Origin of the sequence: Rhizobium sp. LjRoot98 (assembly GCF_964252935.1) — a bacterium.
Classification (GTDB): domain Bacteria; phylum Pseudomonadota; class Alphaproteobacteria; order Rhizobiales; family Rhizobiaceae; genus Pararhizobium.
In genome coordinates, this window is the sequence record NZ_CAXUPW020000008.1 from 1 (window position 1) to 113,573 (window position 113,573).

At 59.0% G+C, this 113,573-nt stretch carries 104 protein-coding genes and 1 pseudogene (1 of these 105 running past the window's edge); 41 read left to right on the top strand and 64 right to left on the bottom strand.

Features of this window, described 5'->3' with window-relative positions; genetic code table 11:
* Positions 1 to 544: 544 nt before the first annotated feature.
* Complete coding sequence (locus tag ACSQ3J_RS22115; RefSeq protein WP_060502434.1) at positions 545 to 1,633, bottom strand: Gfo/Idh/MocA family protein; 1,089 nt, start codon at positions 1,631 to 1,633, stop codon at positions 545 to 547.
* A 200-nt stretch (positions 1,634 to 1,833) separates the two neighbouring features.
* Here ACSQ3J_RS22115 and ACSQ3J_RS22120 point away from each other — a divergent pair, with 200 nt between their 5' ends.
* From ACSQ3J_RS22120 to ACSQ3J_RS22155, 8 genes are all read left to right on the top strand, one after another.
* A complete protein-coding gene (locus ACSQ3J_RS22120) occupies positions 1,834 to 3,111 on the top strand; it encodes an ABC transporter substrate-binding protein (protein ID WP_060502433.1) in 1,278 nt (425 codons plus the stop codon).
* A gap of 75 nt (positions 3,112 to 3,186) precedes the next feature.
* On the top strand, positions 3,187 to 4,059 hold the full coding sequence (locus ACSQ3J_RS22125; RefSeq protein ID WP_060502453.1) for a sugar phosphate isomerase/epimerase family protein: 873 nt from the start codon (positions 3,187 to 3,189) through the stop codon (positions 4,057 to 4,059).
* A 62-nt stretch (positions 4,060 to 4,121) separates the two neighbouring features.
* On the top strand, positions 4,122 to 4,916 hold the full coding sequence (locus tag ACSQ3J_RS22130; RefSeq protein WP_060502432.1) for a 6-phosphogluconolactonase: 795 nt from the start codon (positions 4,122 to 4,124) through the stop codon (positions 4,914 to 4,916).
* Positions 4,913 to 5,902: an ROK family protein gene (locus ACSQ3J_RS22135; RefSeq protein ID WP_060502431.1), complete on the top strand. Its 990-nt coding sequence runs from the start codon at positions 4,913 to 4,915 to the stop codon at positions 5,900 to 5,902. Before ACSQ3J_RS22130 ends, ACSQ3J_RS22135 begins: the two co-directional genes overlap by 4 nt.
* Positions 5,899 to 6,798, top strand: coding sequence for a carbohydrate ABC transporter permease (locus ACSQ3J_RS22140; protein ID WP_347360142.1), 900 nt, complete (start codon positions 5,899 to 5,901; stop codon positions 6,796 to 6,798). The genes ACSQ3J_RS22135 and ACSQ3J_RS22140 overlap by 4 nt, the downstream gene beginning before the upstream one ends.
* Positions 6,799 to 6,806: 8 nt before the next feature.
* Entirely contained in the window at positions 6,807 to 7,628 is an 822-nt protein-coding gene (locus tag ACSQ3J_RS22145) for a carbohydrate ABC transporter permease (protein ID WP_060502430.1), read from the top strand.
* A gap of 30 nt (positions 7,629 to 7,658) precedes the next feature.
* A complete protein-coding gene (locus ACSQ3J_RS22150; protein ID WP_060502429.1) occupies positions 7,659 to 8,792 on the top strand; it encodes an ABC transporter ATP-binding protein in 1,134 nt (377 codons plus the stop codon).
* A gap of 11 nt (positions 8,793 to 8,803) precedes the next feature.
* Complete coding sequence (locus tag ACSQ3J_RS22155; RefSeq protein ID WP_082511982.1) at positions 8,804 to 10,117, top strand: ROK family transcriptional regulator; 1,314 nt, start codon at positions 8,804 to 8,806, stop codon at positions 10,115 to 10,117.
* Positions 10,118 to 10,202: 85 nt separating this feature from the next.
* On the opposite strand, the gene ACSQ3J_RS22160 is transcribed toward ACSQ3J_RS22155, so the two are convergent.
* From ACSQ3J_RS22160 to ACSQ3J_RS22190, 7 genes are all read right to left on the bottom strand, one after another.
* Positions 10,203 to 10,502 (bottom strand): DUF2218 domain-containing protein, encoded by a 300-nt coding sequence (locus ACSQ3J_RS22160; protein ID WP_060502428.1) that lies wholly within the window; start codon positions 10,500 to 10,502, stop codon positions 10,203 to 10,205.
* A gap of 35 nt (positions 10,503 to 10,537) precedes the next feature.
* The gene (purU, locus tag ACSQ3J_RS22165; RefSeq protein WP_060502427.1) at positions 10,538 to 11,452 is read right to left on the bottom strand and encodes a formyltetrahydrofolate deformylase; all 915 of its coding nucleotides are present in this window, start codon (positions 11,450 to 11,452) and stop codon (positions 10,538 to 10,540) included.
* A gap of 20 nt (positions 11,453 to 11,472) precedes the next feature.
* A complete protein-coding gene (locus tag ACSQ3J_RS22170) occupies positions 11,473 to 12,753 on the bottom strand; it encodes a flavin-dependent oxidoreductase (protein WP_060502426.1) in 1,281 nt (426 codons plus the stop codon).
* A 49-nt stretch (positions 12,754 to 12,802) separates the two neighbouring features.
* A complete protein-coding gene (locus tag ACSQ3J_RS22175; RefSeq protein ID WP_060502425.1) occupies positions 12,803 to 13,510 on the bottom strand; it encodes a corrinoid protein in 708 nt (235 codons plus the stop codon).
* Positions 13,511 to 13,656: 146 nt separating this feature from the next.
* Complete coding sequence (locus tag ACSQ3J_RS22180) at positions 13,657 to 13,860, bottom strand: hypothetical protein (RefSeq protein WP_060502424.1); 204 nt, start codon at positions 13,858 to 13,860, stop codon at positions 13,657 to 13,659.
* 53 nt (positions 13,861 to 13,913) lie between these two features.
* Entirely contained in the window at positions 13,914 to 15,131 is a 1,218-nt protein-coding gene (locus tag ACSQ3J_RS22185) for a M24 family metallopeptidase (RefSeq protein ID WP_112834753.1), read from the bottom strand.
* Positions 15,128 to 16,654 (bottom strand): trimethylamine methyltransferase family protein, encoded by a 1,527-nt coding sequence (locus tag ACSQ3J_RS22190; RefSeq protein ID WP_436040304.1) that lies wholly within the window; start codon positions 16,652 to 16,654, stop codon positions 15,128 to 15,130. The genes ACSQ3J_RS22185 and ACSQ3J_RS22190 overlap by 4 nt, the downstream gene beginning before the upstream one ends.
* A gap of 255 nt (positions 16,655 to 16,909) precedes the next feature.
* Here ACSQ3J_RS22190 and ACSQ3J_RS22195 point away from each other — a divergent pair, with 255 nt between their 5' ends.
* The 3 genes from ACSQ3J_RS22195 to ACSQ3J_RS22205 all read left to right on the top strand — a co-directional run bounded on the left by ACSQ3J_RS22195 (position 16,910) and on the right by ACSQ3J_RS22205 (position 19,336).
* Positions 16,910 to 17,287 (top strand): YybH family protein, encoded by a 378-nt coding sequence (locus tag ACSQ3J_RS22195; RefSeq protein ID WP_436040306.1) that lies wholly within the window; start codon positions 16,910 to 16,912, stop codon positions 17,285 to 17,287.
* 141 nt (positions 17,288 to 17,428) lie between these two features.
* On the top strand, positions 17,429 to 18,517 hold the full coding sequence (locus ACSQ3J_RS22200; RefSeq protein WP_060502420.1) for a GlxA family transcriptional regulator: 1,089 nt from the start codon (positions 17,429 to 17,431) through the stop codon (positions 18,515 to 18,517).
* Between the two features lie 192 nt (positions 18,518 to 18,709).
* Positions 18,710 to 19,336 (top strand): GntR family transcriptional regulator, encoded by a 627-nt coding sequence (locus ACSQ3J_RS22205; protein WP_060511948.1) that lies wholly within the window; start codon positions 18,710 to 18,712, stop codon positions 19,334 to 19,336.
* A gap of 25 nt (positions 19,337 to 19,361) precedes the next feature.
* Here the strand turns inward: ACSQ3J_RS22205 and ACSQ3J_RS22210 are convergent, their stop codons facing one another.
* Positions 19,362 to 19,688 carry a hypothetical protein gene (locus ACSQ3J_RS22210; RefSeq protein WP_156393916.1) on the bottom strand — a complete coding sequence of 109 codons (327 nt, stop codon included), beginning with the start codon at positions 19,686 to 19,688 and terminating at the stop codon, positions 19,362 to 19,364.
* A 146-nt stretch (positions 19,689 to 19,834) separates the two neighbouring features.
* Here ACSQ3J_RS22210 and ACSQ3J_RS22215 point away from each other — a divergent pair, with 146 nt between their 5' ends.
* From ACSQ3J_RS22215 to ACSQ3J_RS22225, 3 genes are all read left to right on the top strand, one after another.
* A complete protein-coding gene (locus ACSQ3J_RS22215; RefSeq protein ID WP_200954922.1) occupies positions 19,835 to 21,421 on the top strand; it encodes an aldehyde dehydrogenase family protein in 1,587 nt (528 codons plus the stop codon).
* 4 nt (positions 21,422 to 21,425) lie between these two features.
* Positions 21,426 to 22,589, top strand: coding sequence for an NAD(P)/FAD-dependent oxidoreductase (locus tag ACSQ3J_RS22220; protein ID WP_436040309.1), 1,164 nt, complete (start codon positions 21,426 to 21,428; stop codon positions 22,587 to 22,589).
* A gap of 72 nt (positions 22,590 to 22,661) precedes the next feature.
* Positions 22,662 to 23,504: a fumarylacetoacetate hydrolase family protein gene (locus ACSQ3J_RS22225; protein ID WP_436040311.1), complete on the top strand. Its 843-nt coding sequence runs from the start codon at positions 22,662 to 22,664 to the stop codon at positions 23,502 to 23,504.
* A gap of 154 nt (positions 23,505 to 23,658) precedes the next feature.
* Here the strand turns inward: ACSQ3J_RS22225 and ACSQ3J_RS22230 are convergent, their stop codons facing one another.
* Positions 23,659 to 24,552 (bottom strand): LysR substrate-binding domain-containing protein, encoded by an 894-nt coding sequence (locus ACSQ3J_RS22230; protein WP_436040313.1) that lies wholly within the window; start codon positions 24,550 to 24,552, stop codon positions 23,659 to 23,661.
* A gap of 115 nt (positions 24,553 to 24,667) precedes the next feature.
* Here ACSQ3J_RS22230 and ACSQ3J_RS22235 point away from each other — a divergent pair, with 115 nt between their 5' ends.
* Positions 24,668 to 25,303, top strand: coding sequence for a hydrolase (locus tag ACSQ3J_RS22235; protein ID WP_060502414.1), 636 nt, complete (start codon positions 24,668 to 24,670; stop codon positions 25,301 to 25,303).
* Positions 25,304 to 25,476: 173 nt separating this feature from the next.
* Here the strand turns inward: ACSQ3J_RS22235 and ACSQ3J_RS22240 are convergent, their stop codons facing one another.
* From ACSQ3J_RS22240 to ACSQ3J_RS22275, 8 genes are all read right to left on the bottom strand, one after another.
* Positions 25,477 to 26,487 carry a sugar ABC transporter substrate-binding protein gene (locus ACSQ3J_RS22240; RefSeq protein ID WP_436040315.1) on the bottom strand — a complete coding sequence of 337 codons (1,011 nt, stop codon included), beginning with the start codon at positions 26,485 to 26,487 and terminating at the stop codon, positions 25,477 to 25,479.
* A gap of 343 nt (positions 26,488 to 26,830) precedes the next feature.
* Positions 26,831 to 27,844, bottom strand: a complete 1,014-nt coding sequence (locus ACSQ3J_RS22245; protein ID WP_436040317.1) for an ABC transporter permease — start codon at positions 27,842 to 27,844, stop codon at positions 26,831 to 26,833.
* Positions 27,841 to 29,358, bottom strand: coding sequence for a sugar ABC transporter ATP-binding protein (locus ACSQ3J_RS22250; protein WP_436040319.1), 1,518 nt, complete (start codon positions 29,356 to 29,358; stop codon positions 27,841 to 27,843). Before ACSQ3J_RS22250 ends, ACSQ3J_RS22245 begins: the two co-directional genes overlap by 4 nt.
* 760 nt (positions 29,359 to 30,118) lie before the next feature.
* Positions 30,119 to 31,060, bottom strand: coding sequence for a helix-turn-helix transcriptional regulator (locus ACSQ3J_RS22255; RefSeq protein ID WP_436040321.1), 942 nt, complete (start codon positions 31,058 to 31,060; stop codon positions 30,119 to 30,121).
* 197 nt (positions 31,061 to 31,257) lie between these two features.
* On the bottom strand, positions 31,258 to 31,977 hold the full coding sequence (locus ACSQ3J_RS22260) for a ribonuclease activity regulator RraA (RefSeq protein WP_060502409.1): 720 nt from the start codon (positions 31,975 to 31,977) through the stop codon (positions 31,258 to 31,260).
* On the bottom strand, positions 31,964 to 32,380 hold the full coding sequence (locus tag ACSQ3J_RS22265) for a RidA family protein (protein ID WP_060502408.1): 417 nt from the start codon (positions 32,378 to 32,380) through the stop codon (positions 31,964 to 31,966). The genes ACSQ3J_RS22260 and ACSQ3J_RS22265 overlap by 14 nt, the downstream gene beginning before the upstream one ends.
* A gap of 37 nt (positions 32,381 to 32,417) precedes the next feature.
* Entirely contained in the window at positions 32,418 to 32,834 is a 417-nt protein-coding gene (locus ACSQ3J_RS22270) for a cupin domain-containing protein (protein ID WP_060502407.1), read from the bottom strand.
* A gap of 66 nt (positions 32,835 to 32,900) precedes the next feature.
* Complete coding sequence (locus ACSQ3J_RS22275) at positions 32,901 to 33,842, bottom strand: VOC family protein (RefSeq protein WP_060502406.1); 942 nt, start codon at positions 33,840 to 33,842, stop codon at positions 32,901 to 32,903.
* A gap of 197 nt (positions 33,843 to 34,039) precedes the next feature.
* On the opposite strand from ACSQ3J_RS22275, the gene ACSQ3J_RS22280 reads away from it, so the two are divergent.
* Positions 34,040 to 35,590: a phytoene desaturase family protein gene (locus ACSQ3J_RS22280; RefSeq protein WP_060502405.1), complete on the top strand. Its 1,551-nt coding sequence runs from the start codon at positions 34,040 to 34,042 to the stop codon at positions 35,588 to 35,590.
* A 157-nt stretch (positions 35,591 to 35,747) separates the two neighbouring features.
* Here the strand turns inward: ACSQ3J_RS22280 and ACSQ3J_RS22285 are convergent, their stop codons facing one another.
* The 9 genes from ACSQ3J_RS22285 to ACSQ3J_RS22325 all read right to left on the bottom strand — a co-directional run bounded on the left by ACSQ3J_RS22285 (position 35,748) and on the right by ACSQ3J_RS22325 (position 44,238).
* Entirely contained in the window at positions 35,748 to 37,151 is a 1,404-nt protein-coding gene (locus ACSQ3J_RS22285) for a DUF4360 domain-containing protein (RefSeq protein ID WP_082562850.1), read from the bottom strand.
* A 63-nt stretch (positions 37,152 to 37,214) separates the two neighbouring features.
* Positions 37,215 to 37,805 (bottom strand): DUF4360 domain-containing protein, encoded by a 591-nt coding sequence (locus ACSQ3J_RS22290; RefSeq protein ID WP_060502403.1) that lies wholly within the window; start codon positions 37,803 to 37,805, stop codon positions 37,215 to 37,217.
* A gap of 673 nt (positions 37,806 to 38,478) precedes the next feature.
* On the bottom strand, positions 38,479 to 39,000 hold the full coding sequence (locus ACSQ3J_RS22295) for a Dps family protein (RefSeq protein WP_060502402.1): 522 nt from the start codon (positions 38,998 to 39,000) through the stop codon (positions 38,479 to 38,481).
* Between the two features lie 37 nt (positions 39,001 to 39,037).
* On the bottom strand, positions 39,038 to 39,220 hold the full coding sequence (locus ACSQ3J_RS22300; protein WP_156393915.1) for a hypothetical protein: 183 nt from the start codon (positions 39,218 to 39,220) through the stop codon (positions 39,038 to 39,040).
* A 462-nt stretch (positions 39,221 to 39,682) separates the two neighbouring features.
* Entirely contained in the window at positions 39,683 to 40,567 is an 885-nt protein-coding gene (purU, locus tag ACSQ3J_RS22305) for a formyltetrahydrofolate deformylase (protein WP_060641751.1), read from the bottom strand.
* A 134-nt stretch (positions 40,568 to 40,701) separates the two neighbouring features.
* Positions 40,702 to 41,493: a 3-methyl-2-oxobutanoate hydroxymethyltransferase gene (locus ACSQ3J_RS22310; RefSeq protein ID WP_060502400.1), complete on the bottom strand. Its 792-nt coding sequence runs from the start codon at positions 41,491 to 41,493 to the stop codon at positions 40,702 to 40,704.
* Positions 41,494 to 41,563: 70 nt separating this feature from the next.
* Positions 41,564 to 42,790, bottom strand: a complete 1,227-nt coding sequence (locus ACSQ3J_RS22315; protein WP_060502399.1) for an NAD(P)/FAD-dependent oxidoreductase — start codon at positions 42,788 to 42,790, stop codon at positions 41,564 to 41,566.
* Positions 42,791 to 42,801: 11 nt separating this feature from the next.
* Entirely contained in the window at positions 42,802 to 43,116 is a 315-nt protein-coding gene (locus tag ACSQ3J_RS22320; protein ID WP_060502449.1) for a MocE family 2Fe-2S type ferredoxin, read from the bottom strand.
* A 36-nt stretch (positions 43,117 to 43,152) separates the two neighbouring features.
* A complete protein-coding gene (locus tag ACSQ3J_RS22325) occupies positions 43,153 to 44,238 on the bottom strand; it encodes a fatty acid desaturase family protein (RefSeq protein ID WP_060502398.1) in 1,086 nt (361 codons plus the stop codon).
* A gap of 145 nt (positions 44,239 to 44,383) precedes the next feature.
* Between ACSQ3J_RS22325 and ACSQ3J_RS22330 the strand changes: the two genes are divergently transcribed.
* The 6 genes from ACSQ3J_RS22330 (at position 44,384) to ACSQ3J_RS22355 (ending at position 51,494) form a co-directional block, all read left to right on the top strand.
* A complete protein-coding gene (locus ACSQ3J_RS22330; RefSeq protein ID WP_060502397.1) occupies positions 44,384 to 45,415 on the top strand; it encodes a LacI family DNA-binding transcriptional regulator in 1,032 nt (343 codons plus the stop codon).
* Positions 45,416 to 45,590: 175 nt separating this feature from the next.
* Positions 45,591 to 46,403, top strand: a complete 813-nt coding sequence (locus ACSQ3J_RS22335; protein WP_060502396.1) for a TIM barrel protein — start codon at positions 45,591 to 45,593, stop codon at positions 46,401 to 46,403.
* Between the two features lie 236 nt (positions 46,404 to 46,639).
* Positions 46,640 to 47,569, top strand: a complete 930-nt coding sequence (locus tag ACSQ3J_RS22340) for a sugar ABC transporter substrate-binding protein (protein WP_037103482.1) — start codon at positions 46,640 to 46,642, stop codon at positions 47,567 to 47,569.
* Positions 47,570 to 47,717: 148 nt separating this feature from the next.
* A complete protein-coding gene (locus ACSQ3J_RS22345) occupies positions 47,718 to 49,256 on the top strand; it encodes a sugar ABC transporter ATP-binding protein (RefSeq protein WP_060502395.1) in 1,539 nt (512 codons plus the stop codon).
* Between the two features lie 39 nt (positions 49,257 to 49,295).
* Complete coding sequence (locus tag ACSQ3J_RS22350) at positions 49,296 to 50,321, top strand: ABC transporter permease (protein WP_060502394.1); 1,026 nt, start codon at positions 49,296 to 49,298, stop codon at positions 50,319 to 50,321.
* A 33-nt stretch (positions 50,322 to 50,354) separates the two neighbouring features.
* On the top strand, positions 50,355 to 51,494 hold the full coding sequence (locus ACSQ3J_RS22355; protein ID WP_060502393.1) for a Gfo/Idh/MocA family protein: 1,140 nt from the start codon (positions 50,355 to 50,357) through the stop codon (positions 51,492 to 51,494).
* Between the two features lie 214 nt (positions 51,495 to 51,708).
* On the opposite strand, the gene ACSQ3J_RS22360 is transcribed toward ACSQ3J_RS22355, so the two are convergent.
* From ACSQ3J_RS22360 to ACSQ3J_RS22425, 14 genes are all read right to left on the bottom strand, one after another.
* Entirely contained in the window at positions 51,709 to 52,818 is a 1,110-nt protein-coding gene (locus ACSQ3J_RS22360; protein ID WP_060502392.1) for an S-(hydroxymethyl)glutathione dehydrogenase/class III alcohol dehydrogenase, read from the bottom strand.
* A gap of 11 nt (positions 52,819 to 52,829) precedes the next feature.
* Positions 52,830 to 53,723 (bottom strand): sugar phosphate isomerase/epimerase family protein, encoded by an 894-nt coding sequence (locus ACSQ3J_RS22365; protein ID WP_244489870.1) that lies wholly within the window; start codon positions 53,721 to 53,723, stop codon positions 52,830 to 52,832.
* Positions 53,720 to 54,925, bottom strand: a complete 1,206-nt coding sequence (locus tag ACSQ3J_RS22370; protein WP_060502390.1) for an NAD(P)/FAD-dependent oxidoreductase — start codon at positions 54,923 to 54,925, stop codon at positions 53,720 to 53,722. Before ACSQ3J_RS22370 ends, ACSQ3J_RS22365 begins: the two co-directional genes overlap by 4 nt.
* Positions 54,926 to 54,977: 52 nt before the next feature.
* Complete coding sequence (locus tag ACSQ3J_RS22375; protein WP_060511939.1) at positions 54,978 to 55,922, bottom strand: substrate-binding domain-containing protein; 945 nt, start codon at positions 55,920 to 55,922, stop codon at positions 54,978 to 54,980.
* A 71-nt stretch (positions 55,923 to 55,993) separates the two neighbouring features.
* On the bottom strand, positions 55,994 to 56,305 hold the full coding sequence (locus ACSQ3J_RS22380; protein WP_060502388.1) for a MocE family 2Fe-2S type ferredoxin: 312 nt from the start codon (positions 56,303 to 56,305) through the stop codon (positions 55,994 to 55,996).
* Complete coding sequence (locus tag ACSQ3J_RS22385) at positions 56,302 to 57,336, bottom strand: sterol desaturase family protein (RefSeq protein ID WP_060502387.1); 1,035 nt, start codon at positions 57,334 to 57,336, stop codon at positions 56,302 to 56,304. Before ACSQ3J_RS22385 ends, ACSQ3J_RS22380 begins: the two co-directional genes overlap by 4 nt.
* A 168-nt stretch (positions 57,337 to 57,504) precedes the next feature.
* The gene (locus tag ACSQ3J_RS22390; RefSeq protein WP_060502386.1) at positions 57,505 to 58,506 is read right to left on the bottom strand and encodes a LacI family DNA-binding transcriptional regulator; all 1,002 of its coding nucleotides are present in this window, start codon (positions 58,504 to 58,506) and stop codon (positions 57,505 to 57,507) included.
* A gap of 229 nt (positions 58,507 to 58,735) precedes the next feature.
* Positions 58,736 to 59,428: a gamma-glutamyl-gamma-aminobutyrate hydrolase family protein gene (locus tag ACSQ3J_RS22395; RefSeq protein ID WP_060502385.1), complete on the bottom strand. Its 693-nt coding sequence runs from the start codon at positions 59,426 to 59,428 to the stop codon at positions 58,736 to 58,738.
* Positions 59,429 to 59,493: 65 nt separating this feature from the next.
* Complete coding sequence (locus tag ACSQ3J_RS22400; RefSeq protein ID WP_060502384.1) at positions 59,494 to 60,456, bottom strand: ATP-binding cassette domain-containing protein; 963 nt, start codon at positions 60,454 to 60,456, stop codon at positions 59,494 to 59,496.
* Positions 60,453 to 61,364: an ABC transporter ATP-binding protein gene (locus tag ACSQ3J_RS22405; RefSeq protein WP_060502383.1), complete on the bottom strand. Its 912-nt coding sequence runs from the start codon at positions 61,362 to 61,364 to the stop codon at positions 60,453 to 60,455. Before ACSQ3J_RS22405 ends, ACSQ3J_RS22400 begins: the two co-directional genes overlap by 4 nt.
* Positions 61,361 to 62,182 carry an ABC transporter permease gene (locus ACSQ3J_RS22410; protein WP_060502382.1) on the bottom strand — a complete coding sequence of 274 codons (822 nt, stop codon included), beginning with the start codon at positions 62,180 to 62,182 and terminating at the stop codon, positions 61,361 to 61,363. The genes ACSQ3J_RS22405 and ACSQ3J_RS22410 overlap by 4 nt, the downstream gene beginning before the upstream one ends.
* Positions 62,183 to 62,187: 5 nt before the next feature.
* Positions 62,188 to 63,123 carry an ABC transporter permease gene (locus ACSQ3J_RS22415; protein ID WP_060502381.1) on the bottom strand — a complete coding sequence of 312 codons (936 nt, stop codon included), beginning with the start codon at positions 63,121 to 63,123 and terminating at the stop codon, positions 62,188 to 62,190.
* Positions 63,124 to 63,214: 91 nt separating this feature from the next.
* Positions 63,215 to 64,804: an ABC transporter substrate-binding protein gene (locus ACSQ3J_RS22420; protein ID WP_060502380.1), complete on the bottom strand. Its 1,590-nt coding sequence runs from the start codon at positions 64,802 to 64,804 to the stop codon at positions 63,215 to 63,217.
* Between the two features lie 59 nt (positions 64,805 to 64,863).
* On the bottom strand, positions 64,864 to 66,489 hold the full coding sequence (locus ACSQ3J_RS22425) for an amidohydrolase (RefSeq protein WP_060502379.1): 1,626 nt from the start codon (positions 66,487 to 66,489) through the stop codon (positions 64,864 to 64,866).
* A 182-nt stretch (positions 66,490 to 66,671) separates the two neighbouring features.
* Here ACSQ3J_RS22425 and ACSQ3J_RS22430 point away from each other — a divergent pair, with 182 nt between their 5' ends.
* Positions 66,672 to 67,613, top strand: a complete 942-nt coding sequence (locus tag ACSQ3J_RS22430) for a LysR family transcriptional regulator (protein ID WP_060502378.1) — start codon at positions 66,672 to 66,674, stop codon at positions 67,611 to 67,613.
* Here ACSQ3J_RS22430 and ACSQ3J_RS22435 read toward each other — a convergent pair whose 3' ends face one another.
* The 8 genes from ACSQ3J_RS22435 to ACSQ3J_RS22470 form a co-directional block, all read right to left on the bottom strand.
* Positions 67,614 to 68,414 carry a M55 family metallopeptidase gene (locus ACSQ3J_RS22435; protein WP_060502377.1) on the bottom strand — a complete coding sequence of 267 codons (801 nt, stop codon included), beginning with the start codon at positions 68,412 to 68,414 and terminating at the stop codon, positions 67,614 to 67,616.
* Positions 68,411 to 69,448 (bottom strand): P1 family peptidase, encoded by a 1,038-nt coding sequence (locus tag ACSQ3J_RS22440; protein WP_436040335.1) that lies wholly within the window; start codon positions 69,446 to 69,448, stop codon positions 68,411 to 68,413. The genes ACSQ3J_RS22435 and ACSQ3J_RS22440 overlap by 4 nt, the downstream gene beginning before the upstream one ends.
* Positions 69,449 to 69,474: 26 nt before the next feature.
* Complete coding sequence (locus ACSQ3J_RS22445) at positions 69,475 to 70,326, bottom strand: D-amino-acid transaminase (protein WP_060502375.1); 852 nt, start codon at positions 70,324 to 70,326, stop codon at positions 69,475 to 69,477.
* 132 nt (positions 70,327 to 70,458) lie between these two features.
* On the bottom strand, positions 70,459 to 72,015 hold the full coding sequence (locus tag ACSQ3J_RS22450) for a D-aminopeptidase (protein ID WP_436040337.1): 1,557 nt from the start codon (positions 72,013 to 72,015) through the stop codon (positions 70,459 to 70,461).
* 342 nt (positions 72,016 to 72,357) lie between these two features.
* Positions 72,358 to 73,446 (bottom strand): glycosyltransferase family 4 protein, encoded by a 1,089-nt coding sequence (locus ACSQ3J_RS22455; protein ID WP_162246332.1) that lies wholly within the window; start codon positions 73,444 to 73,446, stop codon positions 72,358 to 72,360.
* Between the two features lie 132 nt (positions 73,447 to 73,578).
* On the bottom strand, positions 73,579 to 74,559 hold the full coding sequence (locus ACSQ3J_RS22460; protein WP_060502372.1) for a glycosyltransferase family 2 protein: 981 nt from the start codon (positions 74,557 to 74,559) through the stop codon (positions 73,579 to 73,581).
* A 743-nt stretch (positions 74,560 to 75,302) separates the two neighbouring features.
* Entirely contained in the window at positions 75,303 to 76,631 is a 1,329-nt protein-coding gene (locus ACSQ3J_RS22465) for an NAD(P)/FAD-dependent oxidoreductase (protein ID WP_060502370.1), read from the bottom strand.
* Positions 76,632 to 76,739: 108 nt separating this feature from the next.
* Complete coding sequence (locus ACSQ3J_RS22470; protein ID WP_060502369.1) at positions 76,740 to 78,116, bottom strand: aspartate aminotransferase family protein; 1,377 nt, start codon at positions 78,114 to 78,116, stop codon at positions 76,740 to 76,742.
* Positions 78,117 to 78,476: 360 nt separating this feature from the next.
* Between ACSQ3J_RS22470 and ACSQ3J_RS22475 the strand changes: the two genes are divergently transcribed.
* The 3 genes from ACSQ3J_RS22475 to ACSQ3J_RS22485 are packed head-to-tail and all read left to right on the top strand — an operon-like array spanning position 78,477 to position 80,798.
* On the top strand, positions 78,477 to 79,142 hold the full coding sequence (locus ACSQ3J_RS22475; RefSeq protein ID WP_060502368.1) for a haloacid dehalogenase type II: 666 nt from the start codon (positions 78,477 to 78,479) through the stop codon (positions 79,140 to 79,142).
* 9 nt (positions 79,143 to 79,151) lie between these two features.
* Positions 79,152 to 80,429 carry an NAD(P)/FAD-dependent oxidoreductase gene (locus tag ACSQ3J_RS22480; RefSeq protein ID WP_060502367.1) on the top strand — a complete coding sequence of 426 codons (1,278 nt, stop codon included), beginning with the start codon at positions 79,152 to 79,154 and terminating at the stop codon, positions 80,427 to 80,429.
* Positions 80,430 to 80,444: 15 nt separating this feature from the next.
* Positions 80,445 to 80,798 carry a cupin domain-containing protein gene (locus tag ACSQ3J_RS22485; RefSeq protein ID WP_060502366.1) on the top strand — a complete coding sequence of 118 codons (354 nt, stop codon included), beginning with the start codon at positions 80,445 to 80,447 and terminating at the stop codon, positions 80,796 to 80,798.
* An 89-nt stretch (positions 80,799 to 80,887) separates the two neighbouring features.
* Here ACSQ3J_RS22485 and ACSQ3J_RS22490 read toward each other — a convergent pair whose 3' ends face one another.
* The 5 genes from ACSQ3J_RS22490 to ACSQ3J_RS22510 all read right to left on the bottom strand — a co-directional run bounded on the left by ACSQ3J_RS22490 (position 80,888) and on the right by ACSQ3J_RS22510 (position 86,752).
* Positions 80,888 to 81,739, bottom strand: coding sequence for a GNAT family N-acetyltransferase (locus tag ACSQ3J_RS22490; protein ID WP_060502365.1), 852 nt, complete (start codon positions 81,737 to 81,739; stop codon positions 80,888 to 80,890).
* Between the two features lie 148 nt (positions 81,740 to 81,887).
* On the bottom strand, positions 81,888 to 82,814 hold the full coding sequence (locus tag ACSQ3J_RS22495; protein ID WP_436040342.1) for a 2-hydroxyacid dehydrogenase: 927 nt from the start codon (positions 82,812 to 82,814) through the stop codon (positions 81,888 to 81,890).
* Between the two features lie 62 nt (positions 82,815 to 82,876).
* The gene (locus tag ACSQ3J_RS22500; protein ID WP_060502363.1) at positions 82,877 to 84,097 is read right to left on the bottom strand and encodes a M20/M25/M40 family metallo-hydrolase; all 1,221 of its coding nucleotides are present in this window, start codon (positions 84,095 to 84,097) and stop codon (positions 82,877 to 82,879) included.
* A 27-nt stretch (positions 84,098 to 84,124) separates the two neighbouring features.
* The gene (gene argE, locus ACSQ3J_RS22505) at positions 84,125 to 85,276 is read right to left on the bottom strand and encodes an acetylornithine deacetylase (RefSeq protein ID WP_060502362.1); all 1,152 of its coding nucleotides are present in this window, start codon (positions 85,274 to 85,276) and stop codon (positions 84,125 to 84,127) included.
* 21 nt (positions 85,277 to 85,297) lie between these two features.
* Entirely contained in the window at positions 85,298 to 86,752 is a 1,455-nt protein-coding gene (locus ACSQ3J_RS22510) for an NAD-dependent succinate-semialdehyde dehydrogenase (RefSeq protein ID WP_436040345.1), read from the bottom strand.
* A gap of 163 nt (positions 86,753 to 86,915) precedes the next feature.
* Here ACSQ3J_RS22510 and ACSQ3J_RS22515 point away from each other — a divergent pair.
* Positions 86,916 to 87,958 (top strand): annotated as a pseudogene (locus ACSQ3J_RS22515) (tartrate dehydrogenase).
* Between the two features lie 29 nt (positions 87,959 to 87,987).
* Here ACSQ3J_RS22515 and ACSQ3J_RS22520 read toward each other — a convergent pair.
* Together ACSQ3J_RS22520 and ACSQ3J_RS22525 are read right to left on the bottom strand one after the other, a co-directional pair.
* Positions 87,988 to 88,464 (bottom strand): Lrp/AsnC family transcriptional regulator, encoded by a 477-nt coding sequence (locus ACSQ3J_RS22520; RefSeq protein WP_060502360.1) that lies wholly within the window; start codon positions 88,462 to 88,464, stop codon positions 87,988 to 87,990.
* A gap of 116 nt (positions 88,465 to 88,580) precedes the next feature.
* Entirely contained in the window at positions 88,581 to 89,435 is an 855-nt protein-coding gene (locus ACSQ3J_RS22525) for a GNAT family N-acetyltransferase (protein WP_060502359.1), read from the bottom strand.
* 261 nt (positions 89,436 to 89,696) lie between these two features.
* Here ACSQ3J_RS22525 and ACSQ3J_RS22530 point away from each other — a divergent pair, with 261 nt between their 5' ends.
* The gene (locus ACSQ3J_RS22530; RefSeq protein WP_060502447.1) at positions 89,697 to 91,160 is read left to right on the top strand and encodes an aldehyde dehydrogenase family protein; all 1,464 of its coding nucleotides are present in this window, start codon (positions 89,697 to 89,699) and stop codon (positions 91,158 to 91,160) included.
* A 66-nt stretch (positions 91,161 to 91,226) separates the two neighbouring features.
* On the opposite strand, the gene ACSQ3J_RS22535 is transcribed toward ACSQ3J_RS22530, so the two are convergent.
* The 7 genes from ACSQ3J_RS22535 to ACSQ3J_RS22565 form a co-directional block, all read right to left on the bottom strand.
* Entirely contained in the window at positions 91,227 to 92,906 is a 1,680-nt protein-coding gene (locus ACSQ3J_RS22535) for an ABC transporter ATP-binding protein (protein WP_060502358.1), read from the bottom strand.
* A 3-nt stretch (positions 92,907 to 92,909) separates the two neighbouring features.
* Entirely contained in the window at positions 92,910 to 93,752 is an 843-nt protein-coding gene (locus tag ACSQ3J_RS22540; protein ID WP_060502357.1) for an ABC transporter permease, read from the bottom strand.
* The gene (locus ACSQ3J_RS22545; protein WP_060502356.1) at positions 93,752 to 94,702 is read right to left on the bottom strand and encodes an ABC transporter permease; all 951 of its coding nucleotides are present in this window, start codon (positions 94,700 to 94,702) and stop codon (positions 93,752 to 93,754) included. The genes ACSQ3J_RS22540 and ACSQ3J_RS22545 overlap by 1 nt, the downstream gene beginning before the upstream one ends.
* Before the next feature lie 86 nt (positions 94,703 to 94,788).
* Positions 94,789 to 96,405 carry an ABC transporter substrate-binding protein gene (locus tag ACSQ3J_RS22550; RefSeq protein ID WP_436040349.1) on the bottom strand — a complete coding sequence of 539 codons (1,617 nt, stop codon included), beginning with the start codon at positions 96,403 to 96,405 and terminating at the stop codon, positions 94,789 to 94,791.
* A gap of 481 nt (positions 96,406 to 96,886) precedes the next feature.
* Positions 96,887 to 97,507 carry an RBBP9/YdeN family alpha/beta hydrolase gene (locus tag ACSQ3J_RS22555; RefSeq protein WP_060502354.1) on the bottom strand — a complete coding sequence of 207 codons (621 nt, stop codon included), beginning with the start codon at positions 97,505 to 97,507 and terminating at the stop codon, positions 96,887 to 96,889.
* A gap of 27 nt (positions 97,508 to 97,534) precedes the next feature.
* Positions 97,535 to 97,921 (bottom strand): hypothetical protein, encoded by a 387-nt coding sequence (locus ACSQ3J_RS22560; protein ID WP_436040351.1) that lies wholly within the window; start codon positions 97,919 to 97,921, stop codon positions 97,535 to 97,537.
* A 422-nt stretch (positions 97,922 to 98,343) separates the two neighbouring features.
* Positions 98,344 to 99,096, bottom strand: coding sequence for a pseudouridine synthase (locus tag ACSQ3J_RS22565; protein ID WP_244481927.1), 753 nt, complete (start codon positions 99,094 to 99,096; stop codon positions 98,344 to 98,346).
* A 644-nt stretch (positions 99,097 to 99,740) separates the two neighbouring features.
* Between ACSQ3J_RS22565 and ACSQ3J_RS22570 the strand changes: the two genes are divergently transcribed.
* The 7 genes from ACSQ3J_RS22570 to ACSQ3J_RS22600 all read left to right on the top strand — a co-directional run bounded on the left by ACSQ3J_RS22570 (position 99,741) and on the right by ACSQ3J_RS22600 (position 104,743).
* Positions 99,741 to 101,093, top strand: a complete 1,353-nt coding sequence (locus ACSQ3J_RS22570) for a glutamine synthetase family protein (RefSeq protein WP_060502353.1) — start codon at positions 99,741 to 99,743, stop codon at positions 101,091 to 101,093.
* Between the two features lie 336 nt (positions 101,094 to 101,429).
* Entirely contained in the window at positions 101,430 to 101,741 is a 312-nt protein-coding gene (locus ACSQ3J_RS22575; protein WP_060502352.1) for a hypothetical protein, read from the top strand.
* 9 nt (positions 101,742 to 101,750) lie between these two features.
* Positions 101,751 to 102,134, top strand: coding sequence for a hypothetical protein (locus ACSQ3J_RS22580; RefSeq protein ID WP_060502351.1), 384 nt, complete (start codon positions 101,751 to 101,753; stop codon positions 102,132 to 102,134).
* 10 nt (positions 102,135 to 102,144) lie between these two features.
* Positions 102,145 to 102,312 carry a hypothetical protein gene (locus ACSQ3J_RS22585; protein ID WP_162246331.1) on the top strand — a complete coding sequence of 56 codons (168 nt, stop codon included), beginning with the start codon at positions 102,145 to 102,147 and terminating at the stop codon, positions 102,310 to 102,312.
* A gap of 10 nt (positions 102,313 to 102,322) precedes the next feature.
* Positions 102,323 to 103,720, top strand: a complete 1,398-nt coding sequence (locus ACSQ3J_RS22590) for an APC family permease (protein ID WP_060502350.1) — start codon at positions 102,323 to 102,325, stop codon at positions 103,718 to 103,720.
* 60 nt (positions 103,721 to 103,780) lie between these two features.
* Complete coding sequence (locus tag ACSQ3J_RS22595) at positions 103,781 to 104,476, top strand: hypothetical protein (RefSeq protein WP_112834654.1); 696 nt, start codon at positions 103,781 to 103,783, stop codon at positions 104,474 to 104,476.
* A gap of 9 nt (positions 104,477 to 104,485) precedes the next feature.
* The gene (locus tag ACSQ3J_RS22600; RefSeq protein ID WP_060502349.1) at positions 104,486 to 104,743 is read left to right on the top strand and encodes a hypothetical protein; all 258 of its coding nucleotides are present in this window, start codon (positions 104,486 to 104,488) and stop codon (positions 104,741 to 104,743) included.
* Here ACSQ3J_RS22600 and ACSQ3J_RS22605 read toward each other — a convergent pair whose 3' ends face one another.
* Entirely contained in the window at positions 104,744 to 105,796 is a 1,053-nt protein-coding gene (locus tag ACSQ3J_RS22605; RefSeq protein ID WP_060502348.1) for a LacI family DNA-binding transcriptional regulator, read from the bottom strand. It abuts the gene before it with no gap.
* Between the two features lie 115 nt (positions 105,797 to 105,911).
* On the opposite strand from ACSQ3J_RS22605, the gene bglB reads away from it, so the two are divergent.
* The 6 genes from bglB to ACSQ3J_RS22635 form a co-directional block, all read left to right on the top strand.
* Positions 105,912 to 107,012, top strand: coding sequence for a beta-galactosidase BglB (gene bglB / locus ACSQ3J_RS22610; RefSeq protein ID WP_060502347.1), 1,101 nt, complete (start codon positions 105,912 to 105,914; stop codon positions 107,010 to 107,012).
* Positions 107,009 to 107,845: a 5-dehydro-4-deoxy-D-glucuronate isomerase gene (kduI, locus tag ACSQ3J_RS22615; protein WP_060502346.1), complete on the top strand. Its 837-nt coding sequence runs from the start codon at positions 107,009 to 107,011 to the stop codon at positions 107,843 to 107,845. Before bglB ends, kduI begins: the two co-directional genes overlap by 4 nt.
* Complete coding sequence (locus ACSQ3J_RS22620; RefSeq protein WP_060502345.1) at positions 107,842 to 110,325, top strand: hypothetical protein; 2,484 nt, start codon at positions 107,842 to 107,844, stop codon at positions 110,323 to 110,325. The genes kduI and ACSQ3J_RS22620 overlap by 4 nt, the downstream gene beginning before the upstream one ends.
* Before the next feature lie 81 nt (positions 110,326 to 110,406).
* Positions 110,407 to 111,681, top strand: a complete 1,275-nt coding sequence (locus ACSQ3J_RS22625) for an ABC transporter substrate-binding protein (RefSeq protein ID WP_436040356.1) — start codon at positions 110,407 to 110,409, stop codon at positions 111,679 to 111,681.
* Between the two features lie 173 nt (positions 111,682 to 111,854).
* Positions 111,855 to 112,832: a carbohydrate ABC transporter permease gene (locus ACSQ3J_RS22630; RefSeq protein WP_436040432.1), complete on the top strand. Its 978-nt coding sequence runs from the start codon at positions 111,855 to 111,857 to the stop codon at positions 112,830 to 112,832.
* On the top strand, positions 112,829 to 113,573 hold the 5' portion of the coding sequence (locus ACSQ3J_RS22635; protein WP_436040358.1) for a carbohydrate ABC transporter permease. It continues 308 nt past the right edge of the window; the window shows 745 of its 1,053 coding nt (coding positions 1-745); its start codon is at positions 112,829 to 112,831; its stop codon lies off the right edge, out of view. The genes ACSQ3J_RS22630 and ACSQ3J_RS22635 overlap by 4 nt, the downstream gene beginning before the upstream one ends.

Here is a 113,573-nt window from a genome sequence, read left to right on the forward strand (position 1 = left end):
CAAATCCTGCCCCCGCAACCAAACAAAAAACAAAAGCCCGTGATCAGAAATGACACGGGCTTTCGTGCGTTAATCGGCACGAAAAACAAGCAGCAATGATAACGCCACAAGCCAACGCCCGGCGAGCGCCAGCCATGAGACACGAAGATATCAACAAGGCCCAGGAGTTCTTTGGGAACTTCCCGTTTCTTCAAGGAAGCATCGCGGCGGACGATCAAGGTGATGCCGGGATGGCATGAAAATTCGGCCGATTCGCACGCGACGCGGCCAAGGTGAAAGGCGCACAAACCGATGACTTCGAACCCGATGAGGTGCGGCTGTCTATGGTATATTCGTGTGAAGGATAGCGCTCTGGCCGCAAAGCTCAAAGACCGTGGGAGCGCCAAATAGGGCGCTATCTTTGCGCAAAGTGCGTTCTGTTGAAATGGGTTCGTTCGAACCCAGGTACTTTGTAAACTGTATTGGGCAGATGCTCGGTGCGCTGAAGCTCCCCGCCTTTCAGGCAGGGAGCATTAACTGCAGGTTTTGATTGCCGATCGATAGGTTAGGAAACCAATGTCGTCTTGGCGACCGACAGTATTTTCGAGAACAGGTCAATGTCTTCACGCGAGTCCGAGGGCGGCGTGCGATTGGGCGCGCCACTGACGATCGTGTCGTGGAAGGCCTCGAGTTCGATCTGGAACGCGTCCTTGTGGAACGGTCCGAGCGTGCGGACGAGGTTGCTGTCGGCTGTGCTCTCCTGCACCTCCAGCGTCATCGGCAGATTGCGCAGATACGGCGTGTTGTAGCGGAACTGCAGGCGCTTGGTCTTCGACATGACCTCGATGCCGGCATCGAAGCGGGCGATATCGTCGATCAGGCATTCATAGATGGCAGTGAAGCTGCCGTAATCGAACATCGCGGTCAATTGTTCGCCATTTTGCGAGAGCTGTGCACCGATCACCCGCTTTGGCGAGCCGCCGAGCAGATCGCGCATGGCCGACAGGGAATGCGAGCACAGGCCGGTCATGACTTCATAGCCGCGCTTGACGATGGCTGGTGCGTCTGCCCCACACATCGCATCCATCATTTCCTTGCGCAGCGCCCGGCTCTCATCGATCAGCTTGGCCGGAATGTCGCCCTTCGGGGTCACGACCTTGTCGGTCTGGTTGAAGAACCAGGGGCCTTCGCAGATTACGTCACGGACGCGGACATAGGAGATCGGTCCGAAATTTGCGAGCTCCTGCTTGGCCGCCATGAAGGCCGGCGCAAAACGGCGCATGTAGCCGACCATCACCACGCGATCGGATGCTGCCTCGGCAGCGGCCAGCATCTCCAGATCCGCTGCCGTCAGGCAGGCCGGCTTTTCGATGAAGACGTGCTTGCCGGCCGCAAGCGCAGCCCTCGCCTGCTCGCCATGATGCTGGTCGGGGCTGAGGATCAGAACGGCATCGATATCGGGATCGGCAAACAGCGCATCAGCCGTATCGTAGCGCTTGGCGATCTTCCAGTGATCGGCGACCTCAGCCAGCACCGAAGGCGAAACATCGTGCACGGCGGCAAGTTCGAATTGCTGCTGCAGCTTGTGCAGCGTTGGAATGTGCATTAGCTGCGCCACTTCTCCAAGCCCAACCAGGCCAACTCTCAATCGCATATTCCACTCCTGTGTTGCGCTTTTTGCGCGAATTAAATTCGGATAGTGAATTTAAATACCGGAAGCCACTCCCTTGCTCAAGCGCGAAAATGGAATGAACATTCGATTTTTACACCCGCATGTCGAAATTTTCCATTTACAGACGGAAACTTCTGGATATTATGATCCATAATTTGGATTTAATAAAAGGGGAGTAAAGCATGTCCATTCGCGCAGTTCTCGCATTCAGCATCGCCACCCTCGGGCTTTCGGCCGCCTACCCGGCCGTCTCGCAGGCCGAAACCATCAACATCTTCTGCTCGTCGTCCGGCATCGAATTGCAGCTCTGCAAGGAAGGCTCCGAAGCCTGGGGCAAGGAAACTGGCAACGAGGTGAAGATCACCACCATGCCGGCAAACTGGGACGATGTTCTGTCGCTCTATCAGCAGCTGCTGTCGGCGCAGTCGACCGATGTCGACGTGATGATCCTCGATGGCGTCTGGGTCGGGCCGCTGAAAAGCCACCTGCTCGATCTGGCGGAAGCCATGCCTGCAGGCACGGTCGACAAGTATTTCCCATCGGCCGTGGCCGCCGGTACGGTCGGTGGAAAGTTTGTCGCGATGCCGTGGTACATGGATACGGGCCTGCTGTTCTACCGCAAGGACCTGCTCGACAAATACGGCGCCAAGGTTCCGGAAACCTGGTCTGACCTGACGACAACAGCACAGTTGGTTCAGGACGGCGAGCGCAAGGCAGGCAACGACAAGATGTGGGGTTACGTCTGGCAGGGCCGGGCCTATGAGGGTCTCGTCTGCAATGCCACCGAATGGTTCGCAAGCAGCGGCGCCGGCACGTTTATCGATGCCGAAGGCAAGATCACCATTGCCTCGCCCGAAGCCAAGGACATGCTGAAGACGGCGGCCGGCTGGGTCGGCACGATCTCGCCGGCAGGTGTGCTGAACTATGACGAAGAAGGCTCGCGCGGTGTCTTCCAGAATGGCGATGCCGTGTTCATGCGCAACTGGGCTTATGCCTGGTCGCTGGCCAACGGCGCCGACAGCGCCATCAAGGACAAGGTCGGCGTGGCACCCCTGCCCAAGGGCGTAAACGGCGAGCATGTCGGCATCGACGGTGCAGCCTATCTCGGCGTCTCGAAATACTCGGCGCATCCGAAGGAAGCCGCAGCGCTCGTCGCCTATCTTGCCGGCGAAAAGGAAGAGAAGCGCCGGGCTCTGGCGGGATCCTATATCCCGAGCATTTCGTCGCTGTTCTCCGATGCCGATATCCTGAAGGCGATCCCATTCTTGACGAGCGCTAAGGCCGCCTTCGAAAATGTCGTCACCCGGCCGACCAGCATCACCGGCAGCGATTACCCGCGCGTTTCGACCGAGATTTCCAACAATCTCCATTCCGGCCTTTCCGACCCGTCAGCCACCGACGCTGCGATCGACGACTTGGCCTCCAAGCTCGACGGTCTCAAGTCACGCGGCGGCTGGTAATCCATCTGATAACAAGGTTCGCGCTACCTGATTGTGGCGCGAACCGCCTTTTTCAAAATGCAAGGTAACAAGACGATGACGATCAAAATAGCGACAGCACCGGACTCCTGGGGTGTCTGGTATCCGAAGGACGAAAAACAGGTCGGATGGGAGCGCTATCTCGATGAAGTGCAGAAGGCCGGTTATAGCTACACCGAGCTCGGCCCCTGGGGTTACCTGCCGACCGATCCCGCAACGCTGCTGTCGGAACTCGGCCGCCGCGATATCAAGCTCTGCGGCACAGGCGTTGTTCATCCGCTGTCGCTTGCCGATTCCGCTGAAACCCTGGCTGCCCGTGTCGGGCCGATCTGCGGCCTGCTGAAAGCTGCAGGTGCCGAATGGTTCGTCCTGATGGACGAGTCCGAATCCTACGCCGCCCCTGGCGACCGCTTGCTGGATGACAAGGCCTGGGCGCAGATGATCGCCATCGTCAGCACTACCGCAAAGCGTGTCGTCGAAGAGTACGGAATGAAATTCGTTTTCCATCCGCATGTCGGCACTTGCATCGAAACCGAAGCCGAAATCGAGCGGCTGATGGCCGATACCAAGCCGGATCATGTCGGACTGTGCTTTGATCTGGGTCATCATATCTACACGGGCGCTGATCCCCTCGCCTTCATGGCCCGGCATGCCGATCGTATCCCCTACTATCATTTCAAGAACATGGATGGCGCGCTGCGCCAGCGCATCACCGACGAGAACATCCCGTTCATGGACGCGTTCCAGATGGGCGTCATGTGCGAACTGGACAAGGGCGCCATCGATTTCGCCGAGGTGGTGAAGTTCCTTGAAGCCCGCAATTACGATGGTTTCGCCGTTGTCGAGCAGGACATGTACCCCTGCCCGCCGGAAAAGCCCTACCCGATCGCCAAGCACAATCGCGACTACCTGAAGACGCTCGGCCTCTAAGCCCAGACCGCACGGCCGGCGCATCGCCGCCGGCCGCACTCGATCCCGACCGGAGAATTGACTTGCCCGCCCATTCCGCTGAAATCCTGAACTCCCCGGCCGAAATCGGCGACGTGCTTGCCGCTGATATCCTGGCTGCCATTGCCACCGCGCGCGCCAATGGCAAACAATATCTGCTGGGCTGCCCGAGCGGCCGTTCGCCAAAGCCCGTTTATGACGCGATGGCGGAAAAGGCTGCGGCCGGTAATCTCGATCTCTCCAATCTCGTTCTGGTAATGATGGACGAATATCTCGGCGGTGGCGAAGACGGTCTTGGCCTTTGCCCGCCGGATGCGCACAACAGCTGCCGCCGCTTCGCCGAACAAGAAATCCGCCAGCGGTTGAACGCCGCCATCGAGCCAGCACACCAGGTTTCGAAAGAGCATGTCTGGTTTCCGGATGCGACGAATCCCGGTGCCTACGATGAGCGGATCAAGGCAGCTGGCGGTGTCGACTTGTTCATTCTCGCCTCCGGTGCAACGGATGGCCATGTCGCCTTCAATCCGCCGGGTAGCCCGGCCGATGGTCCAAGCTGTATCGTCAAGCTCGCCGAAGAGACGCGCCGCGACAATCTTGGCACCTTCCCCGACTTCCCGTCGCTGGATGCCGTGCCGCATCATGGCCTGACCGTTGGTCTCGGCACGATCGCCAACCTGTCGAAATCGGTCGCCATGATCATTCATGGTTCGCATAAGCAGGGCGCTGCCAAACGTCTGACAGAGAGCGAAAGTTTCGATCCACAATGGCCGGCCACCATCGTTCATCGCTGCAAGCAGGTTCGGATTCTGCTTGATACCGCCGCGGCGGCTCAGGCATGACAGGCGCTGGCACACCCTTGCAATCTGCGGCCGCAACGATGGAAAGCGGCGACTATCGGATCGGCATCGACCTCGGCGGCACCAAGATCGCAGCTGGTCTGGTCGATATCCAATCGGGTGCAATGACCCATTTCCGGCGCCGCCCAACCCCGGTCTCCGAAGGTCCAATCGCGATCATCCGCGCAGTTGCGGAGATCGCTTCAGACATCATCGCGCTCGCCAAGGCTGAGGGCCGGTTTCCGCTGTCGATCGGGATTGCCGTGCCGGAACTGGTCGATCTTGAGGGACGCGTCTGCAGCGACTGGAATTTCTCGATTGAAACCATTGGCGCGGAAATCGAAAGCCTGCTTGGCATTCCGACGATGGCTGACAGCGACGTGCGTGCGGCGGCCCATGCGGAAGCCCGCTTCGGCGCGGGCCAGTCCCACCAGAGCTTCGTCTACATATCGCTGGGCACAGGCATCAGCTATTCGCTCGTGATCAATGGCCGGCCGTGGGCCGGGGCCAACGGTTTTGCCATTCACTTCGCCAGTTCAGTGCTTGCGCTTCCAAGGGAAGACGATACCGCACTGACGATTGCCAATGCCGAAGATTTCGCGTCGGGCAAAGGTATGCAGCGCTCGTTTGTCCGGCGCGCCGGGAAGCCTCCGGAAGACGGTGTTCGCACACTGGAAGCCATGAGTGCCGAGGGGGATTCCCTCTGTACTCGTATCCTCGATGAGGCCGGAGAGGTAACCGGCCGGCTGCTGGCGCAGATGATCAACATGGTCGATCCCGAGGCGGTTGTTCTCGGTGGCGGGCTGGGCTGCTCGACCGGGCGCTATCGTGAAAAGCTGGAGCAGTACATGCGCGAGAACATCTGGGCCGCCCGCTGCCGGTCCATTCCGCTCAAGCTTGCATCCCTTGGCGAAGGCGCCGGCGTGGTCGGTGCTGCTCTTGCAAAACCGCTCGGCAATCGCCGGCAAACAATCAAGGTTGGTGCATGATGGCTGAGACGGCACCTCAATCCAACTGGGTAAAGCGCATCGAACCCTGGCTGCTGCTGGCTCCGATGCTGATCGTGCTTGCCACGGTTACAGCCTGGCCTTTGGCGCGCACCGCGTATCTCTCCTTCATGCACGCCTCGCTCGATGATGGCGATTTGCCGCGGTTTATCGGGTTTGGCAATTATCTGGCGCTAATGAAGGATGGCGACTGGTGGCATGCCGTTCGAAACACCGCCTTCTTCGCGGTGATTTCGGTAACGCTGGAAACGCTGGCCGGTGTTGCGATCGCGCTTCTGATCGACAGCCAGATCAAGGGCCGCGGAGCGCTGCGCGCTGTCATGCTGATCCCGTGGGCGATCCCGACTGTCGTCTCTGCACAGATGTGGCAATGGATGCTGCATGACCAGTATGGTGTTGTCAACGCGCTCTTGATCAAGCTCGGCTTCATCAGCCACGGCATTGCCTGGACGGCGGGTGCCGGCACGGCGATGGCCGCGATCATCGCCGTCGATGTCTGGCAGACCACGCCGTTCATGGTGCTCTTGATCCTTGCTGGCCTGCAGATCATTCCCCGCGATCTCTATGAAGCGGCGAAGGTCGATGGCGCTCCCGGCTGGGCGCAGTTCTTTTACATCACCCTGCCCCTGCTTTGGCCGACCCTTGCCGTCGCCATTCTGTTTCGCCTGCTGGATGCCGTGCGGATGTTCGACCTTGCCTATGTGCTCAGTTCCAAGAGCCGCGAAACCGCGACGATCTCGATCTACGCCCGCCAGCAACTGGTCGATTTCCAGGACGTCGGCTACGGCTCGGCCGTGGCAATGCTGGTGTTCCTGATGATTTCACTGGTGGCCGCCATCTATATCCAGATCACCAAGATCCGGCTGATCAGCGAGTGAGGATGACTATGAAACGCCTTGCCAAAACCGTCGCGCTGACACTGCTCAAGATCGTCGTCGTGTTCTATACGATCTTTCCCTTCTATTGGGCGATCGTCTCATCGTTCAAGTCGGGTGCGGCACTGTTCTCGGTTGATTTCTTTCCGGCAATCGACCTGACCAACTACCGCGACCTGCTGACCAACGGCAACTTTCTGCGCAACATCCTCAACTCGGCGATCGTCGCTGTCAGCGTCGTGACGCTGTCGCTGATCTTCGCCATCACCTCGGCCTACGCGCTTGGCAAGATGAAGTTTCGGGGGCGCGGCATCGTTTTGGCCGGTATTCTCGGCGCGTCGATGTTTCCGCAGATCGTCGTGCTGTCCGGCCTGTTCGGCACGATCCGCTGGCTCGGGCTTTATAACAGCCTCGGTAGCCTCGTCCTTTCCTACATGATCTTCAGCCTGCCGTTTACGGTTTGGGTGATGACCAGTTTCATCCGCCAGATTCCGGCTGAACTGGAAGACGCAGCCCGCATGGATGGATGCTCGACCTGGGCGATGATCTGGCAGATCTATTTCCCGCTGCTTGCGCCCGCGCTTGCCAGCACCGGCCTGCTTGCCTTCATTGCATCCTGGAACGAATTCCTGTTCGCGCTGACGTTCACGCTCAGCGATACGGTTCGTACGGTTCCGGTTGGCCTGGCGCTGATTTCCGGATCGAGCCGCTTCGAATTGCCGTTCGGCACGATCATGGCCGCTTCCGTCATCGTTACCGTCCCCCTGATCCTGCTCGTGCTGATCTTCCAGCGCCGTATCGTCTCCGGCCTCACCGCGGGTGCCGTGAAATGATGAGCCTTGCTATCAAAGAAAGAAAAATCGATGGCTGACCTGTCCCTTTCCAACGTGCGCAAAGCCTTCGGCGCCCTCAATGTATTGCACGGGATCGATCTCAAGATTGAAGACGGTGAATTTGTCGTGTTTGTCGGCCCGTCAGGTTGCGGAAAGTCGACGCTGCTGCGCGCCATCGCTGGCCTTGAGGATATCAGCGGCGGTGACATCCGCATCGGGGGCGAGATCGTCAACCACGTTCCTCCGGCTGAACGGCAGATCGCCATGGTGTTCCAGTCCTATGCGCTTTATCCGCATATGGATGTCTATACCAACATGGCGTTCGGCCTGAAATTCGCAAAAATCCCGAAAGACGAGATCGACCGGCGTGTCCGCAAGGCAGCCTCGATCCTGAAGCTCGACGCGGTTCTCGACCGCAAGCCCGGCGCACTGTCCGGTGGCCAGCGCCAGCGCGTTGCCATCGGCCGCGCCATCGTGCGCCAGCCGAAAGCCTTCCTGTTTGACGAACCCCTGTCCAACCTCGACGCAGCACTGCGCGTCAACACCCGCATCGAGATCGCCAAGCTCCACCGTGAACTGGGCGCGACGATGATCTATGTGACGCACGATCAGGTTGAGGCGATGACATTGGCGGACAAGATCGTCGTGCTCAATGCCGGCCGCATCGAGCAGGTCGGAACGCCGCTCGACCTCTATCACGCCCCCGCCAACCTGTTTGTCGCCGGCTTCATCGGATCACCCGCGATGAACCTGATGGAGGCGCGCGTGAGTGCTGTTGCGGATGGTAATATGAAGCTGTCTGTGGGTGAGCAGCACATCAGCCTTCCTTATTCGGGAGCACCGGTTGCCCCCGGCGCAACAGTCACCGTCGGCATCCGGCCGGAACACTGGATCCCCGGCGATGGCCCATCGGTGAAGATCGAGGGGACTGTTGACCTCGTGGAACATCTCGGCGAAACCAGCATCGTCTATCTGCGACTCGCCGATGGGCAGATGATAACCGTGCGTTATCCCGGCGATATTTTCTGCACGGCCGGAGATCGCTTCGTGGCCGACGCCCCGGCCGCCGCGGTTCACCTTTTCGATGCTGCCGGACAAGCCATGCTCGGGCGCCGCTCTGGCCCGGCTTACGGCATCCTCGGCCAGGAATTCCGGGCACGCTGAATGGAAACGGAATGACTGATACGCCAAAGACACGGGCGGGAGCGCCCAAGCTGACCAGGCTCGCCGAGGGGCGGCAGAGGCTGCCCGATGTCACCGGCACCAATCTCGAGCATTCCCGCATCTTCAACCGGCGGCTCATCTTCGAGGCGCTGCACCAGTCCGGCCCGCTCAGCCGCATTGACATTGCCAAGCGCGTCGGGCTGACGCCGCAGACTGTTTCCGGGATTACCCGGGAGTTGCTGGACCAGGAGTTCATCATCGAAACCGGGCGTTCGCAGGGCCAGCGCGGCCAGCCGCAGATTTATCTCGGTCCGAACCCTGTTGCCGGATTCTCCATCGGCATTCATCTCGACCGCAACCGCGTCGTCATGGTCGTGTGCAATCTTCTGCTGGAAGTCATCGGCCGGAAAACCTGGACGGGCGATACGCGCGAGCCGGAACCAACGCTCAAGCACATTGCCAGCCTGACCGAAGACCTCATCGCCGAGGCAGATGTCCCGCGGGAAAAAATCTGGAGCATCGGCCTGGTGCTTCCCACGCTGGACGATGACATCTACGATTTTGCCACCAAGCAGCCGGGATGGGACGCCTGGGCCAGCGTCCCCGTCGCCCAGCGTCTGCAGGAGTTGTGCGGTTTGACCGTGCTTGTCGAGAACGACGCGACGGCCGCGGCGATCGGCGAGCATTTTGCCCGCCGCGACAAGGACAAGCGCAACTTCGCCCATCTGTATATCGGATACGGCGTCGGCGCCGGCATGATTGTCGATGGCATGCCCTTGAAGGGTGCATGGGGGAACGCCGGCGAACTCGGGCTCTTGCCATTTCAACCGAAACGCATGCGCGACAATGGCGCACCGCCGATTATCGATGCCATCCTGTCGCTGAACGGTATTGCGTCGGCGCTCGAATGGAGCATCGAAGATGCCGATGCAGCGGTCGCCGACCTGTCAATCCTTGCTGATATCCATGCCCGCCGCGATCCGCAGCTTTCCGCCTGGATGGAGGAGGCGGGACTTTGCCTGCGTTTTCTGGCGGCTATTCTCGAAGGCACCATCGATCCGGAGTTCATTACGGTCGGCGGGTCGCTACCGCCGTCGATTATCACGGCGCTGGTCGAGCGGGCCTATCCGCTGTACCGCTCCTTGAGCGAACGCAAGGACCGCCGTTCGCCGCGGCTCGTCGTCGGTGAACTGACCGATGACGCGCCGGTTATCGGCGCCGCCAGCCTGCCGATCTTCGTCAACACCAACCCGAATTTTCGCCATCTCTATATCCGCCAGATCGGTGACGATCAGCGCCCCTTCGAGCAGCCGAAAAGAAGTTAACGGGGAGCCGTTGAACCCCGCCGGTTGCTGGTGGCTGGCCGGATCAGGGCAAGTGGCGGTGCTTGATTGACCACGGGCGGGATCGTCAGGCCTCCGGCTGTCGCCAGTCCCACACAAACGATGACGATTCGCGAAAACCGAACCGATTGATGTGCTCTTCTATGGCCGCCTTGCCCTTGCTCAGGGAAGTAACGTCTGCTGCCGCAATGGTGATTGTCAGCGCGTCCGTATTCGGCTCGATCGTATAGCTTGTCTGCCCAAACGCCATCACGACGCCGGCCGCCGTTTCATTGACGACCGGGCCGTGATGTTTCCAGTGGCTCAGAAGCTGGGCGCAATAGCGTGTGGCTTGCGCCGTCTGGATCGAGACTGTCGCGTTTGGCATGGGTTTCCTCTCCCGGTTCTGGGCGCGCTGCAATCTTAGTTGTGCAGGACGACGGTCGTCTTGCCGTTGATGAAGACCCGGCCTTCCAGATGATTCCTGACGGCGCCTGCCAAAACCCTGCGTTCGATATCGCGGCCCTTGCGGACGATGTCATCAAGGGAATCGAGATGGCTAATGCGCTCGACATCCTGTTCGATGATCGGCCCTTCGTCCAAGTCGCCGGTGACATAATGGGCCGTCGCTCCGATGATCTTGACACCCCGTTCCTTGGCCTGCTGGTAAGGCCGTGCGCCCTTGAAACCGGGCAGAAAGGAATGATGGATATTGATGCACCGACCAGACAATGCTTTCGCCGCGTCATCCGACAGGACCTGCATGTAGCGGGCAAGAACCACCAGATCGACGGCGCTCTGCTGGACGATGTCGAGCAGTTTCTGCTCCTGTTTCGCCTTTGTTGCGGCGGTTACGGGCAGATAATGGAACGGCATGCCCCGCAGATCTATATTGGCGAAATCTTCCTTCGGATAATTGGAGACAACGCCGACAATCTCGGCTGGAAATTCCCGCACGCGCAACCGGTAAAGGAGGTCGAGCAGGCAATGATCGAACCTGGAGACCATGATCAAAACCCGGGCCCGGGCATCGGCGGTTTTCAGGCTGATGGTGGCCCCTACCCTCATCGCAACGGCCTGAAGCCGTTCCTCGAGCTTGCGGAAATCGTCGGCCGTGCCTGAATAGCTGAAGACCAGCCGCATGAAGAAACGGTCGGTATCGATATCACCATATTGATGTGCCTCGGTGATGTCGGCGCCGATTTCGGATAGCAGGGTGGTAAAGCCCGCAACGATGCCGCGCGTGTTGGGGCTGGAAGTGGTCAAGACATACGAGCAGGTCCGATTGTCGTCCTGAACGCAACTGGCGCCGTGAATAACGGCAGTGTCATAGCACATTCTCATGAACTCCGTGGTGCTTACAAAAGTCTCGGATCGATATCGACCAACGGATCTAGCGCGTTGACCTGTGCGGGATAGAAACCGGCGGCTTTCTTGTAGTCGTCAGCGATCCGGTTGAGGTCTTCTTTCGGGATAACGTCATGGATATGCTTGAAGCCGCCGGGGGCTAACTGCTCGGCGAGAACCATGACCCATTCCGGGCCCATTTTTTCGCGGTTGAGCTTGACCAGGGAATAGACTTCCTCAAGCCGCAGTTTCTCGTAGAAGTCGATGGCCGCTACAGCGTCGCGCTGTGTCTTGAAGGCAAGTGCCAGCGCCCGCACATCGACGATCGCCTGGGAGGCGCCGCTGGAGCCGGCCGGATGCATGGCATGGGCGGCATCGCCGATCATGGTGACCCGCCCGAAAGTCCATTTCGGGATGCGATCCCGGTCGACTTTGGGAAAGACATAGAGTTGCTTGGCGTTGCGAATGATGCCGGGCACATCGCACCAGTCATAGGCCCATTTCTCAAAACGGGGAGCGACCTCGTCGATCGTGCAGACGCGGTTCCATTCCTCTTGAGGCATCGGCTTGTTGGGATCGACTGAATCTTCAGCGACGAAATTGATCTGCGTGCTGTCCGGATGGGTCAGAGGTCCAGCCATCGGATAGAAAACCACCTTCTGCTGGCGATGTCCGGCCATGAACATCGTGTGGTTATCCAGGAAGGTCTTGGCATCCGTGACACCCCGCCACATGATTTGCCCGGCAAAACGCGGCGCGGCCTCCTGCGGATAGAAGAAACGGCGAACGGCGGAATGAATTCCATCGGCGGCAATCAGGATGTCGCCGGTATAGGTGCCGACCGGCTTGCCATCCCGGCTCTCCCGGAATTCGGCGGTGACGAGATCGCCCGTCTGCTCCAGCCTATGGAAGTAGTGCCCTGTCCTGACGGCGTCTTCACCAAGGCGCTCCTTGACGGCCTTGAGCAAAAGACCTTGAAAGCGCCCGCGGCTGATGCCGAATTGTGGCCACAGATAGCCGGCTTTCAATCCACGCGGTTCGCTCCAGATTTCCTGCCCGTGCTTGTTGTGATAGCGGAGTTCCTCCATCGAGGAACCGATCTCCGAAAGCTTGCCCAGGAGACCGAGATTGGTGAGTTCCTTGACTGCATTGGGCTGCAGGTTGATGCCTACACCCAGCTCGCGGACCTCATGCGCGGCTTCGAACAGTTCGACGTCGATACCCAAGGCGTGAAGCCTCAGGGCGGCGGTCAGTCCGGCGATGCCGGCGCCGACGATCAGAATTTTTGTCATTGTCTTGTTTCCCTAGCCCCAAGGCCTGAGCAGCAGGCCGGCTCGAATGTCATGCGTCGATACTGTTGCGGCGATATTTCCTGGCAAGATGGTGCTTAGCGGTTTCGACTGCGGCGGCTGCATCGCGGCAATAGGCGTCAGCCCCGACTGCGGCGGCAAATTCCTCGTTGAGTGGCGCGCCGCCGACGAGGACAATGTAGTCCTCGCGCAGCCCGCGCTCTTTCAACGTGTCGACGACGATCTTCATGTAAGGCATGGTCGTGGTGAGCAGCGCCGACATGCCGAGAATGTCTGGCTGGTGTTCCTGGAGCGCGCCGATGTAGACATCGACATCGATGTTGATGCCAAGATCGATCACTTCGAGGCCAGCACCCTCCCACATCATGATGACGAGGTTTTTCCCGATATCGTGAATATCGCCCTTGACCGTGCCGATGACGGCTTTCCCGATGGGCTTGGCACCGGTGTTTGCCAGAAGCGGCTTGAGGATGTTCATCCCGGCCTTCATCGCGTTTGCCGAGAGCAGCACTTCCGGAACGAAAAGAATGCCATCGCGGAAGTCCATGCCGACGATCCGCATTCCCTCGACCAGGGCTTTTTCCAGCACTTCGGTCGGAGACCAGCCGCGGCCAAGTAAAATGCGGGTTCCCTCGGCGATTTCATCGGCAAGGCCATCGTACATGTCTGCATGCATCTGATCGGTCAGGGCGTCGTCATCAAGCTCTGAAAGGATAATCTCATCGGTTTGCGTGCTCATTCCAACCCCTGCTTTTACGTGTCCTCAAGATGTGCAAACGATTAGCCTGCAGCCTTGTCATTTCAGAAGTCCCGAATGAGACCATTGATCCGGTGCCGGCAAAGCAAATATGCGCATGCGTTTTGCTTCAGGCAGCCGGCGGGGGATCACTCGGCGTCAGGCGTGGTCCTGTTGAGGTCAGCCGCCAACCCGGTCGCGGTGACAGCGACGATGGGTAAGATCGCGCCGCCGGACTTGCGGCACTTTGCAGAACCGCAGGCTCGGTTGCATTTCGGTATTTTGCCGGAAAATGCTGCAGCCCCGCCGGGGCAGGCATCATCGGCAAGCGCATCAATCATGAAAATGCACATAGTCTCCTCCTTCTGAGCCGATGGGGGCCGAGGCGCCGGCTTGCGCGTGCGGCTTAGCGCGAATTCAGCAGATCAAGCGGATATTTGGAGAGCAGGTCGTAGCCATCGTCGGTCACCAGTATCTGCTGTTCGATCTTGACGCCCTGTTTGCCGCCAAACTCGCCAACATAGCTTTCGACACAGATCGTCATCCCTGTCTCCAGGACACCGTCGAAACCGAAGTTCTCATAATCGCGCCAGTAAAGGATTTGGGGATACTCATCGCACATGCCGATGCCATGGGCGGCACAAACATATTGCTGGCGGCGGAACCGCTCCGGCAGGTTTTCCGACCGTTCGGCAAACTCCCTGAATGTCAGGCCGGCTTTCACCATCGACATGTTCCGGTCGAGATGCTCCACCGCGATGTCAAACAGATCCTGCTGTTCGACGGTGGGTTTGGCGTCACCACAGATCCAGGTGCGGGAAATATCGGCGCAATAGCCGTAGTTTCCGATCAGATCCGTATCGAAGGCGACGATGTCGCCATTCTCGATACGCCGATCGCTTGCCTCCTTGAACCAGGGATTGGTGCGCGGACCGGACGCGAAGAGTGCGCCCTCCAGCCACTCGCCACCGAGTTCGATGTTGCGCTTGTGGAGGATCGACCAGACTTCCCGCTCCATCAGGCCGGGCTCCAGCCCTTGGCGCATGCTTTCCATGCCGGCTTCTGCGGTGCTGATTGCGCAGCGGATGGCGCCGAGTTCGTCGGCAGACTTGATGACGCGGGCATGCTCCATGATGCCCTGCCCCTCGATGACCTTGACGCCCTCTTGCTCGAGCCCCCACACGCCGAACGGATTGATCCTGTCGACGGCAAGGCGGCAGTTGCCGCCACCGTGCTCGCGGACGAGCGCGGCAATGCTCTTCGACCAGGCCTTCGCATTTTCCTCGAAGCGTGGTCCTGCCGTGAAGTAGGTCCATGGAATGCAGGGGCTCAACTCGTCGACGAGATCGAAGCCATCGTAGAGATGCAGCATGGTCGTCGCGTCGAAGATGATGACCGGGCCGGAGGTCGCGATGAAGGCGTATCGAACCGGATTGTGATGGCCCCAGACCTGCATGTTGGTCGTGTCGGTCGCATAGCGCAGGTTCACGGAATCAAACAGGACAATGCCGGCGACGTCGTGGATGGCCATCTGTTCGCGCATTCGCGCCAGCCGGTACTTGCGAAGAGCCGTCAGGCTCCATCCGGTTTCAGTACCCGCGGTAAAGGTTCCGGCCATATTCATCGTTCGAACTCCCCACCGGTGATGGCTTTTGAGCGGGAGGCAATAAAGTCACCGATCGTCTGCCGCAGCCCCTCGTCGATCGCCGGTGCTTCGTATTCGTCGATCATGCGGCGCGCCTTGGCGAGGCCGACCTGATGAGCGTCAAGCCGCCCCTCGTCACGCCATTGCTCGTAGCTGTTGGCATCCGAGAGCTCGGGTATGTAGAAGGAATTCTTGCGCGTATGCGCTTCGCCCAGAAAATGCCCGCCCGGGCCGACCTTCACCAAGGTTTCGAAGACTTCCTCGAGGTCATCCATTCTCGGACGAAGGAAGGCCTCGTAGAAGATATCGATCTGCTCGACGTCGTGGACAAATTTGGAATAGCTGATGGCAAGGCCGCCTTCGACGATACCGGCGGCGTGGATAATCCAGTTCGCATGCGCCAACATGTAACCCCATGTCGACATGATCGATTCATAACCGGCCTGCAGATCTGGCGTCTTGGCTGTGGTCCAGAGCCCGCTCGCCCGCCATACCAGGCCGAGTTTGCGGATGACTTGGCCAACGATCAGGTTCATGGCGATCGGTTCGGGGCTGCCGGTCAGTGGCGCGCCCGATTTCATCGAGATCGTCTGTGCCACGCAGCCAAACATCGCTGGCGCACCCTTGCGGATGATTTGCGTATAGGCGATGCCGCTGAGGGCTTCGGCGATGATAAGAGCGCAAGCGCCGATGGTGCTGACGGGCGAACTGGCGCCGCCCATGACGAACGGTGTACAGATGACCGTCTGGTTGGCGCGCGAATAGATTTCGAGCGCGTTGATCATCGCCTCATCCCAGACAAGCGGGGTGTTGCAGTTGACCAGCGAGCCGACAACCATGTTCTGATCGACAAATTCCTCACCGAACACAAGCTGCGACAGCGCAATGGTGTCCTTCGCCGCCGTCCGCGATGTCACGGCGCCCATATAGGGTTTGTCCGACAGCAGGATTGTCTGTCCGACAAGCTCGAAGTGACGCAGCCGAACATCGACATCCTGGGGCTCAGCAAGCACGCCGCCGTTGATCTGGATCGTCTTGGCCGTATGCGCCAGCTTGGTGAAGTTCTGCAGGTGCTCGCGCGTGCTGGTCTTGCGAACGTCGTCGAAATCGAGAACGTGTGGCGCGCCATAGGCCCCGCTGAAGACTGTCCGGGCGCCACCAAGCGTGATTGAGCGCTCGGGGTTGCGGGCGTTGAAACGGATCTCGGATGGAGCCGTTGAGATCAGCTTCATGATCAGGTCGCGCTTGATGCGCACACGTGCCCCGTCAACCTGTGCGCCGGCGGACTGCCAGCGGGCTGGCGCCTCCGGATGGCGGAATTCGATGCCGATTGTTTCCAGAATCCTAAATGCCATGCCCAGTACTTGTTCGAGGCCATCCTCGTCCATGATGGAATAGGCGGGCAACTGGTTGATAAGCTCCGCCCGCTGAACTGCGCCCTTGCGAGCCTGCGCCTCACGGCGATTTGCGGCGCCCCCGCGCCGTGTCCCTGGAGTGCTCATGATTTGCTCCGCTAGAAATCCGATGGATGCGTTTGCCCGCATTTGCCGGACTATTCCTGTGTGAGCGCCGGGGAGATCGATAGTCCAAATTTATACCGCCTGATGCGAGCGAACGGATCGCGGCCATCATGTGAAAGCGGGGATGGTGACGAATAGGACAAGCACTGCCTTGGGCTTGGCTGTCTAAAACGAATGGTAAGCCACGGACACCTATTGCCGCGAAACGGGCGGCGTCGTCTTCAGGAGGGAAGAGTAATGTTTGCAACGATCGATGCGGCAGAGGCCGCATTTTACTCGGCTATCGAACGGCATGACGTGAACGCCATGCGTGATATCTGGTCGAACTCTGACCGGGCCGCCTATATCGAGCCGAACGGCAATGCAGCGGTCGGCATCGAGGCGATTATTGAAACAATGGCGCATGCGTTTGCGAGCGCGCCGTTTGTTCAGTTTGAGTTGACTCACTTGACCCAAAGCGAGCCGGGAAACTCTGCCGCCATCCGGCTTGTCCGGGAAAATGTTACCTTCGTCGCTGACAATCGCAAGACCGCGCTCATGGGCACCAATGTCTTCCGGCGCGATGCCACAGGCTGGAAGATTCTGTTGCATCAGGCAACGCGGCTCGCGACCTGAGATCGTAGCTTGCGCGTCCATGTGTCCGCCGGAAGACGCACTCCTTATGCCGGCTGACAACGCACATGAGAGCCACCCCGGCAGGCGATTGATCGTCTCCATCAATGCCTGCCATTCTCAAAACAAGTTGTAGGGTACGTGATGCTTCTGGGCACCCGTGGTGAAAACGAGCATGAGGCTTTTCGGTACGATGGCCGCTTTGAGCGGCAGAACCGCGCTGATCTGGAGCCGGTGACGCGGGTGACAACGGTCACCGTGCTTGTCGTCGATGGTTTCTCGATGCTTAGTCTTGCGGCCATCATCGAACCCTTCAACCAGGCCAACAGGGCTGACGCTGCAGATCATTTCCGTTGGAGATTGGTCGGGGTGCTTCGTCGGTCGGCGGTGGCATCTTGCGGGATCGAGGTCGAGCTCAGTGACGATCTTACATCATTCCGTCCGGATGCGAGCGCTCTACAGGAACATTTGGTGGTCGTTTGTTCTGGAAACGATGTCGATCGTCATGTCAGCTCGAAAACCCGCTCCTTTCTCAGAGGAATGGCGCGAAGGGGGGCCACTCTCGTCGGCGTGGGGACGGGAGCCTGGATGATTGCAGATGCCGACCTGCTTGAGGAAAAGGAATGCACAATCCATTGGAGCAAGATGCCGAGCTTTTCGGAGCGCTTCCGGGACATAACGGTCAATGGCCAGCGGCTTCACAGCGATGAGAACATCTACACTTGCGCGGGTGAAATGGCGTCCTTCGATTTTTCCCTGGATATAATTCAGGCCCGGCTCGGCGCGACGAAATCAAACCGGCTTGCGGAATACTTCCTGGGCAATGTCATAGCCCCGGCAACCGCCAGGCAGAAACTTCCCAAGCCTCTTGTGCACGCGGCACCCCGCCATCCGCTGGTGCAAGCGATCACCGTGATGGAGAACAATATCGCGGAGCGTAAAACGCTGAACGAGATTGCCAAGATGTCGCTGATATCGCGCAGGCAACTCGAGCGCCTGTTCATGAAGCATCTCAAAACCACCCCGGCCCAGTATTACATTCAGCTGCGCCTCGAATGGGGCAAGAGCCTGCTTGAGCAAACGTGCATCCCAGTCATCGATATCGCGGTTGCATCCGGCTTTGTAACCGCATCGCACTTTTCGCGCTCATTCAGGAACTTATTTTCCTGTCTTCCTTCTGAAATACGATCTACTGAAAGAAACGAGCAGGCTGCGGCGGTCGAGCTGGCGTAAAACGCGGTTGAAATTTACCGTAACCAGATCGAAAAACGACGGCTATCTGAAACGAGGACACCAAGGATGAGTTCTTCGCAGCACCAAGGAAAGCGTCAACGCGCTTCCTCAAAGACGGTGTCTGAGCTATCGCCTGACATGCTTGCAAAGCTGGGGGCCATTCCGGCCCAGCCCGCAATTAGAAAAAGCTCATTGACGGAGCAAGCTTACCAGAAAATCAAGGTGCGCATTCTGACGGCCCAGTATGAGCCGGGGCGATTCCTGCAGGAAAATGCGATCTGCGAGGAGCTTGAAATGGGCAGGACTCCTGTCCACCAAGCACTGCAGCGGCTGATGCAGGAAGATCTGCTCGAGGTCATCCCGCGCAAAGGCGTGTTGATCCGGCTGGAATCGCTTGATGAAATTCTGCTGGCTCTGGAAGTACGTGGTGTTCTGGAGCCCTATTGCGCCTCGAAAGCGGCAACGCGGTTGAGCAACGCACAGCTCAAGGAGTTGGACACGATCCAGGCCGAAACGATTGCTGCCGTGCACCGGCAATCAAAGCCGGATTTGTTGCTACTGGACCGGCGTTTTCATTCGATCATTGCGTTGGGAGCGGGTAATCCGATGATTGCCGATTTCCTGCGCCCCGTCCATGAAAGGCTGACGCGTCTCTGGTTTCAGCCGCGCTGGGCGCCCAGCGATTTCTCGCAGACAGAGGGCGAGCATGACGCGATCATTGCCGCCATCAAGCGCCGGGACGCGGATGGCGCAATGACCGCGATGCGCGAACATATCACATCCCTGCATGGGCGCCTGATATCCTCCGGCGGTTCCTGACCACTGCACACATGCGATGAGCCGGCTACCATGGATCATCATTGGGGGACGGGACGGCGTGCGCAGCGGCTGTCCCTCCCTTCGCAACATCGCGGCGATGCTTCAGCCAGAAATAGGGAAAAAAGAGCAGGAACAGCAGTGCTCCTTTGCTCGTTGCCATGGTCTTCAGGAACGCCAGGAAATCATCCGGTGCCATATAGACCATGGTTCTCATCGCTTGCTTTTCGTCGCTGTGGATGACCAGCATGGTTCCCGACCGTTCGATCTTGCCGAAATTGAAATCCACATCGGCTAGCTTGCTCGTCACACGCATAAACTTTCCACCTGATTTTAGGTCGCTGCTGCTGTTCAAGAACAGCGAATTTACCCGATCGTAAGTGCCCTGCCCCGGCCGAAATAGTCTCGAATGGGACAAGCGCTACCTTAGCCGCTCGCCTATCCAAATCGGGACAACAACGCCAACGGCCATGCGCCGAAGGCCTGCAAGGAGGGATGGCCTTGCAGCGCGATCAATCGCGGTTCCGTACCGGTAGCAAGGATGGGTTGAGAGACATGATCTTCGACAAACAAAAAGTATTCGCCGAGCTGGGTCTTCAAGCGTTGAATTCAGGCGCCTATGGCAGCGAAGGTGGTTGGAGCGTTGCAGAACCCGGCAACGCCTTCGCGGCCATAAACCCATCGACCGAGGAAGAACTTGCCAGGGTCGGCAATGCTTCTGGCGAAGACTATGACCGCATCATCAAGGCTGCCGTCGCAGCACACAAGAAATGGCGCATGGTCCCCGCACCCGTCAGGGGCGATCTTGTTCATCGTATTGGTATGCTCGTTGCAGAGCATCATGATGCGCTTGGCGCGCTGGTGTCGCTCGATACCGGCAAATCGCTGATGGAAGGCAAGGCCGAGATCAAGGAGGTCATCGATATGGCCACCCTCGCCGCCGGTCAGTCGCGCATGCTTTATGGTTTTACGCAGCAGTCGCAGCGCGCCCATCACCGGATGTATGACCAATGGCTGCCGCTCGGTGTCGTCGGCATCATCACAGCCTACAACTTTCCAGCCGCGGTATGGGCGCAGAATGGTTTTCTGTCTGCGATCGGCGGCAACACCGTTATCTGGAAGCCCAGTCCCAAGGTCCCGCTGACGGCGATCGCGCTGCAGCGCCTCGCCGTGAAAGCCATGGAGGAGATGGGATATGCCGGGGTCTTCCAGATGTTCGTGTCGGAAGATAATACGGTTGCAGAACGCCTCTTGACCGACAGGAACGTGGCGCTGGTTTCCTTTACCGGTTCGACCGGTGTTGGCCACAAGGTCGCCAATACCGTCGGGGCAACGCTGGGACGCCGCTACCTGCTGGAGTGTTCGGGCAACAACGGCTGCATCGTCGATGAGACGGCCGACCTGGAGCTGGCCGCAGCCGCCATCACTTTCGGTGCCGTTGGGACAACCGGCCAGCGTTGCACAAGCACACGCCGCGTCATCGTCCAAAAAAGCGTATCTGAAAAGCTGGTCCGGCTCCTGGCCGGTGCGTACCGGAATGTGAAGGTCGGAGACCCGGTAGACGGCAGCACGTTGGTTGGCCCGCTGGTCGATAAGGGGGCCGTTATCGCGTTCGAGCAGACTGTGGCTTCCGCCAAGTCACTCGGTGCGACCGTCGCCTTCGGCGGCCGCCGAATGGATCGACCGGGTTATTTCGTCGAGCCAACCATCATCACCGGCGCGCGCAACGAATGGCAATGCGTCCAGGAGGAAACCTTCGCACCCATCCTGTTCGTCATCGAATATGACGACTTTGGTGAAGCTCTTGAACTGCACAACGGCGTCGCACAGGGGCTCGCCTCGGGCATCCACAGCACCAATCTGTCCAATATCGAAGCGTTCCTCTCGGCGGAGGGCAGTGATTGCGGCATCGCAAAAGTCAATATGGGGACAACCGGTGCCGATGTCGGCGCGGCTTTCGGCGGTGAAAAGGAAACAGGTGGCGGCCGCACGGCAGGCTCTGACGCCTGGAAGGGATACATGCGCCGCCAAAGCGTTTGCATCAACTGGGGCAAGGAAACCCCGTGGCGCCGTCTGGTCGAGGTGTGATCCCATGAACTATTACGACGTCATATTGATCGGCGGAGGCATCGCGGGCGTTTCCGCCGGCGCAGAGATCGCGGCATATGCAAAAACGGTTGTTCTGGAAGCCGAAACCCAGCCGGGATATCATGCGACAGGCCGCTCGGCAGCCTTTTTCACAACCACATACGGTAACAGCCTATCCCAGTCGCTTGGGCGGATTTCGGAGATTTTCTTTCGTGGTCCACCCGACGGCTTTACTGAACATGCGCTCATCCACCCACGCGAACAGATCGTCGTTGCCAATGCTGCATCGCTGGACCGGCTCAAGGCTATGCAGGCCGGTATTGCGGCCGATGTATCGCCAATCGGCATCGACGATGCGCTGGCGCGGGTCAGCATTCTCAATCGTGATGAAGTGGCAGGAGCCTTTGTCGATCGCACGGGTGGGGAACTTGATGCCGGTGCGATCCTCGGCGGATATGCGCGGCTTCTCAAGCAGCGTGGTGGCGAACTGATTGGCAATGCACGAGCCACGTCGATATCCTTCAATGACGGGCTTTGGACGGTGCGCACCCAAAACGGTGATACCTTTACGGCGCCGGCAATCGTCAATGCCGCGGGGGCCTGGGCTGATGACGTGGCGCAGATGGCTGCTCTGGAACCCTTGGGGTTGAAGCCGCTGCGGCGTACCGCAATCCTCGTACCTCCCTCCCCGGGGCTGGACATGGCAGGCCTGCCGATGCTCATCCATTTGTCGGGCGGCTTCTATTTCAAGCCCGATGCCGGGATGTTGCTCGTGTCGCCGATGGACGAAACAGAAGACACGCCTTGCGATGTCCAGGCCGACGAATATGACGTTGCCGTCGCAGTTGACCGGCTGATGAACAACACATCGATGCAGGTTCGCCAGGTCACGCACCGCTGGGCCGGTTTCCGTACCTTTGCCGAGGACAGAAATCCCGTTGTCGGGTACGATCCGGCGGCAAGCGGCTTCTTCTGGCTTGCCGGACAGGGTGGATTCGGTGTGGGCTCAGCGCCGGCGCTCGCGCATCTCGCCTGCGCATTGATTACAGGCCAGGATATCCCCCATGCCTTTGATCGGGTGGCTCATATGGCTGACATGCTGAGCCCCGCGCGTTTCCGCATATCGGGGAAAGCCGAAGAGCGCCCTACCGCAAGTGCGGTTGCATAACAAGACTGATCGTACACAATCCGAAGATCGCCAGCGGTGACTTTCAGGACATCCGCGCAAAAGGGAAATATCGTGAAAATCATCAGTTTCAAGAAGAACGGTGCCGCCGCCTACGGCGTTGTTGTCGGCGATACCGTCATCGACCTCCATGCCCGTTTGAAGGACAAGTATCCGACGGTGCGCGATCTGCTTGAAAATGGGCTTGATGACGCCCGGAGACTTCTGGCGGCCGTCCCGGATTTCAGTCTTGCGGCCGTCGATCTTCTGCCGGTTATCCCTGATCCGGAGAAGATCTTCTGCATCGGCGTCAACTACCTTTCACATTTGGTCGAGACAGGCCGCCCCAAACCGGACTTTCCGGTGGTCTTTACCCGCAATCCGAGAAGCCAGACGGCACACGGTAAGCCGATCATCAAGCCGGCGGTCTCTGATCAGCTTGATTTCGAGGGGGAGCTGGCTGTTATTATCGGCAAGCCGGGCCGCAACATTGCCGCGGCTGACGCGCTCTCCCATGTTGCAGGCTATTCCTGCTATAATGATGGCAGCATCCGCGACTGGCAAAAGCACACGCCACAATTCACCCCGGGCAAGAACTTCGACAATACCGGTGGTTTTGGTCCGTCCCTGCTCACCGCAGACGAAATCGCCGATCCCTCCACCCTTGAGCTGGTTACGCGCCTTAACGGCGAGGAGATGCAGCGGGCACCGCTTTCAGATTTGGTTTTTGATATTCCAGCCCTGATCGAATACCTGTCCAGTTTCACGACACTGGTCGCAGGCGATGTCATCGTCACCGGGACTACGGGCGGCGTCGGCGCGTTCCGCAACCCACCGCTCTGGATGAAGCACGGCGACGTTGTCGAAGTCGAAATCAGCTCGATCGGCACGTTGCGAAATCCGGTTGTCGCGGAATAGCACCGCAAGTGTGGAGGTCGTGCCGGTATCGATGCCGCAGCCTGTGTGCTGACGGCATGTCTGGATGGTTGACATTTGTTCGGTACAGGGAGGTCTTTGCCTTCTCAACCCGATGCGCGCGGAATGCCGTGGTTGCCTTATAATTTAGTCGCGATCACGTCTTGAGCGCCGCAGCAAGATAGTCGACGAAGCTTCTGACGGCCGGCGACAGACCGCGCCGAGACGGAAAAACGGCATGCACGATACCGCTCTTCAGATGCCAGTCAGGCAAGATCGGCTCGAGCTCGCCGGACGCGATCTGGTCGGCGACGAGATAATCCGCAAGCTGTACAACCCCAACGCCATCAATGGCGGCCTGGCGGAGCGCGTACATATCGTCAGCCACATAGCGCGGCTCGAAGAGGATACTCTGTTGCGCTTCGGTTGAATCTTGCAGTTCCCAGACATGCTTCGACGAACTTCGCACCAGATCCATCCCGGGTAGAGGGGAAAGCTCATCGGGTGTCGAGAGTCTGCCGAAGCGGGAAAGAAGGGCCGGGCTTGCCACCAGGATCTGTTGGCTGTCGGCAAGCCGTCTCATCACCAGCCCTTCATTTTCGAGCGGTGGAAACCGCACACGAAGCGCCACATCCACCCCCTCTTCGATCACGTCGACCCGACGATTGGTCGCTGACAGTTGAATGCGAACGAGCGGAAACTCCATTAGGAAGCGCGAGACGATTGGTGACACTAGGCTGATCATCAATGAAACGGGACATGTGACCCTGATGAGGCCGCGCGGTTCGGTGCGATTGTTCTCAACGGCCTCTTGAGCTGCTTCGGCCTCGGAGATCACTGCGACGCAGTGCCGATAGTAGACTGCGCCGATTTCGGTCATCGCGAATTGGCGCGTCGTCCGTTGCAGCAGCCGGCTACCAAGACGCTCCTCCAACAACGTGATCCGTCGGCTGAGCGTCGACTTAGGAACTCCGAGGGCACGGCCGGCAGCGGCGAAGCCACGGTGCTCGACAACACGGGCGTAATAGAAAAGGTCGTTGAGATCATACATGGCATTGTTCCATCTGTGGAACGAATAGTACCGAAACACCCGTCTTTCGGCAATATCGTCTCAGTGGTATCTCTTCAATGCATCGAGACAATCATCTCGTTTCACAAAAGGAGACATGAGAATGGCTAAAAGTTCGCTGCTTACCCCCGACGATCACGCGCTTCTGCTGATCGATCATCAGTATCTTCAGTTGCTTGCTGTGCGCTCGCACACCAATGAAGCGATCGTCAACAATACGACCTTCCTGGCGAAGGCTGCGAAGATCTTCAACGTTCCGACGCTGCTGACCACCGCGTTTGCCGAGCGGCAGGAACTGTTTCAGGAGGTCCAGGCAGTCTTCCCGGATCAAAAGCCGATTGACCGCACCGGGCTCAACTCCTGGGACGATCAGCGTGTGCTCGACTGGGTCAAGAAGACCGGCAAGAAGAAGCTGGTTATGGCGGGCCTCTGGACCGAGGTTTGCCTGAGCATGCCGGTGATCGATGCATTGGCTGACGGCTATGAAGTCTACATCGTCACCGACGCTTCCGGCGGCGGTAGCACGGAAGGTCATGAACGCGGCGTTCAGCGCATGGTTCAGGCCGGCGCGCAGCCCCTGACCACAGTCGCCTATGTTTCCGAACTGCAGCGCGACTGGGCACGCCCGACCGCCGACGATATCGCCAAGCTTTTTGCCGAGCATGGCGGCGGTTTTGGCCAGGGTTTGCGTTGGGAGTGGCAGCTTCTGGGTCTCAAGGAAGGCACACGATAAAGTAGCGCTTTCGGCCACGGGTTTTGATGCCCGTGGCCGGCAATCAGCTGTTGTTTCGGCATTCGATTGATCCAGGCGTGATATCGCCACCTACGCCGATAAAATCACAAACGTGCCCTGACACAGTAAACCCCGGCTCGCCTGGCGATCCGGGGTTTACTGTCATTGTCCTATCAGTTCGTCTGAACGCCCCACTGGGCCTCAAACTTGTCGGCATTTTCCCGCGTAACAACGGGGCCGACGGGGCTGATTTCCGGAACTGAAACAGCGGACTTTTCGATCGCCTTTCCATTGACTGCGTCAATTGCCATGTTGACGGCAATTTCCGCATCGGTCTGAGGCAGGGACACCTTGCTGCCGAACCATCTGCCGGCACGGATGCGTTCAACACCGATGTAGCTGGCACCAGAGCCGATCAACGCCACCTTGCCTTTCAGCGGCGTATCGCTGACGGCCTGCTCGACACCGATGATCGTATCATCGTCATTGGCAAAGATGACGTGGATGTCCTGGTTGGCCACCAGAATATCCCGCGCAACCCGGAGACCACCATCGGCGCTGTAGTCGGATGCACCCGATGCGACCAGCTTGATGGTGGGGTTTTCCGCATAAAGCCGGTTGATCTCTTTCAGCTTGGCCGCATCATAGGCTGCCGCTCGGCTGCCGATAATGTAGACAGTGTTGCATGGGTCCTTTCCCTCGCAGGCCTTCTTGACCATCGAGAAGGATGCCTCTGCGTCGTCCGGCTCTGGAAACAGGACGGAGCCGGTGAGCCCTTCGACCTGCGGCTCGATCGTGAACTGCGGACCGAGAGGACTATCAAGGGCAACCACCTTGATGCCGGCAGAAATGGCCTGTCGCACGCAGGGCAGGATGCCGGCGCCATCGACAGGATAGATGACGAAAGCGTTGTAGCGGCCTGTCGTGATGGCGTCCTGGCACTGTGAAAATTGCTTGGACGGATCGAAGTCGCCGGACAGGACATTGATTGACGCACCTTTGGCGGTCGCAACTTCCGTTGCCTTTTCGGCACTCGCCTGATTGTAGCTTGTATTGCCTTGCAGGAAATAGGCGATACGGGTGTCCTTGCCTTCCTGGGCGACAACGGTACCGGCAGCAGATAACGCCAGCGCGAACGAAAGAGCGCCGATCGTTGAAGGGGCAAGGCGTCTGGATGCAAACATATTGAACTCCTTTGCTGTCCCCTCGAAGACTTTTCATTCGAGGGATTGGGTTGAGTTTGACAAGAACGCCGAATGTCCTGCGGGTCGCGAGTGCATTCGAAATTCATCGGCGTCTTCACGCTGGACTTTGCTTGTTCGGCCCCGTGTTTGGACCACGTGTTGCCAAAGAAAAGTGTGGCGCAAAAATCAATTCCGGCTCCGGTGGTGCGGCCGGCATCTTCGTCGCGGGATATGAGTGAACGCACTGCGTTTCCTCAACGCAGCAGCCCACATTGAGTCGGTGATGTTGTTGTCGCCGGCGGATACATTCGGGATCGAGAAATGTGTTACGTACTCCCGCTCTTTAGCGGGAGCGCCTGCGGGCCAGTGCATCCAGTCCGACCGCGAGCAGGATAATCACGCCGGTCAGAATCTGCTGGTACAGCGTGTCCAGGCCAAGAAGATTGAAGCCGTTGCCGATCATGGCCAGCAGAAGCACCCCGAGAACCGTTCGCCAGATGGCTCCCCGGCCACCGACAAGGGATGTCCCGCCGACAAGAATTGCCGCCCAGACGCTGGATTCTATCCCGGCATTCATGTTCGGCTGCGCCGCACCCGTCCGGCTTGCGACCAAGGCCGCGGCGAGCCCTGCCGCCAACCCTGAAAGCACGTAGGTGAAGATGATCACCCGGTTTGTCGAAATGCCCGACAACAGCGCGGCCTCGATGTTGGCGCCCGTGGCGCGGATGTGCCGTCCGATCGTCATCCAGTTCAGAATGAAACCACAGATCAGGGCAAAAGCGATGAGAATGTAGACGGAATAGTTGAAGCCCAAAAGCTTGTCTGTACCAAGCCGTTGAAAGGTCGCATCCGATACGGCAACCAGGAAACCACCGCTCAAAACAGTGGCGAACCCCTTGAAAACGATGGCGCTGGCGATCGTCGCTACGAAGTGGTTGATGCGGAATGTCGTTGTCAACACGCCATTGAACAAGCCCAGCGTACCGCCTGCGGCAATGCCCACGGCGATGCCGGTCGCTGGCCCGTGGCTGTTGGCAACGAGCGCTGCGGAAACGGCAGAGACGGCAAAAATCGAACCGACAGAAAGATCGAAGCCGCCGACGAGGATCACCAGGGTGCCGGCACAGGCCATCAACCCGATGGGGGCCCATTGATCGATGACGTTGCCGAGGTTGAGCCGTGTCAGGAAAACATCCGACGACAAGGCAAGCAGGATGAACAAGACGAGCGTAGCAAAAACGATGCCGTAATCTCTCAGTCCCTCCATCTTGAAACGACTGGTACCGGGCTTCATGGGTGCCCCTGTACCTCCCTGTTGCAATCCTGATTTCGAAGCGAGTGCGACGGTGGTGTTCATGCGACGGTCCTATTCCTTGAGTCCGCGGCTGTGCCAAACGCGGCCGCCAGTATTTGTTCCTGTGTTACTGTCTCCGCTTCGAATTCAGCGACGATCTGTCCTGATCGCATGGCAAGGACACGATCGGACAAGCCGATGACTTCCTCCAGTTCGCTTGAAATCAGAAGGACGGCCATGCCTTCCGCTGCGAGGTCGCGAATGAGCGCGTAGATTCCGTGCTTGGCGCCGACATCGACGCCGCGTGTAGGCTCGTCGGCGATCAGCAGCTTTGGCCCGCGAAAAAGCCATTTTGCAAAGAGCGCCTTCTGTTGGTTGCCCCCCGATAGACTTGAGATCGGCGCCTCTGCATTCGCGGCTCTGATATCGAGCTTTTTCATCAGGGCATCGACAGCTGAACGCTCGCGCTTGCGGCCCACGACGCCGGCCGTGGTTACGTCCGTAAGGTAGGCGAGAGAAATGTTCTCACGGATCGACCGTCCCATGAGAAGGCCTTCCGTCTTGCGGCTTTCCGGAAGAAAGGCAATGCCGGCATCGATGGCAGCAGCCGTTTGAGGTGCCACCAGCTGTCCTTCGATGCGGACTTCGCCTGAACTGCGCTTGTCGCGTCCAAAAATAGCGCGGGCGATCTCGCTGCGGCCGCTTCCTACAAGCCCTGCCAACCCGACGATTTCGCCGGCGCGGACATCCAGATTGATATCCTGGAGTAATGTCGGCGTACACAATCCCCGCACGGAGAGAATGACCTTGCTGCCGTCGATGGTGTTTTTGGGCGGGTATCGCAAATCGGAGGATCGCCCAAGCATGCCGCTCACAAGCGTTTCCGCCGTCTCGAGGGCTGCGGGCCCGCTGCGAATGAGCTGACCATCGCGCAGAATGCTGACGCTGTCGGCCAATTCCAGGACTTCATCCAGGAAATGCGACACGTAGATGATCGTCGTTCCCTTATCGCGCAGGGCTTTTACGAGCGCGCGCAGCCGTCGGGCTTCATCGATCGTCAGAGGTGCCGTCGGTTCGTCCATGACGATGACGTCGGCGCGTCTGGCGATAGAGCGAAGAATCTCGACCTTCTGCTGGTCTGCGATTGGCAGGTCCGCGACTTTTTGATCGGGGTCCATATGGAAGCCCGTCTCCTGGGTCAGCAGATGGAAGCGCCTTCTAAGCTCCTTGGTATGAACGATCCCGGCCGTGTGGATCTCGGAGCCAAGAAACACATTGTCCATGATCGATAGGGATGGTGCGAGGGATATCTCCTGCTCCAGCAGGGCGATGCCACCGCGCAATGCGTCGCGCGGTGATTTGAAACGGACGATCTGTCCGTTCAGAAGCAGGTTGCCCTCATCAAGCCGGCAAACCCCCGCAAGGACTTTCCCAAGGGTCGATTTGCCCGCTCCGTTTTCGCCCACCAGAGCGTGAACCTCCCCTCTTTTGACTTGAACGTCCACGCCTTTGAGAGCGGTAACCCCGCCAAACCGTTTCACTGCACCTTTGACGGCGACAATAATATCCTCGCTCATGGGCAGCTCGCCCGGGTACAGTCGCTCGCTGCGGCGTGCACAACGGTCAACGAACACTGGCCATGCAGCCTGGAAAACCGGAAAAGTCTGGCTTTATAGACAGAAGATTTTCGCGCTGTTTGATTCAATGTAGTCCTCCCCGTTGCCGCCGCATCACTTGCTGCGTTGCAGCGGCGACACTTATTTGTTCTTCTGATATTTCAAGCTATCTTTTTGTGCATCCCTGTCAACGTGTGTTTCTGTAAATATAGATATATATTTGTAAGTTTTATCTGAGTTAAGGTATGGAAAATCGATCGACATTTCCACAATTTCCAGAGATGTGTCATCTATGGGAAACCGGTTACGCCGCATACTGACGATAATATACTAAATTTCGGCGCGGATATTTGTGATCATATCTATGATATGTCGAAATTGTACCTTGATCGCGGTTTTGACGACGCGACGTCAAGCTGGAAAACAGATAGCATCAAGTTTTTCAGGTCTGCTTAGTTACGAAAATTTCGATCGTGACAATCCCAGGCGGCACGCAAGGCAGCGTTCTGGAAATCATTGGTTCACCCTCGTTTTTTATCCGTCATGCTCTCTTTAGTTGGAGCTGATCGTCATCATGCAATGAAGATGGCAGAATGCTTGTCCCAAATTTCACTACTGGCGTATTTTCCTGGAGCAACAGTTCTGCGCATTTTAAGAGAAGCAGGGAAGGGCTACAGCAAGGGGCTGCAGAGATGTACCGCCGTCTGACCCGCCTCGTGTTTCAGGCCACTCGGGCCTCCCCGATGAGAGAGTTCAGGAACATCGCAAACAGTTCCCGCTCTGCGGAGATATAGAGTTTGTCGTAGATCCGCTTGCGATGATTGCGAATGGTGCCGACGCCGATATCCAGAACTTCGGAGATTTTTTCGTTAGAATTGCCCCACAGAATAAGGCGTACCATCTCCCGTTCCCGTGGCGTCCAGACGACAGGCTCAAACTCGCTGATCGCCTTTTCGATGTCCAGTGGGGTCGCGACACTCTGGCTATGCTCGAATGTGATGACCTTGAGATTCCGGCCCCAAAGATCGGGAAAATCCATGCAATCGACGTGAAATGTTCCAAAATCCATTTTGGTCGATCGCCGCTCGCCTGTTGCACGCACGGTTTCGGCGGCTCGGGCAAAGCTGGGAAACTGCCGCTTGGCAGCACGCCATTGCTCGGATTCGTAGAGGGTTCGGTGGTTCATATCCAGGATCTGCACCGCAGCAGGCAATTGCAGCAACGAATCCTTCGCTGCCGGGGCTCCCAGCCAGGCCTGTGTCATCAGTGCCTTGATGTGGACCTCATGAAGCGACCGGATGATCGGATAGATCTCCTGCAACCGGACACTTTCCTCATGATTGAAGCGCTCCTCGCGCTCCAGAAACATCGTGATGCTGTTTCCACCATAGGCTGGCAGAAACATTGCGATCACGTCCATATCCCCGAGAAATGGCTTTAGGGCGGAATAGAAATCGTCCTTGGCCTGATGACTGGGAAGGTTTTCTGCCGTCACTACGCCGGGGGCCCGATAGCTGGTCCAGTACCGAAACCACGGGTCCATTTTATAGAAGCCGCCGTCGTAGAGCTTGTTGACCATGTCCAAATCCACAAGGGTCCGGATCTCCACGCGCTTGGCACAGTGAAGAAGAGCGGGTGGCGCAAAAGGCGAATAGCGGACCACCCATTCGACGTCCACCGGTACCTTGCTTTTGGCAAAATCGATCAGCTGGCGGTAGAAATCGGCTGTTGCAACGGCCTCAAGTGGCCCCTGGAGTTCTTCGTACATGCCCATCTCGATCTGGAGCCGATGCTCGGCGGCGTTGCAGGGGACTGACACATCTGCTCTAGCATAGCTGTGGCGACGAGCAGCGAACATTTCTATCCTCTTTCCCCGTGCTGTTCCCAGAGGATATATTCCTCGCGCGATTCGGCGGTTGCAGGATAAAGGCCGAGAATACTACGCCCTTTGACAACCTGCTCAGTCGCGAACGTCTCGTATCGCGTCATTCCAATGGCTTTTTCTGCAACTTCGCTGGCAAGGTGGGCTGGTATAACGATGATGCCGTCAGCGTCGCCGACGATAATGTCACCCGGATAGACGGCGACCCCGCCACACCCGATCGGTTGCTGGACGTCTACCGGCGAGAGGCAGATCGGTGTTGACCGCGCCGCGGGTGCCTGGTGAAAGGCGGGATAATCCAGCTGCCTGATATCGGGCGTGTCGCGAAATCCGCCGTCGGTGACGACACCGGCAACACCGCGCGCTTTTAACCGCGTGACCATGATGTCACCGGCAGAACCGGCCTCGGCTCGACGCCCGCTGTCGATGACCAGCACGCTCCCCGCCGGACATTCCTCTATCGCCCTGCGGTGGAGAAAGTCCGGGCGGGAATAGTTGGCCATGCTGTCCAGATCCTCCCGCGAGGGGATAAATCTGAGCGTATAAGCTTCCCCGACCACACGTGTCACATTGGGGTTGAGCGGCCGTACATCCTGCATGACGCAGTTGCGGAGCCCGTATTGAAAGAGACAGGTCGCCAGTGTGGCGACGCTGACCTGCCCAAGCCTTCGGCGGCTCTCTTCGTCAAGGCGCGACATGTGCCTCAACCTCTTGCAGGTGGCCGATGGCCTCTATTTCGATCAGGATTTCAGGCTTGGCGAGCGAACTCACTTCGACGAGTGAACAGGCCGGGAAGTTGCCGCTGAAAAACTCCTTTCGCGCCCGCCAGACATGGGCGCGCTGATCGATCCGCGTGACAAATATCGTCAACTTGACGATGTCGGCCATCTGCCCGCCTGCGGCTTCGATAAGTCCCTTGATTTTTGAAAGTACGGCTTTCGTCTGTTCGTACTCGTTGTCACCGCTGACCGCTTCGGGATCGGTCAGCGAGCGGGCGGTCATTCCTGAAATATAGACAACATTGTTGGCGACCAGGCAGTTGGACCAGAGATCGGCGGCCGGTTCCGGTGCCAGCGGAGATGTCACGCGACGGAAATTCATGGGGTACCCTCATTAAACGCGTATCTTGGGTGGTTGGTCAGACGGTGCCGTTTTCGGAAACTTTTGCGAGAAAACCCTGAATGGTATCATCGCGGTGAAATACCGGCTTCTCGTAGTAATGCGGGCCGTCATAGACCTCGAGCAGAACAGACTTCTTGCGGGCTATGGTCGGGCCGTGCGGGTGATCCTTGGGGTTCATGTAGAAATCGCCCGGGCGTAGCGTCAGATCGCTGCTCGTGTAGGCGTACTCCCCCTCCAGACAATACATGAACTGGTTGGAGGCGTGAGAATGCTTGATCGGCACCCCGCCGCCTTCATTGAATTCCAAAAGGGCAATGGATGCGCCGGTGCTTTCGTTCTTGTAGAGAAAATACTGGCGAAAACCGTAGTCCGGGAAATCCAGCCATTTGGCTTCATCGATCTTGGCGGCTTGTAGCAAAACTTCGAGAGTCATGTTTGCGTCCTCAGCTGTTTGATGGAGCAGCGGCAGCGCCGCTGCTCGTGATAAGCGGTTGCGCTGTCAGGCAAAGAACTGTGGTGGAGGGGCCATGCCCCACTGGGTCGTTTCTTCCGCTCCGCCGACGAAACGTGTCGGCTGATACTCATCATTGATGATGTCGGAATCGGTATAATGCTCGATGCGGTTGCCGAAGGGGTCGGTCCAGTAGTCATAGATCAGGCTGCCGAGGTAGTGGCGTCCGACGCCGGCGTCGAGCGACCAGTCGCGTGTGCGCAGAAATTCGTGGGCAGCGAAGACGGCGTCCATATCGAGCACCTCGAAGGAGGCGTGATGGCAGCCGGCATTGATCGATTCATTGACCAGGATGCAGTGATGCTCGACGAAGTCTGCCCCATGATCCATGCGGAGAAATGCGCCGACCACTTTCGGCTCAGGGTCTCCCGGTATGCAGATATAGTCGGATGCGGCCATTTCGAGATGCTTGAGGAACCAGGCCGTTTCCGCGGCTCCATCCTCGACCCACAGGGCGCAATGGCCAAGGCGGAGGACCGGTGTCGCCTCTGCTCGCTGGCGCACGGGGCGGTTCTTGCGCGGTTGAGTATCGGAAATGTTCAACGGAAATGTCTGGCGGGTCTGCAATGCCGCTACGGGAGCAATGCCGTGGACAAGGTCAATGACCTGCTTGCCGGGGCTGACCAGCCGGACACGCTCGCCGCCGCCCGGTGCGTTCAATTTTTCAATCTTGGAAGCGCCGGCGATTGCCGAGGCAACTTCAAGATCGCCCCGGGTCTGAACTTGGAATGCAAGCGAGATATATTCAGGTTTCGCTCTTTTCTCTGCAACATAGAGGTAGGGATCAGTACCGGCGCCCCGCATGTAGAGGACATCATTCGTCTTGTGGCTGGTTTGGAGGCCAAAGTCTGTCAGGAAACTTTCAAGCTTGTTCAGATCGTCAACCGCATAAGTCACATAAGCCAGGTGTTTCAGCTTGACGCGCGTCATTCTTATCTCCTGCCATCGAGGCGTTAAATGCACAAAAAAGTTACATGATATTTCACGAATGATGGCACTGATGTTCCACCGGTAGCCCGATGAAATTAGGCCAACGAAAATCCGGGCACTTGTCGAAAATGAGACTAGCGACTTGTTTTTCTGCGTTGCTGTTTGTGCGGTGAAGACAACCGGACACGGAGCGTGCGATGAGTGATTTCGATGTAATTATTGCCGGCGGTAGCCACAACGGTCTCGCCTGCGCCAGCATGCTTGCCGTGAAAGGCCTCAAGGTACTTGTGCTTGAAAAGAACGAGTGGGTGGGAGGTGGAGCCGTAACGCAGGAGATCGTCGCGCCGGGGTTCAAACATGATCTCTTCAGTTCTTCTCATATTTTCATCCACATGAACCCCGATTTCAACCAGCACCTGCGGCCTGAACTGGAAAAGTTCGGCCTGAAGTATCTCTGGGGTGAAGACAAGATAACCGGCCATCCGTTTGCCGATGGGCCGGGCGTTGTGGTCTACAAGGATGTTGAGAGGACCTGCGACAGCATCGCGCAGTATAGCAGGGCGGATGCTGCCACCTACCGCAAGATCGTCGACGACTTCGCCGAGATCCGGGACGGGTTCATCCGGGGAGTCTTTTCACCGCCAAACCTCCCGAGCCTGCAGCCCGCCGCAATGGAACGCAGCCCGGAAGGGCTTCGCCGATTGAGAGAATTCAATCTCAGTGCCAGGGCTTTTGTCGAAGAGAAGTTCGAGAATGATGCGATCCGCGCGCTGATCCTCGGATGGTCGCTTGCGCCTCACACTCGCCCGGATCAGGAAGGAATGGGGGCTGGATTCTACGTCATGGTGCCATCGGTTCATCATTACGGGCAAGCCATTCCGGAAGGTGGAAGCCAGCAACTGCCTCTGTCGATGTGCCGGCTGATTGAATCCCGCGGCGGCATGATCGTCACCGGCGCAGACATTGCAAAGTTCATCATCTCGGACGGCAGATGCAAAGGCGTGCGCACGGCTGATGGCAACGATTATATCGCCAAGCATGGCGTCGTCACGGCCCTTGATCCAACCCAGACATTCCTGCGCCTGATCGACGAAGAGCATCTGACCGAGAACTTCAGAACCGCGGTCAGGCATTTCAGCTATTCAGACCACGGCATTGCGCGCATTCACCTGGCACTCAACGAACGGCCGCAATTCCGTGAAGAGAGCCTGGATGGCATCGCCTTTCATCGCTTCTTCGGCAGCGTCGACAAGATCAGGCATCAGTTTGCCGAAATCGAACTGGGGGAACTGCCGAGTGAGCCGAACCTGGTCTATGTCAACTGGACCATTCGCGACCCGAGCCGGGCACCGGCCGGCAAACATACCCTGTCGCTCGACACGGTCGTGCCGTCAAAGCTGCGATCGGGAAAGAAATGGGATGATGTGAAGGAGGCCTTTGGCGAGACGATGCTGAACGAGGTCCGCAAACATGTCACCAACCTCGACAGCGGCAATATCATCAACTCTGTCGTCCATACGCCCGAGGATCTCTTCCGCTACAATCGCTCGTTTGTGAATGGCAGCCCGACCGGCGGCGAGCGAACGCTCGCGCAATGGGGGGCTTTCCGCCCCTTCCCAGGCTATTCCCAGTACAAGTCCCCGATCAGGGGTCTCTATATGACAGGCCCGCATTGTCACCCCGGCAACGGGATTTCGGCGATGGGAACGATTACTGCCAATGTCCTGCTCAAGGATCTGGGAGTGTAGCTGGAAACTTTGACGTCAGCGATCTGATCCGGCCGCCATGGCATGGATCGCGTTTTGAACGGGTGGCGGCACGACCGGGATCGGCCGCCCACCCGCGTATTCTGTCCAACCGGTGTTGGTGAACAGCTTCCGGTTGGACGCTGTTCTTAGTTGATTGTTAGAACGAGGCCTTCAACTGCCCGCCGATATTCCAGTCGGGCTTGTCCTGCTCGCGGAATGTCGCAGACACGGATGTCTCGACCTTCCAGATTTCGTCGATCTTCCAGCCGACCCGGCCCCCCAGTGTTGCGAAGTCCTGGTCGTCGGCCGTGCCGGTGACATCGCCGACCCAATCCACCGAGGCTTTGGCGCCGTTCCTGCCCGCAAACGTCCGGCCAATGGCACCTGCAACGGTATAGTCCAGTTGCCCGCCGGTATCGTGGCTCCAGGCGATTTCGGCGCTCACGGTGTCGGCCTCGGAGCGGCCGCCCTTCACGGTTGCCGCAAAGACATTGGCGCCGGTTCCCGCTTCACGATAACCATCAAGATCCAGCCAGGACCGGGTGAACCGGGCAGAAAAGGCGATTTCATTGGCATCGTCGGGGGCATAGATTGCCCCGATACGTCCATAGGCACTGAACAGCGACCCGGACGCTGTCCCACCAGCAAAGACCATGTCGGTCATGTTCAAATAGCTGCGCGACAGGTTGGCCGATACCTTGGGCGAGCCCCAGGCGCCGGCCTCGCCGAATGCACGCCATTGCGCCTCCGCCGTGGTGTAACGCGCCGCACCGGCCAACAGAACAAGTGTATCGATGGAAACGCCGGTCCTGTTTGGGTTTACAACCGCTGCGCCACCGAGAAAGCTCACGCCATTTCCGGCGTTCCAGCGTCCGTTGAAACCGGCGGCGGCGTCGGAGCTCCCAAATGCGCTGAGGTAATTGCCGCTGTCAAACCGTTGCGATTGCCCAAGCAAATTTTGCGCGGTGTCCATCAGGTCAAGGACGATCGATTGCCTCTGGCGCGCCAGTTGGTCCGCCGAGTTCGTTACCGACTGTGCCGTCGTAAAACCCACCCGGGCGAAATCGATGGAATCGAGAAAAAGACCGGCCTCGGGGTCCGTCACATTCAAGGATCCCGTTGCACCGACGATAACCGCCAGTTCCAGCGTATCCGAGCCGGACACTCCGACCCGATTGCCGACGGAGACATCATCGTCGAGCGGGCCGGTGATCTGGTGGTTCAGAACGGTCTTGCCGTCCTGCTGCGTCACGATAGAGGCAGCCTGCCCGTCCTGTGTGGTGACAAAACCACGATAATCGACCTGATAGACCGTGTATCCGCCCGGATTGGTAACAGGAACGCTTAAGTTGCAGGTGCTTGTTGCGCGCGACGTTCCGGAACCGCCGCCCGCTGTTGCGGAGAAATCATCGAACAGGACGCTGGTCGCATTGCCATCCGGCGAATGGACGCTCGAAAAAGTGCCGTCAGCGCAGCCGTTCGCAGCATGCGCCGGTCCGGTGGCGGCGCTCAGCACTGCAAAGGCAAACAAGTTCACGGGTAGGTAAACTGGGGAACGCATGACAACTAACCCTCATAAAGAACAAGGGGCAGCATACTGGGGCTGCCCCGATCCGCTTCGATGTTAGCGGCAGGTGCGCCACTGAAGCTGGTAGACAATGGCAGCCTTGACGTCCTGCGTATCCACCGTTGCCATGGCTTCCTGATTTTTCGTGGTGTTGACGCGAATGCTGGAGTTCGTCCGCAAGTTCACATCCTCGCCGCAGGCCGACCAGATCAGTGAATTCGCCACGAGCTTGTTGGTAATGAGGTAGTCCTTCTCCTTTGGACCGGTGAACGTCTGGGTGAAGGCCGGGCCGCGGGCGCCGGCGAAGAAGTATTCGACGTTGAATTGCGAGCGTGCACCGCGCGGCAACTGATTGAAACCGCGATAGTCGATCGCCAGTACCGAGACGCTGCGTCCCTGCGGAACGTGGACTGGAATAGCGACATTGCAGGTCTTGCGATCAAACGATTTGCCTGTCTCGCCGCCGGCTTCCACGACATAGTTGTCAAACAGCAGGCTCAGGGCTTTGCCATCCGGGCTCAAAGTCGCCGATACGCTGTCGGAAGGGCAGCCGCTGCCGCCATAGCCTGGAATACCGAGCGAAATGTCGTCCGCATAAGCCGTAGAGGCAACGAAAAGGGATGCGAGTAAAATACCGATAGCCTTCATGTGATTTCCTCGGTGTTAAAAAAGCGAAGCGGCTGCTTCGCTTGAGAAATAGAGCCGCTGATCTGAACCTTCGATGAGCACTTCGTTCATCTGAAAGTCATCCAGCAAAGGCCCATGTGTAGGAAGGCTGGATTAATAAACTTTTAATCAAACACGACGGAAAAGGCGCGGTTGGAAGGCAAGATTGTGGCCGGGTGTTTTCGTCCGGTAGCGATCGTTCGCCTCACGGTTCAGCCGGGGTTCATTCATTCTGGCCTACTCTTGTCGAAATGCACAAAAGCAGGCGGAAGGCCCCGGGATGCGAAAAGCAACGACGATCTTCAGAGCTTTCGCCATAGCCGCAACGATTGGCTTGGTGACCACGAGCTGCTCGACAGCCAAGCCGGTCGGGATCGAAAGGTCTCATGCGCCTTCAGCGCAATTGTTGGAACACCAGCGCAAACAAAAGATCAGGTTTGAGGAAGGCCACTACAAACGGCTGTATCGCCCAAAAATCTGTCGCGATCGTGTAAACTGCGGAGCTTGAGCAGGCATCAACGCACGCGGTCGTAGGCGGCGGTATGGGTGCCCAAAGCCCAGCTTGGGGGACAGGATGTAGCCGGTGGCATCAGGCAAAGCGGCACCCTGGTGCCACCCTGCCTGTTGCAATCGCGATTCTACCTGTGCGTTTCGATCAGGAATTGCCCTTGCGGCTCGTCTCGAAGAGGAACCAGACGCGCTGTTCTGTTTCGTCTATCCAGTTTTCCAAGACGCTTGTGCCGGCGACATCGCCATGTTCGTCGCAAAGTGCGCGCGTTTCGCGCATGCTTGCCAGAAGGTCGGCATTATCGTCGCGCAACTCAGCCAGCATATCCTGCGGATCGACGTAATCGGCATCATTGTCTGCAATCCGCTGCAGCTTGCCGATATGGCCGATCGAGCGCAGCGTCGTGCCGCCGATCTTGCGGACGCGTTCTGCGAGCGGATCGGTCATGGCCAGAATCTGAGCTGCCTGATCGTCGAAGAGCAGGTGATAGTCGCGGAAATGCGGACCCGACATATGCCAGTGGAAGTTTTTCGTCTTCAGATAGAGGGCGAACACATCGGCGAGCAAGGCTCTCATCGCGGCGGAGATATCCCGGGTCGCGTCTTCCGAAAGGCCTGACGGCGTTCTCAGGGGGGCCATACGGCGCGTACGCGGTGTCTTCTCGGTCATGGCTGGTTTCTCCTTGTTTCGGATTCGAGAGGCTTGTTCAGCGGAGGCGTTGAGAAAGCGGATCGGTGGCGGTAATTAATCTCTCCAAAGGCGGTTTGAGAAAATCGTCCTGTCTGCGCCAGCCATTGTCTGGCAAAACGAGAAATTCCAGGTCGAGAGGTTCCGGCAGCGAGGCGAGCGAGTCGCGGAGGTGTTCGGGTTCGCTAGCGGCGGTTTTCATGGCCTTGTCCCGGTGCATTCATGCCTGGATTGTCTCAACCTTATATAGGCGCGGCTCCTGTTCTTGCAGGGGGGCTTGTAGGATTTTCCGCTTTCCGTCGCCGACTGCCGAGCGGGCACTGATCTGCAGCTTTTCTCAACTCTGCGTCAGAGAGCTACCCTTGCCTGCACTCGATCAGGCTGCCGTGCCACCGGATACGAACCGCGGGCTTGCGGGCATCGCTGCGGTGAAGCAGGATTGATGGCCCTCGCCGGCCTCCTCGCTCAGTCACGATTTCGACAGCGTGCCGAGCCTGCCAGCGCATCATCGCGCAAACTGCGGCTGCACAAGAACCCGAGCGCCGTCGCATAGCTGTTTTCAAAGGGAATAGGCTGACACGCACGCACTTTCGGGTTCCTGGAATGTGGTCACATACGGGATTCAGGATGGATGGGATCGATCATCAACTTGTGGAAATTGTAATCACCCCATGCGCTCGGAGGCATAGGATCCCGGGCTTGCCGGAAACACCACGGTGCGATTGCCGTTGATGAAGGTGCGGTGGTGGATATGGGCGTGCACGGCGCGCGCCAGAACCTGGCTCTCGACATCGCGGCCGATCGAGACATAGTCCTCGGCCGACTGCGCATGGGTGATGCGGGCGATGTCCTGCTCGATGATCGGGCCTTCGTCGAGATCGGCGGTAACGTAATGCGCGGTGGCACCAATCAGCTTCACGCCGCGCTCATAGGCTTGCTTGTAGGGGTTGGCGCCCTTGAAGGACGGCAGGAACGAATGGTGGATGTTGATGATCTGCCCCGACATCTTCTGGCAGATGGCATCCGACAGGATCTGCATGTAGCGGGCAAGCACGATCAACTCGGTGCCGGTCTGCTCGACCACGTCCATCATCCGGGCTTCCGCCTGCGCCTTGTTGGCCTTGGTCACCGGGATATGATGGAACGGGATGTCGTGATTGACGACTACCTTCTGGTAATCGAAATGGTTGGAGACCACACCGACGATGTCGATCGGCAAAGCGCCGATCTTCCAGCGGTAGAGCAGATCGTTGAGGCAATGGCCGAAACGCGACACCATCAAAAGCACCTTCATCCGGTGCTCGGAATCACGGATATCGGCGTCCATGCCAAACCGCGTCTTCACCGCCTCGAACCCGGCCTTCAGCTTCTCAAGTGCAGCACCTTCCTGGCTGATGAAAGTCAGCCGCATGAAGAACAGGCCGGTTTCCATGTCGTCGAACTGCGAACTGTCGGTGATGTAACAGCCTTCGTCGGCCAGATAGCCGGTAATCGCCGCGACAATGCCACGGGTGGATTTGCACGATACGGTCAGAACGTAGTGTCGCATTGTCAATCTTGCTTTCGTTGAATGTTTCACGCCGGGCGGTGTTGCGGATTTTCTGGATGCGATATGGCGGATGCTACTGGGGCGGCCAACAGCAGGTACCGGCACCCTGTCTGCCGGGATGAGCGCCCGCGGCGTTAAGCCATCGACTGCAGGAACGCTTCCAGTTCCACCGGATCGATGCCCACCAAATGGGATTTGGCGGGATAGGCACCGGATTTCACATCGGCCACATATTCGGAGAAGGCGGCGATCCGCTCTTGCTGCAGCCTCTCGTACTCAGCGGCAAAGTTGCGATAGATCTTTGCGTGACGGGGGACATGCCCCTTGTTGGCACCGAGCACATCGTCGGCAAAGAGATATTGCGCATCGCAACCGGTGCCTGCGCCCATTGACAGCATCAGCATCGATGTGCGTTCACTGATTGCCGCTGCGACTTCGCCCGGAACGACCTCGATCTCTGCCGCAAATGCCCCTGCCTCTTCGAGTGCCTTGGTCTGGCGCCATATCTCCAGCGCACCGAGCGACGTCTTGCCAACAGCGCGAAAACCACCGGTCCAGGTGGCCTTGGACGGGATAAGCCCGACATGGCCGCAGACGGGGATGCCCTCGTCTCGCATGCGGCGCACCGTCTGAAGACCTGCTGCGCAATAAACGGCATCGCCGCCCGCTTTCAATGCCTGAAACGCGGCGCGGATATATTCATCCGCTGTTACAAGGTCACCATATTCCAGGCCGGGAAAGGCAAAGACGGAAGGGGCCGCCTCCCGAAAAGCCGCGCCGAGCAATGACGGCGGCACGGAGACGAGGTCTACCCCAGCCCTTTCCGCGGCATCTGCTTCCTTCAGTGTTTCGACGCGCAGCATGCTCAGCTGACGCTTTCCCTTTATCGACAGAAGATCGGCGACAGTCGGGCGGCGGTGTCTCATGACATGTTTCTCCATTGCCACGCGCGATAAAGACGCTGCCGTGGCTCGTTTATGTTGCTATGTGCTGCGCTTAAGCCGTCAGCAGTGTCTTCAGTTTGATCGCCGGCGTAGCAAGTGCTGCTGGATCAGGATGGATCCCGGCCGCAATCATCATCTCGGCCAAGCGGATATCGCGGGCGACGGCGTTGCCGGGACCGATGCCGCTGGCGGCGATCAGGCGGCCACCGGCGTCGAGATGGAAGAGGATGAAGGCGCCATCGGCGACCTCGCGCCGGACAGTCTGCGCCGCCCCATCTGCAATGCCAGCGATCTGCAATGTCAGGTCGTATTGATCCGACCAGAACCACGGGACTGCGGTGATAGCTTCGTCTGCACCCAGGAGATTGGCGGCAGCAAGCTGGCCCTGTTCCTGCGCGTTGCGCCAGGCCTCCAGCCGCAGCCGGCGTCCTGCGTAATGCGCCAGCGGGAAAGAACAACAATCACCGGCAGCAAAGATGTCCGGTGCGGATGTTCTCAAATGGGTATCGACGGCGATACCGTTGTCGATTGCAAGCCCGGCATCGCGGGCAAGTTCAACATTCGGTATGGCCCCGATCCCGACGACAATCAGGTCGGCATCAAGCGCGCCGCCATCCTCGAAAAGAACGCTTACGCCCTCCCGGCTTTCCTGCAAGCTCCGGATTTTTGCGCCGCAGTGAATCTCTACACCCTCCGCCTTATGCCGTTCCGCAACCACGGCGGCCAGCTCTTCAGGGACGCCGCGGCTGAGGATACGGGGCAGACCTTCGACCAGCGTCACGCGGGCGCCCAGTTTGCGCGCGGCCGCAGCCAATTCCAGCCCGATGAATCCACCGCCGATGATCGCGAGATGCCTGCCGGGCTGAAGCGCGGCGCGGATCGCGACGGCATCGCCATGGGTTCGCAGCGTCCGGATGCGCTGACAGGCACCGGACAGGCCGGGAAATGGCCGCGGCCGCGCGCCGGTCGTCAGAAGCAACTGATCGTAAGGCTGGCTGCGGCCGTCAGACAGCCGCACCACCTTCGCCGCCGGATCGATGCTTTCGGCGCTGATACCAGTCAAAACAGTGATGCCGGCAGCCTCATAACGCTCGGCCTCCGACACCAGTTTCGGGGCGTGGCCTTGCAGCAAGGCATCCTTCGAGAGAGGCGGGCGCTCGTAAGGAAGATGGTCTTCTGCGCCGATAAGCATGATCTTCCCGGCAAAACCCTTTTCCCGCAGGGCAAAGGCAGCCCTTGCGCCGCATTCCCCCGCGCCGATGATGACAATCTGCGTCATGACCCTATCCCTTAGCCCAAGGAAACGAAGACGCTGCCATCCTCGACCTTGACCGGGTAGGTCTTGAGATCGACGCAGACAGGGGCACCCTTGGCTTCGCCGGTCATGTAGCTGAAGCGGCCATTGTGCTTTGGACATTCGATGATGTCGTCCATCACCAGCCCATCGGCGAGATGGACCTTTTCATGCGTGCAGAGCCCGTCGGTCGCAAAGAACCGGTCGTCCGGGCTGCGGTACACCGCAAACGTTTTGCCGTCATGATCGAAGCGGATGACGTCCTCTTCATCAATCTCGTCGGTTGCGCAGACTTCCACCCAATTGCTCATCGTTTCCTCCATCTAGTTCTGTTTTCGGGCACCGCTCTATTCGGCGGCAATTGACTCGGCGTGAAACTCTTCACGGTAGGGCTTCGCGGTCGGCGGCAGTTCGCGTTTGAGAAAGTAATCCTCATTCTTCAACTGCCGCAGAAAGGCCGGGATCATTTCGCGGTAGCCTTCGAGCATGGATCTGTTCGGGGCGGGCAGGTCGTGCTTGATCATGTCATGCAGCTGCGGGAGCGCATGATAGGGCACCATCGGGAACATGTGATGCTCAACATGATAGTTCATGTTCCAATACACAAACCGGCTGAACGGGTTCATGTAGACGCTACGGCTGTTGAGACGATGATCAATGACGTTGTCGGCAAGGCCGCCGTGCTGCAGAAGCCCCGTCAGCACGTGATGCCATGCGCCATAGAGCCGTGGCAGGCCGATCAGTATCAGCGGCAATATCGAGCCGAGGTAAATGGCCATCGCCACCGTGGCGGCATAGATCAGAACCCAGATACGGGCAACACGGATGACGCGCGGCTGCTCCTGTTCGGGAACGAAGGTTTTTTCGGCAGCACTGATAATGCCGGCCGCGTTGCGGACCATATCGATCATTGCGTAGCTGGCATCGAGCAAGCCAAAGAAGTTGAGGACCAGCCGGAACAGGTCCGGCGGGCGCATGACGGCAATTTCCGGATCGCGGCCGACGATGACTGTATCGGTGTGGTGCCGCGTATGGCTCCAGCGCCATGTCACCGGATTACGCATGATCATGAAACAGGCAATCTGATAGACTGCGTCGTTCATCCAGCGCGTCTTGAAGGCGGTACCGTGCCCGCATTCGTGCCAGCGCGAATCCGAGGCCGACCCGTACATCACGCCGTAGATCAGGAAGAACGGCACGCACCACCAGGAGCCCCAGAAATAGGCCCCAAGCGCACCGGTGATAACCATGCTGCCAAGCCAGATTGCCGTGTCGCGGATGGCCGGACCATCCTCGCGCTTCATCAGCTCTTTCATCTGCTTGCGCGGGATGTCGGTGTGATACCATTCCGCGGCTGCCAGTCCGCTGTCGACGGCGGCCTGAGCATCACGCCCGAGGAGGCTGTAATCACGTTTCGTCGCAGTCTTGTCCATTCTGTCCTCCTCCGCTTGCCGCTGGTTCTCGTCCTTGAATGGAGGATAGGTTGACTTTGAATGCAGCTCAATGCAGCCTTGATGTATTCTATCAAAACACATCATTCATCGCATGATTGAATGATGGCTTCCATCAGGAGCGATTATGAGCGGGCGTCCGACCATTACAGATCTTGCCCAGGCCGCGGGCGTCAGCGTCGCGACCGTCGACCGGGTATTGAACGGCCGCCACAAGGTAAGGGAAGAGACGGCGCGGCGGGTCTACGATGCGGCAAAATCGATCGGCTACCATGCTGTCAGCCTGCTGCGGCAGCGGGTTTTCGAGGACCTGCCGCAATACAGGCTCGGCTTTATCCTGCAAAAGCCAAACCAGTACTTCTATCAGTCGATGGCTAAGGAGATCGAGAATGCGGCGTTTTCGGCGCCCGGAGTCCGCATTATCCCGCAGATCGATTTCAACATGAGTGCTACGCCCGCAGCTTTGGTGGAAAAGCTCAAAGCTGTTGCCGCGCGCAACCAGGCCATTGCCCTCGTTAGCCCCGACTATCCCGCGGTCACGGCGGCTATAGAGGAATTGAGGGAAAAAGGCATCCCGGTTTTCTCGCTTCTTTCGGACTTCGCCGCGGGTGCACGAGAGGGTTATGTTGGCCTCAATAATCGCACCGTCGGCCGCACAGCCGCGTGGATGATTGCCAAGGCCGCGAAGAAACCGGGGAAGGTTGCAACTTTCATCGGAAGCCATCGGTTTCATGGTCACGAATTGCGTGAAATCGGTTTCCGCTCGTATTTTCGCGAGAATGCGCCTGATTTCGAGGTTCTCGACACAATGGTCAATCTCGATACGGAGGAGATCACGCACGAGGCAACGATCAACCTCTTGCAGCGCCATCCAGACCTGATCGGGTTCTATGTCTGCGGCGGCGGCATGGAGGGCGCGATCTCGGCCCTTGCCGAAGAAAAGATGGCAGGTAAGCTGCTGGTCGTTGTGAATGAACTGACCCCGGAATCAAGAATGGCGCTGGCTGAAGATCTCGTGACCATGGCAGTCGCAACGCCCGTCGCGCATCTGACCCGGGAATTGGTGGGGCAGATGGTCGCCGCCATTGATCGTGGTATCGGAGGCGTTCCGGGCCAGACATTTTTGCCGTTCGATATTTTCACCCCGGAAAACATCTGAGCAGGCCGCCTTCGAAATGAGAGTATTCTCTCACGCGGTTTTTGTATTCTTTCACCAATGAGAGACAGATAACGGCTTCGGCTTTGACTGTGTCTCAATAAGCTGATGATCCTCACGCGCTCAGGGAGTGGGCTTTCCCCTTCCCGCGAATTCATGTGCAGGAGGAACAGCACCTATGACGACCCTTTCATTCGCGCTCAATCATATGACTGCCCCGGCCTTGTCGCCGGATGCATTTTTTGCTCTGGCAAAATCGCTCGGCATGTCGGCGGTTGAAATCCGCAATGATCTCGACGGCAACGCGATTATCGACGGTACACCGGCTGCCGAAATAAAGGCGCTCGCCGAAAAACATAGCTTGACCATCGTTTCGATCAACGCGCTGCAGCGGTTCAACCAATGGAACGGCGACCGCGCCCGCGAAGCACAGGAACTCATCACTTATGCCCGCGATTGCGGAGCGGAGGCGCTGGTTCTCGTGCCGCTCAACGACGGCAGTGGTCAGGGCGACGGCGAGCGCCAAGCCAACCTGAGACAGGCGTTAACCGCGCTGACGCCAATGCTGGAAGACGCCGGTATCATCGGTCTCGTCGAGCCGCTTGGCTTTGAAATCTGCTCGTTGCGTTCCAAAACCGAAGCCGTAGAGGCTATTCAGGCCGTCTCAGGTGGGAGTCGGTTCAAAATCGTGCATGACACGTTCCACCATCACTTGGCAGGGGAAGAAAAATTCCATCCGGAAATGACCGGTCTGGTTCACATTTCCGGCGTTGCCGATCCCGGCATTTCCGTCAACGGCATGCGCGACCCGCACCGCATTCTTGTGGATGCCAATGACCGCCTGGACAATGCCGGCCAAATCCGGACGCTGCGAGAAAGCGGCTATGCCGGGCCATTTTCTTTCGAGCCCTTTTCGCCCGATGTGCATCAATCAGCCGATATCAGAGCGGCGATCCGCGAAAGCATGGCATTTCTTGAAGCCACGGCCTGACGGAACGGGCGTTCCATCCGGCATTTTTGCACGAATGTCAGTTGGAACGCCCTTGACGATGGAATTATAAAATGGAATAGTTGTTCCGTATTAACAAACTGTCGGTTTGTTTATTCTGTTTTGACGCAGAGCTGCCCGGGAGAGGCGGCCTACGGGAATTGGGTGCCACCGCGAATGGGGTGCCTCCGGCTTGTGGAGGGTGGTCGCCGGTCACCGTTTTGTGGAGGAACTACAACATGAAGAAAATGATTATGGGCGCAGCCTTGGCTGCGATGATGTCGACTGCGGCACATGCCGAAACTGTTGGTGTTTCGATGGCGCTGTTCGACGACAACTTCCTGACCGTTCTGCGCAACGGCATGCAGGATTATGCCAAGACGCTCGACGGCGTCACGCTGCAGGTTGAAGACGCGCAGAACGACGTTGCCAAGCAGCAGAGCCAGATCCAGAACTTCATCGCAGCCGGCGTCGATGCCATCGTTGTCAACCCGGTCGACACCGACGCGACTGCCGCCATGTCAAAGATCGCAGCCGATGCCGGCATTCCGCTGGTTTACGTCAACCGCGAGCCGATCAACATCGACACGCTCCCGGAAAAGCAGGCTTTCGTTGCATCCAATGAAGCTGAATCCGGCACGCTCGAAACCCAGGAAGTCTGCAAGCTGCTCGGCGGCAAGGGCAAGGCCGTCGTCATGATGGGCGAGCTTTCAAACCAGGCGGCCCGCATGCGCACCAAGGACGTCCATGACGTTCTCGCCACCGACGCCTGCAAGGGCATCACCATCGTTGAAGAGCAGACCGCCAACTGGTCGCGTACGCAGGGTGCAGACTTGATGACCAACTGGCTTTCTGCCGGTTTGGAATTTGACGCCGTCATCGCCAACAACGACGAAATGGCCATTGGCGCGATTCAGGCACTGAAGGCTGCCGGCCGGCCGATGGACAAGGTCGTGATCGGCGGCGTTGATGCGACGCAGGATGCGCTTGCCGCCATGGCAGCCGGTGATCTGGATGTCACCGTGTTCCAGAACGCTGCTGGCCAGGGCAAGGGCGCGCTCGATGCGGCTCTGAAGTTTGCGCGGGGCGAAACGGTCGAAAAGAAGGTCTACATTCCTTTCGAATTGGTAACGCCGGCCAACCTCAAGGACTATCAGGCAAAGAACTGAACCTGAACACCGGGGCGCGCTCATCCGCGCCCCGGATTGCCCGGTTTCGTTGACGTTGGTGCGATGCGCCTCCAGCGGACCGTGAGGTGACCTTGCTGCCTGAGGGCGCAGGTCCCAGCCAAACAGGCGACAGGGAGGCATCATTAAAATGGTCAGTCCGACAACAATGGCAGCCGTACGCGCCAGTGGCGCCGTACCAAAAGCCGAATATCTGCTTGCAGTCGAAGGGGTGCGCAAGGAATTTCCCGGCGTTGTGGCCCTGGATGACGTATCGTTCCGTCTGAAGCGCGGCACCGTGCATGCGCTGATGGGTGAAAACGGCGCCGGCAAATCGACGCTGATGAAAATCCTTGCCGGCATCTATACGCCCGACAAGGGCGAAGTTAAATTCAAGGGCGTCGATATCCGGCTGAAATCGCCGCTGGATGCGCTCGAAAACGGCATCGCCATGATCCATCAGGAACTGAACCTGATGCCATTCATGACCGTAGCAGAGAATATCTGGATCCGGCGCGAGCCGCTCACCCGGCTCGGGTTCGTCGATCATGGCGAAATGAACCGCAAGACCGCAGACCTCTTCAAGCGTCTGAACATTGCCCTCGATCCGCAGGCGGAAGTACGCGATCTTTCCATCGCCAATCGCCAGATGGTCGAGATCGCCAAGGCGGTATCCTACGAATCCGACGTGTTGATCATGGATGAGCCGACCTCGGCGCTGACCGAGCGCGAAGTCGCCCACCTCTTCACCATCATCCGTGATCTGCGCAGCCAGGGCATCGGCATCGTCTACATCACCCACAAGATGAACGAGCTGTTCGAGATCGCCGACGAGTTCTCGGTGTTCCGCGACGGCAAATATATCGGCACACATGCCTCTACCGACGTGACCCGCGACGATATCATCAAGATGATGGTCGGCCGCGAGATCACCCAGATGTTCCCGAAGGAAGAAGTACCGATCGGCGACGTCGTTCTGTCGGTGAAAGACCTCTGTCTGAAAGACGTCTTCCACGATGTTTCGTTCGATGTGCGCGCCGGCGAAATCCTTGGCGTTGCCGGCCTTGTCGGTTCCGGCCGCTCGAATGTGGCCGAAACTTTGTTCGGCGTCACGCCAGCAAGCTCGGGATCGATCGCAATCAACGGCAAGCCTGTCACGATCGGTTCGCCGACAGAGGCGATCCGCAACCGGATGGCTTTCCTGACCGAAGACCGCAAGGATACCGGCTGCCTGCTTATCTTGGATATCCTGGAAAACATGCAGATCGCGGTGCTGCAAGACAAGTTCGTCAAGATGGGCTTCGTCGATCAGAAGGCCGTGTCGGCAAAATGCGAGGAGATGGCCCGCAAGCTGCGGGTGAAAACACCAAACCTGCAGGAGCGTATCGAAAACCTCTCAGGCGGCAACCAGCAGAAGGCGCTGATCGGCCGCTGGCTGTTGACCAACCCGCGCATCCTGATCCTCGACGAGCCGACACGCGGCATCGATGTCGGCGCCAAGGCGGAAATCCACCGTCTGGTGACAGAACTCGCCCGCGACGGCGTCGCCGTCATCATGATCTCGTCGGAAATGCCGGAGGTTCTGGGCATGAGCGACCGCGTCATGGTGATGCACGAAGGCCGGGTCACGGGTTTCCTCGACCGGGCGGAAGCGACCCAGGTCAAGGTCATGGAACTTGCAGCGCAGTGATGGCGCGCTTTTAAAAAATACCATCCGGGAGGACAGGACATGAGCACCAAGATAGAAGCCTCGGCCGCCACGGCGGTGCCAAGCGCGAGCAAGCGGCGCATCCCGCCGGAATTCAACATTTTCCTGGTTCTGGTCGGCATTGCGTTGGTCTACGAGATCCTCGGCTGGATCTTCATCGGCCAAAGCTTCCTGATGAACTCGCAGCGCCTGACGATCATGATCCTGCAGGTGGCCGTTATCGGTATCATTGCAGTCGGCGTCACGCAGGTGATCATCACCGGCGGCATTGACCTTTCCTCCGGCTCGGTGGTCGGCGTCACGGCGATGATTGCCGCTAGCGTGGCGCAGGCATCGACATGGCCTCGTGCACTCTATCCTGCATTGACCGACCTTCCGGCCATCGTCCCGATCGGCCTTGGGCTCTGTATCGGCCTGCTTGCGGGTCTGATCAACGGCTGGCTGATCGCCAAGACGAAGATTCCGCCGTTCATTGCGACCTTGGGCATGATGGTCTCCGCACGTGGCCTGTCGAAATGGTACACCAAGGGGCAGCCGGTTTCCGGCCTGACCGACCAGTTCAACTTCATCGGCACGGGCATCTGGCCGGTCATCGTCTTCCTTGTCGTCGCCCTCATCTTCCATATCGCCCTTCGCTACACCCGCTATGGCAAGTTCACCTATGCGATCGGCGCCAATGTTCAGGCCGCCCGCGTCTCCGGCATCAATGTCGAGGCACATCTGATCAAGGTCTATGCCATCGCCGGCATGCTGGCTGGTCTCGCCGGTGTCGTCACCGCTGCCCGTGCGCAAACGGCACAGGCCGGCATGGGTGTCATGTACGAACTGGATGCGATCGCCGCCACAGTCATCGGCGGCACATCGCTTGCCGGTGGCGTCGGACGGATCACCGGCACGGTCATCGGCACGGTCATCCTCGGTGTGATGACCTCCGGCTTCACGTTCCTGCGGGTGGACGCCTACTACCAGGAAATCGTCAAAGGCATGATCATCGTCGCAGCCGTCGTGGTCGATGTTTACAGACAGAAGAAGCGCAAGACAGTCTGACGGACTGCAGGATAGCTGGCGAGGATAAGTGTCATGAAACCATTGGGCGTCGGCTTGATCGGTACGGGATATATGGGCAAGTGCCATGCACTGGCCTGGAATGCGGTAAAAGCGGTCTTCGGCGATGTGCCTCGTCCACGGCTGGTGCATCTGGCAGAAGCCAATGCCGAACTTGCCACCGCGCGCGCCGATGAGTTCGGCTTTGAAAAGGCAACGGCTAACTGGCGCCGGCTTATCGACGATCCGGATGTCGATGTCGTCTCCGTCACCACCCCGAACCAGTTCCATGCCGAGATGGCCATTGCGGCCCTCGGAGCCGGCAAACATGTCTGGTGCGAAAAGCCGATGTCGCCGACATTTCCGGATGCGCAACGCATGCTGAAAGCCGTCGAGGCTTCCGGCAAAATTGCAATCATGGGCTACAACTATATCCAGAATCCCATCCTTCGGCATATGAAGACACTGATCGAGGATGGCGCGATCGGTGCCGTCAACCACGTCCGTGTCGAGATGGACGAGGATTTCATGGCTGATCCCGAAGCGCCCTTCTACTGGAAAAGCGAACGGTCGGCAGGCTATGGTGCGCTGGACGATTTCGCGGTGCATCCTCTCTCGCTGCTCTGGTATCTTTTCGGCCATGTCCGTTCGGTCGTTACCGACATGGCGAAGCCCTATGCCGACCGTCCCTTGAAGGATGGTGGCCGCAGGGCGGTGGAAAACCACGATGGCGCCAGTATCCTGATGCGGCTCGAGCACGGCATCTCGGCCGTACTGATGGCAAACCGCGCCGCGTGGGGCCGCAAAGGCCGTATCGCTCTGCAGATTTACGGCTCCAAGGGTTCTATACTCTACGATCAGGAGCGCATGAACGAGTTCGAACTCTACCAGACCGGCGGCAACACCACCGAACAGGGCTTTCGCCGGGTCCTGACTGCGCCTTCCCATGCACCCTATGGCCAATTCATCCCGGCACCCGGCCATGGTCTCGGTTTCAATGACCTGAAGATCATCGAGTGCCACGAACTGATCCGCGCGATCGCGGGTGAGCCTTTTTCAGCGATCGATTTCAAACAGGGCTTGCGTATCGAGAAGACCGTCCATGCCATGGCACGATCGTTTGATGAGAAGGCCTGGATCGAGGTCGACAAGGTAGAAATCGGCGCTTCGCTGTAGGAAGAGATGCGCGTCATTCTTCGGTAGCGTGCTGACACCAGATCGCCGGCTTGCCTTTGCTGAGGCCTGAAACTGCGGACGGTCTGTGTGATGGCTTTCCAGTGCCGGGTGGATAGTTGGGAGAGGCGGCCGCAGCCAGCTCTCCCTCGGCCACCACGTTTGGAGGGTGATAGTGGCCAGTCGCTTTGTGAGGGAAAGGAACGGTGAACCGTGATCAATAATGGATCACGGACCGAATAGATTTTCCCTCATGCATCAGATCGAAAGCGTCATTGATGGCATCGAGGCCCATGGTATGGGTCACGAAGGCTGCCAGCTCTATGTCTCCGTTCATTGCGTCTTCCACCATTGAGGGCAGCTGGGTGCGGCCTTTAACCCCGCCAAATGCGGTGCCTTTCCAAGTGCGTCCGGTCACAAGCTGAAAGGGCCGGGTGGAGATTTCCTGGCCAGCGCCCGCAACACCGACAACGACCGACTGCCCCCAGCCCCGGTGAGCGCATTCCAGGGCTGCACGCATGACGCTGACATTGCCGATGCATTCAAAGGAATGATCGACACCCCATCCGGTCATCTCGACAATGACGTCCTGAATAGGTTTTTCATGGTCTTTCGGATTGATGCACTCCGTGGCGCCAAAGCTTCCGGCAAGCTCGAATTTCGAAGGGTTGGTATCAATGGCAATGATGCGTCCTGCCTGCGCCTGCCTTGCGCCTTGGATGACGGCAAGGCCGATGCCGCCCAGACCGAACACGGCAACGCTATCCCCCTTTTGCACTTTGGCAGTGTTGTGGACGGCGCCGATGCCGGTAGTGACGCCGCAACCTAACAGGCAGACGTGCTCGGGATTGGCTTCAGGATTGATCTTTGCCAGGGAGACCTCGGCAACCACGGTGTATTCGCTAAACGTCGAGCAGCCCATGTAGTGATAAATCGGCTGACCTTTATAGGAAAAGCGCGTGGTGCCATCCGGCATCAATCCCTTGCCCTGGGTCGCCCGCACCGCGACGCAGAGATTGGTTTTGCCCGATCTGCAAAACAGACATTCGCGGCATTCGGCCGTATAGAGCGGAATGACGTGGTCTCCGGGCTGAACGCTGGTGACCCCATCCCCGATTTCCACGACGATACCGGCACCTTCATGCCCGAGAACGACCGGAAAAATGCCTTCAGGGTCGGCTCCCGAGAGCGTGAAAGCATCGGTGTGGCAGACCCCTGTATGGGTAATCCTGACCAGAACCTCCCCTTTCTGCGGCGGAGCGACATCCAGTTCGACGATTTCCAGGGGCTTGCCCGGAGCGAAAGCGACGGCAGCACGTGATTTCATAGTATTCCTCATTATCCCTTAGGGGCGGAGACCCAAAGATCTCCGCAAGCCGTTTCGCGTGGTGTTTCAGGGGAAGCCGTTGCCGCCCAAAGCTCGCGGATCATATCCTTGAGCTGGAGCGCCTCAGACCATCTGTCGGTGGTATCGTTGCCGTCGCGGCCTGTGATCGCATAGGGCTTCGGCCCAAGTTCACAGGTAAAGACCAGTTCTGCGTTGTCGGCGGAACGGGAGCGCCAGCTCCGGAAACCTTCCTGCCACCAGGCAAGGAAGAGATCGACCCAGGGGCGGTGATGTGGAAACGACAGCTCGATCTGGACCTGTTCGCGTGATGCGACCCTGCCGTGAAATGCCTGGGCATTCTGGAGAATACGGCTGATCAGAGCGTGATTTTCCGCATTGACCGGAAATGCGAACTCCCGCCCCACCAGGAAATGCGACAGGTCTGCCAGCAGCGGCAATTCGGGGCGCTGATCCAGCAAATCAAGCGTGAAGAAGAGATCGGCGGTCATTCGATCGCGATGTGTTTCGATGAACACCGGGATGCCGGCAACGGCTGCAAGCTGCATCCAGCCGTCAAGCAAGGGTAGGCAGTCCTCAACCCTGCGCAGACGAATATCCGGCTGCAGGTTGAGGTGGCTGACCGGGTAATCCGCCGCAAGCTCCAACGGCAGCATCAGGTCTTCGACTGTCCGGGGAAAGCACACCCCTTCGATTTTGAGGCCGGTGCCTTCGATCGCCTGGTTGAGACGGGCAACATCCTGACGGTTTGTATAGTGGGCGCTGACGCCGTCGAAACCAGCCTCGATGATCATGGCAATATTGTCTTCGAGGTCTCGCTCGAAGCCGTCGGTATGGCGCCGCTCCATCGCCCATAACGACTGGAAAATATGTAGATTCTGCATCACGCCGCCTTCGCATTTTTAAGCAGCGCCTTCAAATTGACGCCCGGGTCGGCCAGAACGGCGGGATCGGGGCGCACACTCGCCGCAATCAGCATCTCCGAGAGCTTCATGTCCTTGGCAAGACTGTTCCCAACGCCCAGACTAGCGGCGGCCACCAGGCGTCCGTCATCGAGATAAAACGCAAGCTCGCCGGTTGGCAGCGCGCGCATCACGCACTGATGGTCTGGCTGCGGCAGCCCGGCAACCTGCAGGACGAGATCATATTGATCGGACCAGAACCAGGGGATCGCTGCAAAAGGCTCAACGGCTCCTGCCATGTTGCGAGCAGCCGTCTCGGCTTGCGCCCGGGCATTGCGCCAGCTCTCAAAGCGGACATGGCCACCACCATATTGCTCGACAGCCACGCAATCACCGGCCGCGAATATATCTGGATCACTCGTCCGGAGAAAAGCGTCCGTCAGTATGCCGTTGCCAGTCGCAAGGCCCGCGGCTTCAGCCAGGGCAATCTCAGGCTGAACACCAATGGCCGCGACAACGACGTCCGCAGGTACCGAAGTACCGTCGGCCAGGAGAACCGTGTTGTGGCGGATTTCGGAAACGCCTTGGCCGAGATGGAAGTGGACGCCTTCCTCACTGTGCCGGCTATGCAATCGTGCAGCAAAGTGCGAGGGCACTGCCCGGCCGAGTGGCTTTGGAGCAGCCTCGATAACGCTGACAGCAAGCCCTTTGCCACGCAGCACGGCCGCCAGCTCCATGCCGATCAGACCGCCACCAATGATCGCGACGCTGCGGCTGGTATCCACGCCGGAGAGCACGGCCTTCGCATCATCATACGTTCGAAAGTCAAGCGCGCGCTCAGCGCCCTTGCACGCGAGTTTTCGTGGACGCGCGCCTGTCGCAAGAAGCAGTTTATCGTAGGCCAGTGCTCGCCCATCACTCAGAGTGACGGCCCGCCGGCCGGCATCCAGGGCGGTTGCTCCGACGCCATGAAGGTAGGTAACGCCCGCGTCGAGCAGAGCTTGGCTGGAACACAGCGCCTTCATCGTTACAGCGCCGTTTTCAGGCTTTGACAGCGGTGGGCGCTCGTAAGGCAGATGGGGTTCAACGCCAACCAGCGTGACCGTACCGGCATAGCCAGCTTCCCGAAGCGCAAAAGCCGCTCTGGTGCCCGATTCCCCTGCCCCGACAATAACGATAGCGTCCACGGTGGTCCTCCAGAATGGACTGGCACATAGGTTTATGTGCCAGTCATCGCGATCAATTGCGCTTGGCGTAGTCTTTCATGTTCTCGGGCGTGACCAGTTCGAAGGGAACCATGACCTGTTTTTCGACAGGTTTTCCGCCCGCGAGCGCGACCGCCGCATCGATGGCGCTTGCGGATTGAGCCTTGGCGTTCTGGAAGACCGTGGCATCCAGGTCACCGGCCGCCATGGCAGCCAGAGCGTCCTGTGTCGCATCGATGCCAATGACGATCACATCATCCATCGAAACCCCTGCAGACTTCAGCGCCTGAATTGCGCCCAAGGCCATTTCGTCATTGTTGGCGTAGACCACATCGATCGGCTGGCCGGCCGTGATCCAGTTGGTGGTCATGTCCATCGCATTGGTCCGGGTCCATGCGGCCGACTGTTCGTCGGCTATCGTCACGCCCTTACAGTCGCCGGCAGCCAGCGTGTCCTTGAAAGACGACGTGCGGTCACGCGACGCCTGATGGGCGAGATCGCCCATCAGGATGTAGACCTGCGCGTTGCTGTCTTTGCCCGTCTTCTTCAAAAGGTCGCATGCGGCCTGGGCGGCCTGCGTTCCCGCATCCGTTTCCCGTGATCCGACATAGGCTTGCTTGTCGGGAAGCTGCCCGACATTGCCAGGCTCAAGATTGAGGTAAACCAGCGGAATGTTGGCCTTTTGCGCCGCCTGGGTGATGCCCGGCGCTGCCGAAGCATCAGCCAAGGTGAGAATGATAGCGTCGACGCCTGCAGCGATGAAGTTGTTGATTTGGCTAAGCTGCCTGGAGATGTCGGTCTGCGCATCCTCGACTTGTACGTCCGTGCCCTTCACCTCCAAGGCCCGGGCCTGCAAGCCTTCACGCAACAGTGTCTGGAAGTTGTTGTCGAAGCTCTGCATGGAAACGCCGATCATTTCGGCCGAGGCGGTACCCGCCATCAAGGAGACAGCAAGAGCCGCCGCGTAAGCAAATTTCATATTATCCTCCCAATAGGCGCCGGACCGCCCAGTGCATTCCGGAGGCCCGACGGGCCGTTGTTTCGGCGGCCCTAGTTCACGGCCACGCGAACCTCTCCATCGACCACCTCGGCCGGATAGGTTTTCAGATTTTCGCAGGCAGGCAGCCGGATGGCCTCGCCCGTGCGATAATCGAAGGCTCCGGAATGCTTGGGACATTCCACCTCGAAATCCATCACCAGGCCATCGGCAAGGTGGACAGCCTCATGGGTGCACAGACCGGCCGTGCAATAGACACGATCATCCGGTCCACGATAGATCGCGTAGGTGCGTCCACCATGGTCGAAGCGAATGGCGCCTTCCTGTTCGATGTCATCGAGTTGGCATGCGGAAACCCAGCTCATTCTGCAGCCTCCCCGGCGGCTGCACGGGCCTTGCGGGCTGCCAGTTTTTCTTTCCGTTTGCGGTAGCGATCCTGCATCTGAGCCTCGCCTTCTGGCGAGCCGTCGTGCCAGGTGCCAAACCACTTATCGAGCGGGATCAAAGCATCGCCGTAGTTCACTTCGAAGTACTTGTGATGCAGGTAATGCGCATAGGCATGGCTATCGACCAGCTTGTCCTCACCGACTTCGACCTTGTCGAAGCCGACATGGCCGGGAATGGCGCCGAAACCCGCGTAATGCAGCTGGTACAGCATGAGGATGGGGTTGGACGGCAGGATCAAATGGTAAAACGCCGTTCCGAAGTAGAGCAGATGCTCAACCGGGTGCATCGACAGCGACGACCACGGTGACGGATTGACCGAGTTATGGTGGACCGAATGCACCCACTTGTAGAGCAACGGCGTGTGGATCAGCCGGTGCACGCAGAAAAAGTGGAATTCGTGGATGATCGGCACGACGAGTGCGACAAGCGCCAGTGTCCAGGGATTCTCCGCAAAGGCAAGCCAGGGCGCGTACCCGTTGGCATAGGCCCAGAGCATACCAGCCTCGATTGCCGTCCAGATGACAACACCGGACAGAAAGGTGCGCAGAATGTTGTCTTTGTTCTGGTTTTCGAACCAGAACGCCTGGTTTTTCTGTTCGGCGGGGAATTTGCCATTGTATTTAAAGCGGGTTTCCTGGCGTTTCAGCACGTAAAGATGAAGCTCGAACGCGCCGTAGAACAGGAAAACGCAGACAGTGTTGACAGCATAAAGCCAGGCGATCCAGCCAAAGCCGAGCGTCCGCATGGTTTCCATCGGCGGAATGACCCAAGCCCAATAGGCCAATGCCGAGGCCGCAAAGACCACGTTCCAGGGGAAGAAATAATGTGGCAGCCATTTCAGGATTGCCATAATCCGCGTCGGGAACTGGAAGAGCGGCGCATACTGAACCGGCTGCTTCGGCGCCCAGTCGCCACGCTTGTTGCGCGTTCCATACTTAAGGTCGTCCATTACGTTCTCCCTGGGGCGGAGCACGTCTGACGTGCTCGCACAAAGCTTTGATTGAAGGAGAGCGGACGCTTTCGCCGGCTGTTCAAAGCGAACGTCTAGGCCTTCCTCCCTGCCATTTAGGTAGCAGGAGGACCGCAAAACGCCGAAGGCTTCGTTGATCAGATTAGATCAGAGAGCTTCTGCGGTGATGGTGATGAAACGAATGGGGTTGGGATCCGGCTTAATCTTCGTCAAGCCGATCCGATACAAGATCCAGTCCAGCGCCCGCTGTGCCTGCGCTTCGGGCGCCTGGTCGAGGACCACATCGACGATGCCATTGCGTAAGGCCGTGCGGGTGTAATCCGTGAGTTCGTGAGCGACGAACAAGATCTCGCGGCCTCGCTGATGGCGGCCCAGCACCTTGATTAAGGCGGAGTTCGCGCCGCCTGCATTATACAGGCCGGCAAGATCGGGATATTTCTCAAGAGCGTAGCATAGGGATGCCTCGCTATACTGCTCTTCGTCCCGGCTGAACCCGATCCACTCAAAACTGACGGCGCCACGATGCTCGGCAAAATAGTCAGAAAAACCGCGCATGCGCTCCCGGTGCACCTGATAGATCGGATGGCAGAGCGCAACTACCGGCCCCGCCTGCGTCGTCATCCGGGAGATGAAGTGGGCTGCGGTACGACCGGCTGCGTAGTTATTGATGCCGACAAATTCTCCCCGCGTTTCGGATGCCCGTGTCACCACATGGACCACCGGTGTCCCGCGTTTGACAACGGCATCCACTGCAGCGCCGATGGTGGGGCTGTTGGGCACGGCCAGTATCAAGCCCGCCCGTGGAACGTCAGCAGCCAGGATCCGTTTCGCGATTTCGTCGGGGTTCTTCTCATCCGTAAAGCTGCGTTGAACAACGACCAAAGGATCCAGTGTTGATGCGATGCTTTCAAACTCGTGGGAAAGCCTGCGGTAGAACGTTGTCTCCGGACGGACCATCAGCACTTCAATACGCAGCAGCTTGTGGTGTGCGTCTGGTATCGTGCGTGGATATTTCAGAGTCCGTGCAGCAAGCGTTACCTTTTCAATGAGTTCTGGACGAACGCCGCCACGCCCGTTCAGAACGCGCTCGACTGTCGCTGTCCCAACGCCGGCAAGGCGGGCAATATCCTGATAGTTCGGTCTGCTCATGCGTAATCTGCCGCCCCAACTCCTTCGCCAATCGTATCGGGGATTCCCCAAGCGCTTGGCGCATGAATCAGAGGATATCGTGTTTTTGGTAGTGTGTCTGAGGCGGTTGCAAAACGAAATGCGTTGAACAATGCAAAACGGCCGAGGGGCAGCTCTTTTGTCGGGAACTTTGCCTATCTCACGGCGGCAACGATCCGGACGCCGTCGATATTTATTGGTCCGACACTCCCTAGCTCGCAGCTTTCACAAACGCATCAAATATGCGAGCGCCCGGGTGGTCCGCGGTGTCGAGCCGTTCCGGATGCCACTGCAGGCCCATGGCAAAAGATTGCGATCTCACCTCAATGGCTTCGACAACACCGTCTGGACCGCGGGCGGTAACAACCACGCTGCCGGATATGTCGACGATCGCCTCCCGATGGAAGGTATTGACGTCGAATGTCTCGGCATTGAGAATTTCAGACATTCTGGTGCCACTGGGGATGTGTACGGGATGGAACGTATCGGTCTGGTCATGGTTGAGCGCACCGGGCCACGAGGAATGCACATCCGAAACCATTCGGCAGCCGTTGAGGCACCCAAGCATTTGCATACCATTGCAGATACCGAGCACAGGCTTGTCGCGGCTAAGAAATCCTTCCATGAGCGCCATTTCGACGGCGAGACGCTCGGACGCCGGGTATTGGGACTGGTCGCCTTCGACGTACCATTCCGTCGGAAAGTGGATGCGCCCACCGACGCTCAAGAAGCCATCGAACTCTTCGACCACCTGGCCGATCACGTCATGCTGATATGGAATACCGAACCCAATGGCGCCGGCTCGGCTGATGGCGGAGAAGTAGTTCTTGGAGATCTCATAGCCGTCGCCACCAGAGCTGGTGTTTTCATCCAAGATCACGGCGATTTTCGGTTTGCGGCCCATTCTGTTCCCACCTGTTGTTTATAGCTTACTTCTGGCTGCTCTGGCTTACCGGAGTTGTCATAGCCCTATGCCGAAGCCAGCCGGACTTTATGACTGGCACCGATCTCAACCAGTTCGGAAGGCGCAGGTGCCGTAAAAACATCCGGCGCCGTGCTGCCGTCGGAAATGAAGCTGCGGCCGGCAAATTGCGGCACATCGGAAACACAATCCTGTAATTCGGCCGTGTTCAGTGCCTTCTCCGGATCGGGAATGGCGGCGATCAACCGGCGGGTATATGGATGCGCCGGCGCTTCGAAGATTTCCCGCCATCCGCCTTCTTCCACGATTTGTCCGAAATACATCACCAGCACCCGGTCGCTCATATGCTCGACCACGCTGAGGTCGTGGCTGATCATCAGGTAGGAAAGACCGAGTTTTTCCTGAAGGTCCAGCAACAGGTTGATGATTTGCGCCCGGATCGAGACGTCGAGAGCCGATACCGGCTCGTCGAGCACGACGATCTCCGGTTCGAGGATCAGGGCACGGGCAATGCCGATACGCTGGCGCTGGCCACCGGAAAATTCATGCGGATATCGGTTTGCGTGCTCGGGTGTCAGGCCGACATTCTTGAGCATGACTTCGATGCGGCCGTCGATTTCCGAGCCAGCGGTAAAGCCATGCAAACGCAGCGGTGCCGCAAGCGAGCTGCGTACTGACTGGCGCGGATTGAGCGAGGCGTAGGGGTCTTGAAACACCATCTGTACTGCCTTGGCGCGCTGCATACGTCCCGGCGCGCCAGGGCCGGCGAGAGGCAGGCCACGGTAACGGATCATGCCCTCCGTCGGCTCCTGAAGGCCGAGGATCGAGAGCGCGGTTGTCGACTTTCCGCAGCCGGATTCGCCGACGATCGAGAGGCATTCCCCTTTGGCAAGCGAAAAACTGATGCCGTTGACGGCGTGCAGCATGCGCCGGCCTCTGCCGAGCAGGCCGCCCCCGGAAATCGGAAAACGGACATGCAGGTCGTCCACCTGCAGCAGCGGGGCGGTCATGGCTGGCTCCCCTCTATACCGCGCGGGGCGATGAAGCGGGTCTCGGTCAGCTTCGAGCGGTCGGCAATGATGCTGTCGATATCGACCAGCCGCTGGCGGCCATGCTGACTGCGGCTGCCAAGGCGAGGCAGGGCGCCGAGTAGCCCTTTCGTATAGTCGTGCCGGGGTGTATCGAAGAGCGCCCTCGTCTCGTTCTCCTCGACGAGACAGCCGGCATACATGACGCCGACGCGCTGGCAGATGCTGGCGATGACGCCGAGATCGTGGCTGATGAAGAGTACGGCCGTGCCGCGTTCGGCGCAGAGTTCCTTGATCAGGCGCAGCACTTCGGCCTGTACGGTGACGTCGAGCGCTGTTGTCGGTTCGTCGGCGATCAACAGGTCGGGATTGCAGGCGAGCGCCATGGCGATCATGACACGCTGACGAAGGCCGCCCGACATCTGGTGCGGATAGTTTTTCGCGCGCCGGTCCGGGTTGGGGACACGAACGCTGGCGAGCGCGTCGATCGCAAGCTTCTGGGCTTCGTTCCAACTCTTGTCCTGATGCAGCACAAACATTTCGGCGATCTGCCGGCCGACAGTGGACAGGGGGTTCAGCGCGGTCATCGGTTCCTGGAAGATCATGGCGATACGGTTGCCGCGCAGGCGGCGCATTTCCCGTTTTGGCAAAGTCAGCAGATTCTGCCCCTTGAACAGGATTTCGCCGCTGGAGACGGCCAGCGGCCTCTTCAGCAACCCCATCACGGCAAGCGATGTCACTGACTTGCCGGAGCCGGACTCTCCGACGAGGCCATAGGCCTCGCCGGGCATGATCTGGAAAGAGACACCCTTGAGCAACGGGTGGTGGGCGGAACGGCCGAGTGCCACACCCAGATGCAGGCTTCTGATGTCGAGAAGCGGAGCTGTCATGGCTTGCGCGTCCTCATATGTGGGTCGAGGCTGTCTCGCAGACCGTCGCCGAGAAGGTTGAAACCGAGCACCGACAGGAAAATGGCAAGGCCGGGAAAGATCGCGACCCATGGTGCCAGCTGGATGAGCTGGCGCGCGTCGGTCAACATTGAGCCCCAGCTCGGAAACGGCGGCTGGATGCCGAGGCCGAGGAAGGAAAGGGCTGCTTCCGACAGTACCGCCGACCCCATACCGAGCGTCGCCATAACGAGGATCGGCCCCATCATGTTGGGCAGGATTTGGGTGAACATGATGCGCAGGTCTCCATACCCCAGCGTTTGTGCTGCCTGCACATAGCCTTGCGATTTCAGCGACAGCGTCGAGGAGCGCGCGATGCGGCAAGTCCAGCTCCAGTTGGTGAGGCCGAGTGCGACAAGAAGAGACGGCAGGCCCGGCCCGAGCACCGCCATAACTGCGAGCGCGAAGATCAGTGAGGGAATAGCGAGCATCACGTTGGTGAGGCCGTTTACCAGATCGTCCCACCAGCCGCCCCAATAGCCGGCGGTCATGCCGAGTGTGACGCCGATGATTGAGTTGATCACCTGCGAGACAATGCCGACCGTCAGCGAAATCTGCGCACCGAAGAGAATACGTGTATAGACGTCGCGTCCCTGAGCATCCGTGCCGAACCAGAAGGTAGCGTCAGGCGGCAGTTCGGAACTCATCAGGTCTGCGTCGAGTACCGGGTCGAAGGGCGCGATCCACGGAGCGAGGACACCAGCGAAAATCACCAGTGCCGTCAGGCCGGTGCCGAGCCAGAAATTGAAGCCGAGACGCATTGCCGTCACTCCTGCTTGATGCGTGGGTCGATCGCGGCATAGATCAGATCGACGGCAGTATTGATGACGAGGAACCACAGCACGATGACGAGGATGGTGCCCTGCACCACGGGGATATCGCGGATCGCAACGCTATCGACCAGCAGTGAACCAATGCCAGGCCAGGCAAAAAGCTTTTCAATGACGACGGCCTGGCCGATCAGCGAGCCGAATTGCAGGCCAACCGTCGTGACGATCAGGACCAGCGCATTGCGCGCCACATGCCAGCGCACCACCTTGATTTCGCTCATGCCCTTGGAATGGGCGGTACGGATAAAATCGGCGTTCAGCACATCGAGCACCCCTGCCCGCGTGGTTCGTGCGAGGAGCGCAAGCGGCGTAACGCCGAGCGTGACGGCAGGAAGAATAAGGTTCTGGAACGACCCGTTGCCATAACCGAAGCTCGGCAGCCAGTTCAGCTGCAGGGCAAACAGATACATGGCCAGAAGGCCCAGCCAGAACTGCGGCATGGACAGGCCCGAGACCGCACCGATCATCGTCACTGTATCGAGTATTGAGCCGGGTCTCATTGCGGCGAGAAAACCGAGCGGCACGCCGACGGCAAGGGCAAAGACCATGGCAGCGATCGCCAGTTTCAGCGAAGCCCACATCCGGTCGTTGATGAGGTCGATGACCGGCTGGCGGGTGCGGAAGCTGGTGCCGAGATCGAATTGCGCAAGGTCCGTGACATAGGTCACGAAGCGCTCCATCAACGGCTTGTTCAGCCCAAATTCCTCGATGAGGCGGGCGATCATCTGCGGGTCGGCGGCGCGTTTGCCATCGGCAAACAGGCTGGCGGCAAAGGTGCCAGGCACCACCGAGAAAATGACGAAAATAAGCAGCGCCACCACGACGACGGTGGGTATGATCTGCAGGATACGGCGCAGGGTGAAACGAAGCATGAGCGGTCCCGGTTTGGCCGGCCTTACGGAACGGCAATCGATGCGGAGGTGGCCGTGATGTTTCCACGGCCACCTCCGAACCTCTCAAGGCTTACTGGCGAGCGGGCGCCGTTTCGTCGATCCAGATTTCGTCATAGGGCTGGACCGCCAATTCCGTTGCGTTCGGAACGAGGCCGTGAATCCACGGCTGGTAGGCCATGACCGCCTTGTTGTAGTTGAAGAACCAGACCGGTGCGTCGTCCTGCACGATGTTGTTGGCCTGGCGCAGCAGATCGTTCTGCTTGGCCGGGTCGCGCTCCTGCTGGGCCGCCTCATAGAGCTTGTCGAATTCGGGGCTCGCATAGCTCGTATAGTTGCAGGCCGATTGCTGCGTCTTGGAATGGAAGCAGCGCAGCGCATTCAGCGGGTCGGGACCAGACAGGTTTGACCAGATGAAGGCCTGGAAGGTGTTCGACGTCACGGCGTCGCCAAGTGCGGAGCTTTCGACCGGCTTCGGCTTCACGGTGATGCCGACCTTCTTCAGCATCGGCAGAATCGCCTCGACGATCGGCACGCCCCAGCTTTCGTTGGGGCTCGCCGTCACCTCGAACTCGAACCCGTCGGCATAGCCGGCTTCAGCAAGCAAGGCCTTGGCCTTCTCCGGGTCGAAGGCATAGGCAGCCTTGTCCTTGTCGAAGGCCGGCGAAGAGAGCGGCAGCCAGCCGGAGGCGGGATAGGCCTTGTTCTTGACGAGGCGTTCGATGATCAGCGGTGCGTTGATCGCATAGTTGATCGCCTGACGCACCCGCTTGTCCTTGAAGGGTTCGAATGCCGGGTTGAAACCGATATTGCGGGTATAGACCTCGGCGACTTCGAGCAGGTGATCCTTCAGGCCTTCCTCGCCCTGATAGGCTTGGTACTGCGTCGGGCCAAGGATCGAGACGTCGATTTCCTTGTTGCGGAACGCGACGTCGCGCGCAGCGTCTTCGGCCATCAACACGATGTTGATGCGGTCCAGATAGGGCTTGCCTTCCTCGTAATACTTGTCGAACTTTTCAACGACGACCTGCGAGCCCGGCACATGCTCTTTGAAGACAAAGGCGCCGAGGCCGATGGGGTTCTTGGCGAAGCTTGATTCATCCTCGACATTTGACGGGTAAATGACCGTCGTGTTCTGCATCAGTGGGAAGCCGGGGTTGATCGGGCCGGTGTAGGTGATCTCCAGCGTGTTATCATCGATCTTCTTGAGACCGGAAATTTCGTCCGCCTTGCCGGCGATGAACTCGTCGGCGCCCTTGATGACGGCGATGAAGCTGGCGCCTGGGAACGCATTCTTCGGATTGGCGATGCGCTTGTAGCTGTAGATGAAGTCGTCGGCCGTCAGCGGCTTACCGTTGTGGAACACCGCGTTCTTGCGCAGGTGATAGGTGTGGACCGTGCCATCCTCGGAGACGTCTTCGGAATCCGCCAGTTCGAGCACCGGCTTGTTCTCGATCGAGTTCCAGCTGTAGAGACCGCGGTGGATGGCCTGCGTGATGAATTCTTCCTGCGTGTTGGGGCTCGCCTGCACGTCGAGCGTGGCGAAGCTTGAGCCGTACGGCGCCGTGAAGACGAGTGTTCCGCCGGAACGTTCGCCGGCGGCAAGAGCCCCGGTTGCGACGCTGAGGCTCAGCATTGCGGCGAGTGTCAGTTTTTTCAGCATGTCGTTCTCCCTCTCGTGCCGTTTTCGGCATCGTTTCGATAATTTAGTCCGGCAAGTCTCTATCGCGCATCGTGCACGACGCGGCCTGCAAGCAGGGTCAACAGGCAGCGCGTGCCTGAGAGGATAGTATCCGCAGGGGCCTCCAGAAGGTCATTGTCGAAGACCGCGATGTCGGCCCATTGGCCCGGCACCAGCCTGCCCTTCACGGCCTCGGCTTTCTGCGAATAGGCGCCGAATTCCGTATAGGCCTGAAGCGCCTCCTCGCGGCTCAGTTTTTCGGCATCGTCCATCACCGTCCCCTTGCCGGTCTTACGGGTGATCATGGCATGCAGGTTCGGGAAGGGATCGGGCGAGCAGACCGGCGCGTCGGATCCGGTTGAAGGCTTGAGGCCCATGCGCATCCAGGTGCCGATCTGGTAGGAAGGCTTGCCCCGTTCTTCGCCCAACACGGAAATGTAGCTATCGCCGAAATCGTGGATGAAGGCCATCTGCGGTGCCGGCAGGATGCCGGTCGCCTTCATGCGCGCGTCCTGCTCGGCCGTCGAGAAACCGCAATGTTCGATGCGGTGGCGCCGGTCCGGATCGGGATTGGCGGCCAGCGCCTTCTCGTAGGCGGTGATCAACTGCCCGATCGCGCCGTCGCCAATGGCATGGCAGGCCATCTGGTAGCCGCGGTCATGACAGGATTTGACGATCGCCTCGACTTCGGCATCCGGCAGCATCTGTACGCCTATATTGTCGGGTTCGCCCAGATAGGGTTTCGACATCCAGGCGGTGCGTCCCCCGGCCGAACCATCAAGGAAGATCTTGACCGCACCGACGCGCAGCATGTCGTCACCCGCACCGGAAATAAGGCCGGCCCGCCAGGAGTCCTCAACGATCGAAACACCGGGATCACCAAGCAGCGTCAGCCAGACACGAACCGGCAGGCGGCCGGAAACCTTGGCCATTTCATAGGCCTGAATTTCCGCAAAGCCTGAGAGCTGGCCGACCGCCGCATCCATGCAGCTGGTGATACCGAGCGACAGCAGGTAACGCCCGCCCCGTTCGATACCGTCAACAAGCTCTTCAGTCGTTACCTCGGGCATCGCCGCCTTGATCAGGTTCATGGCATTTTCGGCGAAGAGACCGTTGAGGCGGCCGTCCGTGAGACCGATGACGCCGCCGTCTGGGACCGGCGTCGCCTCGGTGACGCCGGCCAGTTTCAGTGCCTGCGAATTGGCGATGGCCACATGGCCGCAGGCGCGTGTCAGCAGCACCGGGTGGTCGGGGATGGCGCGGTCCAGATCCTCGCGCGTCGGGTGCTGACCGGTATCGAGCTTGACCTGGTCATAACCGCGTGCACGGACCCAACCGCCCTTCGGGGTAGCTGCGGCGCGCTCGGCAAGTGTCGCCATCAAGGCGGCCAGCGTTGGTGCGGCAGCGGGCGTTGCATCCACCCAGCCCATGGTGATGCCGGTGGAGATCAGGTGCAGGTGATTGTCGATGAGGCCGGGGCTGGCAAAGCGACCCTCAAGATCAATGACCTCGGTACGCGGCCCCCTGAGGCTCAACATGTCGGCATCGCTGCCCGTTGCAAGAACCTTACCTTGCCACACGGCAACAGCCTCGCTGATGCCCTCCTCCCGGCCGCGCCAAATGCGGCCATTGTGCACGATAAGATCGGCTTCGATTGCGAATGCCATTCACAGCTCCCCCTGTGGGCACCGGACGAACCGGTACCTATTTCCTCCACACACAACGTGGAAGGTTGTGGCTGACTTGGCCAATTCGGTTTTGGCACCACCCCATGCGAAATCGGCATACCCATTTTGATTGAATGACTTATGATCGTTTTCCGGGGTAAACAGGATCGGGGGAACGGTTTATGGAGATCAAGTGGCTGGAGGATTTCGTGACGCTTGCCGATACGTCCAGCTTTTCGCGGGCTGCTGAATTTCGCAATGTCACGCAGCCGGCCTTTAGCCGGAGGATCAAGCAGTTGGAGAGTTGGCTAGGCGCGACACTGATCAGCCGCGCCACCATGCCGGCCGAACTCACCCCCGCCGGACGTAATTTCCTTCCGGTCGCACAGGAAGCAATCCGTACCTTCTATGCAGCGCGTGAGACATTGCGCCCGTCGCACGAACCTGGCCTCATCCGCTTTGCCGCGCTGCATACGCTGACGGTCACTTTTTTCCCGGGTTGGGTGAAGGCGCTGGAAGACGCGGGCAGTACGTTCAGCACCTCGCTCATCCCTGACCGCGGTGGGATCGAAGCCAACCTCGATGCGCTTGTCAACGACGAGGCGGATTTCTTCCTGACCTATGCCCATCCGGAAGTGCCGTTTCACCTTGATCGCGGTCAGTTTGCCTCTCTGACTGTCGCTCATGACCGGCTGATCCCGCTGGTTTCGCCGGAGATCGTACTGTCGGGCAATGTACAGCCGGGCCGCAATCTCATTGACCGCGCTGTCGCGCAGCCGCGATTGGCCATTCCCTGCCTGAGTTATGGCCTCAATTCCTTCTTCGGGGTTGCGCTATCGCGCCTTTGGCTACGCCGCCCGCCCTTCCGGCGCCGCACGACACACGAAAATACAATCAGTGCTGGGCAAATGAATATGGCTGTGACGGGCGCAGGCGTATGCTGGCTGCCGGAAAGCCTGGCGCGCGACGAAATGCAGGCTGGCCGCCTGGTGCCCGCATCGGTAGACGAGGGCTGGAATCTCGACCTCGAAATCCGCCTCTATCGCCACGCCGCGAGCCGCAACAGAAAGGTCGAAGACCTCTGGCGCACAGCGGGGCAACTGTTGGAACGCGTGCCGGTCTGATCAGACCTTGAGGAAGACCAGCGCCCGCAGGATTTCGGCAAAATCCCTGTGTTCGAAGGCGACCGCACGGGGCCCGTGTGCACGAGCGCCGGGATACCAGCCGGCGCGATACGCATCCGTCGGATTGTTGAATTCGATGACCACCTCGTAGTGCTCCGGCATTGCGGGCAGTGCCTGCGCGAAATCGCCCGAGAGCGCCAAGGCTACGCCCTCGCGGATAAGGCGCCGCGACCATGCAGGCGAGATGGACGTTGAGGCGCGGCCCCGGCCGTCCAGCGTCTCCACGGCCGCGAGGCCCGGCACCATGGCCCGTGCCTCCGCGCAAATGCCGTCATCACCGGCCAGAAAAACGGAAGGCACCCCATAACCCGCAGCACACAGCGCATTGACGGTAAACTCGGACGCAACCTCGCCATTCAGCAGTAGCCGCGAAATGCGCAGGTTGGACGTATGGGCAAGCGGATTGGCCTCGCTGCCTGCCTTGGAGTGGTAGCCGGTATAAATGGCGGCGGCAAAGCCTTCGTCGAGCCCGAACATCATGGAGTCCGGATGGCCTGACCAGCCGCGCACGATCCGCGCGTAATCAGGCAACCGGTCGAGAATGAGATTGCGACCGCTGTCGTGGGCGTCCTTGATGACCACTTCCGTCGCGCCGGCAGAACGCGCGCCCTCGCAGGCGGCGACCACTTCGGCAGTCATCAAGGCCCGGAATTCGGCCCAGTCCGGATGCGTGCGCTCGGTCTCGTCCCAATGGGCAATGCCGGCGGTTCCTTCGATATCGGCGGAGATAAAGACTTTCATGGCGTGGGGTTCTCCTTCAACCAGTCGGCAAGAGCGGGATAAATCCGGCCGTTGCGGGCCGGTGTGGCGGGGGCCATGCAGAGCGCGTTCAACACGGCCTCCTGCGTCGTCTCGGTGGCGGCTCGAAAGGCAATGTCGATGTTCTCATCGGCAAGCCGTTCCTGCGTGGCGAATGGTGTTGACGGGTCATGCGCCACCGGATCTGCGGTGGTGAAACACAGGACGACATCGCCACTGCCATGACCCCAGAAGGCGCCGAGCCGCGCAAGTCCTGCACCGCCGCGCCGCGCAACCCGTTGCAACTGGCGATCGCCGAGTGGCAGGTCTGTTGCCATGACGATGATGACCGAGCCCTGCTCGGGACTGGCAGGCGCGCGCGGATCGGGACGGCGGCCGTCTGGCAGGACGAGATCACCCGTTGCGCCGAAATTGGCGAGCACCAGAGTGCCGAGCGTGAAGTTGCGCTTGCCGATCCGCATTTGCCGCGAGGCCGTACCGATGCCGGCCTTGAACCCAAAGGCGGTCATGCCCGAACCGGCACCCACCGCGCCCTGGTCCACAGGTCCAGTGCCGGCAGCGAGCAGCGCAGCTTCGGCGTCGGCTGATGTCACTGCCATCGCCTGAATATCATTGATGCTGCCGTCATTGCATTCGCAAACGAGTGCGTTGACCGTTGAGGTCTTTCGTCCGATGGCCGGATTGGCGGTGATGGCGCGGCGGATCAGGGCTTCGGTGCAGGCCGCAACTCCGAACGTGTTGGTAAGCAGGATCGGCGTCTCAATCGTTCCGAGTTCAGCAATCTGCATCAGGCCGGCCGACTTGCCAAAACCGTTGATGACCTCGACGGCGGCGCGTGGTTTCACGCGAAAAATGTCGCCGGCATGAGGCACGATAGCCGTCACGCCTGTGAAAAGCCCATCGCCGCGTACAGAGCTATGGCCAACCGAAACACCCGCGACATCGGTAATGGCATTGCCCAGACCCGGCTCAAGTCTCCCCTGCGGGATCAGTCCCAATTCGCGTGCCGTCTTCATGTTATCCCCCTGTCGTTCCGCCGTTCCTAGACCGGAACGCCCGCCGCTTCCAGATAGAGGGCCTGGAGTTTTCTGGTGATGGGACCGGGCTTACCGTCTCCGATCATTCGGCTGCCGATGCGCACGACGGGCATGACCAGGCTTGAGGCAGAGGTCTGGAAGGCTTCGGCGGAGCCTTGTGCCTCTTCGGGCGTGAAGGCGCGTTCCTCCAATTGTAGTCCCTCTGTGGCACAGAGCCGCGCAATGGCGCGCTGCGTGCAGCCCGGCAATGTTGCCTGCGAGGCGGCACGGGTCAGAATGCGTCCGTCGGCGGTAATGACATGAGCCGTCGATGATGCGCCTTCCGTCACCAGCCCGTTCTCGACCATCCAGACATCGTCGAAACCACTACCGCGCGCCGCCTGCTTGACCATGACCTGGCCGAGCAACATCGTCGTCTTGATGTCCCTCCGTTGCCAGCGCGGATCGTCCACCAACTTGACCGCTATGCCGTGCTGCTGCGCTTTCGTGCCCGTCAGCGTCTTCGCCTGGGTGAAGCCGACGAGACGCGGAGCCAGCGCATCGGAATAGAAAAAGTCACGATCCGCTTCGCCGCGCGAGACCTGCAGATAGACAGTGCCATCCTGCAGGGCGTTGCGCGCAATGAGTTCTGCCTGGACGCTGGCAATTTCCGCTCGGGAAAAAGCAAGGGGAATAGCAAGCTCCTTCAGTGAGCGTTCCAGGCGGTTGAGGTGCAGGTCGTTATCGATCATCCGCCCTCCGATCACCGCTGTCACTTCGTAGACGGAATCGCCGAACAGGAAGCCGCGATCAAAGAGCCCGATGCGGGCCTCCTCCTCCGGTACGAATTGACCGTGCACATAGACGATCCTGCCCATCTGTTCCTCTTGCCGCGCCAGTTGACCTTGGTGCGGACCATAGAAACGATTTGCGGCAGCTGACCAATTCAATTTGGGCAGCACCCTATGCAAAATTAGCCTAGGGCTTTAATTTTCAACCGGTTGGCGCCATTACGCGCACCGGTCATAGCTGATCCCGCGCGCCAGCCAGCAGCCAAGCGTCAGCCCGATGACATGACCGTCTTCATCGCGAATGACCTGCAACGTCCAGTCACCTGGCGCGGGCGCGTCCATGGACCGGCGCGTCACGACGATCCAGAGATCCGGCCCTGCAGGCCTGATGATCTCAGGCCGCCCGATACCCAAAAAACCTTCCGCCGTGAGATAAGCGGCGCCGTCCCGGTGCTCAATGACGATATCCGCCGCAAGCTCCGCCGAACGGTAGCGCCCTGCAATTTCCACATCCGCGACTGGCGTCGCGGCGGGCACCGGCACCAGTCTTTCGGAAAAATTCTCCTGCGGGCGCTGCATGAGGAGATCTGCGCCCTCTTGACTGACGCTGACGTCAAGGGAGGCAAGCTTCCCCTCTGGCGTTTCCTGCAGCGCCTCGACCGAAGTCCCGAAGCGGAGGCTTACCGTTTCGTATCCCGTTTCAAGCCGCGCAAGCAGGCCGGTCTCATGGCTGATCCATTGGCCCGCATAGCGTTTGTGCAGCGGCCGCGATACGGGATGCGGCAGGCCGAGTGCGGCCCTCAGCACCTGCTGAGCTGCTCCATGGGCATCGCCCTGGTGGTTGAACATGACCACAACGGAAAGCCGCGCTTGTGTCGAGCAAATCCGATGAGCGCGGAAGCCGCGCAGGGCACCACCGTGACCGGTAAAGGTGAAATCACCAACCTGCGAATGCTTGAGGCCGAAACCATAGGCGGCAGGTGTCCCATCGCGGAAGCTTTGGGGTGCCGCGATCCGCTGATAGAGGCTGTCCGGGTCCTCGCGCGTCGCGTCAATCCAGCATTCATAGGCAAGCATGTCATCAAGCGAGGCGGAAATGCCCGCATCGCCCCGCCAATAGATCCCATTTTCCGCCGGCAGGTATCCCGTTGCATCATTGCCTTCATAACCGGTCACGCCGTCTTCCGGCTGCCTCGTATCAGCGGTCAGCGTGGCGCCCGCCATACCGGCCGGTTGCCAAACATGCCGGGCATAGAGCGCTTCGAGCGCCTCCCCGGAAACCTCTTCCACCAAATCGGCAATGAGCCGGAAATTTCCGTTGCTGTAGGAATAGCGCGTACCCGGCGCAAAGTGCGCGGTGCGCGTGCGCCAGAGGACCGACGTTCCATCCGCCCGCGAGAAGGTTTGCTCAGCCTTTGCGCCATGCAAAACGGTCAACGCCCAATAGTCACGCAGGCCAGACTGGTTGTTGCAAAGGTCGCGCACAAGCGGTAGCGGCCCCTCGAAATTCGGCAGGTGGTCTGCAAGACGTGCATCCAGATGCTCGGGCTGCCCGCAGGTTGCCAACAGGGTCGCGCAGGTGAATTGTTTCGAGATTGAGCAGATTGGCAGCCGTGTCTGCGGCGTCATCCGGCTTCGCGTATCGAGGTTGGAAAAACCCCAGGCATGGCGGGCGATGACACGCCCTTGACTTACCACGCCAACAACGCCGCCAGGCCCCTGGAACTGAACGGGAATGCTATCCATTTCCGCATGGAACTGCTTGCCGTCGATCATGCCCTGCTGAACTTTCGTCTGCTGCGAAGCCGTGCAACCAGCGCTCGCCCTGATTCTATTTTTTGGGATACTGTTCCATGGCTGATGGCATCGCAACGGGCAAAATCCTGCTTCGATATTCTCGCGATTCTGTTTCCCGTTGCTCGGTCAATCACCGGCCCGTCAGTTGATTACGGCGTGGGAACGTGCTGCCACGGCGCTTGGCGGTTTCATTGTTGCATCGCCGGAAATGAGATTTGTCTATCCTGCCGTCAACAAGGACTGGGCAAACTGCGGGCGTTCGTCTCGTCGCCGGTCCGCCCGCCGGACGGCGCACAACCTGCTCGCCAGTTTTATCGCCGCTTAGACAAACGTCCTAGCCGCTCTGACACAAGCGCCTTCCAATATTTTCTGTAATATCTCTGTTTGAATGTCCGAGTTGAAACGGCTGGCCGCTCTTTCCATGGCGGCATTGCCATATTTCCTGCGCAAATCCTCATCCGCAGCCAACAAAGCCATCGAGCTTGCCATCCTGCCAACGTCGCCCTCGTCAATGAGGAGTCCCGTCACCTTATCGATCACAAGGTCCGAAATTCCGCCCACCGGCGTTGAGATTGTGGGTAATCCACATGACATAGCTTCCACAATCGAGACGGGAGATCCCTCTTTTCTCAGAGAATGCTGAATGAAGATGTCATGCTTCGCCATTTGATGCGCAAGTTCAAGCTGGCCTACGTAACCATGAAAAATAACGCGGTTGGTTAGATTCAGTTTCGCGACCAGCTGTTCAAGATCAGAGCGCTGAGGACCATCACCGAAAACACTCAGGCGGGCTGCCGGAAAAATTTTAAGAAATTTGGAAAATGCAGCAATCGATAGGTGGCAACCTTTTTCCTCTGCCAATCGAGAGGCCATAATGAAATTTAGCTCTGAATTGCCGAGATCACGTACGGGATGGAATACGGAGATGGGCGCTCCGCACGGTACGACGTGTATCTTATGACTGGGAACACCATGTTTGAGGAGCCAATCACGTTCTGCATTCGTGACAACAACCACCGCAGCGAAATGTTCCAGGCAGGCGCGTAGACTCCAGCGATACCATCTGTTGGTTTTAAATAAAAAGTCGCCGTGCAAGTAAGCGACAAGAGGTACCTTTTGTTCAAGGGCAACCGGCAATAGTCGCATCGCCATGTCACCAAAATAGCAAAGTATAACCCCTGGATGTAGTTGCGCCATTAATTCCGCGATCTGCCGGCGCTCCTTTCCAACGGATGCGTAGAAGTTCCCGGACATGGCCGTTCTGGACCTGTGAAGCCAACGGCCACGGTTATCATAAGGGGCTGGGTCGCCGGAAATTTGGAATTCTTCGAAATCGTTTCGTGGCTGACTGACTGTGTTCTCGCGTTTCCACCAAACGACTTGCTTCTTAAATCCTTGGATCCCGCTCACTTGCCGCCATATCCATGGTTGGCCGCTCGCACCGAATTGACGCGTCACTATCATGAGGTTTGGGCAAGGCGGAGCTGACCTGCCAGGTTCGTTGGTAGGCATCTGTTGCTTCATGGCAAGCGTCCTCAATTGTCAATCAAGCTGCGCATTTGGGCGCCTTGGAGAGCGGGGAAATATCTGCAAACATTTCTTTAAATTCAGCTTGACCCACGATTTTGAAAGTCGTGAAACCGGTGATATCGACAGCCCGTATCTTTCCAGATCTTTGCAAGCTTCACTTTCGTTCAAGTTTAATGCGGCGCTTGCGTAGTTAAACGCCTCTTTGGCAAGCATATATATCGACTTTTTATGTGTAAAAACCGGGACTTCCATCAAGTGGGAGTTTTCCTTGAAGAAATAGCGCAATGCTGCTTCTCTTTGGATCAGGTCCGGAAGCCAACCGTGAACCTGATATGATTTTGACATGTTCGTTTTGTGTTGCCGGTAGATTGCCTGATATTCGTTCAATATCCCGACGGAGCCATGGGCGGCAAAGCGGAGCCACATCTCCATGTCTCCCGAATGCGGAAGCTCCTGCTTGTATCCGCCGAGAAGCTTTTGGAGCTTTGTTCGGACAACGGCAGTCGGAGTAGGGACAATGTTTCGCGCGGCGGCTAACCTTATGAACGCGTGCCCGTGTAGAATTTGAGTCTTGCTAGGCGTTCGAGGGAAGTGCTCACCCGCCTCCTCAATCCGCTCATCGTCCCAGCGGTGGGCTCTGCCAAAAGTAAACCCGACCTCGGGGTTGGCATCCATGACGGCTGTCGATAATGCGAGAGAGTCCGGCATCAAGAAATCATCGGCCGATAACAGGAGGGTGTAATCGGCTTCCGCCCAATCCAACCCCTCATTGTATGTGCGTATATGCCCAATGTTAGAACTGTGCCTTGTATGGAGCACATTATTGTATTTACTAGATAATTCTGAGGCTATTTCATACGTATCGTCCGGTGAATTGTCGTCTATGATGAGGACCCTGGTGTCTACTCCGGCTTGACTGACAACGCTTTCAACGCTTCTGCGAAGGTATTTCCCGTAATTGTAACAAGGAATAACAACATCCACGGTTGCCATTTATCTGTATTCCTTCCCACTTGCGGTGTAGTGAATTGTAATTATTATTTAATAACGTGAATATATTTCGGTATAATATTTATAATATACTTGCATGAATTTGTTTGTTGGCGCGATTTTGAGGTCGCTTTCGACGTTTCGAGCGTCTCGAAAATGCTCCAATTGTGGGATCCCTCTCGGACTCAAATGGCAGCACGCGGAATGTATATGGCTCAACGGTTTCGGTGGGCATATATGCGCCCTCCCTTGGTGTGTTTGCACGACACAATATCAACGGCGCTCTTGTGGGAGCAATTACTCCATTGTGATGAAGCTCAGTTGGCGGGCTCATGACGGCGTATGAGGTGGTTATCTTTGTCGCTTTGGAGATGGTTTCAAACCAATGAAGGTTATGGCACTTATCCCTGCGCGACTGCTGAAACGCTCGATGACGGTATGCGAGCGGACGTTCAAGCTAAAAGAAGCCGATGCCCGATCGTATGGTTATAAGCCGGAGATCGCTCATGTGACCGATAAATTCGCTGCATTGCCAACAGCCAGCACGCTCGGGGGCGTTGCCCCTGGACTAGCCAAGTTGAAAATGTGGATGGCAGCTCTGTGCAATCGCCGATCAACATGCGGGCCTCTCGTCTGAGATGATCTTTCAGGATGCAGAGCATCTCGTCCAGTAAACCAATTCCTGTCTCGATGGGACATGCTGGATTTGATCGCTCCCCCTCGCAATCTGCCAAACTAGTGCCTGGTCAGAACTCCGAAACCTTACCCCACGACATTTTACTGAAACGCTCCAGCTTATAGTGAGCCGGATCCACCAATGTGGCCTGCCCGGTCAGCATCTGCGCGACAAGCAAGCCCGCCCCCGGGCCGATGCCAAATCCGTGCCCGGAAAAGCCGGCCGCAATCATGAAGCCCGGAATATGATCCACCGCGCCGATCACTGGCACACCGTCCGGGGTGCTGTCGATATACCCGGCCCAGGTCGCCTGCACCGGGTTTGCAGACAATCCCGGCAACAGCTTTCGCGCTCGTGCCAAAGTGTCCTCGGCAACCGCGCGGTTCGGCCGCGGATCGAGAATGCGCGCACGTTCCATTGGTGTCGGACGATCAAGCTTCCATATGCGGCGGCTCTCGTGGCCCCAACCCCAGCCTTGTAGGCTGCCGGCCGAAAGATTGCCCCAGCGGCGGGCAAACATCGGCAGAAAGGCTTTCGCGTAGCGAATGTTCTGCGGCGTCGGGTCCAATTGCGCGCGGCCGGAAACTGCCAGCGTCCAGCCACCATCGCCGCGTGCCGTTACCGATACATCCTTGGTATGAAGCGCTGGCGGAATATCACCTGCGGCGCCGGGGCTGATGGAAAGAATGGTGGAGCGCGTCGAAGCCTGCGGCATTCCGATACCCAGTTGATGACAGAAGGACGACGCCCAGGCGCCGCCGGCAACAACCACCTGCGATGTCGCGATCATTCCCTTTTCCGTCACCACACCGCTGACGCGACCGGCTGAAAGTTCCACGCCCCGCGCCGCGCATTCCTGTAGAACGGCGCCACCGTACTTCATCACACCGAGTGCCAGAACGGGTGCGGCGCGGGCGGGATCGGCGATACCGTCATCCTGCGAAAACACGCCACCCTTCCAGGCTTTACCGGTTGCCCGGCCGCGTTCTGCCGCCTCCTGTGGGCTCAGCATGAAGGTGCGCACACCTTGGGTGATGGCGAAATCGCGCCATTTGGCCCAGCCTTCGATTTCACTTCCGCTGTCAGAAAGATAGGTCAGCCCACAACGACGGAAACCGGCGTCCTCGCCGATCTCCGCGGCCAGCCTGTCCCAGAGTTCGAGGCTTTTCGTCGCCATCGGCAGTTCGCGGGCATCGCGGTTTTGCTGGCGGCACCAACCCCAGTTGCGGCTCGATTGCTCGGCGCCGATCCGGCCCTTTTCCAGGAGCACGACGTTGAGGCCTGATCGTGCCAGATAATAGGCGGCGGAGGTGCCGACGATTCCGCCCCCGATCACCACTGCATCGGCACGGGCCGGTACATCGGTTCCGGTGGCAATCGTCATCAAGGGCGCAGGCATGAAACTCTCCAGAGAATACAGGCAGTGTCGTTAGCCCACGACCGCAGTCCGGTCGCGGTGGAGATAAGGATGTGTGCGGCAGACACTGCGCTGCCGCATCTACCGGTATTAGCGGATCCCGGCGCGGACATCCGGATCTTCGAGTGTCAGATCAAGTACATGGCGCGTCCGCTCGATAATGGCATCGATCTCCGCGTTGGTGCAGCAGAGCGGCGGTGCATAACCGATGACGCCCCAGGCGAAGGCGCGGATGACGAGGCCTGCATCCCAAGCGCGATCGAAGATGCGCGCCGAAGGCAGAGAAGCGGCCGGCAGTGGCGTCTTTTTGGCCTTGTCGGTGGTCAACTCGATTGCAGCCAGCATGCCGCGGCCGCGCACATCACCGACCAGCGGATGATCCTTGAGCGAATGCAGGCCGGCCTGCAGGCGTTCACCCATACGACGGCCGTTTTCCAGCAGTCCACCTTCGTAGAGATCAAGGACAGCGAGGCCCACGGCGGCGGAAACCGGATGCGCGGAATAGGTATAACCATGGCCCACAGCAGTCTTGCCGGCACCATCAGCGATTGTCTGATAGACCTTTTCCGACATGAATACTGCGCCCATCGGTACATAGGCTGAAGTCAGGCCCTTGGCAGTGGTGATCATGTCCGGCACGATATCGTCTTCGCTGCAGGCAAAAAGCGGACCGGTGCGGCCGAAAGCGGTGATGACCTCATCAACGACGAAGAGGATATCCAGTTCGGCGCAAAGAGCGCGCATCGCCTTCATCCAGCCCTTTGGCGGCACGATGACACCACCCGAGCCCTGGATCGGTTCGGCATAAAACGCCGCGACACGCTCGGGACCGCCCAGTTCTTCGACCTTGGCCAGCAGTTGCGCCTTCGACTGTGCGATAATGTCAGTCGCGCCCTCCCCCACCGGGTTGCGATAGGGATAAGGCGACGGAATTTTATGCTGCCAGTCGTAAGGAACACCGAAACCAGCATGGAAAGCCGGGATGGCGGTTAGGCCTGCACCGACTGTAGAGGAACCGTGATAGCCATATTCCAGCGTTACAAACTGGTCTTTCTGCGGCAGGCCGCGAGCGTGCCAGTAATAACGGACGAAACGCACGGTGCTGTCTACCGCATCGGAACCACCGAGTGTAAAATAGACATGGTTCAAGTCACCCGGTGCATGATCGGCTAGACGCGCTGCCAGCCGGATCGCCGGTTCCGAACCGAGACCGAAATAGCCGGTCGCATAGGGCAGTTCGCGCATCTGCTGCATTGCAGCCTCAATGACGCTTTCCTGGCCATAACCGGCATTGACGCACCAAAGGCCGGCAAAACCGTCAATCAACTCCTTACCGGAAGCATCACGCACTTTGGCGCCCTGCCCGGAGGCCAGCACGCGTACGCCTGCCGCTTCATGACCACGCCAGCTGGCAACCGGATGGATAAGGTGACGGCGATCGAGTTCGACGAGAGAATTGGACAGCATGATCGTTTCCGGTTGTTTAGCCCGACCCGCACGTTCAGGTGAGCAATGGAGCCCTTTGATTTGCTCCGATTATCCGGCCTGGATCGCGCACTGTCCGATTGATTGACCGGCTGGCACGAAAGATTGCGCTGTTCGCAATCGATGAAGCCGAAGGATATGCCGCTCATGGTTCGGTTCATCATCCATCAAGGACAGGGCGCAGTCTGGCCTTCCGCAAGATCGTTCCGCGGCAACAGCAAGATACGGTGTTTTGTGCTTTCGCCGGCCCGCAATGCGGCCGGTCCATCTTCGATACGCCCCTAGGATTTGTCCCAGGAGCCCGGGAGGCTCGCCAACGCTCGCAACACAGGAATTCCCGCCATGACCTTCCGTCCGAAGTTCGTTACCTTCGATTGTTACGGCACGCTCACCAACTTCGACATGGCGGGCGCGGCACGGCGCATTTACGGCAACGACCTGCCGGAGCCGGAAATGCTCGCTTTCATCAAGAGCTTTTCCGCCTACCGCCTCGACGAAATTCTTGGTGCCTGGAAACCCTACGCGGACGTGGTTCACAACGCCGTCGAGCGCACCTGCAAGAGGCATGGCGTGATGTTCAAGGCTGACGATGCCAAGCGCATCTATGAGGAAGTGCCAACCTGGGGGCCGCATGCTGATGTGCCAGCTGGCCTGGCCGCCGTTGCCAAGGAAATCCCGCTCGTCATCCTTTCCAATGCGATGAAGAGCCAGATCATGTCCAATGTCGAAAAGCTTGGTGCGCCCTTCCATCTGGTTCTGACGGCAGAAGAGACCGGCAGCTACAAGCCGCAGATGAATGGCTTCGAATACATGCTCGACACGCTCGGCTGTGGCCCGGAGGACATTACCCATGTCTCTTCCTCGTTCCGCTACGACCTGATGACCGCGCACGACCTCGGCATCACGTCGAAGGTCTGGGTCAACCGCAAGCACGAGCCAGCCAACCCGTTCTACGAATATAGCGAAATCAATGACATCGGCGGTCTACCAGGCGTCTTCGGCCTGTGAGGAGATGAGATGAAATACCTCTCCTACTGGCACGATACGGCTCCCACCTTCGAAGCGGCATCGCTCGATGCCGGCGGCGGCAGTTTCGACTATGCGGTCATCGGCGCGGGGCTCACCGGGCTTGGTGCCGCGCGCAAGCTGGCTCAGGAGGGACATTCCGTCGTGGTACTTGAGGCAGAGACCGTTGGCTTCGGGGCCTCGGGCAGGAACGGCGGACATCTTAACAACGGCATTGCCCACAGTTACGCCCATGCCCGTGAGACCTTTGGCGCCGATAAGGCACGGGCGATCTACAGGGCCTTCGACGATGGCATCGCCACCATCGAGCGGATCATTGCGGAAGAAAATATCGACTGTAACTTTCGCCGTTCCGGCAAGCTGAAGCTCGCCTCGAAACCGGCCCATTACGAAAACCTCGCCCGCAATTTCGAAGCACTCCACAGCGATGCCGACCCGGATACGGCAATGCTCAGCCGCGCCGACCTGGTGAACGAGGTCCGCTCAGACGCCTTTCACGGTGGCATGCTGCAGACGAAAAGCGCAATGATGCATATGGGGCGTTTTGTCAGCGGGCTGGGAACCGCCGCCGCCCGCCACGGTGCTGTCGTTCACGAGCATACGCCGGTAACGGGGCGTGAGCGCGAAGGCAATGTCTGGCGACTGAAGACGCCGCACGGCGATATTCTCGCTGGGAAAGTATTGCTGGCGACCGGAGCCTATACCACCGCGGCCTTCCCTTTTTTCCGCCGCCGTATCATTCCGGTCGGCAGTTTTCTGATCGCCACACGGCCGCTGACGGATGACGAAGTGGCGGCAACGGTGCCGGGTCAACGCACCTACGTCAACACTATGAATGTCGGCAATTATTTCCGTCTCGCACCGGACAACCGGCTTATCTGGGGCGGACGTGCACGCTTTTCGGCAAGTTCGGATCAACGGTCGGATGCCAAGGCCGGCGCCATCCTGCGCGACAGCATGGCAAAGATCTTTCCGCACCTAGCTGATATCGGCATCGACTATTGCTGGGGCGGACTGGTCGATATGACCAAGGATCGCTATCCGCGCGCCGGCAAAGCCGACGGTCTCTATTACGCCATGGGCTATTCCGGCCATGGCGCACAACTCGCCACCCATATGGGTGAAATCATGGCCGATCTGATGACCGGCCGCATCAACCGCAACCCCTGGGATGGTCTCGCCTGGAACGCTGTTCCCGGTCATTTCGGCAAGCCTTGGTTTCTTCCCCTGGTCGGCGCCTATTATAAGGCGCTCGACCGCTTCCAATAAATTCAGGAGCAATACATGAGCCTTCTCATCAAATTCGATCAGTCCAAACTCGGCACGCCGACGGTGAAGAAATGTGATCCGGACAAGCTTATCGAAGGTGATCCCACTTACAGCACATGGGCTTTCGACGATGCCCGCAGCGGCGAAGTCATCACCGGCATCTGGGAAGCCACGCCGGGTTCAAACCATTCCATCAAGGGCGAAAAATTCGAGTTTTGCCATTTGCTCGAAGGTGTTGTCGAACTGACCGAACAGGGCCATGCACCGCGCATTTTCCAGAAGGGCGACAGCTTCATGATGAAGCCCGGTTATGTCGGTACCTGGAAGACGATAGAGACCGTTCGCAAGATCTACATCATCGTCGGTTGATCTGAACAAACAAGCTCCCCCAACGATTAGGCCCGGAGACATCGCTGTCTCCGGGCTTCTTTTTGATCCTTGCAATGGAAGTTGAAGCGTCAGCACAAGGCCTGGCTGGCCAACGCATAGACGCGCGCCTCGCCAGCCACATCGACACCTTCGGCTCCTGGCCGCGTCATGGCGATACCGCCGCCGACATGCACCAGCCCAGCTGCTTCGACCAATGCGGCGTCACCTGCAGCAGCCTCTGTCAGATCGATACGCAGAAACTCTCCTTCGTGGCGTTTTATGGAGGCGTTGAGAAGAATTCGGTACGCCTCATCGTCACGCGCCACCAGCGGCCCGAGAATGTAACCACGGCCGAACGGGCGGGAGGCGGCGAAGCCGCGCAAACCGTTTTGGTCGCGAAGTAGCAGAAACGGTTTTTCGGCGATCAGTTTCGCCATCAGCGCACTCCGATCCAGGCCGAGCGCTGCCTTGTCGAGGGCGATCAGATCGGCGAGATTGTCGTGGGTCGCCTCGCTCACCTCTGCCGTCGCGGCGACGGCTTTGACCAAACCTTGATGCTGCCGGATTCTTCCAGTCGCGACGAAGCCGAGTTTTTCGTAAAGCGGCAGACCCGACTGGGTGGCGATCAGCCGGTATTCGCGCCCACCCGCTTGCTCCAGGAGCCTTTCAATCAGCCGGCGGCCGAGCCCAAGACCACGCAGGGCCGGATCGACAATAATCATGTTACAGGTGGCAGCCGTATTGCCATAGGGCGTCAGCACCGCCGTTCCCACCAGCTTGCCGTCACGGATCGCACCGACGCCCTGGCTGATATCCAGCAAGAACTGCCAGTCTTCCACGCGATGCGGCCAGGATTCCTGTGATGAAAGGCGTTGAGCTTCCACCGTATCGGCAAGGCCCAGATCGACGATGGTGATGTCAGAAGCGGTAATGGTCTGCATGATGCCTCCACTGCGATAACACCCGATCATCGCACACGTTGTCCGGTGTAAGGCTTCGGCGAGGGCGTCATGGCCGCATTTTCTGCCAAGTTTTGGAGGTGTGCCGGCTATTGCTGCCTGAGGGCGGCATACCGCCTGCGATCGCGGATCAATATCCGTGGTTCGGATCGACAAGCCCCTTGGGTATTTCTCCAGAAAGATACCGGCGAATGTTGGCGATCGTCGCTTCGGCCGCGCTTTCCGGCCGGCTGTGACCGGCGATATGCGGCGTCAGCACCACATGCGGATGCGACCACATCCGATGGCCGGGCGGCAGCGGTTCCGGGTCGGTCACATCCACGAAAGCGCCGGAGAGATGGCCGCTGTCGAGCGCATCGAGAAGCGCGTCTTGATCGAGATGGCCACCACGACCCGCATGCACGAGGCCGGCACCCTTCGGCAATTGTGCGAAAAGACCAGCATTCAGGATATGGCGGGTCTCCTTCGTCAGCGGCAGCAGGCAGACGAGGATATCGGCCCCAGCCAGCATGTCGCGCAAACCATCGGCTCCATTGTAGCAATCGACACCCTTGATGCTTTTTTGCGTGCGGCTCCATCCTGAGAGTTTGAACCCGAAGGGCTGCAGCGCATTGACCGTCGCCATACCGAGTTCGCCCATGCCGAGAATACCGACTCGCCGCTGGTCCGGCCAGACGAAATCCCGCGTCTTCCAGATCTGTTGCCGCTGCTGCGCCAGAAATGCCGGCAGATCACGATGCAGACCGAGCACCCCCATGACCACGTAATCACGCACCAGCGTGGTAACGCCCTCTTCGATCATTCGCACAACTTTTGCACCGGGCGGAATCTCGGCGCCGGTCATCTGGTCGATGCCCGCACCTGTCGAGAAGATCAGTTTGAGATTGGGGTATCGCGCAGAAAGATTGTCCGGGAAAGTCCAGGCCATCAGGTAGCGCACATCGGCCGGATCGGCCTCCTCTGCCGAGCCAGCAAAGCCAATCTCCGGCATGTCGCGCTTAAAAATCTTGCGAAATGTCTCGACGCGTCCCGGATAGGACAGAATCTGAAAAGTCATTGCTTCTCCACAGGCTTTGAGGCACTCCCGCGCTCGACAGGCGGGGCTCTGCCCAAGAAAGTTCAGTCTTCCAAATCGGTGATGCTGAGGACCACTGCCAGAAGCGCATGCAGCGATTTCAGCTGCCCTTCGCGTTCCACGTCGATCCATTCGTCAAGCGAATGCACCCGGCCGCCGGCATCTGGACCGAAGCCCGAGCCGACGCAGACCGCCGGCACGCCGAGGCTGATCGGAATGTTCGCGTCGGTGGACGACGCCATCAAGGACGGTTCGAAACCGAACGCTTTTATCGCGTCGATGCTGGAGGTGACGATCGCCGAATTCGCGGCAACGGTACCTGCCGGTCGATGGCCGATACGCCTGGCTTCGACGGTGACCGGGCCGGACGAAATGTCAGCGCGGGCGTTTTCGGCAGCAACCGCGTTTTCGAGCATGGCATGGAACTCGCCGTCAATCCGGTCCAGCTCCGATTGCGAGAGCGAGCGAAGATCGAGTTCGAACCACACGGTTTCAGGCGTTGCGTTGATCGAAGTGCCGCCGCCGAACACGGATGGGGTCGCCGTCGTTTTGGGTTCGGTTGGCAGATACAGTTTCGACAGGCCGGTCAGCACTTCCGCCATGGCATAGGCGGGGTTGACTGTGCCGAAGGCGCCGTAGCTGTGACCGCCCGGGCCATTAAAAGTGACGCGGTAACGGTAGGAACCGACCGCCTGATTGACGATACTCGCCATCTCCGGCCCATCGACGGAAATGAACGCGTCAATTCGGTCTCGATATTTACCTTCGGTGAACAGGTGACGGATACCGCGCAGGTCGCCCTTGCCCTCTTCGCCGACATCACCAACGAACAGGATCGTCTTTTTCGGCCGGATACCGGACTGTTTGATGGCCCGCATCAGTGTCAGGTTTGCCGCAAGACCGCGGGTGTCGTCACCGATACCCGGCGCGAAGAGTTTTGTGCCCTCTCGGCGGACAGTGACGTCGGTTCCCTCGGGAAAGACCGTATCGAGATGCGCCGCGACAACCAGATACCCGTCATTGCCGGTGCCGCGGATCAGGCCGCAAACATTGCCGATCTCGTCGCTGGCGACCTCTTCGAGCCCGGCCTCCCTCATCATTTCCAGATAGGCGGCGGCCTTGCGCTCTTCCTTAAAGGGTGGAGCAGGGATTTCGGTGAGCGTGATCAATTCCGCAATGAAACGGTCAAAACCGGCATCGATATGGTCGAGAGCCTGTTGGAAACCAGCGTGTTTGAGAACGTTCTTAGTCACCACATTGGTCATGAAGCAGCTTTCCTTGATATGTTCTTGTCAGGCATCGCGGCACAATTCCGCACCGAGACCGCGCAGCATCGCCATGCAATCCCGCAATTCGGACTGAAGGATAAATTCATCCGGCCCATGCGCCCGCGCAATGTCGCCCGGTCCACAAATGATCGAAGGAATGCCGGCCTGATGGTAAAGGCCCGCCTCGGTACCATAACTGACCGCTTGCACGGAAGACCTGCCGCTCAGCCTTTCCATCAACTCGACAAACCCTCGATCCTCACACGGCGGCAGTGCCGGATAGCTGGAGGTTTCCCGCCATGCCGCCGAGAGGTTACGGCCCGCTGTTTTCGCTTCGGCATTGAGCGCATCGATGTGTTCGATGATCGGCGCGCTTAGCGAACGTGGGTCGATACCCGGTATCGCACGTGCTTCGAACTGAATTTCCGCGCTATCGGGAATGATATTGACCGCCGCTCCACCCCGCACGACACCGGCCTGACAGGTGGAATGGGCCGGTATGAACCGCGCGTCAAAAGGCCCGTCATGTTCCATGCTCTCGGCCATGCCACGGATATGCAGCAGCATATCGGCTGCGGCGTAAATGGCATTTTCGCCGAGCGTCGGATTGGAGGAATGCCCCGCCTTGCCGGTGAAGCGCAGTTCCAGCGCCTGCTTGCCCTTGTGTGAAAGAACCGGGTGTATGCCGCTCGGCTCGCCGATGATAGCGCCCATTGGCGGTGCGCATAACTCCGGCAACCGGGCAATCATATGCCCAACGCCGCGACAGCCGATTTCTTCGTCATAGGAAAAAGCCAGATGCACCGGCCGGCGCAACTGCATGGCGGCGAACTCCGGTGCCATGGCCAGCATGCAGGCGAGAAAACCCTTCATGTCGGTCGTGCCGCGTCCTGTCAGCTTTTCGCCATGCACGGCAAGCCGAAATGGATCGGTCGCCCAGATCTGATTGTCGACAGAAACGACATCGCTGTGGCCCGAAAGGATGTAACCCGGTTGGTCACGCGGGCCGATCGTCACAAACAGGTTGGCCCGATCCCCTTCCGGCCCCGGCAGCAAGCTCACTTCGACGCCATCATGCTGGAGATGCGCGAGCAGGCAATCGGTGACCACGCCATTCGGCGTGCCGGGCAGCGAAGGGATCGCCACCAGATCCGCCAGTATTTGCTGAACACACATCCGGGCCATCATCCTTGCCAATCACAGCCCGCCGATATGGAACGTCTTGGTCTCAAGATATTCCTCGATACCGAGCTGCGAACCTTCGCGGCCGAGGCCCGATTGTTTGATACCTCCGAACGGCGCAACTTCCGTCGAGATCAGGCCAGTGTTCAGCCCCACCATACCGGTCTCCAGCGTTTCTCCCACGCGAAAAGCCCGTGCCAAGTCGCGCGTGTAGAAGTAGGACGCCAGGCCGAAGGGGGTATCGTTGGCAATGGCGATGGCCTCCTCTTCCGTGTCGAAACGGAAAAGCGGAGCCACTGGCCCAAATGTTTCTTCCTGCGCCAGCATCATCTGCATATTGGCGCCGCTCAGAACAACCGGCGTGACGAACTGCGCGCCCTCAGGCCCGGGCGCGGCTGAAGAGACAATTCTAGCGCCCTTGGCGAGCGCATCGGCGACGTGGCGGCTGATCTTTTCCACCGCCGCCGTGTTGATCATCGGCCCGATATCTATGCCCTCCGCAAGACCGTCGCCAACCTTCAAGGCCGAAACACGTGCCGCCAGCTTTTCCGAAAAGGCATTGTAGATGCCGGATTGAACGAGAATGCGGTTGGCGCAGACGCAGGTCTGGCCGCCATTACGGAATTTCGACTGCAGCGCACCTTCGACGGCGAGATCGAGATCCGCGTCGTCGAACACAACGAACGGCGCGTTGCCGCCGAGTTCCAGCGACAGCCGTTTGACCGTGCTGGCGCATTGCTGCATCAGAAGCGAACCAACCCGCGTCGAGCCGGTAAAGGAAAGTTTTCGGACAACCGGGCTGGATGTCAGCACACCGCCGATCACCTCGGGCTTGCCTGTCAACACGTTGACGACACCGGCCGGAATGCCGGCACGCTCGGCCAGAACCGCCAGCGCCAGCGCCGAAAGCGGCGTGAAGTCAGAGGGCTTTATGACGACCGTGCAGCCGGCAGCCAGTGCCGGCGCCACCTTGCGGGTGATCATCGCATTCGGGAAATTCCATGGCGTGATGATGGCGCAGACGCCCACGGCCTCTTTCATCACCATGATCCGGCGGCCCGCCGTCGGTGACGGGATCGTGCTACCGGCGATGCGGCGCGCTTCTTCGGCGAACCATTTGATAAAGGCATTACCATAGGCGATTTCGCCGCGCGCTTCGGTCAACGGCTTGCCCTGTTCGAGCGTCAGGATACGAGCGAGATCTTCCGTATGCCCGGCCAGCAGCGCCGACCAGCGCTCCAGCAGTTTTGCACGCTCGGCAGCCGGTCGGGCACGCCATTCCGGCAGCGCCCTTTCAGCCGCGGCAATCGCTTCGACAGCATCTTCAGCCGTGCAGTCCGGCACATGCGCAATCATCTGTCCGTTTGCCGGATTGACCACGGCCATGCGCGCTCCATCGGAAGCATCACGCCATTCGCCACCAATCAGGCAGCCGGTTCTCAGAAGGGTGGTATCGGAAAGCCCAAGCATGAAAAGTGTCCTTTCGTCTTGATCCATATGTGCAACGCAAAGCGCGGGCGATCCTGCGGTTCTTTTCCGGAGGTGGGCAGAATATGCTGTGCTTTCGAAGGAGACCGGCAGCAAATCACGGGCGGGTCTGCGACCCTTGTGCGAAAGACATGAGGAGACACGGATGGGCGCTCACAAGATTGCATTGATCCCCGGTGACGGGATAGGAACCCCGGTTACGCAGGCGGCTTGGCAGGTCGTTTCACGCGCTTGCGCGCTTGGTGGCGCTGAATTGGACGGAACATGGTTCGACTGGTCCTGCGATACCTTTCTGAAGACCGGGCGTATGATGCCGGAAGACGGGATCGAGACACTTCGTGGGTTCGACGCCATCCTGCTCGGCGCCGTTGGTTGGCCGCAGAAAGTTCCGGATTCGGTTTCGCTGCATGGGCTGCTTCTGCCCATCCGCAAGAATTTTACCCAATACGCCAACATCCGTCCGCACCGGCTTCTGCCAGGAGTGGTTGGCCCGCTGCGAGCGGAGATTTCGACATTCTCTGCATCCGCGAAAATACCGAGGGTGAATATTCCGGTGCCGGTGGCCGCGTGCATCAGGGCACAAGCGACGAAGTGGCGGTCGAAACCTCGATCTTCACCCGCAAGGGTGTGGAACGCATTCTCCGTTTCGGTTTCGAACAGGCTCGCAAGCGCCGCGGCAAGCTGGCTTCGGTGACCAAATCGAATGCCCAGAAATATTCGATGGTGTTCTGGGACGAAGTGACCGATCAGTTGGCCGCCGAATATCCGGATGTCGAGGTCTCGCGGTATCACGTCGATGCGATTGCCGCCCGTTTCGTCATAGCACCCGAAACGCTCGATGTCGTCGTCGCTTCCAATCTGTTTGGTGATATCCTCACCGATCTCGGTGCCGCCATCCAGGGGGGACTCGGCTTTGCGGCTTCGGCGAATATCAATCCTGACCGCAGCGCGCCATCGATGTTCGAGCCGGTTCACGGTTCGGCGCCGGATATCGCCCATCTCAACATAGCCAATCCGATTGCAACGATCTGGTCGGCAGCGATGATGCTCGAGCATCTGGGCGAAACCGCATCGGCCGCCCGTGTGATGGCTGCGATCGAAGCGGCCACTGCAGCTGGAATCGGCACCCAACCGGGCCAGAATTCGACCGGCGAAATCACCAAGGCAATCATCAATCAGATGTCTTGATAGGCGATGAAGGTAACGCGCCTGCTCCGTTATTCTGGAAACAGGGTGCGCAGCGGCAGGTGCCGTTTCACGAAGGGTGATTTCATAACGATGAAGCTGAAATATTTGTCGATACCGATCTCGGCTTCGAGCAGGCGCTCCATCAGTTCCTGATAATCGGAAATACTGGCTGTGACGAATTTCAGCAGATAATCATAGCCGCCGGAAATGAGATGGCATTCGATTGCCTCCTCGACCTTTTCGATCGCCTGTTGAAAACGCGAAAAATCGTTCTGGCGATGATTGCTGAGCGTCACCTCGGTGAAAACCGTCACGGTGGGGCCGAGCTTCGCCAGGTCGATATGGGCGGAATAACCGGTAATGTAACCGACCTGCTGCAGCTTTTTCACCCGCATCAGGCATGGGCTGGGCGACAGGTGAACGAGGTCGGCAAGTTCAACATTGGTCAGGCGGCCGTTCTTCTGCAGCTCGTGCAAAATCCGAATGTCAATGCGATCAAGCTTCACGTGCGTTCCCTTGTTTTATCGAGCCTTTGAGACCATCCCCGGAGTGATATCCGGGCCTTGGCGATCCTGCCGGAACACGAAGAGCGTGTCGCAGGCCTCCCGTTACCTCTCTTATGTCATCCCAGCGCTTGGTTGGCCAATCCATACACCGTCAGTTCCGGCTCTGTGCCGACCGGCTCCAACTGCATCGTGGTGACATGATCAATAAGCGCAAGCCCCGCCTGTTCAAGCGCCGCCTGCAGGGGGCCGTTCGGATGGCGGGTATCCATGCGCAGAAAATTGCCTTCGTGCAAGGCGATCAGCGGCCGGATCAGACTGATGGCATCTTGTTCGCTTGCTGCCACGACCGGGCCGAGCACATGACCGCGGCCAAAGCGGCGACACAGAGCATAGCCGTGGATCTTTCCATGGTCTTCCAGAACCATCGCTTCCGACAGCGGCAGAAGATGATCGATCACATGGCTGCGGTCCGATCCGAAACCACGGCGATCGGTCTCGATGACCGCCTGCCGATCCGCATCTGTCATCGGGCGCACACGGGCGTCTTCGCCCGGTAGTGCGATGGCCACCCCTTGATGTTGCAGTACCAGCGCAAAGGGCTGAAAACCCATGGAAAGGTAGAGATTGTATGCCGCCTTGGTGGCATTCAGGCGGCGTACCTTGCCTTTTGTCCGCTGCAGCATTTCATCCATCAGCCATCTGGCGGCGCCATGATTCTGAAGGCGTGGCGAGGTGATCACCATGCCGATATTGGCAACGCCTTCGCCGAGTGGAAACAGCATGGCAGAACTCACTGGCCTCCCGATCTCATCGAACGCGATGACCCCTTCACCAAGCGCCAGCGCAACGGCCCAATCTTCCGGGCGGTGCGGCCAGTTCACGGCAATCGAAAGCTCATGCAGACGCGGAATGTGCTTCTCTTCCATAGGGACGAGCTGAAGCTCGAAATTGTCGATTTTTCTCGTTTCCATCCCGGTATCCGCTTATGGCCGCCTCTAACAGAACGACAGTCTAGAGACGAACGGCAGCATTTTCCGCGCTTTAATCTTGGTTACGCATCATTTTCTTCTGCAGCGATTTCAGCAGGCCGGCGCTCAAGGCGCAAATGCGCAGTATCTACGGCGGGCCAAGGCCGATACGGCATAAATGCCCACGCGCTTTCCGTTAGCCTGTCAGCACCATGGCCGGGCTCCCGCCGTCGGCCGATTGCTCAAGAACGGATGGACCTGCGCATGACACTCTCCTTTGATCCTGCCACGCTTCGTCTCCCGAAAGGTCATTATATCGGCGGCCGTTACGTCGAAGGCGCAGACGCGCTGGAAATCCTGCGACCGAGCGATGGCAAACCGCTGGCTGCCATCCCGGTCGCCGATGCGGCCCTGGTGGACGAGGCCATCCGGATTTCGGCGAAGGTGCAGCGCGAGTCCGATTGGGCGACCTGCATGCCCCGCGATCGCGCCCGCGCCCTGCATCGCTGGGCTGACCTCATAGACGAGGACGCCGATTATCTGGCCCAGTTGGAGGCCGTGTGCTCGACAAGACCGATCACCCAAGCGCGCCAAAGCGATGTGGTCGCCTGTGCCGACCACATCCGCTTCTTTGCCGAGTTTGCCGACAAGGCTGGCGGTCAGGTGGTTCCGACGGCCAACGCGCAGATGGGCATGATCCTGCACGAGCCTTATGGCGTGATCGGCGCGATCGCTCCTTGGAACGTGCCGCTTTCGATGGCCGCCTGGAAGCTCGGACCGGCTCTCGCCGCCGGTAACGGCATCGTCATCAAGCCCTCGGAAATGACGCCTTTTTCGACGCTCTATCTCGCCGAGCTGGCAGTGAGGGCTGGCATCCCCGCCGGTCTCGTCAATGTCGTGCTCGGGGATGGTCCAGTCACAGGCACTGCCATCACCACGCATCCGTTGGTCGGCAAGATCAGTTTCACCGGCTCCACCCGCGCCGGTGCGCAAATCATGCAGGACATTGCCCGCACCGGCATCAAGCCGATGACGCTTGAGCTTGGTGGCAAGAGCCCACAGGTGGTGTTTGCCGATGCCGATATCGATCTCGCCGCCGCCTGTATCGCCCGGTCGATCACCGGCAATGCCGGTCAGGTCTGCGTGGCCGGATCGAGGTTGATCGCCGAAAAGCCGGTGGCGGAAGAGCTCGCTGCCAAGATCGCTGGTCATATGACGGCGATGCGCCCGGGCAAGACATGGGATGAAAGGACGATCTACTCGCCGATCATCTCTGAGGCACAGATCACCCGTATCGAAACGATCGTCGATGCCGCCCGCTCTGCCGGTGCCGAGATCGTTGCCGGTGGCTGCCGGATGGAATCCGATGGCTATTTTTATGCTCCGACCATCCTTGCCGGGGTGGACGAAAACAATCCGGCGGTGACGGAAGAGATTTTTGGGCCTGTTCTCAGCATCCAGACGTTTGAAAGCGAAGAACAAGCCACTGCACTCGCCACGCATCCGACTTACGGTCTGGCATCGGGTCTATTCACCCGCGATCTATCGCGGGCGATACGGATGTCTCGCAAGCTTGAAGCCGGCACCGTCTGGGTCAACCGCTACGGTCGTTCCCGCGACATGATCCTGCCGACCGGCGGCTACAAGAGTTCGGGCCTTGGCAAGGATCTCGGGCGCGAGGCTTACATGGGCGCGATGCGCACCAAATCGGTCCTCATCGACCTCTGATTCCGCAAACGCACAATGGCCCGGTGCGACCCTGGCCATTGTGCGTTTGTATCGACATCTTCAACGTCAGGCGTGAGCGAATTTGCGCACCAGTTCCGGGTCCTGCTTCAGGTTGTCGAGCCATCCCGGATCGAGCGTCGGCAGCGACGAGGCCAGCAGTTTCGTGTAGGGGTGACGTGCCTCGGCGTGCAAATCGGCCGCCGCAAAGGTTTCCAGCTTCTTGCCGCCGAACATCACCATTACCTCGTCGCAAAGCGATTGCACGGTGTGGATATCGTGGCTGACAAACAGATAGGATAGATGCAGTTCGCGCTGTAGCTCCTTCAGCAGTTCCAACACCTTGGCGGCAACGACGGTATCCAGCGCCGAGGTGATCTCGTCGCAGAGCAGCACGTCGGGCTTGGCAGCCAACGCACGGGCAAGATTGATACGCTGGCGTTGACCACCCGACAGTTCGCGCGGAAGCCGGTGGCGGAACTGCGCCGGCATGCGAACCATGTCCAGGAGTTCGATCACCTGTTTGTCGCGCGTCTCGCCCTTCATGCCGTGATAGAAGGTCAGTGGCCGGCCGATGATGTTGCCGACTGTCTGCGCCGGATTGAGTGCGGTATCCGCCAATTGGAAGACGATCTGCATTTTGCGCAACTCTTCCTTGCTGCGGGCACTGACCTGCGGCCGAAGGTCTTTCCCATCGAGAACGCAGGCGCCGGAAGCCGCCGGCAGCAGGCCGGCGGCAACGCGCAGAAGCGTGCTCTTGCCGCAACCGGATTCGCCGATCACACCGAGCGAATGCCCCCGTTGCAGGGCAAAGCTGACACCGTCAACCGCGATGATATGCGGCTTGCCGTCGCTTTTCATATTACCGTAGCCGGCAACGACATCGCGCATTTCCAAGACCGCACCATTGGCGAGGCGCGATCCGGCCGCTTTGGCTTCCACCGGCTCGAAAGCCGAAATCAACGCCTGCGTATAGGGATGCGCCGGGGCTCCGACGATCTGCTCAGTCTTGCCGGCTTCCTGAATCTCGCCGTCCTTCAACACGATGATGCGATCGGAAATCTGCGCCACGACCGCCAGATCGTGAGACACGTAAACGCCGGTCATGCCGCGGTCGAGAATAGCCGACTTGAACGCCTTCAGGACCTCTATCTGGGTGGTGACATCGAGTGCCGTCGTCGGTTCATCGAAAACGACCAGCTCCGGGTCTCCGAGCAGTGCCATCGCTGCCGCCAGGCGCTGTATCTGGCCGCCCGATACCTGATGTGGATAACGGTCACCGATCGTTTCTGGCGAAGGCAGAGAGAGGCTTCTAAACAGGCCGATCGCCTTGTCACGCGCAGATGCCTTGTCGAGAATGCCGTGAATTTCGGCAACTTCGACGACCTGATCCATAATCTTCTTGGACGGATTGAATGAAGCTGCCGCACTTTGCGGAACGTAGGACACTTTGTTGCCGCGCAGTTTTCGACGCGCGCCTTCGTCGAGCGTGATAAGGTCGACGCCGTCAAACAGCACGCGGCCGCCGGAAAAATGGCAGCCCGCACGGGCATAAGCAAGCAGCGACAGAGCGATCGTCGTTTTGCCTGAACCGGATTCGCCGATCAGTGCCAGCACCTCGCCGCGACGGACATTGAAGGAAACACCTTTGAGGATTTCTATAGTGCGGCCGCTGTCGGTGGTGGCTGTAACCCGAAGGTCTTTGATACTGACCAGCGTTTCGCCCGCGGTTTTTGGATATTTGGTCATGGTCTACTCCAACTGGTCGCGGATGCGCTGCGGCAGGTTATCGATCAGAAGATTGATGGCGAGGGCAAGGCTCGCCAGCGCCAGTGAAGGCACGACCACGGCCGGCGATCCGTAGGAAATGCCGATCATGTTCTCGCGCACAAGCGCCCCCCAGTCCGCGTTGGGCGGCTGCACGCCAAGACCAAGGAAGCTCAGGCCCGACAGAAGCAGAATGATGTGTACGAAACGCAGGCCGAGATCGGCCATGATCGGTCCGGCGATATTCGGCAGGATCTCGTGGATCATTATATAAAAATGTCCCTCCCCGCGTGCCCGGGCAGCGGAGATGAAGTCGAGAGCATTGACGTTGACGGCCATCGAGCGGGTGAAACGGTAGCATCCAGGGAAGAAAATGACGGTGATGGCGCCGATCAGGATCGGAATGCTGGAGCCGCCGCCTGCAACGATGACCAGCGCCAGTAGCAGGTTGGGAATGCCGACAAATGTATCGATGGCACGGCTGAGGATTGTGTCGAAGACACCTCCGAACGCTGCCGCCAGCAGGCCGAGTGTGATGCCGATCAGCGCGGCAAGAATTAAGCCAACGAAAGCGATGCCGATCGTATAGCGCGTGCCGACGATCAGGCGGGAATAGATGTCACGGCCGAGATAGTCTGTGCCGAGCCAGTATTCTTTGCTCATCGGGCCGAAATAGTCGTAGCTGACCATATCGCCGGCCGGATAATGAACCAGCAGCGGCGCAAAAAGAGCGACGATAATCCAGAACAGGACAACGAGCAGACAGACAGCGGCGATGGGCCGGATCTGGAAGCGGATCTTGCGTCGTGGCGCGGTGGAAACGGTCATCAACGCAACCTCGGATTGGACAGGATGGCGATGATATCGGCGGCGGTGATCAGCACGAGATAAAAGCCGCAGAAAATCATCGAACAGGTCTGGATAAGCGGCATGTCACGGGTAGAGACGCCATCCACCATCAATTTGGCAAGGCCCGGATAATTGAAGACCGTCTCAACGATGATGACGCCGCCGAGAAGGCCTGACATGCTGAGCGCGACGGAATTGACGATGGGCGCGACGGAGTTCGGTAGCGCATGGCCCAGCACCATGCGGCTGCGCGAGGCGCCCTTAAGCATGGCCATTTCGACGTAAGGAGTAACCATGGCATCGGCGATCGCTGCGCGCGACAGGCGGATCATCTGTGAGCAGCTGCCGAACACCAGAACCGAAACCGGCATGATGTAGGCAAGCACAACAGTATGCAGGTCCGCGGTGGTCGGAATGAAAGACAATGCCGGCAGCCACTGCAAATAAACCGACAGCCACATGACCAGCAACGTGGCGATCATGAATTCCGGGAAGGACACGAGCATGATGGCGACGGACGAGATTGCCCGGTCAAAAATTGAACCCTTCCAGATCGCCGCGAAAATGCCAAGACTGAGCGCCAATGGAATGGTGATCGCCATGGTGACGGCAGCAAGCGTGAGCGAGTTGGGGAGACGTTCCGCCACGAGACTTGCAACCGGCCTGTCGGATACGTGCGAATATCCCAGATCACCAGTGAGCAGGCCAAAGATCCATTCAAAATAACGCAGGATGGCTGGCCGGTCGAGGCCGAGCGTTTCCCGCAACTGCGAAGCAGCCTCCGTCGTGACGGCTTGGCCGAGCAATTCCTGCGCCGTATCCCCAGGCAGCAACTCCGTAATGAAGAAGACCGCCAGTGATACGAGGAACAGCGATAGAATGGCGACCGCCAACCGCCCGCCGATCATCTCTAGGATGCGTTTATTCATATAGGCTGCGCCTCTTGCTCAGTCAGGGAATCCAGTGCCGCAAACCCGGCAAACAGGATGCGCGGTCTCCCGCGCATCCTGTTTAATCAGGCATCAAGCCAGACGGTATCGGCAATATTATAGCCCTGAAGCATGCCGAGCGGATGCGGATTGAGACCGCCGACCTTGGTGCTCATGGCATCGGCGCTGGCGATATAGGCGGGGATGATCGTTGCGGCGTCCTTTGCCACCATCGCCTGCATCTCGCCGTAGATCTGCTTGCGCTGGGCTTCGTCCAGAGAACCGCGTGCTTCGAGCAGCATCTGGTCGAATTTCGGGTTGACGTAGCGGCTCTTGTTCCAGGCGGCATCCGACTTGTAGAGCAGTGAGAACAGGATATCGGTGGTTGGGCGGGCATTGATATTGCCGAAGTGGAACGGTGCCTTGATCCACTGGTTCGACCAGTAACCGTCAGCCGGCATGCGCTGCACGTCGATCGTGACGCCAATCTTGGCGGCATCCTGCTGCAGCACCATCGCCATGTCCGGCGAGGCCTTGGCGGCTTCCGAACAAACCAGCGGGATGCCGACACCGAGAAGGCCGGCCTTTTCGAAATGGTGCTTGGCGCGTTCCGGGTCGAAGGCCGGCGGCACGACTTCGGCGTTGAAATAGCGGCTGGCACGCTGGATCGGCTGATCGTTATGCGGCTCGCCGAAACCACGCAGAACCGCGCGGTTGATGGCATCGCGGTTGATGAGGGCGCGAACGCCGTCGATGAAGTCCTTCTTCGAACCCGGCTCCATGTCCATGCGGATATTGAGATTGGTATAGCTGCCGCCGGGCGCGACCATCAGGCGCAGATTGGGGTTGGCCTTGACGAGCGGCGCCGAGCGGGCATCCATCGAAGCGCCGATATGGATATCACCCGAAAGCAGTGCATTAAGGCGGGCGTTTTCGTCCGGGATACCGAACATCTCGATGCTGTCGACGAAAGCGGCATCCGACTTGAAATAGTTGGGGTTCCGCTTGCCGACGGTGCGGATGCCGGGCTCAAACACTTCCGTTATGTAAGGACCGGTACCGACTGCCTTGGTGAACTCCGTCGTGCCATCGGGGATGATGACGAAATGGTAGGTTCCCAGGATTGCCGGAAGGTCGGCATTGGGCTGATCGAGTTCGATACGGACCGTATTCTTGTCCACGGCTTCGATCTTGGTCATCGCCTTGGCAAGGGCATTGGCGCGCGAGGTCAGTTTCGGATCGACATGGCGGCTCAACGAATAGACCACGTCGGCGGAATCCATCGTCTTGCCATTGTGGAAGGTGACGCCTGTCTTGAGCTTGATCGTCCACACCTTGGCGTCCGTGGTATCGAAGCTTTCGGCCAACTCCATCTGCGGCGTGAACGAGTTATCAAGCACCGTCAGCTTGTTGTAGAAGGTCGACATGCGCATGTAATCTCCCTGGGCGGAGGCGCGCACCGGGTCCAGCGTATCGGCCGTCGAGGTGGAATTGAGCGCGACGCGCAGTGCGCCACCGCGCTTCGGCGTCTGGGCAACAGCATTTCGTGCTGAGCCGGCGAACATGCCGGCGGTGGCGGCAACGACGCCGCCGGCGGCCAGCATGCGAAGGAGATCGCGTCGGGTCGCACCGCGACGAATGGCATTCTCGACTGCGCTGTCGTCGTTCCGGTTAAAGCGGGACTTATCGAACTGATGTGTCATGGCGATGCTGTTCCCTATTGTTATTGATTGGAGGGTTGCCTTTGCATCTTTGCCCTCCCCGAGGGGACTGGCAAAAAGCAGAGAAACTCCGCCCGCTCACTATGGCGCGCCATTCGATGAAAGTTACGCGGTTTTCAGGACTGCGACCGCATAATGTTTTATGAAATGTTGGCGGACAGGCGTTGTGTGCTGTGCGTCACAGTTCACCCCCATTTCACCTGTGGCCTGTTGATTATGGAATGGTCTGCCCCTCCGAGGGCATTGAGTGGTTCCGACCGGCGTGGTGCATCGCTTCCAACCCGGAGGACGCCTGTTCTTAGATGACGATGACTACGCTGCCTTTGCCTAGCTCCGGGCGGATTTCAGGGGCTGTGGCATTTCTGCAGGTCGATATTATCCACCAACTCCACCATGCTTTGTTAGCCTGTTGCGGGTAGAAGAGGCACGCGCCTGAGTGTTGCCCCGTAAATCAGTTCCTGTCTCAGTGGGACATGCCGGATTTGATCGCTTCTCCCGCAAATGCCTCGCCGCTTTGCACCTGGGGCAGGTCGTAATTTCTACGCGACTTCGCTTTCATTTTCAGCAGGGACAGCAATTCATAGCCTCCCGTCCATCGGCCGAAGCCGCTCCCGATGTTGATATGACCGGCTGGCCCAAGGTTTCTGACCTGCGTCTTCCAGAGGCGGGCGTAGAGGGAGAGGCTTTCCAGAGGCATATAGATATCGTTCAAGCTTCCGACAGTGATTGTTGGAAAGGGCAGAGCGCGTGTGGGCATCCGGCCAAAATGGATTGCACCTGGATGGAGTTTTTCCGTCGTCGACAGATCGCACGGCGCAACCAGCAATGCACCTTTGATCAATCTCGCCGTGGGCCTGTCTGCACATTTTGCCGCCAGCAGGCAGCCAAGACTATGGGCGACGATGTAGGCTGGCCCTTCGTGAATCAGCACCTCTTCAAGGCGGTTCGTCCAGGCTTCAACTCTCGGAGATTTCCAGTCGTCCTGCTCGACCAGCCGGCTTTCGGTGTTATCATTAAGCCAGAACCGCTGCCAATGCCCGTCATCGGACCCGTTCAACCCAGGCAAGATCAGGGTGGGTGTCATATGTTTGTTCCTCACTGTTGAGCGCCGTCAGCTTTGGAAATAGGGAGACCGCTCCAGTGCAGAGATTTCCTGTGAAATCTCGGTTATGCGCTCGCGCAGATCACACCGTGCCCGGTAACCCATCCTGGAAAAACCTGCGTCGTCCAGGTCCAGTTTCGCTTCCAGTTGATCCCTCAGGGTCTGAAGGCGGTCAAAATGTCTGATCAGGCTCATTATGTCCTCACGTCTGCAGAGCGCTTCCCATGACCTGCCGATCCGGGTAGAGGGAATATTATTGTCCATAAATTCAGTAGACAAAAGAAACGACCGGCTATCGATGATCGCGATTGCGGAAATTCGCCACTGCTGTTCATGGAGTGCGTAGAAAAACGCGACGGAGAATGTGTTTTTCAGCTTCCGGCATGGCGTGGACATCCATGCCTGCCGGGACCCTCCGCCTGCGGAGGCTTTCCCCATGCCCCATGAGCCTCAGCGGATGGACAGGCTTCACTGTGGGTACAAAAATGCGGATTGGGATCAGACTTTGGACAAAACGTTTAATTTCGAGAAGGCTGCGGGATGTCATTCGTTGTTTGCAGGTGTTGCATCGAGCATACTGACAACGGTTGAAGTTCCAGATGCCCTCTCCTCCCGGGCCATCTTTTCAACTGTTCCCTCTGGAGGTTGATCCTTCAAAACTCAGGGTCTCCGTTTACTGGAGGCCCTTTTTTCTGGCTTGGTCTTGAAGCTCAGGCACATCTCAACCTGACGGGAGCCTTGGCACCCGATGGAACGTCGATTTGAAGTAGCGTAGCCCGATATCAAAGTGATAATGGAGCGATGCGGTTTGAGGGCTCCTAACCGGTTTTTGTCCGCCGGCGCAAAATCTCGATCTCGTGGTGCTCAAGCGCGCGGGCTTTGCCTTTCGCCAGGTCACCCAGCTTTATGTCGTCGATTGCCACCCGGATCAAACGAAGGCATTCGATATCCAGCCCTTTGAGCATTCTGCGGATCTGCCGGTAGCGGCCCTCCCGCAATTCGACTTCAAGCCACGTGTTTTTATCTCCTGCGCGCAGGATCTTGACGGATGAAGCGCTGAGCATTTCGCCGCCCTCGCTGACGCCGTGGCGCATCTGGGCAATCATGTCATCGGTCGGCATGCCCTTTACCTGCACATGATAAATCTTCCCGATATGGGTGACCGGGTCGAGCAGGCGCTGAGCGAGCACCGTATCGTTGGTGAACAGCAGCAAGCCCTCGCTCGCCTTGTCCAGGCGGCCGATGGGGGAAAGAAAAGGGTTGTCCATCTGTGCGAGGCAATCAAAGACCGTTGGCCGCCCTTCCGGATCGACCCTCGTGGTCACCATGCCCCTTGGCTTGTTGAGCATGAGATAAACGCTGGCTTCTGCAACAATGCGAACACCGTCGACCGCGATCAGGTCGGTATGAACGTCTGCCCATGTCAGGATATCAGTGACCACCCGGCCGCCGAGTGTCACGCGCCGTTCGGCCACCAGCTTTTCGGCTTGTGTGCGGGAGCAATAGCCAAGTTTGGACAGTGCACGGCAGATGGTTGCGCGCGCGCCGTTATCAGATGCCTGTTTTGCCAAGACGAAGTATTCCAGGAGCTTTGCTGTCTGAACTGCGTTTAGACAGGCAATATTGTTTGCTACTGCGCCGCCCATCTGCAGGGCGTTGCGCGATCAAACGTGGATGGTATCGAAATCCCGAAAAACTGCAACGGGTGCTCCATAATGGCCGAGTGATGTTGTCAGAAATCTGGCCGTCCCGAACGTCGGGCCAGGGCTTCTCAATCGTTCAGGATAAGTGCCGGTTTTCGAAAGTTTACATTCTTGCCGAAGGTAGATCACGATACGCGGCATCATGCCGTCGCATTGAGCCAAGCTTGGCCCGAAGTCAAGCCGCAAGCGCTGTCCCATGGCGGCAACTCTTCAGGCGGGGCGGTATCTTGGTGAGGATGACAAGGACAAGCACTATCCCTTTGCTGCGGCCACAACCTGATGCTATTTCGATGGAATATGGCAAATGAGGAAACCGGTGATGGCGTTCAGGATGAAGGAACCCAAGACTGCGCAAAAGGCTCGCACTCCTACGGAGCGCATTGGCGGGAGCCTTGTGACCTCCACGGTCCGTTCCTTGGAAGGCTGCGTTGGCCAGCGACACTTAACCGTTTAAATTATGCTGCCAGCCATCCGATCCCACTACCAAGGCCTAGCCCTTTACGGAGTACATCATGTCGAATGAAATGCAGGGTTTACCGGTTGGACAAGACGCTGGGCGTGGCGCCTACGTATTGGCTGCCACCTGTGATCTCAACGGTTGCTTTCGCGGCAAGCGTGTTGAGGCGGCATCGCTCGACAAGATTTTGAAGGGCGGTATCCGTATGCCGATGTCCTCCATCGGTGTTGATATCTGGGGCACGGATGTCTTTGCAAATTCCCTGACGCTGGATCAGGGCGATCTGGATGGCATTTGCGAACCGACGGAGCGCGGGCCGATCCCCTTGGCCTGGTCGGCAACGCAGGCGCAATTCGTGCCGATGTGGATGCGGATGGAAACCGGTGAGCCGTTTTTCGGCGATCCGCGCCGCACGCTGGCCGATATCCTTGACAGGTTTCAAGCGGTTCACCTGACCCCTGTCGTCGCGACGGAAGTCGAGTTCTATCTGATCGATCCCAAGTCACCGCGGGCCAAGCCGCTGACCCGGATGCCGGTCGGCCATGCGGATGCCAAGGATACGATCTATTCGCTGGAGGAACTGGCCGAGGTCGGGCCTTTCCTGGATGATGTCTATGCGATGGCTGCCGCATGCGGTGTCGCCGTCGATGCCGCGACCTCAGAGAGCGGGCCGAGCCAGTTCGAGTTCAACCTGATGCATGGTCCTGATGCTCTGAAGGTGGCCGACGATACAGTTTTCTTCAAGCAGATCGTTCGCAACATGGCGCGCAAGCACGGGTTTGCTGCGACCTTCATGGCCAAGCCCTACCCTGCCCATTCCGGCAGCGGCTTGCATGTGCATTTCAGCATCGTGGATGCGCAAGGCCGCAATGTCTTCGATAATGGCGGTCCCGAAGGCACGGTTCTGATGCGGCAGGCCGTGGCCGGACTGATTGACGCCATGCCCGATTGCACCGCTCTGTTTGCGCCCCACCTGAATTCGTTTCGCAGGCTCTGCCCGGATAGCCTGGCGCCCACCACGGCCGCCTGGGGTTACGAAAACCGCACGGCCGCCATCCGCATTCCTGGCGGCCCTTCTGTCGCCCGCCGCATCGAACACCGCGTCGCTGGCATCGACGCAAATCCTTATCTTGCCATCGCTGCCATTCTGGGGGCGGCGATCGACGGGATCACCCGGCACGCTGAGCCGCCTGCGCCAACGGCAGGCAATACCTACGCCAGCGATGCGCAGTCCCTTCCCGCAACATGGCCGGCTGCTCTCGATCTCTTCGAGCAGAGCGAGATCGTCAAACGGATTTTCCAACCGAAACTGATCGAGATGTTCTCCACCTGCAAACGCCAGGAACTTGCCGTGTTCAACCGCGATATTTCCGACCTGGAATATGCGAGCTACCTGCTTAGCGTCTGACGCGAAGCATGCCAGCAATTCAACGTCGCAACCAACGTCAAAGGATTGTCGTTGCGTTGTGGCGCGAGGGCATACGCCGATCGGTTCCTGCAAGTTGAACCGATCTGTCTGTGCGTTTTGTCATAGTTGAAACAGTCAATCCTAATTTTCTTAAGTGGACCACGACCGCCGGGCTCAGCAGCATGCGGCCGCTCATTATCGGCTTCTTTTTTGGTAAATGCGGCATTTTGGCGCATGGCTGTCTTGACCAATCGGATGCGGCGCAATATTCGTTGGAGGAAAATAATTTGCCTTTAAGGCAACATTGGACTTGAAGGCGTATTCTGGGAGGAACGCATGATAATCCACGAGGCAGGTGCCGACGCGCACCTTGCGACGCGCATCGACCGGATGCATTCCCGCGACAGGGCCGGCCTGATTGTCTTTATAACCGTGCTGTGGTGCACCATGGTGTTCGCACTGGTGACGATCTGGCCGTACATCTCCGTACCTGCCATCCGTATCATCCTGACGGCCGCCTGTGGTCTGGTCTTGGTGTTCAACACCGCTGCCATCGTGGCGATGCTCCGGCACTATCACGAGGACAAGCATTTCATCTACGGGCTCGACCTCAAGCATCTCGATGAGATGCGCCGGCGCCGGCGTTAGGAGGAGATTATGGCTTACAAACCGCCGAAGCAGAGTTTTGCCGGGCAGATTTTCGACGTCATTACCCTTCTGGTCCTGACCGTCGGTGCGCTCTATCTTCCACTTTATCTTGGCCTGGCAGGTGCGGCCAAAACACCCGCGCCTATCGCCAACCCGACATGGGAAGCCCTTGGACAGAACGCCACCGAGCAGCAGCAATGGGCAGCCCTAGGCGTCACTGATCCGGCCGCCGCCAACGATATCATCACCGCCCGTTTTGACTATTCGTTCAGCTGGATGGCCCTCGTGGTCATGGCAATCCTGGTGATCGGGTATTTCGTGCTGGTGGTGCGGTTGTCTGACAAGGAATATCGCGACGTCATTGCTGAACGCTTCGGCGTCAAGAAGAGATAGTGGGGCTCCAATGGATATCTGGACTATTCTGGAATATGCGGCATGGGCCCTTTCGGCGCTCTTTGCCCTTTTGATGCTGTCGGACATGATCCGCATCGATACGACCTATGACAATGAGCTGCTGACATCATCCCGCGAAGGTGAGATCGAGGCGGCAGCTGAACGTCACACGCTGTGAGGGCCTGGACATGGTAGACACCAAAACTGCTCCCGGTCAGCCTGAACGGCTGCAATTGCTGCGCGTCCTTGGTCCCGCCCATATCTGGGCACTCGGCGTCGGCATTGTTCTCGTCGGCGAATATATGGGATGGAATTTTGCCGTCGGCAAAGGCGGCATGATTGCCGGCCTGATCGCCTGCTGGGTGGCTGGCCTGCTTTACACCTGCGTGGCAATGATCGATTCCGAGGTGACATCGACGGTTGCCGCCGCCGGCGGCCAATATGCGCAGGCCAAGCACATCGTCGGGCCGTTGATGGCCTTCAATGTCGGGCTGTTTCTGGTCATGGCCTATACGATGCTGGAGGCTGCCAATGCCATCACTATCGGCTTCCTGCTCGATACGGTGGCCGGAATGCAGGGCCATAGCGGCCTGCATCAGCAGCCGTTCATCGTGCTTTGCATCATGTTTCTGGCATGGCTGAATTATCGCGGCGTTTTGGCAACGCTGACATTCAATCTCGTCATCACCGCCATCGCCTTCATGGCCATCATCGCCCTGTTCCTGTCGGTGCAGTTCGGCGTGTCGAGCGTTCCGCTCGATTTCTCGGCGGTGACGACCGATCCTATGCCTTATGGTTGGATCGGTATCCTGGCCTCGCTGCATTTCGGCCTCTGGTATTACCTCGGCATCGAAGGCACCTGCCAGGCTGCCGAGGAAGTGCGTTCACCTGCCCGCTCTCTTCCCTACGGCACCATGGCCGGCATCATGACGCTGCTGATCGCCGCGACCATGACCTGGTATGTCTGCTCCGGGCTTATTCCTTGGGAATATCTCGGCCAGGCCGGCACACCGCTGTTTGATGCGGCGCGTGTTACGGGCAATCGCGGGCTGATGGTTCTGCTCTTCATCGGCACGATGTTCTCGACGCTCGCTTCGGCAAACGGCTGCATCAACGATGCGTCACGCGCCTGGTTCTCGATGGGCCGCGACCGTTATCTGCCGATCTGGTTCGGTGCCGTGCATCCGGTTTATCGCACACCGTATCGCTCGATCATCTTCCTCGTGCCGATTGCCTTGATCTTCGCGCTCGGCGCGCCGCTCGACCAGGTCGTCACGTTCTCGATCCTGTCCGGGCTGCTGGGCTACACGTTCATGACCTTCAACATGGTGATGTTCCGCAAGAAATGGCCTCTCGATACGATCAAGCGCGGTTACGTCCACCCGATGCATCCGTTGCCGACGATCGTGCTTCTGATCTTGTGCGCCACCGCCTATGTCGCCGTCTTCCTCGGATACGGGACGCAGCTCATCGCGATGGTCAGTTTTTATATCATTGCATCGCTGTGGTTCCACTTCCGGCGCTACCGGTTCGTGCGTCGAGGCGACCAGTTCACCATGCCCTGGCCACGGCCGGAGGGGTATTGATCTGAACACAATCCGCAGCCTGATCAGTGGCTGCGGGTCCAGTATCCGGAGGGAACAGGGTTGACGATCTATTATCTGCTCTTCGCCTTTGCCCTTTTGGCTGTCGCCTGGTTCGTCCGCGCCGCCATCCGTGGACATCGGCAGGCCATGCAACAGCGCGGCCGGTTGCTCGACGAAGCCCATGGGCTGCTCACCGAACCGGGCATCAGCATTGCAGCGGATCAGTTTCCCATCGTCACCGGATGGATCGGCGATGGCCGCCATGTCAGGATCGAACTGATTGCCGATACGATGGTGACACGCCGCCTGCCACAACTCTGGCTGAAGGTGACGTTGTTTGAGCGTGCTGCACGGGACTGTCCGTCACTCGGCGCGCTCGCCCGTCCAACCGGTTCGGAATACTATTCGCTCGTTCACGGCTTTCCGGAATGGATGAGTCCGCCCCAGATGGGCATTTCCTTGCTGATGCGTGGTGACGGACGGGCGAACGCTGAGCAGGCGGCGCTGGCCGGGCGGCATTTCCAGCGCCTGTTTGCTGACCAAAAGGTCAAGGAGGCGGTGATTACCGCGAAGGCGGCCCGGCTCGTTTATCAGGCATCGCAAGGGGAGCGTGCGGCGCACATGTTTTTGCGGCAGGCACGGTTTTCGCTCGAGACGGTTCCGGCTGCAACGATCGCTCAGGCCATTGCGCTGACGGCAGGCCTGAGTACGATTTACGCTGAAGCAGACAGTGTGCCTGTCTTGCAAGTTGCTTGAAGGCTGCTCGTGTCGAAACCGATAAATCCCTATCTCGTTCTTCTTCTGTCGATCATCCTGCCGGGTGCCGGCCATGTCGCCGTCGGCGAAGCACGCCGCGGGCTGGCATTCGCGCTGTTCGTCCTGTTGTTTTCGTTCCTGACCTACATGACCACCACGCCGGAACAGTCCTTTATCGGGAGACACGCGGGCGGTCTGTTCATCTGGGCACTGTCGATCCCCGATGCCTATCGCCGGGCACGGATACGGTTTTCGGTTGGATCGTGACTACATTGGCCGCCGCTGTCCCGTCGATGCCCGCTCGACCAGATGACAGGCGAGTTCGACGCGGCGCGGCGGCATCGGCAGGCCCGAGAGGCTGTCGCGCAAAAGGTCGAGCGCGACCGAGCCGATCTCGCGCATCGGGATATGCATTGTCGTCAGCGGCGGGTTGAGGAAGGATGCCTGCGGCAGGTCGTCCATGCCCATGACGGAAACGTCGCCCGGCACCGAATAGCCCCGCTGCTGGACGCCCATCATCGCGCCGACGGCGAGACTGTCACCTGCGGCCAGAACGGCGGTAAAATCAAGCCCGCGCGCCGCGATCCGTGAGGCAATGGCCTGCGCTGCCAGTTCCGGCAGCCAGTCCTCGACCGGAACGACCAGATCCGTGTCTGCGGCAAGCCCGTGATGCAACAGCGCATCCTTCCAGCCCTCATAGCGCCGCTCAATGGTGCGTCGCCCCGGCCGCATCAGAAACAAGATGCGCTCATGACCAAGCCCGATCAGGTGATCGGCGGCCAGCCGCGCGCTGGACCGGTTGCAGGGCGTGACGCTGGAAAGCCGCATGAACGGATCGTCGCTGTTGAGCAGTACCACCGGTTTGTCGAAGCCGCGGGTCGCGGCCAGCATGCCCTCGTCATCGACCGTTAGAAACAAGAGGCCTGCAACCTGCGGATCGTCTTGCGCCTCCTTGAGAACCGCCAGTTCCTCGTTGCGGTCGGCAATTGGCCGTGTGACGATCTCGAGACCCAGTGCTTGTGCCCGTTCCTTCAGTCCTTCAAGCACGTAGAGCGTGAACTGGTTGCGGACATAATCGATCATCGCCGCACTCGACGCGGCCAGAATGACCTTCTGGCCCGCGACCGCTGTCGGGATGACGTAATTGGCAATCTTTGCCGCTTCGAGCACCTGCTGGCGGATTTCCGGCCGCACCCCTTTTTCGCCCGCAATCGCCCGCGACGCTGTGCTCAGTGAGACGCCGCACGCCTCGGCAATGTCCTCCAAGCGGACCCGCCTGCTCTTCTTTCCGCGTTTGCCCGCGATGGGTTTGACAGCCATATCGATCTCCGTTGCATCAACATGAGAAAAATTTTCAGATTGCGCAACAAAATTCGACGTGCATTTATTTCGCCAACGAGCCGCCCTGAAGAGCGGCACATGTGGAGGAGCATTCATGGGTCCAGATGGCCGCGATATCAGCAATGGTCTCGATCGCCTTGTCGCCGGAACAACCGGCCTCAAGCATGACGGCCGTTTCCATGAGCCCAATCTCGATGGCACTGCCGGCGACTATATCAGCTTCGACAGCTGGGAATGGCCGCAGGGCGTCGGCCTCTATGGCCTGATCAAGCTCTGGCTTTTCACCGGCCGCGACGATCTGCGCCAGCTTGTCGAACAATGGTATGCGCAACGCATCGAAGCAGGCCTGCCGCAGCTCAACGTCAACACTACCGCGCCAATGCTCGGCCTGTCAGTCCTCTGGGCAAAAACCCGTGATCCACGTTGGCAGCCGGTTCTCGATGAATGGGCAAACCGGGTGCTGGCGGAGCTTGGCCGCACGCCGGAAGGCGGCTTCGAGCATCATGTCTCCGACAAGGTCAATCACGACGAGCTTTGGGATGACACGCTCTATATGGTCGCCCTGTTCCTCGCATCCTATGGTCAGGCCAGCGGTCGCCGTGAACTGGTCGATGAAGCCTCGCGTCAGTTTCTCGTTCACACCCGTTATCTTGCCGACACGCACACCGGTCTCTGGTTCCATGGCTGGACATTCGATGGCCGCCACAACTTCGCCGAAGCGCGCTGGGCACGCGGCAATGCCTGGATCACGGCAGGCCTGCTCGATCTCTTTGATCTCGCCGAGCTTGCCAAGCCCGTGAAGGATTTCCTGCAAGGTGTTCTGGTCGCGCAGGTCGATGCGCTCTTGTCGCTGCAGGCTCCATCCGGCGCATGGCGCACGCTGCTCGACGATGCCACCTCCTACGAAGAAATTTCCGCCACCGCCGGGATCGGTTACGGCCTGCTGAAGGGCTACCGCCTCGGCCTCGGCCCGCCGGCTTGGCGTGAAGCTGGCCTCAAGGCCTTACAGGTAGTCATGGATAACATCGACGAGACCGGCACTGTCGGAAACGTTTCCTATGGCACCCGCATGGGCCATGACCTCCAATTCTACAAGGACATCCCCATTCAACCGACCGGCTATGGCCAGGCACTTGCCATCCTGTGCCTTTCCGAAGGCTTGCAGCACGTCGGCCAAGAAGGACAAGCAGCATGACGATGAAGATTTTGTATGGAGCAGCCCCGGAAGACGTCAAAGGTTATGACACGGAAAAGCTCCGCAGCGCTTTCCTGATGACCGACCTGTTCGTGCCGGACGCAGCAAGTTTCACCTATACGCATGTCGACCGCCTGCTTCTCGGTGGCGCGATGCCGGTTTCCAAAAGCGTGACGTTCGGCTCTGGCGACGAAATCGGCACACCCTATCTCCTGTCGGCGCGTGAAATGGGCATCGCCAATCTGGGCGGCACCGGCACTATCACTGTCGATGGGCAATCCTTTACGCTGGAAAACCGCGACGTGCTCTATCTCGGCCGCGGTGCCCGCGAGATCGTCATGACGAGCCTTTCGGGAAAGACCCCGGCCCGTTTCTACATGAACTCGGTCCCAGCCGGCGCCGACATTCCACACAAGCTGATCAGGAAATCGGAATCGAAGGCCGTCGATCTGGGCGACGGCCGCCGGTCGAACAAGCGCCGCCTCGCCATGTATATTCACCCGGAAGTCACGCCGTCCTGCCTGCTGTTGATGGGCATTACCGATCTGGCCGAAGGCAGCGTCTGGAACACCATGCCGCCGCACCTGCATGAGCGCCGCATGGAAGCCTACTGCTATTTCGACATGGCGGCGGAAGATCGCATCATCCATCTGATGGGCCGCCCTGAAGAGACCCGCCATCTGATCGTCGCCAACGGTGACGCCGTCTTGTCACCCGCCTGGTCTATCCATATGGGCGCCGGCACCGGCCCCTATGCCTTCGTCTGGGGCATGACCGGAGAAAACCAGGAATATAACGACGTGGCCCCGGTAGCCCTGGCAGAGCTGAAATGACCCCGATGAGATCCCTGATGAACCGCAAACTGAACGCTGGCGATGCCATCCGCTACTGGCAGCTCGGAACGATTGCCGAAGAGCGTTTCGACGTGCCGGATGCGCCGATGAAGGGCGAGATGGACCCGTTCTTCTTTCTCACCAAGCATAAGAACTTCATTCCGCATGAATATCCTTGCCGCACGATCTTTGCCGAAACCTATCGTGGCAAACGTCCCGATGTCCGTGGCGCTTTCGAAGCCGCCCGCTGGTGGCTGCCTTTCGGTTCCCCACGGCTCGACCTCTCCGGCTTCTGGTTCCGCCCGACCCGGCTTGCCATTTTTGCCCGCACATTCATTGCGGCTGAGAAAGCCGGAACCGCCAAGGTTCGCCTCGGCACTTGCGGCGGCGCGGTCCTTTGGCTGAACGGCGAGGAAGCTGGTTGGATGGCTCCCTATAGCCGCAATCTCGAGGCAAAGGCCGAGTTCGAATTGCTGCTGCAGGAAGGCCTGAACGAGGTCACGATCTTCTTCGATGATCTCGCTGAACGCGACGCCCGCTATTTCTTCCAGCTTGACTATCTCAATGGCCCGGCGGCGAGCGTCGCCGTTCCTGTGCCGGTCGAAGGCAAGGTGGCTGAGACAATCGAGGCCGCCCTCGACAGCATGCATTTTGAGCGCACGGCTTATTTCGAAGGCGATATCACCCTGCTGCTTGCCGAGCCTCTGCCCGTGGATGTCGATGTCAATGTTGCGGTCGAAGGCGACTTCATGTCGACCGAACGCTTCGACTACGATTTCACCCTCAAGGCGGGTGCTGCCCGTCTGGTGATCGGTCCTTCCGAAAATGCCCCTGCCGATTTCCGTCACTTCCGCATCACGCTGAAAGCCGGCAGCTTCGTTGCATCGCGCTCGCTCGGTATCGAAATCTGCCACACCGCCCGGCAGGGCACTGCACCGGCGGCGCTTGCCGAACGCATCACGGAGACGCTCACCGAAGTCTCGGAATTCTCCGAACGTGACACCGTTCGAGCATTTGCACGGCTCGCCAGTGGCCGCTCCGGCGCCGATACCGATGCGATGATCGAGGAAATTCTGCCGTCGATCGAGGATTGCCACGATTGCGCCGATTTCTCGCTCGTGCCGCTCCTGTGGTCGCGTACCGTCTGGGGCAAGGACATCGGCGACAAGACCCGCGCCCGCATCGATCGTGCCATCCTCGATTTCCGCTACTGGATGGACGAACCCGGCAACGATGTTCAGTGGTATTTCTCCGAAAACCACGCCCTGCTATTCCATACGTCCGCCTATCTCGCCGGACATCTGCTGGCCGGTGAAACCTTCGCCCGCTCCGGCCGCAAGGGGACCGAGCAAAGCGCCGTTGGTGCCGCCCGCGTGCGCGCCTGGCTCGATCATTTCGAGGCTTGGGAGATGGCGGAGTTCAACTCGGCGCCATATTTCCCGATTGATCTCAAGGGCCTGACGGCACTCGCCGCGCTGTCGCCCGATGCGGATATCGCCGAGCGCGCCAAGAAAGGGATCATCCGCCTGTGCGAAGTCATCGCCCGCTCCGCCCACCACGGCATGGTCACGGCAGCGCAGGGGCGCTCCTACGAACACACGCTTTGCGCCGGCCGCTCGCTGGAGCTTTCGGGAGTCGCCCGCCTGCTGTGGGGCGCCGGCTGGTATGGTCGGCGTGTCCATGCTCTGCCGCAGCTTGCGGTCTGCCTGCGCGATCACGGTTTGATCATTCCCGAAACACTCGCCGCCGTTGCCAGTCATCAAGCCGGCGAACATCAGGAATGGCGGTTCGCCCAGGGCCAGGACCGGTTTGCCGCGCTCTATCACTACAAGAGCCGCGATTTCGCCATGGGCTCTGCAGCCCACTACCGCTGGAATGAGTGGGGTTATCAGGAAACCGTCCTGCATCTGCGTCTCGGCAAGCGGCCGGAAGCAGCCGTCTGGATCAACCATCCCGGCGAGACCATTCAGTTCGGGTACGGCCGGCCGTCCTTCTGGGGTGGGTGCGGCACCCTCCCTCGCGCCCACCAGTACCGGGGGCTGGCCGTACTCGACTTTTTGACCTTCGAGGAACAACCCGATTTCACCCATGCCTGGTTCCCGGTCGCCGAGTTCGACGAAAGCAGCGTGAAAGGGCGGGTGGCTTTGGCCCGTAGCGGCGGCGGCGCGGTCATTCTGCTCGGCAGTACCGAGTTGCAGCCGGTGACGACAGGCCCATCAGCCAATGCGGAACTGCGCCAATATGGCCAGAACACCCGCTGGATCGTCCGTGTTTGCGAATCCTCGGATCTCGCTGGTGTCGAAAGCCGGTTCGCCTCGCTATCCGTTGCGGAGACGGCAGACGGCTCGCTCGTGGTCGAAGACCCCGATTATGGCACGGTCACTTTCCGCAAGGATGGATCGGTCGAGGCCGAAGACCGGACGATCGTTCCGAAGGATTTCACGGTCGCAGGCGAGGTTGCCATGTTGGCCGCACACTAAAGGCGAAGCGCCGGCAAGGAGAGCCGGCGCCCGTTCAAATGCGGGCGAGGAGAAGCCTGCACCCAGAGGAGGAGGAAGACAATGGCAAGGACAAGGACAAAAACGATGCTCGCGGCATTCGCCGTCGGGCTTTTGACCTCCACGGCGGCATTGGCCGGGGATGTGCGCATTATGTGGTATTCCGACGGCATCGAGGGCGAGGTTCTGAAAGACCTCATCGGCCGCTTCATGAAGGACAACCCGGATATCAAGGTCATCATCGACAATGTGTCCTACAGCGTTGTACGCGAACAACTGCCGGTGCAACTCGAGGCTGGCGACGGCCCGGATATTGCCCGCGTTACCGCTCTGAAGGCGCTCAGCAAACACTGGCTGGATCTGCGGCCACTGGTTGCCGATGCCGCCTATTGGGATACGAATTTTGGCGATCAGGCCGACTGGATGCGTCCCGACGGCACCGATCAGATTTCCGGCTTCATGACGCAGATCACGCTGACCGGCGGCTTTGCCAACAAGACGCTGTTCGAACAGGCCGGCGTTGCCCTTCCCGGCAAGGATGCCACATGGGATGACTGGGCAAAAGCCTCCAAGCAGGTCGCCGAAAGTCAACAGATACCCTTCCCGGTGGCGCTCGACCGCTCCGGGCATCGCTTGACCGCGCCTGAGCTCGCCTTCGGCGCTAACTATATCGGCGCGGACGGCAAGCCGGCGCCGATCGATGAGGCCTCCAAAGCCTTCATCTCCAAATTCATCGGCTGGATCGAAGACGGCACGGTGAGCAAGGACGTCTGGGTCTCGGCTGCGGGCTCGACGTATCGCGCCGGCGCCGACGATTTTATCAACGGCCAGGTCGCCTTCTACTATTCCGGCTCCTGGCAGGTACCGAACTTCTCGACCAAGATCGGCTCGAACTTCGATTGGGTTGCGACCGGCAGCCCGTGCGGCCCGGCAAACTGCACCGGCATGCCGGGTGGTGCCGGTCTGGTAGCGATCAAGTACACCAAAAATCCAAAAGACGTCGCCAAGGTCATGGACTATCTGGCAAGTGAGCCGGTCGTGAAGGAGTTTTCCGAGCGCACCCTGTTCCTGCCTGCCCACAAGGGTGTGATCGAAAGGGGACTGGACTTCAAGACTGACGATGCACAGGCAAAAACGGCGCTTGGCATCTTCGTTACTGCATCGACGTCGTTGGCAGACCTCGCCCGCAAACTGCCCGGTTGGGCCTGGTCCGATACGATCTACGGCGCCCTCGTCACCCGAGTCAGTCAGGCAGCGGCTGGTGAAATGACCCTGGAGGAGGCCTATACCCGCATCGACGCGGATATTGCCGCCAAGGTCAAGGATTCGGCTCTCTAAACAGCGAAACGCGGGCGGCGGCGGGCTATCCCCGCTCAGCCGCCCGTTTCGTATCGCCGGTGATGGCCGGACGTCACCGCCGTTCATCCGGCAAGGGAAAGTGATCAACGATGGCAGACATAACCCGCCAGACCGGCGAAAGCCGGACAGGCCAGAGCCTGGGCGAAACCGCCATGATGCCGGTCCGCCTTGCCATGGGCATTATCGATGCCCCGTTGCGCTGGGTTCAGAAGACGTTTGGCCTTGGCGGGATGGCGGCATTCTTCCTGCTGCCCAACATGCTGATCTTCGGCATCTTCGTGCTTCTGCCGTTCTTCATCAATTTCGCCTATTCCATGACCGGCGGCTCGGCGCTTTTCCTGTCGGACCGCACCTTCGTCGGGGCCGATCAGTATACGCGGCTGTTCGACTGCTCGAACTATCTGAACCCCAATACATGCGCTGAAGATACGTTCTGGACGGCGGTCGGCAATACCGGCTGGTTCGTCATCCTCCAAGTCACGTTGATGATCGCCGTGTCGCTGATCACCGCCCTGATCCTCAACCGCAACCTGATGGCCCGCAGTTTTTGGCGCGCCGTGTTTTTCTTTCCGGTGCTGTTGTCACCCGTGGTCGTGGGCCTGATCTGGAAATGGATCCTGCAGCGCCAGGGCCTGCTCAATTTCGGTCTCTATGGTTTCGGTTTCGAGCCGCATGTTTGGCTGAACGACCGCAACTGGGCCTTCGCCGCCACCGTCGGCGTCTCGATCTGGGCGCATATGGGCTTCTATACGTTGATCATCCTTGCTGGCCTGCAGGCCATTCCGAAGGATCTCTATGAGGCGGCCGAAATGGACGGCACCCGGGCCATGCGCGTCTTTACCCGCATCACCCTGCCGCTTTTGATGCCGAACCTGCTGGTCGTCATCGTGCTGGTGCTGATCCGCGCCGTGCAGATCTTCGACGAAGTCTATGTGCTGACGGGCGGTGGTCCGGGTACCAGCACGCTCTTTGTCACGCAATATATCTACGAGACCGGCTTTGCCGCGCAGCTGCGCAATCCCGGCCTTGCTGCAGCAGCCTCGATTCTGATGGGTCTGGTGCTTGTCGTCCTCACGCTCATGCAGCTCGGCCTCAGCCGATCCCGCGACAAGAAGGGAGCTCGCAAATGAGCCGCGTTACGGAATTCCTGTTTCGCCGCAGGGGCGGCAGAGGCTGGCACTGGACGGATATCGTCACTTGGGTCTGGCTGGTCGTGGGGCTGTTGGTGATGTTCGGCCCGGCCGTGTGGCTGACCGCATCGTCCTTCAAGTCACCGGCGGCCCTTGCCGAATTCCCGCCAACGATCCTGCCTTATGTCACCCAGAAAGTGACGGTCGAAGGCTATGACAAACCGCTCGACCTCTACACTGCGACGTTGGAAGACGGCAGCACCGCGACACTCGCTGAAGTGCGCCGCATCGGCACCGTCAGCCAGATGGTCGATCCTAAAAAGCCGGCCGAGATCATCAAGGTCAACATCGCCAAGCGCGTGCCGGTCCGGCAGATGTCGTTTGCGACGGAAAACTACACCGAGCCCTTCACCCATTTCGATTTCGTCCGCTACCTCTGGAACTCCGTCTTTGTCACGGTGACGGCAACGCTGATCACCCTGGTGGTCAATTCCATGGCCGCATTCGCGCTCAGCAAATACGAGTTTCGTGGCCGGACATTTGCGATGCTTCTGATCCTCGCGACACTGATGGTGCCGTTGTCGGTCATCATGGTTCCGCTCTATTCGATCGTCTCGGCGCTTGGCCTGTTCAACAACCTCTGGGGCGTGATCCTGCCGACAGTGGCGACACCGACCGGTGTGTTCATCCTGCGGCAGTACATGCTGACGATCCCCGACGAACTGCTCGACGCTGCTCGGA

What these genes read in the sequence shown, in the direction of transcription:
- ACSQ3J_RS22295 (WP_060502402.1), bottom strand. Translation starts at nt 39,000, where the DNA reads ATGACCGAGAAGACACCGCGTACGCGCCGTATGGCCCCCCTGAGAACG.
- ACSQ3J_RS22325 (WP_060502398.1), bottom strand. Translation starts at nt 44,238, where the DNA reads ATGGACAAGACTGCGACGAAACGTGATTACAGCCTCCTCGGGCGTGAT.
- ACSQ3J_RS22390 (WP_060502386.1), bottom strand. Translation starts at nt 58,506, where the DNA reads ATGAGCAGACCGAACTATCAGGATATTGCCCGCCTTGCCGGCGTTGGG.
- purU (WP_060502427.1), bottom strand. Translation starts at nt 11,452, where the DNA reads ATGTGCTATGACACTGCCGTTATTCACGGCGCCAGTTGCGTTCAGGAC.
- ACSQ3J_RS22570 (WP_060502353.1), top strand. Translation starts at nt 99,741, where the DNA reads ATGTCGAATGAAATGCAGGGTTTACCGGTTGGACAAGACGCTGGGCGT.
- ACSQ3J_RS22465 (WP_060502370.1), bottom strand. Translation starts at nt 76,631, where the DNA reads ATGCCTGCGCCCTTGATGACGATTGCCACCGGAACCGATGTACCGGCC.
- ACSQ3J_RS22185 (WP_112834753.1), bottom strand. Translation starts at nt 15,131, where the DNA reads ATGAATATGGCCGGAACCTTTACCGCGGGTACTGAAACCGGATGGAGC.
- ACSQ3J_RS22340 (WP_037103482.1), top strand. Translation starts at nt 46,640, where the DNA reads ATGAAGAAAATGATTATGGGCGCAGCCTTGGCTGCGATGATGTCGACT.
- ACSQ3J_RS22415 (WP_060502381.1), bottom strand. Translation starts at nt 63,123, where the DNA reads ATGCTTCGTTTCACCCTGCGCCGTATCCTGCAGATCATACCCACCGTC.
- ACSQ3J_RS22260 (WP_060502409.1), bottom strand. Translation starts at nt 31,977, where the DNA reads ATGTCGCGCCTTGACGAAGAGAGCCGCCGAAGGCTTGGGCAGGTCAGC.
- ACSQ3J_RS22335 (WP_060502396.1), top strand. Translation starts at nt 45,591, where the DNA reads ATGACGACCCTTTCATTCGCGCTCAATCATATGACTGCCCCGGCCTTG.
- ACSQ3J_RS22275 (WP_060502406.1), bottom strand. Translation starts at nt 33,842, where the DNA reads ATGACGCGCGTCAAGCTGAAACACCTGGCTTATGTGACTTATGCGGTT.
- ACSQ3J_RS22380 (WP_060502388.1), bottom strand. Translation starts at nt 56,305, where the DNA reads ATGAGCTGGGTTTCCGCATGCCAACTCGATGACATCGAACAGGAAGGC.
- ACSQ3J_RS22630 (WP_436040432.1), top strand. Translation starts at nt 111,855, where the DNA reads ATGATGCCGGTCCGCCTTGCCATGGGCATTATCGATGCCCCGTTGCGC.
- ACSQ3J_RS22555 (WP_060502354.1), bottom strand. Translation starts at nt 97,507, where the DNA reads ATGACACCCACCCTGATCTTGCCTGGGTTGAACGGGTCCGATGACGGG.
- ACSQ3J_RS22235 (WP_060502414.1), top strand. Translation starts at nt 24,668, where the DNA reads ATGAGAATGGCTAAAAGTTCGCTGCTTACCCCCGACGATCACGCGCTT.
- ACSQ3J_RS22170 (WP_060502426.1), bottom strand. Translation starts at nt 12,753, where the DNA reads ATGACAAAAATTCTGATCGTCGGCGCCGGCATCGCCGGACTGACCGCC.
- ACSQ3J_RS22195 (WP_436040306.1), top strand. Translation starts at nt 16,910, where the DNA reads ATGTTTGCAACGATCGATGCGGCAGAGGCCGCATTTTACTCGGCTATC.
- ACSQ3J_RS22160 (WP_060502428.1), bottom strand. Translation starts at nt 10,502, where the DNA reads ATGCCAAACGCGACAGTCTCGATCCAGACGGCGCAAGCCACACGCTAT.
- ACSQ3J_RS22625 (WP_436040356.1), top strand. Translation starts at nt 110,407, where the DNA reads ATGGCAAGGACAAGGACAAAAACGATGCTCGCGGCATTCGCCGTCGGG.
- ACSQ3J_RS22120 (WP_060502433.1), top strand. Translation starts at nt 1,834, where the DNA reads ATGTCCATTCGCGCAGTTCTCGCATTCAGCATCGCCACCCTCGGGCTT.
- ACSQ3J_RS22545 (WP_060502356.1), bottom strand. Translation starts at nt 94,702, where the DNA reads ATGAATAAACGCATCCTAGAGATGATCGGCGGGCGGTTGGCGGTCGCC.
- ACSQ3J_RS22510 (WP_436040345.1), bottom strand. Translation starts at nt 86,752, where the DNA reads ATGCTTGGGCTTTCCGATACCACCCTTCTGAGAACCGGCTGCCTGATT.
- ACSQ3J_RS22175 (WP_060502425.1), bottom strand. Translation starts at nt 13,510, where the DNA reads ATGAGCACGCAAACCGATGAGATTATCCTTTCAGAGCTTGATGACGAC.
- ACSQ3J_RS22290 (WP_060502403.1), bottom strand. Translation starts at nt 37,805, where the DNA reads ATGAAGGCTATCGGTATTTTACTCGCATCCCTTTTCGTTGCCTCTACG.
- purU (WP_060641751.1), bottom strand. Translation starts at nt 40,567, where the DNA reads ATGCGACACTACGTTCTGACCGTATCGTGCAAATCCACCCGTGGCATT.
- ACSQ3J_RS22395 (WP_060502385.1), bottom strand. Translation starts at nt 59,428, where the DNA reads ATGGGCCGCAAACCGAAAATCGCCGTGATCTTGGATGAAAACACCAGC.
- ACSQ3J_RS22145 (WP_060502430.1), top strand. Translation starts at nt 6,807, where the DNA reads ATGAAACGCCTTGCCAAAACCGTCGCGCTGACACTGCTCAAGATCGTC.
- ACSQ3J_RS22180 (WP_060502424.1), bottom strand. Translation starts at nt 13,860, where the DNA reads ATGTGCATTTTCATGATTGATGCGCTTGCCGATGATGCCTGCCCCGGC.
- ACSQ3J_RS22445 (WP_060502375.1), bottom strand. Translation starts at nt 70,326, where the DNA reads ATGGGCAGGATCGTCTATGTGCACGGTCAATTCGTACCGGAGGAGGAG.
- ACSQ3J_RS22590 (WP_060502350.1), top strand. Translation starts at nt 102,323, where the DNA reads ATGGTAGACACCAAAACTGCTCCCGGTCAGCCTGAACGGCTGCAATTG.
- ACSQ3J_RS22460 (WP_060502372.1), bottom strand. Translation starts at nt 74,559, where the DNA reads ATGGCAACCGTGGATGTTGTTATTCCTTGTTACAATTACGGGAAATAC.
- ACSQ3J_RS22440 (WP_436040335.1), bottom strand. Translation starts at nt 69,448, where the DNA reads ATGAAGACGGCACGCGAATTGGGACTGATCCCGCAGGGGAGACTTGAG.
- ACSQ3J_RS22560 (WP_436040351.1), bottom strand. Translation starts at nt 97,921, where the DNA reads ATGTCCACGCCATGCCGGAAGCTGAAAAACACATTCTCCGTCGCGTTT.
- ACSQ3J_RS22280 (WP_060502405.1), top strand. Translation starts at nt 34,040, where the DNA reads ATGAGTGATTTCGATGTAATTATTGCCGGCGGTAGCCACAACGGTCTC.
- ACSQ3J_RS22135 (WP_060502431.1), top strand. Translation starts at nt 4,913, where the DNA reads ATGACAGGCGCTGGCACACCCTTGCAATCTGCGGCCGCAACGATGGAA.
- ACSQ3J_RS22410 (WP_060502382.1), bottom strand. Translation starts at nt 62,182, where the DNA reads ATGCGTCTCGGCTTCAATTTCTGGCTCGGCACCGGCCTGACGGCACTG.
- ACSQ3J_RS22575 (WP_060502352.1), top strand. Translation starts at nt 101,430, where the DNA reads ATGATAATCCACGAGGCAGGTGCCGACGCGCACCTTGCGACGCGCATC.
- ACSQ3J_RS22250 (WP_436040319.1), bottom strand. Translation starts at nt 29,358, where the DNA reads ATGAGCGAGGATATTATTGTCGCCGTCAAAGGTGCAGTGAAACGGTTT.
- ACSQ3J_RS22605 (WP_060502348.1), bottom strand. Translation starts at nt 105,796, where the DNA reads ATGGCTGTCAAACCCATCGCGGGCAAACGCGGAAAGAAGAGCAGGCGG.
- ACSQ3J_RS22265 (WP_060502408.1), bottom strand. Translation starts at nt 32,380, where the DNA reads ATGAATTTCCGTCGCGTGACATCTCCGCTGGCACCGGAACCGGCCGCC.
- ACSQ3J_RS22385 (WP_060502387.1), bottom strand. Translation starts at nt 57,336, where the DNA reads ATGGACGACCTTAAGTATGGAACGCGCAACAAGCGTGGCGACTGGGCG.
- ACSQ3J_RS22150 (WP_060502429.1), top strand. Translation starts at nt 7,659, where the DNA reads ATGGCTGACCTGTCCCTTTCCAACGTGCGCAAAGCCTTCGGCGCCCTC.
- ACSQ3J_RS22430 (WP_060502378.1), top strand. Translation starts at nt 66,672, where the DNA reads ATGGAGATCAAGTGGCTGGAGGATTTCGTGACGCTTGCCGATACGTCC.
- ACSQ3J_RS22405 (WP_060502383.1), bottom strand. Translation starts at nt 61,364, where the DNA reads ATGACAGCTCCGCTTCTCGACATCAGAAGCCTGCATCTGGGTGTGGCA.
- ACSQ3J_RS22345 (WP_060502395.1), top strand. Translation starts at nt 47,718, where the DNA reads ATGGTCAGTCCGACAACAATGGCAGCCGTACGCGCCAGTGGCGCCGTA.
- bglB (WP_060502347.1), top strand. Translation starts at nt 105,912, where the DNA reads ATGGGTCCAGATGGCCGCGATATCAGCAATGGTCTCGATCGCCTTGTC.
- ACSQ3J_RS22330 (WP_060502397.1), top strand. Translation starts at nt 44,384, where the DNA reads ATGAGCGGGCGTCCGACCATTACAGATCTTGCCCAGGCCGCGGGCGTC.
- ACSQ3J_RS22500 (WP_060502363.1), bottom strand. Translation starts at nt 84,097, where the DNA reads ATGACCAATGTGGTGACTAAGAACGTTCTCAAACACGCTGGTTTCCAA.
- ACSQ3J_RS22200 (WP_060502420.1), top strand. Translation starts at nt 17,429, where the DNA reads ATGCTTCTGGGCACCCGTGGTGAAAACGAGCATGAGGCTTTTCGGTAC.
- ACSQ3J_RS22550 (WP_436040349.1), bottom strand. Translation starts at nt 96,405, where the DNA reads ATGACACATCAGTTCGATAAGTCCCGCTTTAACCGGAACGACGACAGC.
- ACSQ3J_RS22300 (WP_156393915.1), bottom strand. Translation starts at nt 39,220, where the DNA reads ATGAAAACCGCCGCTAGCGAACCCGAACACCTCCGCGACTCGCTCGCC.
- ACSQ3J_RS22525 (WP_060502359.1), bottom strand. Translation starts at nt 89,435, where the DNA reads ATGGAAACGAGAAAAATCGACAATTTCGAGCTTCAGCTCGTCCCTATG.
- ACSQ3J_RS22115 (WP_060502434.1), bottom strand. Translation starts at nt 1,633, where the DNA reads ATGCGATTGAGAGTTGGCCTGGTTGGGCTTGGAGAAGTGGCGCAGCTA.
- ACSQ3J_RS22420 (WP_060502380.1), bottom strand. Translation starts at nt 64,804, where the DNA reads ATGCTGAAAAAACTGACACTCGCCGCAATGCTGAGCCTCAGCGTCGCA.
- argE (WP_060502362.1), bottom strand. Translation starts at nt 85,276, where the DNA reads ATGTGTGTTCAGCAAATACTGGCGGATCTGGTGGCGATCCCTTCGCTG.
- ACSQ3J_RS22320 (WP_060502449.1), bottom strand. Translation starts at nt 43,116, where the DNA reads ATGAGCAATTGGGTGGAAGTCTGCGCAACCGACGAGATTGATGAAGAG.
- ACSQ3J_RS22400 (WP_060502384.1), bottom strand. Translation starts at nt 60,456, where the DNA reads ATGACCGCCCCGCTGCTGCAGGTGGACGACCTGCATGTCCGTTTTCCG.
- ACSQ3J_RS22230 (WP_436040313.1), bottom strand. Translation starts at nt 24,552, where the DNA reads ATGTATGATCTCAACGACCTTTTCTATTACGCCCGTGTTGTCGAGCAC.
- ACSQ3J_RS22425 (WP_060502379.1), bottom strand. Translation starts at nt 66,489, where the DNA reads ATGGCATTCGCAATCGAAGCCGATCTTATCGTGCACAATGGCCGCATT.
- ACSQ3J_RS22220 (WP_436040309.1), top strand. Translation starts at nt 21,426, where the DNA reads ATGAACTATTACGACGTCATATTGATCGGCGGAGGCATCGCGGGCGTT.
- ACSQ3J_RS22285 (WP_082562850.1), bottom strand. Translation starts at nt 37,151, where the DNA reads ATGCGTTCCCCAGTTTACCTACCCGTGAACTTGTTTGCCTTTGCAGTG.
- ACSQ3J_RS22435 (WP_060502377.1), bottom strand. Translation starts at nt 68,414, where the DNA reads ATGAAAGTCTTTATCTCCGCCGATATCGAAGGAACCGCCGGCATTGCC.
- ACSQ3J_RS22470 (WP_060502369.1), bottom strand. Translation starts at nt 78,116, where the DNA reads ATGCTGTCCAATTCTCTCGTCGAACTCGATCGCCGTCACCTTATCCAT.
- ACSQ3J_RS22495 (WP_436040342.1), bottom strand. Translation starts at nt 82,814, where the DNA reads ATGACTTTTCAGATTCTGTCCTATCCGGGACGCGTCGAGACATTTCGC.
- ACSQ3J_RS22485 (WP_060502366.1), top strand. Translation starts at nt 80,445, where the DNA reads ATGAGCCTTCTCATCAAATTCGATCAGTCCAAACTCGGCACGCCGACG.
- ACSQ3J_RS22360 (WP_060502392.1), bottom strand. Translation starts at nt 52,818, where the DNA reads ATGAAATCACGTGCTGCCGTCGCTTTCGCTCCGGGCAAGCCCCTGGAA.
- ACSQ3J_RS22450 (WP_436040337.1), bottom strand. Translation starts at nt 72,015, where the DNA reads ATGATCGACGGCAAGCAGTTCCATGCGGAAATGGATAGCATTCCCGTT.
- ACSQ3J_RS22585 (WP_162246331.1), top strand. Translation starts at nt 102,145, where the DNA reads ATGGATATCTGGACTATTCTGGAATATGCGGCATGGGCCCTTTCGGCG.
- ACSQ3J_RS22350 (WP_060502394.1), top strand. Translation starts at nt 49,296, where the DNA reads ATGAGCACCAAGATAGAAGCCTCGGCCGCCACGGCGGTGCCAAGCGCG.
- ACSQ3J_RS22155 (WP_082511982.1), top strand. Translation starts at nt 8,804, where the DNA reads ATGACTGATACGCCAAAGACACGGGCGGGAGCGCCCAAGCTGACCAGG.
- ACSQ3J_RS22240 (WP_436040315.1), bottom strand. Translation starts at nt 26,487, where the DNA reads ATGTTTGCATCCAGACGCCTTGCCCCTTCAACGATCGGCGCTCTTTCG.
- ACSQ3J_RS22540 (WP_060502357.1), bottom strand. Translation starts at nt 93,752, where the DNA reads ATGACCGTTTCCACCGCGCCACGACGCAAGATCCGCTTCCAGATCCGG.
- ACSQ3J_RS22245 (WP_436040317.1), bottom strand. Translation starts at nt 27,844, where the DNA reads ATGAACACCACCGTCGCACTCGCTTCGAAATCAGGATTGCAACAGGGA.
- ACSQ3J_RS22530 (WP_060502447.1), top strand. Translation starts at nt 89,697, where the DNA reads ATGACACTCTCCTTTGATCCTGCCACGCTTCGTCTCCCGAAAGGTCAT.
- kduI (WP_060502346.1), top strand. Translation starts at nt 107,009, where the DNA reads ATGACGATGAAGATTTTGTATGGAGCAGCCCCGGAAGACGTCAAAGGT.
- ACSQ3J_RS22580 (WP_060502351.1), top strand. Translation starts at nt 101,751, where the DNA reads ATGGCTTACAAACCGCCGAAGCAGAGTTTTGCCGGGCAGATTTTCGAC.
- ACSQ3J_RS22375 (WP_060511939.1), bottom strand. Translation starts at nt 55,922, where the DNA reads ATGAAATTTGCTTACGCGGCGGCTCTTGCTGTCTCCTTGATGGCGGGT.
- ACSQ3J_RS22480 (WP_060502367.1), top strand. Translation starts at nt 79,152, where the DNA reads ATGAAATACCTCTCCTACTGGCACGATACGGCTCCCACCTTCGAAGCG.
- ACSQ3J_RS22315 (WP_060502399.1), bottom strand. Translation starts at nt 42,790, where the DNA reads ATGACGCAGATTGTCATCATCGGCGCGGGGGAATGCGGCGCAAGGGCT.
- ACSQ3J_RS22190 (WP_436040304.1), bottom strand. Translation starts at nt 16,654, where the DNA reads ATGAGCACTCCAGGGACACGGCGCGGGGGCGCCGCAAATCGCCGTGAG.
- ACSQ3J_RS22125 (WP_060502453.1), top strand. Translation starts at nt 3,187, where the DNA reads ATGACGATCAAAATAGCGACAGCACCGGACTCCTGGGGTGTCTGGTAT.
- ACSQ3J_RS22620 (WP_060502345.1), top strand. Translation starts at nt 107,842, where the DNA reads ATGACCCCGATGAGATCCCTGATGAACCGCAAACTGAACGCTGGCGAT.
- ACSQ3J_RS22355 (WP_060502393.1), top strand. Translation starts at nt 50,355, where the DNA reads ATGAAACCATTGGGCGTCGGCTTGATCGGTACGGGATATATGGGCAAG.
- ACSQ3J_RS22490 (WP_060502365.1), bottom strand. Translation starts at nt 81,739, where the DNA reads ATGCAGACCATTACCGCTTCTGACATCACCATCGTCGATCTGGGCCTT.
- ACSQ3J_RS22475 (WP_060502368.1), top strand. Translation starts at nt 78,477, where the DNA reads ATGACCTTCCGTCCGAAGTTCGTTACCTTCGATTGTTACGGCACGCTC.
- ACSQ3J_RS22310 (WP_060502400.1), bottom strand. Translation starts at nt 41,493, where the DNA reads ATGAGACACCGCCGCCCGACTGTCGCCGATCTTCTGTCGATAAAGGGA.
- ACSQ3J_RS22535 (WP_060502358.1), bottom strand. Translation starts at nt 92,906, where the DNA reads ATGACCAAATATCCAAAAACCGCGGGCGAAACGCTGGTCAGTATCAAA.
- ACSQ3J_RS22140 (WP_347360142.1), top strand. Translation starts at nt 5,899, where the DNA reads ATGATGGCTGAGACGGCACCTCAATCCAACTGGGTAAAGCGCATCGAA.
- ACSQ3J_RS22270 (WP_060502407.1), bottom strand. Translation starts at nt 32,834, where the DNA reads ATGACTCTCGAAGTTTTGCTACAAGCCGCCAAGATCGATGAAGCCAAA.